The sequence below is a fragment of the Maribacter aurantiacus genome (assembly GCF_005780245.1).
Classification (GTDB): domain Bacteria; phylum Bacteroidota; class Bacteroidia; order Flavobacteriales; family Flavobacteriaceae; genus Maribacter; species Maribacter flavus.
Map to the genome: position 1 here is coordinate 173,015 of NZ_VBUK01000005.1, position 94,796 is coordinate 267,810.

Annotated in this window: 75 protein-coding genes and 1 pseudogene (1 of these 76 cut by a window edge); 33 read left to right on the top strand and 43 right to left on the bottom strand. The window is 42.9% G+C overall.

What is annotated here, in order from left to right:
* Both FEK29_RS10555 and FEK29_RS10560 read right to left on the bottom strand, forming a co-directional pair.
* On the bottom strand, positions 1-141 hold the beginning of the coding sequence (locus FEK29_RS10555; protein WP_138258401.1) for a CusA/CzcA family heavy metal efflux RND transporter. It extends 4,197 nt beyond the left edge of the window; 141 of the gene's 4,338 nt are visible here — the first part of the coding sequence; its start codon is at positions 139-141; its stop codon lies off the left edge, out of view.
* 71 nt (positions 142-212) lie between these two features.
* Positions 213-611 (bottom strand): hypothetical protein, encoded by a 399-nt coding sequence (locus FEK29_RS10560; protein ID WP_138258402.1) that lies wholly within the window; start codon positions 609-611, stop codon positions 213-215.
* Positions 612-783: 172 nt separating this feature from the next.
* Between FEK29_RS10560 and FEK29_RS10565 the strand changes: the two genes are divergently transcribed.
* Positions 784-1,134 (top strand): pyruvate kinase, encoded by a 351-nt coding sequence (locus tag FEK29_RS10565; protein ID WP_138258403.1) that lies wholly within the window; start codon positions 784-786, stop codon positions 1,132-1,134.
* Positions 1,135-1,160: 26 nt separating this feature from the next.
* Positions 1,161-2,357: a DegT/DnrJ/EryC1/StrS family aminotransferase gene (locus FEK29_RS10570; protein ID WP_138258404.1), complete on the top strand. Its 1,197-nt coding sequence runs from the start codon at positions 1,161-1,163 to the stop codon at positions 2,355-2,357.
* Positions 2,358-2,958: 601 nt separating this feature from the next.
* Here FEK29_RS10570 and ribB read toward each other — a convergent pair.
* The 8 genes from ribB to FEK29_RS10610 form a co-directional block, all read right to left on the bottom strand.
* Entirely contained in the window at positions 2,959-4,101 is a 1,143-nt protein-coding gene (ribB, locus tag FEK29_RS10575; RefSeq protein WP_138258405.1) for a 3,4-dihydroxy-2-butanone-4-phosphate synthase, read from the bottom strand.
* Positions 4,091-5,530 carry an LptF/LptG family permease gene (locus FEK29_RS10580; RefSeq protein WP_240042729.1) on the bottom strand — a complete coding sequence of 480 codons (1,440 nt, stop codon included), beginning with the start codon at positions 5,528-5,530 and terminating at the stop codon, positions 4,091-4,093. Before FEK29_RS10580 ends, ribB begins: the two co-directional genes overlap by 11 nt.
* Positions 5,531-5,604: 74 nt before the next feature.
* Positions 5,605-6,249, bottom strand: coding sequence for a LolA family protein (locus FEK29_RS10585; protein ID WP_138258407.1), 645 nt, complete (start codon positions 6,247-6,249; stop codon positions 5,605-5,607).
* Between the two features lie 27 nt (positions 6,250-6,276).
* On the bottom strand, positions 6,277-8,649 hold the full coding sequence (locus FEK29_RS10590; protein WP_138258408.1) for an FtsK/SpoIIIE family DNA translocase: 2,373 nt from the start codon (positions 8,647-8,649) through the stop codon (positions 6,277-6,279).
* A 61-nt stretch (positions 8,650-8,710) separates the two neighbouring features.
* Positions 8,711-9,076: a diacylglycerol kinase family protein gene (locus FEK29_RS10595; RefSeq protein ID WP_138258409.1), complete on the bottom strand. Its 366-nt coding sequence runs from the start codon at positions 9,074-9,076 to the stop codon at positions 8,711-8,713.
* Between the two features lie 10 nt (positions 9,077-9,086).
* Positions 9,087-9,593, bottom strand: coding sequence for a thiol peroxidase (gene tpx / locus FEK29_RS10600; protein WP_138258410.1), 507 nt, complete (start codon positions 9,591-9,593; stop codon positions 9,087-9,089).
* A gap of 96 nt (positions 9,594-9,689) precedes the next feature.
* Positions 9,690-11,180, bottom strand: coding sequence for a Na+/H+ antiporter NhaC (nhaC, locus tag FEK29_RS10605; RefSeq protein ID WP_138258411.1), 1,491 nt, complete (start codon positions 11,178-11,180; stop codon positions 9,690-9,692).
* Between the two features lie 69 nt (positions 11,181-11,249).
* The gene (locus tag FEK29_RS10610) at positions 11,250-12,473 is read right to left on the bottom strand and encodes an aminotransferase class I/II-fold pyridoxal phosphate-dependent enzyme (protein ID WP_138258476.1); all 1,224 of its coding nucleotides are present in this window, start codon (positions 12,471-12,473) and stop codon (positions 11,250-11,252) included.
* Between the two features lie 153 nt (positions 12,474-12,626).
* Between FEK29_RS10610 and FEK29_RS10615 the strand changes: the two genes are divergently transcribed.
* Positions 12,627-13,085: an Lrp/AsnC family transcriptional regulator gene (locus FEK29_RS10615; RefSeq protein ID WP_138258412.1), complete on the top strand. Its 459-nt coding sequence runs from the start codon at positions 12,627-12,629 to the stop codon at positions 13,083-13,085.
* A gap of 132 nt (positions 13,086-13,217) precedes the next feature.
* Positions 13,218-14,624, top strand: coding sequence for a dihydrolipoyl dehydrogenase (lpdA, locus tag FEK29_RS10620; RefSeq protein ID WP_138258413.1), 1,407 nt, complete (start codon positions 13,218-13,220; stop codon positions 14,622-14,624).
* A 234-nt stretch (positions 14,625-14,858) separates the two neighbouring features.
* Here lpdA and FEK29_RS10625 read toward each other — a convergent pair whose 3' ends face one another.
* The gene (locus FEK29_RS10625; protein ID WP_138258414.1) at positions 14,859-16,043 is read right to left on the bottom strand and encodes a heparan-alpha-glucosaminide N-acetyltransferase domain-containing protein; all 1,185 of its coding nucleotides are present in this window, start codon (positions 16,041-16,043) and stop codon (positions 14,859-14,861) included.
* 128 nt (positions 16,044-16,171) lie between these two features.
* On the opposite strand from FEK29_RS10625, the gene FEK29_RS10630 reads away from it, so the two are divergent.
* From FEK29_RS10630 to FEK29_RS10670, 9 genes are all read left to right on the top strand, one after another.
* Complete coding sequence (locus FEK29_RS10630; protein ID WP_138258415.1) at positions 16,172-16,708, top strand: NADPH-dependent FMN reductase; 537 nt, start codon at positions 16,172-16,174, stop codon at positions 16,706-16,708.
* Positions 16,709-16,712: 4 nt separating this feature from the next.
* The gene (locus FEK29_RS10635) at positions 16,713-18,011 is read left to right on the top strand and encodes an anthranilate synthase component I family protein (RefSeq protein ID WP_138258416.1); all 1,299 of its coding nucleotides are present in this window, start codon (positions 16,713-16,715) and stop codon (positions 18,009-18,011) included.
* A 36-nt stretch (positions 18,012-18,047) separates the two neighbouring features.
* On the top strand, positions 18,048-19,352 hold the full coding sequence (tilS, locus tag FEK29_RS10640) for a tRNA lysidine(34) synthetase TilS (RefSeq protein ID WP_138258417.1): 1,305 nt from the start codon (positions 18,048-18,050) through the stop codon (positions 19,350-19,352).
* A complete protein-coding gene (locus FEK29_RS10645) occupies positions 19,349-21,334 on the top strand; it encodes a protein-disulfide reductase DsbD family protein (RefSeq protein WP_138258418.1) in 1,986 nt (661 codons plus the stop codon). The genes tilS and FEK29_RS10645 overlap by 4 nt, the downstream gene beginning before the upstream one ends.
* Positions 21,335-21,403: 69 nt before the next feature.
* Positions 21,404-23,797 carry a penicillin acylase family protein gene (locus FEK29_RS10650; RefSeq protein ID WP_138258419.1) on the top strand — a complete coding sequence of 798 codons (2,394 nt, stop codon included), beginning with the start codon at positions 21,404-21,406 and terminating at the stop codon, positions 23,795-23,797.
* A 232-nt stretch (positions 23,798-24,029) separates the two neighbouring features.
* Positions 24,030-26,831 carry a TonB-dependent receptor gene (locus FEK29_RS10655; RefSeq protein ID WP_240042730.1) on the top strand — a complete coding sequence of 934 codons (2,802 nt, stop codon included), beginning with the start codon at positions 24,030-24,032 and terminating at the stop codon, positions 26,829-26,831.
* Between the two features lie 3 nt (positions 26,832-26,834).
* A complete protein-coding gene (locus FEK29_RS10660) occupies positions 26,835-28,151 on the top strand; it encodes a DUF4249 domain-containing protein (RefSeq protein ID WP_138258420.1) in 1,317 nt (438 codons plus the stop codon).
* Between the two features lie 11 nt (positions 28,152-28,162).
* Positions 28,163-29,950: a hypothetical protein gene (locus tag FEK29_RS10665; RefSeq protein WP_138258421.1), complete on the top strand. Its 1,788-nt coding sequence runs from the start codon at positions 28,163-28,165 to the stop codon at positions 29,948-29,950.
* Between the two features lie 48 nt (positions 29,951-29,998).
* Positions 29,999-31,534: a YifB family Mg chelatase-like AAA ATPase gene (locus FEK29_RS10670; RefSeq protein WP_138258422.1), complete on the top strand. Its 1,536-nt coding sequence runs from the start codon at positions 29,999-30,001 to the stop codon at positions 31,532-31,534.
* A gap of 296 nt (positions 31,535-31,830) precedes the next feature.
* On the opposite strand, the gene FEK29_RS10675 is transcribed toward FEK29_RS10670, so the two are convergent.
* From FEK29_RS10675 to FEK29_RS10705, 7 genes are all read right to left on the bottom strand, one after another.
* The gene (locus FEK29_RS10675; protein WP_138258423.1) at positions 31,831-32,763 is read right to left on the bottom strand and encodes a hypothetical protein; all 933 of its coding nucleotides are present in this window, start codon (positions 32,761-32,763) and stop codon (positions 31,831-31,833) included.
* Positions 32,764-33,002: 239 nt separating this feature from the next.
* Positions 33,003-33,482, bottom strand: coding sequence for a hypothetical protein (locus FEK29_RS10680; protein ID WP_138258424.1), 480 nt, complete (start codon positions 33,480-33,482; stop codon positions 33,003-33,005).
* A gap of 149 nt (positions 33,483-33,631) precedes the next feature.
* Positions 33,632-34,060 (bottom strand): DUF6526 family protein, encoded by a 429-nt coding sequence (locus FEK29_RS10685; RefSeq protein ID WP_138258425.1) that lies wholly within the window; start codon positions 34,058-34,060, stop codon positions 33,632-33,634.
* Between the two features lie 114 nt (positions 34,061-34,174).
* Positions 34,175-34,714 (bottom strand): nuclear transport factor 2 family protein, encoded by a 540-nt coding sequence (locus tag FEK29_RS10690; protein ID WP_138258426.1) that lies wholly within the window; start codon positions 34,712-34,714, stop codon positions 34,175-34,177.
* 117 nt (positions 34,715-34,831) lie between these two features.
* Positions 34,832-35,950: a pyridoxal phosphate-dependent aminotransferase gene (locus FEK29_RS10695; protein ID WP_138258427.1), complete on the bottom strand. Its 1,119-nt coding sequence runs from the start codon at positions 35,948-35,950 to the stop codon at positions 34,832-34,834.
* Positions 35,951-36,282: 332 nt separating this feature from the next.
* Positions 36,283-36,846: a hypothetical protein gene (locus tag FEK29_RS10700; RefSeq protein ID WP_138258428.1), complete on the bottom strand. Its 564-nt coding sequence runs from the start codon at positions 36,844-36,846 to the stop codon at positions 36,283-36,285.
* A gap of 11 nt (positions 36,847-36,857) precedes the next feature.
* Positions 36,858-37,304 (bottom strand): hypothetical protein, encoded by a 447-nt coding sequence (locus FEK29_RS10705; protein WP_138258429.1) that lies wholly within the window; start codon positions 37,302-37,304, stop codon positions 36,858-36,860.
* Positions 37,305-37,524: 220 nt separating this feature from the next.
* Between FEK29_RS10705 and FEK29_RS10710 the strand changes: the two genes are divergently transcribed.
* From FEK29_RS10710 to FEK29_RS10770, 13 genes are all read left to right on the top strand, one after another.
* Positions 37,525-38,718, top strand: coding sequence for an Nramp family divalent metal transporter (locus FEK29_RS10710; RefSeq protein ID WP_138258430.1), 1,194 nt, complete (start codon positions 37,525-37,527; stop codon positions 38,716-38,718).
* Complete coding sequence (gene pxpA / locus FEK29_RS10715) at positions 38,715-39,461, top strand: 5-oxoprolinase subunit PxpA (protein ID WP_138258431.1); 747 nt, start codon at positions 38,715-38,717, stop codon at positions 39,459-39,461. Before FEK29_RS10710 ends, pxpA begins: the two co-directional genes overlap by 4 nt.
* Complete coding sequence (pxpB, locus tag FEK29_RS10720; protein ID WP_138258432.1) at positions 39,458-40,195, top strand: 5-oxoprolinase subunit PxpB; 738 nt, start codon at positions 39,458-39,460, stop codon at positions 40,193-40,195. Before pxpA ends, pxpB begins: the two co-directional genes overlap by 4 nt.
* Positions 40,188-41,027, top strand: a complete 840-nt coding sequence (locus tag FEK29_RS10725; protein ID WP_138258433.1) for a 5-oxoprolinase subunit C family protein — start codon at positions 40,188-40,190, stop codon at positions 41,025-41,027. Before pxpB ends, FEK29_RS10725 begins: the two co-directional genes overlap by 8 nt.
* A 396-nt stretch (positions 41,028-41,423) precedes the next feature.
* Positions 41,424-43,106, top strand: coding sequence for a dihydroxy-acid dehydratase (ilvD, locus tag FEK29_RS10730; RefSeq protein WP_138258434.1), 1,683 nt, complete (start codon positions 41,424-41,426; stop codon positions 43,104-43,106).
* 25 nt (positions 43,107-43,131) lie between these two features.
* Positions 43,132-44,865 carry a biosynthetic-type acetolactate synthase large subunit gene (ilvB, locus tag FEK29_RS10735; protein ID WP_138258435.1) on the top strand — a complete coding sequence of 578 codons (1,734 nt, stop codon included), beginning with the start codon at positions 43,132-43,134 and terminating at the stop codon, positions 44,863-44,865.
* Between the two features lie 3 nt (positions 44,866-44,868).
* Entirely contained in the window at positions 44,869-45,450 is a 582-nt protein-coding gene (locus FEK29_RS10740) for an O-methyltransferase (RefSeq protein WP_138258436.1), read from the top strand.
* Between the two features lie 67 nt (positions 45,451-45,517).
* Positions 45,518-46,045 carry an acetolactate synthase small subunit gene (ilvN, locus tag FEK29_RS10745; protein ID WP_138258437.1) on the top strand — a complete coding sequence of 176 codons (528 nt, stop codon included), beginning with the start codon at positions 45,518-45,520 and terminating at the stop codon, positions 46,043-46,045.
* Positions 46,046-46,111: 66 nt separating this feature from the next.
* Entirely contained in the window at positions 46,112-47,587 is a 1,476-nt protein-coding gene (gene ilvC / locus FEK29_RS10750) for a ketol-acid reductoisomerase (RefSeq protein WP_138258438.1), read from the top strand.
* A gap of 33 nt (positions 47,588-47,620) precedes the next feature.
* Positions 47,621-48,871 (top strand): threonine ammonia-lyase IlvA, encoded by a 1,251-nt coding sequence (ilvA, locus tag FEK29_RS10755; protein ID WP_138258439.1) that lies wholly within the window; start codon positions 47,621-47,623, stop codon positions 48,869-48,871.
* A gap of 10 nt (positions 48,872-48,881) precedes the next feature.
* On the top strand, positions 48,882-50,474 hold the full coding sequence (locus FEK29_RS10760; protein WP_138258440.1) for an NADP-dependent glyceraldehyde-3-phosphate dehydrogenase: 1,593 nt from the start codon (positions 48,882-48,884) through the stop codon (positions 50,472-50,474).
* A 198-nt stretch (positions 50,475-50,672) separates the two neighbouring features.
* Positions 50,673-51,872, top strand: coding sequence for an MFS transporter (locus tag FEK29_RS10765; RefSeq protein ID WP_138258441.1), 1,200 nt, complete (start codon positions 50,673-50,675; stop codon positions 51,870-51,872).
* A 97-nt stretch (positions 51,873-51,969) separates the two neighbouring features.
* On the top strand, positions 51,970-53,232 hold the full coding sequence (locus FEK29_RS10770) for a serine hydrolase domain-containing protein (protein WP_138258442.1): 1,263 nt from the start codon (positions 51,970-51,972) through the stop codon (positions 53,230-53,232).
* A gap of 72 nt (positions 53,233-53,304) precedes the next feature.
* Here the strand turns inward: FEK29_RS10770 and leuB are convergent, their stop codons facing one another.
* The 5 genes from leuB to recG form a co-directional block, all read right to left on the bottom strand.
* Positions 53,305-54,360 (bottom strand): 3-isopropylmalate dehydrogenase, encoded by a 1,056-nt coding sequence (gene leuB, locus FEK29_RS10775; RefSeq protein ID WP_138258443.1) that lies wholly within the window; start codon positions 54,358-54,360, stop codon positions 53,305-53,307.
* A 90-nt stretch (positions 54,361-54,450) separates the two neighbouring features.
* Complete coding sequence (locus FEK29_RS10780) at positions 54,451-55,941, bottom strand: alpha-isopropylmalate synthase regulatory domain-containing protein (protein ID WP_138258478.1); 1,491 nt, start codon at positions 55,939-55,941, stop codon at positions 54,451-54,453.
* Positions 55,942-56,078: 137 nt separating this feature from the next.
* Positions 56,079-56,675: a 3-isopropylmalate dehydratase small subunit gene (gene leuD, locus FEK29_RS10785; protein ID WP_138258444.1), complete on the bottom strand. Its 597-nt coding sequence runs from the start codon at positions 56,673-56,675 to the stop codon at positions 56,079-56,081.
* 36 nt (positions 56,676-56,711) lie between these two features.
* Positions 56,712-58,130, bottom strand: a complete 1,419-nt coding sequence (leuC, locus tag FEK29_RS10790; protein WP_138258445.1) for a 3-isopropylmalate dehydratase large subunit — start codon at positions 58,128-58,130, stop codon at positions 56,712-56,714.
* A 107-nt stretch (positions 58,131-58,237) separates the two neighbouring features.
* Positions 58,238-60,367 (bottom strand): ATP-dependent DNA helicase RecG, encoded by a 2,130-nt coding sequence (recG, locus tag FEK29_RS10795; RefSeq protein ID WP_138258446.1) that lies wholly within the window; start codon positions 60,365-60,367, stop codon positions 58,238-58,240.
* Positions 60,368-60,448: 81 nt separating this feature from the next.
* On the opposite strand from recG, the gene FEK29_RS10800 reads away from it, so the two are divergent.
* Positions 60,449-62,578: a M1 family metallopeptidase gene (locus FEK29_RS10800; RefSeq protein WP_138258479.1), complete on the top strand. Its 2,130-nt coding sequence runs from the start codon at positions 60,449-60,451 to the stop codon at positions 62,576-62,578.
* Positions 62,575-63,489: a patatin-like phospholipase family protein gene (locus FEK29_RS10805; protein ID WP_138258447.1), complete on the top strand. Its 915-nt coding sequence runs from the start codon at positions 62,575-62,577 to the stop codon at positions 63,487-63,489. Before FEK29_RS10800 ends, FEK29_RS10805 begins: the two co-directional genes overlap by 4 nt.
* Positions 63,490-63,632: 143 nt before the next feature.
* Here the strand turns inward: FEK29_RS10805 and FEK29_RS10810 are convergent, their stop codons facing one another.
* The 5 genes from FEK29_RS10810 to FEK29_RS10830 all read right to left on the bottom strand — a co-directional run bounded on the left by FEK29_RS10810 (position 63,633) and on the right by FEK29_RS10830 (position 68,722).
* Positions 63,633-64,151, bottom strand: a complete 519-nt coding sequence (locus FEK29_RS10810; RefSeq protein ID WP_138258448.1) for a DUF7935 family protein — start codon at positions 64,149-64,151, stop codon at positions 63,633-63,635.
* 93 nt (positions 64,152-64,244) lie between these two features.
* Positions 64,245-65,018: a hypothetical protein gene (locus FEK29_RS10815; RefSeq protein WP_138258449.1), complete on the bottom strand. Its 774-nt coding sequence runs from the start codon at positions 65,016-65,018 to the stop codon at positions 64,245-64,247.
* 109 nt (positions 65,019-65,127) lie between these two features.
* Positions 65,128-66,681 carry an FMN-binding glutamate synthase family protein gene (locus FEK29_RS10820; RefSeq protein ID WP_138258450.1) on the bottom strand — a complete coding sequence of 518 codons (1,554 nt, stop codon included), beginning with the start codon at positions 66,679-66,681 and terminating at the stop codon, positions 65,128-65,130.
* A gap of 7 nt (positions 66,682-66,688) precedes the next feature.
* Complete coding sequence (locus FEK29_RS10825) at positions 66,689-67,996, bottom strand: amidohydrolase (protein ID WP_138258451.1); 1,308 nt, start codon at positions 67,994-67,996, stop codon at positions 66,689-66,691.
* Positions 67,997-68,167: 171 nt separating this feature from the next.
* Positions 68,168-68,722 carry a DsrE family protein gene (locus tag FEK29_RS10830; RefSeq protein ID WP_138258452.1) on the bottom strand — a complete coding sequence of 185 codons (555 nt, stop codon included), beginning with the start codon at positions 68,720-68,722 and terminating at the stop codon, positions 68,168-68,170.
* A 127-nt stretch (positions 68,723-68,849) separates the two neighbouring features.
* Between FEK29_RS10830 and FEK29_RS10835 the strand changes: the two genes are divergently transcribed.
* The 4 genes and pseudogenes from FEK29_RS10835 to FEK29_RS10850 all read left to right on the top strand — a co-directional run bounded on the left by FEK29_RS10835 (position 68,850) and on the right by FEK29_RS10850 (position 73,238).
* Positions 68,850-71,174 (top strand): ATP-dependent helicase, encoded by a 2,325-nt coding sequence (locus FEK29_RS10835; protein WP_138258453.1) that lies wholly within the window; start codon positions 68,850-68,852, stop codon positions 71,172-71,174.
* 91 nt (positions 71,175-71,265) lie between these two features.
* Positions 71,266-72,102 (top strand): annotated as a pseudogene (locus FEK29_RS10840) (glycoside hydrolase family 16 protein).
* A 105-nt stretch (positions 72,103-72,207) separates the two neighbouring features.
* Positions 72,208-72,828, top strand: a complete 621-nt coding sequence (locus FEK29_RS10845) for an L-threonylcarbamoyladenylate synthase (protein WP_138258454.1) — start codon at positions 72,208-72,210, stop codon at positions 72,826-72,828.
* A 218-nt stretch (positions 72,829-73,046) separates the two neighbouring features.
* Positions 73,047-73,238: a hypothetical protein gene (locus FEK29_RS10850; protein ID WP_138258455.1), complete on the top strand. Its 192-nt coding sequence runs from the start codon at positions 73,047-73,049 to the stop codon at positions 73,236-73,238.
* 52 nt (positions 73,239-73,290) lie between these two features.
* Here the strand turns inward: FEK29_RS10850 and FEK29_RS10855 are convergent, their stop codons facing one another.
* From FEK29_RS10855 to FEK29_RS10865, 3 genes are all read right to left on the bottom strand, one after another.
* The gene (locus FEK29_RS10855; RefSeq protein WP_125223395.1) at positions 73,291-74,148 is read right to left on the bottom strand and encodes an OmpA family protein; all 858 of its coding nucleotides are present in this window, start codon (positions 74,146-74,148) and stop codon (positions 73,291-73,293) included.
* Positions 74,149-74,241: 93 nt separating this feature from the next.
* On the bottom strand, positions 74,242-75,246 hold the full coding sequence (locus FEK29_RS10860; protein ID WP_138258456.1) for a glycosyltransferase family 2 protein: 1,005 nt from the start codon (positions 75,244-75,246) through the stop codon (positions 74,242-74,244).
* A 12-nt stretch (positions 75,247-75,258) separates the two neighbouring features.
* Positions 75,259-75,705: a type I restriction enzyme HsdR N-terminal domain-containing protein gene (locus FEK29_RS10865; RefSeq protein WP_138258457.1), complete on the bottom strand. Its 447-nt coding sequence runs from the start codon at positions 75,703-75,705 to the stop codon at positions 75,259-75,261.
* Positions 75,706-75,731: 26 nt separating this feature from the next.
* Here FEK29_RS10865 and holA point away from each other — a divergent pair, with 26 nt between their 5' ends.
* The gene (holA, locus tag FEK29_RS10870; protein WP_138258458.1) at positions 75,732-76,733 is read left to right on the top strand and encodes a DNA polymerase III subunit delta; all 1,002 of its coding nucleotides are present in this window, start codon (positions 75,732-75,734) and stop codon (positions 76,731-76,733) included.
* Positions 76,734-76,909: 176 nt separating this feature from the next.
* Here the strand turns inward: holA and FEK29_RS10875 are convergent, their stop codons facing one another.
* The 12 genes from FEK29_RS10875 to FEK29_RS10935 form a co-directional block, all read right to left on the bottom strand.
* Positions 76,910-77,272 (bottom strand): DoxX family protein, encoded by a 363-nt coding sequence (locus tag FEK29_RS10875; RefSeq protein WP_138258459.1) that lies wholly within the window; start codon positions 77,270-77,272, stop codon positions 76,910-76,912.
* A 47-nt stretch (positions 77,273-77,319) separates the two neighbouring features.
* Positions 77,320-79,584 carry an aminotransferase class III-fold pyridoxal phosphate-dependent enzyme gene (locus FEK29_RS10880; protein ID WP_138258460.1) on the bottom strand — a complete coding sequence of 755 codons (2,265 nt, stop codon included), beginning with the start codon at positions 79,582-79,584 and terminating at the stop codon, positions 77,320-77,322.
* Between the two features lie 148 nt (positions 79,585-79,732).
* A complete protein-coding gene (locus tag FEK29_RS10885; RefSeq protein WP_138258461.1) occupies positions 79,733-82,147 on the bottom strand; it encodes an alpha-ketoacid dehydrogenase subunit alpha/beta in 2,415 nt (804 codons plus the stop codon).
* A 156-nt stretch (positions 82,148-82,303) separates the two neighbouring features.
* Complete coding sequence (locus FEK29_RS10890; protein ID WP_240042731.1) at positions 82,304-85,153, bottom strand: M1 family aminopeptidase; 2,850 nt, start codon at positions 85,151-85,153, stop codon at positions 82,304-82,306.
* Between the two features lie 7 nt (positions 85,154-85,160).
* A complete protein-coding gene (locus FEK29_RS10895) occupies positions 85,161-85,847 on the bottom strand; it encodes an LOG family protein (protein WP_138258462.1) in 687 nt (228 codons plus the stop codon).
* A gap of 9 nt (positions 85,848-85,856) precedes the next feature.
* Positions 85,857-88,691 carry an excinuclease ABC subunit UvrA gene (gene uvrA / locus FEK29_RS10900; RefSeq protein WP_138258463.1) on the bottom strand — a complete coding sequence of 945 codons (2,835 nt, stop codon included), beginning with the start codon at positions 88,689-88,691 and terminating at the stop codon, positions 85,857-85,859.
* Positions 88,692-88,844: 153 nt separating this feature from the next.
* A complete protein-coding gene (locus FEK29_RS10905; protein WP_138258464.1) occupies positions 88,845-90,293 on the bottom strand; it encodes a BLUF domain-containing protein in 1,449 nt (482 codons plus the stop codon).
* 254 nt (positions 90,294-90,547) lie between these two features.
* Positions 90,548-90,841, bottom strand: coding sequence for a chaperone modulator CbpM (locus tag FEK29_RS10910; RefSeq protein WP_138258465.1), 294 nt, complete (start codon positions 90,839-90,841; stop codon positions 90,548-90,550).
* A 7-nt stretch (positions 90,842-90,848) separates the two neighbouring features.
* On the bottom strand, positions 90,849-91,745 hold the full coding sequence (locus FEK29_RS10915) for a DnaJ C-terminal domain-containing protein (protein ID WP_138258466.1): 897 nt from the start codon (positions 91,743-91,745) through the stop codon (positions 90,849-90,851).
* 456 nt (positions 91,746-92,201) lie between these two features.
* Complete coding sequence (locus FEK29_RS10925; RefSeq protein ID WP_138258467.1) at positions 92,202-93,212, bottom strand: CPBP family intramembrane glutamic endopeptidase; 1,011 nt, start codon at positions 93,210-93,212, stop codon at positions 92,202-92,204.
* Positions 93,213-93,459: 247 nt separating this feature from the next.
* Positions 93,460-94,176 (bottom strand): hypothetical protein, encoded by a 717-nt coding sequence (locus FEK29_RS10930; RefSeq protein WP_138258468.1) that lies wholly within the window; start codon positions 94,174-94,176, stop codon positions 93,460-93,462.
* A 16-nt stretch (positions 94,177-94,192) separates the two neighbouring features.
* Positions 94,193-94,597 carry a hypothetical protein gene (locus FEK29_RS10935; RefSeq protein ID WP_138258469.1) on the bottom strand — a complete coding sequence of 135 codons (405 nt, stop codon included), beginning with the start codon at positions 94,595-94,597 and terminating at the stop codon, positions 94,193-94,195.
* Positions 94,598-94,796 lie beyond the last annotated feature (199 nt).

The following is a 94,796-nucleotide window of genomic DNA, read 5'->3' on the forward strand; positions in this document are numbered from 1 at the left end:
TACTTGGTTATTGGTCACATCGGGGACCGCACCAATGGGTATTTTAGTAAGGGAGTACATCCCAAAACCTATAATAAAACAGGTAAATAGCAGAACAATGAACTTGTTCTTGATACTGAAATTAATAATATGTGAAAGCATGTGTCATAAAATAATCAACATTAAAATTGTCCGAATAGTTCCATTCGGAATTAAAGTGTAGCCTGATTAATTTATGAATGTCGTGGTGGCTGTAGCAAGCCTTTTGTATGGGAAGAGGAAGAAGGTGCCTGATAATAAAAATTGGAGTCCTTGTACTCCGTGATCATTGGGGTTTCCAATTCCGTATGTAAGGGATTTGGGGTATAGGCAACGATGGAACTTAAATGGGAATGATGCTGAAAAGGAAGCTGTTCATGATCCTCCTTTTCCTCTTGATGCTCTTGTTCGTGCGCAGCTTTCAATTCCCCGTAGTGTTTGGATATGAAGACGAATACGTTATCGCCGTACTGCTCGCTGTGGAATTTGGCATGTTCGATGAATTCATCGATTTGCACCAAATCGTCGGTGTGAAGGCCAATCGTATGCAATAGGATTACGACCGAAAGTACTATGGAGGCTAATTTGTTCACTGGGTATAAAGTTAGTGAATGCCTGTAAGAATATGAACGTCAACCCCTTAAATGGAATCAGTCTAAATTTAAAAACCCGAGTTCCTTAAATGGGGCTTTCTGTTGATAAGTTCCGTTCATAACCGTTCGGTGGAAAAGCGATCAACTTTTATTTTTGCAGACTTTTAAACGAATGGAAAAGTTAAAAGTAGGCGACAAGGTGTATAATACAAGGCAAAATGGTTTTACGGATTTTGTGAGGTACTCTTTCTCTGAGGTAGTTTCCCTGACCAAGACCTTGGCAGTATTAAAGAATGGCGTCCGATTGGTGAACGAGCCCAAGACGTCCTATATTACGGAGGATGTTGGCTATTCCGTTTCCAGAAAAAAGGGGACACATTGGCACCTGGTTTCTTTGGAGGCTATCCGAAAGGCGCAAATTGAGAACGAAAAAATTGCCGCCCATGATTGGTTTTCTGCAAAGGAGTTTACCCAAGAGGAAAAGCTGGAAATCTATCGCCATTTTACATCCAAACAAAAATAAGTATATTCTCATTTTAAAATAAGCATATGCCAGGTTTCGAATTATTTGGGGAAAAGGAAAAGCAAAGCGTCAACGAGGTCCTGGATACGGGCGTTTTGATGCGCTATGGATTTGATGGGGCACGGGAGGGGCATTGGAAGGCCAAGGAACTGGAAACGGCCTTATGTGCGAGAATGCAGGTTGCGCATGCGCAGGTAGTGAGCAGTGGCACGGCGGCCTTGACGGTGGCCTTGGCCAGTGCGGGCGTGGGAGCGGGGGACGAGGTGATCCTGCCCACCTTCACCTTTGTAGCCAGTTTTGAGTCGGTTTTAGCTATAGGCGCCGTCCCTATCTTGGTAGATGTGGACGATACGCTAACCCTGAAACCATTTTCAGTTGAAAAGGCCATCACGCCCAAAACGAAGGTGGTCATGCCAGTGCATATGTGTGGCTCCATGGCCGATTTGAAACCGTTAAAGGTCCTTTGCGAAACGCATGATCTAATTCTGTTAGAAGATGCCTGCCAGGCCATTGGTGGCAGTTATGAGGGCAAACCTTTGGGAAGCTATGGGGATTTGGGCTGTTTTTCCTTTGATTATGTAAAAACGATAACCTGCGGGGAAGGAGGGGCCTTGATCACCAATAATGCCGAATATCATAGCAATGCCGACCATTATTCCGATCACGGTCACGACCATGTGGGGAACAACCGGGGAGCGGAATCCCATCCTTTTTTAGGGTATAATTATAGAATTTCAGAACTGAACGCGGCCGTGGGGTGTGCCCAGATCCAACGTTTGGATGAATTCTTGGAAATTCAGGAGAAACATTATAGGGTTTTGTACGACGCATTAAAGGGGATTGAAGGAATTGGTTTTAGAAGGATTCCATCCGGTGGGGTTCAGAATTATTCCTTTTTAAATTTTTTCCTTCCGACGGAGGACCTGGCCAAAAAAGCACATACCGCACTGGGTGATGGGGGCGTGGATGCCTGTTTTTATTGGTATGACAATAACTGGCATTATTATCGAAAATGGGAACACCTAACGAACCTGACTTCCTTGGGAAAACTGCCGGATGAAGTCAAAAACAACCTTCCGGATTATTCCAAATCAGATTTCTCCGAATCCGACCATTGGATCGGCAGAACAATCTCCTGTCTCATAAAACTGAGTTGGACTGAGGCCGAAGTCAAAAAGCGCGCGAACGACATGGCCCAAATCTTAAAAAATATACTAAAGTGAACCCGTTGTTCATTTTGAATCTGTCACCTAATGGGTCAGATCGAGTGATTTTTCGCAATGAAATGAAGAAAAATTGTATCGAGAACGTTTTTATGGGCCAAAGGAACCTTCCCTTAGCGAAGGCGATGGGTTCTCGATACACTTGATTTTTGATAAAAAAATCAAAAATCAAGCACTCGAACTGACTTCTTGTGTAAAATTGTTAAAATGCACAACGTGTCAAAATGATTTAATACCAATTCAACATTCAATCCCATCCAATAAAATGTTTCTTTTCTCGCATTACTTCAAAATAAAAAAGTTGCGCAACTAAGGCTGCGCAACGTTTTTCTTTATTGTAATCCAAAAAAATATTCCATTTTCTTTGGCAGGTTTTAAAAATTGAATTGGTATAAACTGTGAAATATAGTTAAATCCAATGCTGATTAGAAAGGTGAAGTAAGTAAGAAAATGCTCCTGGCTATTTTAACAGCGATATATGATTTTTAATCCTTTCTCATACAACAACACGCAAATTATTATGGTATCGGAAAATACTTCTTACCTCTTTTGTCTAAAAGCGAAGCGGTCTTTGTTCTTAACAGGACAATACTCGTTTACATCAGTACGAAACATATTCCACAATTTCCAGACCGTAGCCCACAATACCCACTCTCTTGGTCTGTTGGCTGTTGGTGAGCAATCTCAATTTGGATATGTCCAGATCATGCAGAATCTGTGCGCCAATGCCAAAATCCTTGGCATCCATTTCTATTTTGGGAGCCTTGTGAATCCCTTGTTTTTGAAGTTCTTTTAACTCGGAAAGCCTCCCTAGAAGGTTTATGGATTCCAAATCTTGATTGATAAAAACAATAGCTCCCGTGCCTTCCTGATTGATGGCCTTGAACATGTTCTCCAATTGGGAATCCGCATTGTTGGTTAGCGTTCCCAAAATGTCATTGTTCACCAACGTGGAGTTGATACGTGTGAGCACCTTGTCCCCGAGGCCCCAGGAGCCTTTGGTCAAAGCTAGGTGAATGTGGTTATTGGTGGTTTGTTTGTAGGCCCGCAATCGATATTCCCCAAACCTTGTGGTAATGGGAAAATCAAGTTCTTTGTGGATCAGGCTATCGTGTTCCATTCGGTACGCCACCAAATCCTCTATGGATACGATTTTTAAATCGAACCTTTTGGCCACTTCTATCAATTGGGGGAGTCTGGCCATACTGCCGTCCTCGTTCATGATTTCAACGATGACCCCGGCGGGTTTCAACCCGGCGAGTCGGGCAAAATCTATCGCGGCCTCCGTGTGTCCCGTTCTCCTAAGTACGCCGCCTTCTTTTGCCACTAGGGGGAAAATGTGTCCGGGTCTAGCAAAATCATGCGGCTTAATAGTATCATCCGTTAGGGCGCAAACGGTCTTGGCCCTGTCGGACGCGGAGATACCAGTGGTCACCCCTTGTCCTCGTAGGTCAATGGAAACGGTAAATGCGGTTTCCAAGGGGTCAGTGTTGTTGTTGACCATTCGGTGCAGGCCCAGATATTCACATCTTCCTTCGGTTAAAGGGGCACAAATGAGTCCTCTTCCATGGGTGGCCATAAAATTGATGGTTTCTGGGGTTGCCAATTCCGCAGCCGCCAGAAAATCTCCTTCGTTCTCACGGTTTTCATCGTCCACAACAATGATTACCTTGCCATTGCGGATATCCTCTATGGCTTCCTCAATGGTATTCAATTGAATTTTATCCGCAAGATTAGACGTCATGACCTCCATTTTTTTGCTTCTTAAATAGGTTCTTGAAAAAATCTGTTATTACACCAAAGCTCATTAAACCTTTATCCTCGGTGGCCCTTTTGGTAAGGACAATGCTCAATGGCAACATGATGAGGGTGGAAAGCCAGGCGCCCAACATGGGGTGGATGTTTCCTTCCTTTGCATAATTACCTGCAAACACACCAATAAAATAATAGACCAAAAATAGCACAATTGCAATTACCATGGGCAGGCCCAGTCCGCCTTTCCGAATGATGGCACCCAAGGGAGCGCCCACAAAAAACAGGATAATACAAGAGAATGCCAATGCATATTTGTTATGCATGGAAAGTATATGCATGTTGTATATTTTATACCGTTTTTGCATTTCCTCCTTTTTTCCTTTGACAGAATTAAGGACATTGGTGGTGGCGTTTTTTGCCGAATTCACTACCTGCATTTGAAGGTAAAATGGAAAAATGTGGAAGATGTCCTCTTTTATGGAATCCTGTCGTGCCGGATTGTTTTTTAGCTTTTCCAGTTTTATCTGCCTAATGGAGTCCTGGGTTTTTTGTAGGGTCGACTTTATTTTTGCCGTATCGCTTGGGTCCAAGGGTTGGAACATCCCCATCCTGTTCCCGATGCTTTTGGAGAATGCCCTAACTATTCTGTAGTTATCATCCTTCAAGGAGTCAATATCTTTTCGCAACCTTGAAATATTTTTCATTTTGTCCGTACTGATATCACGTTCCTCTTCCAGATCCTCATTGTTCAATTCCGGGATTTCAATGTTCATGATGTAGGTGTCGAAATCGGCTTTGGCGTGTGGATATTTCAGCTTATTTTTTTTGGAATCGATATCATCGTAATAATGTCCGTCCGTAAGTATTAACTGCACGATATCAGAATCCTCGCTACTTACAAGTTCCCCTTGTTTGGATTTTATGACCACATTGTTTTGGCTTCTGTCATTTTTTTGATGGATGATGACGTTTCTAAGGTATCGGTCATTTTCGCCATATTTTTCATCTACCTTGATGTTCATCCCCTCAAAGTCACTAAAAACACCTTCCGCCACCACAGCTGCCGGTTTAACCTTGGCGATGTTCTTACGAAGATTGTAAATTTTGCGTTGTGATAATGGGATTACGGAATTGGCGAAAAAGAATGTGACGCCCCCCAGAATGGTTACAAAGACGATCAAGCTCAACATGGCCCTTTGTAGCGAGATACCCGATGCTTTCATAGCCGCGAACTCATAATTCTCTGCAAAGGCACCAAAGGTCAGAATGGAGGAGAGCAACACCGTGAGCGGTAGTACCTTTTCCGTGAGGTCCGGCATCAGGTAAAAAAGAAATTTTCCTATAATGATGATATCCAGACCCTTACCGGCCAAATCGTCTATAAAAAGCCAAATCGTTTGGAATATGAAGATGAACATCAATATTACAAACGAACTGACAAAATTAAAGGTAAACCTGGATAATATATACCGGTCTAGTATTCTCAATGGTGTTAATTTCTTAAGATGTAATAGCCTTCATCCTTGTATTTGGCTTCGTCAAAATTAAACAAGGTCGCCGATAATGGCTGATTTGTTTTAAAAGAATTAACAGTAATCGTGGTCTTTGTACCGTTCTTTCCAGTTTCTATAAGCCTGTAGATATGTTTTGTGCCCATATCGATTCCCAACAAGCGGGATTTTATTTCCGTGTTGGAGTCTATGGGGGTCAATTTTACGTACTGTATCTTTCTTCCCTGAACATTTTGCAGGATGTCCCACTCATAGTTATGGCCTTGCTTATAGAAAGTCAACATTTTTGATGGTGTCATGGCATCCTCTTCATTGGATTGGTCTTCAATGGTCACCTCCTCGTTTTCGGGAACAATGGTATAGACCTTTTTTCCATCGTAGAGCTGTTTTGAGCCCAGATAGTTGAATACATATTTGTCGCCTGCCAAGGTGACATCGCCCCGTGTTTCCTGGTTTATACCTGCCTCGGCATTTTTTAAGTCGAACTTAAAGTCCACAAAAATATTATTGTAGCTTTTTACCTTGTTGTAGACTTCGTCCAGCAGTGCCTTGGCCTTTTCAGGGGTTTGTGCGCTCAACATAGAAGCGGAAAGAACAAACGCGAATACCAATACTATTTTTTGCATGTTATGTAGTTTTAATTTTTGAGCCATTTATAGGCCTTCGTTATCCAATAATTGTTGTAGGGATGCCATATCGGGAATGAGTACTTGCCTTGCCTTGCTCCCTTCGAAAGGCCCGACAATTCCGGCTGCTTCCAGCTGATCGATGATTCGTCCCGCACGGTTATAGCCAAGCTTCAACTTTCGTTGTATGAGCGAGGCGGAACCTTGCTGGGCAATAACGATAACCTCTGCCGCTTCCCGGAACATCTTATCCCTGTCCTCAATATCATAATCAACACTCGTGCCAGAATCTTCGCCGATGTACTCAGGGAGTTCATGGGCCTCTGGGTAGGCACGTTGTGAACCGATATATTCCGTGATTTTGGCCACTTCGGGGGTGTCCACAAAGGCACACTGAATACGGGTAACATCGTTACCTTGTGTATACAGCATGTCACCACGGCCGATCAATTGGTCCGCGCCCTGGGCGTCCAAAATCGTTCTTGAATCTATTTTGGAAGTAACCCTAAAAGCGATTCTGGCGGGGAAGTTCGCTTTGATGATACCTGTTATTACGTTCACCGACGGTCTTTGCGTAGCAACGATAAGATGGATGCCTATTGCCCTGGCCAATTGCGCCAACCTTGCTATGGGCGTTTCCACCTCCTTACCGGCCGTCATGATCAGGTCCGCAAACTCATCGATGACCAAAACGATGTAGGGCAAATATTTATGACCGTCGTTCGGGTTCAACTTTCGTGCCTTGAACTTGGTATTGTATTCCTTAAGGTTCCGTACCATGGCCAATTTCAACAGTTCGTAACGGTTGTCCATTTCAATACACAGGGAGTTCAAGGTGTTGATAACTTTGGTATTGTCCGTGATGATGGCTTCTTCGGAGTCCGGCAGTTTCGCCAAGAAGTGCCGTTCGATTTTATTGTATAAGGTAAGCTCCACTTTCTTGGGGTCTACCAAAATGAACTTGACTTCGGCCGGATGTTTTTTGTACAAAAGCGAAGTCAAAACGGCGTTGAGTCCAACGGATTTACCTTGCCCCGTGGCACCTGCCATCAACAAGTGGGGCATTTTTGCCAGGTCCACCACAAAAGTTTCGTTGCTGATGGTTTTTCCGAAGGCGATCGGAAGTTCCATTTCCGCTTTTTGGAATTTGCTCGAAGCAATTACGGAGCGCATGGAAACGACCGTCGCGTTTTTATTGGGTACTTCTATCCCGATGGTTCCCTTGCCTGGAATTGGCGCGATGATCCTAATGCCCAATGCGGCCAAGGACAAGGCAATATCGTCCTCCAGGTTTTTGATCTTTGAAATACGGATACCGGCGTCCGGAACAATTTCATAAAGGGTTACCGTAGGTCCAATGGTCGCCTTGATTTGCGCGATACCGATTTTATAATTTTTGAGGGTTTCAACAATTTTGTCCTTGTTTTCCTCGAGCTCTTCCTGATTGATGGTAATTCCGCCGGAAACCCCATGGGCATCCAATAAATCGATGGTAGGGAATTTGTAATTGCCCAGTTCCAAGGTGGGGTCGAACTCACCAAAATCATCCACCAATTTACTGGCCAGTACGTCAATCTCCTCCGGTTCTTCCACAATTTGCTCCACTTCCATGGCCAGTTCTTCCTCATCCTCTTTGGGAACTGTAACCTTAAAGTCGTCTTCTTCCTTGTTCAGGTGCGGTATTTCTTCCTTATGGGTATAGGTGTCTACCAAAACTTGCTCCTCGTCATCAATGCCTAGAGGTATATCATCCTCAATATCATTATCCTCGGCAGGTCTGGCAGACCTAAAGTCGGCAGAGAGCTCCTTTCTTTTTGACTTAAAATACTCCGCAACACCTTCCGGTGTAACGTTGAAAAGTCGGACCAAAATGAATATCAGACCAAATATCAGCAATAGCAATACGCCAATTTTGCCCGTGTAATCCTGAAGGAAGTCGTTCATTTCATATCCTACGAGACCTCCCAACAACGGACTTTCAACGGCAAAGAAACCGAATGCTATGGAAAACCAAATGAGAAACAAAAGTCCCCAAATCCACTTTTTTGCCAAACCTTTTTTATCCAGTCCCAGGAACATATAAATCCCGGTTAGGCATAAAAGGACCGGGAGTATCAAAGAGGCTATGCCAAAACCCTTGTAGACAAAGAAATGACTGATGCTTGCCCCAAATTTGTTGAGCAGGTTCTTGGCTTCCTCGTTTCTGTTCTTGAATTCCGACAATAAACTTTGGTCATGCTCCCAAGAAAAGTAGAACGATACAAATGAAAAGAAAAGCGCTATACTAAAAAGAATCAGAAGGCTACCCAAAATAATCTTGTTCTGTTTGGATATCTTAAAAGGATTCCTCTTTTTGGTAGCTGTTGCCTTTGGCTTGGATTTGGATGCCTTTTTTGCCATGTAAAACGTATTCTGGGGGCAAAAGTACAAATTTACCCCCGAAGCCTTTTAGCTATTATTTTTAAAAAATTTTGGGAAAATAAATGATGCAGCCAACAATGCTTGCAGCTATGGACACCAACATGACCGCTCCTGCTGATATATCCTTAATAAGACCTATTTTGGTATCGAACTCCGGTTGTACGTAATCCGAAATCTTTTCAACGGCCGTGTTCATTCCCTCAATTCCCAGGACCAAGGCGATGGCAAAAATTTGCAAAATCCATTCCGTATTGGATATTTCAAAATAGAATCCGGCCGCGGTCATAACCAGCGTTATAAAAATCTGAATCTTTATACTGGCCTCCGTTCGTATCAACAAAAGGGCACCGCGAAGGGCGAAGCCAACGCTTTTTATTCTATTTACCAGAAAGGATTCTTTGGGCATTTTGCCGTATTTAGGAATCCATCAAAGCTTCAAGTGCAGCTTTATAGTTGGGTTCGTCCACAATTTCCGGAACTTGCTCCGTATACAAAACCGTTCCATTTTCGTCCAATACGACCACTGCCCTGGAATGAAGTGAGGTCAAGGGACCGTCAGTGAATTCCAGATTATAGGCTTTGCCAAAATTACCGTCCCTAAAATCGGAAAGCATTTCAACGTTCTCAATACCTTCCGCTCCGCAAAAACGTGCCTGAGCAAATGGTAAATCTTTGGAAATGCATAAAACTATGGTGTTATCAAGTTCCGCAGCCTCCTCGTTGAACTGTCTGACGGACTGGGCACAAGTTCCCGTATCCACACTTGGAAAAATGTTCAGAACCAATTTGGAACCTTGGTAATCCGAAAGCTTAACGGAAGAAAGGTCGTTCTTTGTGAGTTGAAAATCAGGGGCTTTGCTGCCAGTTGAAGGAAGGGTTCCCAAGGTATGGATTTCACCTCCTTTGAGTGTTACGGTTGCCATAGTGTTTCATTTTATTTGGAACGTGAAATTAAAAATATAAGCCCATACCTAAAAGCCAAATCCTTTAAAAAAAGGATAAATTTTCACTTTTAAATTTTAGGTGTTGCTTACTGTTTGGACCAACTTTTTGATTTTAATATTAAAGGCCGCAAAGATGAAGGTCATAATAGGGCTGAGCCAATTAAAAATGGCATATACAAAATACTCGGCCACGCCTACGCCCAAGACGCCGCTATGGTACGCTCCACATGTATTGTACGGAATTAACACGGAAGTTACCGTACCAGTATCCTCTAAGGTTCTACTTAGGTTTTCGGGGGCCAAACCTCTATCCTTGAAAGCTTGGGAGAACATTTTGCCCGGAACAACTATGGCCAGATATTGATCGGAGGCCGTACCATTTAAAACGATACAGCTGATTCCTGTGCTAAAAAACAGCCCAAAGGTTGACTTGGCCAAACCTAACAAAGCTTTTGTAATTCTTGAGAGTGCCCCAATTCCATCCATAATTCCCCCAAAAACCATGGCACAAACAATAAGCCAAATGGTTCCCAACATGCCTGCCATTCCCTTGGCAGAGAATAGGTCACTCAAAGACGCATTGTCCGTTGGAACATCGGTACTTACCGTAATTGCTTTTAAAATACCCTCGTATCCAGATTGAAAATTCAATTCCTTGGCACCTGTAATACCTGCCACAACTTCGGGCTGAAATATAAGGGCGAAAAGCGCCCCTAATAAAGTTCCTATGAGGAGAGCGGCCAAAGGCGGGGTTTTCTTCACGATCAATGCCACAACGACTATCGGTACTATAAAAAGCCATCCGTTTATATTGAATGAAGCATCTATGGAAGAAAGAATGGCATCAACATCCGCCTCACCACTGGTTTCAAGGTTGAAACCAATAATTATGAACACGATAAGCGTAACTGTTATGGTAGGCACGGTGGTCCATAACATATACTTTATGTGGGTGAACAACTCACCACCGGCCATAGCTGGCGCAAGATTCGTAGTGTCACTTAGTGGGGACAACTTATCGCCAAAATAAGCACCTGAAAGGATAGCTCCTGCCGTCATACCCAATGAAATTCCCAGGGTCTCGCCAATTCCAATCAATGCGATGCCCACAGTCGCGGCCGTGGTCCAACTACTACCCGTAGCTATCGAAATAACGGCACAAATGATGACACAGGCTGCTAAAAAAATAGTGGGATTTAAAATTTGGAGTCCGTAATAAATCATGGCCGGAATAATACCGCTAACGAGCCATGTTCCGGCCAATGCTCCCACCATCAATAATATTAGCAAGGCACCGGAAGTGGATTTGATGTTTTCGGCGACCTCGGCCAACATCTGTTTGTAGGGAACTTTCTTATAGATACCTACGATAGCTGCTACAGCCCCGCCTAAGAGAAGGATAAATTGATTTGAACCACTTAACGCGTCATCCCCAAACACATATACATTGTATGCCAGCATAATAACCAGCGCAACTACGGGTATTGTTGCTTCTAAAATGCTCAGTTCCTTATTATCAACAATATGCTCGTTCTCTCTATGTTTGTTGGTTTTCTGATCCGCCATCAACAATTTTCCGTTTGGTTATCCCGTAATATTACGATTTAAAGGAAAGATGTGCAACCCGATATTTTTTTACCCTAGTTTCATCGTATCGGCTTCAAGTATGTTTAGGTCAACCATGCATTGCTTCATCAAATCGTAGGTTCGGTGGATATCACTGTCCAAACCAATGGAAAAGCGGATAAGTCCATCACCCAAGCCCATGGCTTTTTGTTCATCCAAGGGAATTTCGGAGGAAGTGGAAGTGCCTGGGGCACTAAAAAGCGTTTTGTAAAAGCCCAGGCTGACCGCCAAGTAGCCTAATTTCCGTTCTTGCATCATCTCCATCAGGGAATTTGCATTTTCCAGGGAACCGACGTCAATCGTTAGGAGTCCGCCATATCCATACTGTGGATTCATTTGATCTTCCATGATCAAATGGCCGGGGTGTGAGGACAGTCCGGGATAGACGACCCGTAGACCATCTCGTTCAAATTTTTCGGCCAAGAACTGCGCATTTTCGCTGTGCTTTTTTATTCTGATATGCAAGGTTCGCATGTTTTTTAGTATGGAAGCGCCCCGTAGGCTATCCAACGTACTTCCCAAAAGCATTCCCGCACCATTGTTTACGTCCTTGAGGCTTAAACAAAATTCCTTCGTGCCGCAGACCGCTCCAGCCACACAATCGCTGGTGCCATTGATGAACTTGGTAAGGCTATGGATTACGATGTCGGCACCCAATTTGGCCGGAGTGATGGATAGGGGGGAGAACGTATTGTCCACTACCAACGGAATTCCGTTTTCCTTCGCAATTTTTGCCAATGCGGAAATATCCGCGACCTCCAACAAGGGGTTGCTCACACTCTCGCAATAAATTATTTTGGTCCTCGGCTTTATGGAGCTCGAAACCGCATCCAAATTGGTAATATCCAAGAATGTTATTTCAATATTGAACTTTTTTAAGAAGTTCTTCATAAAGGCATATGTACCTCCATAAATAGTTCTGCTGCTAATGATATGGTCTCCGGCATCGCATAATTGCAGGATGACGGCGGTAATCGCGCCCATTCCGCTCGCGGTAACGTTGGCCGTTTCCGTTCCCTCCAAAGCCGCCAAGGCTTCCCCTAAATAGAGGTTGGAAGGGGAGGAGTGCCTACTGTAGAGATAACATCCTTCCGTGTTCCCTTCAAAGGTATCGAACATTGTTTTGGCGGATAGAAACGTGTAGGTCGATGAATCTGAAATGGAAGGATTCACCCCACCAAACTCACCAAAATACTGTAGATCCTGTAAATCGTTTGCTTCTTTATGGCCCATAATTGTAACATTTGTCATCAAAAATATATTTATTTAGATGAATTGTCAATCAAAATGTATTTTTGTAGAAAAATAATCTATAATATTCCGATTCTTGGAAAATTAGTTTAAGAGGAAGCTTTGGAATGTTAATTTTTAGAATAAAATTCGGTTATGAAGTTTGATGAAATCGATGAAAAATTATTGGGCCTATTGCAGACCGATTGTAAAAAGACGACAAAGGAGTATGCGGATACCCTTGGGCTTTCTACCACTGCGGTGTACGAAAGAATCAAGAGGTTAGAACGCGCCAAGGTCATTACATCCTATGTGGCGCTGATCGATAGGTTTACCGTGGATAAAGGTTTTACGGCCTTTTGCCATGTGAAGTTGGTACAGCATACACGGGACAATATCCGTCATTTTGAACGTGAAATAGGCAAGCTCCATGAAGTAGTGGAATGTCATCACCTAAGCGGGGATTTTGATTATATCCTTAAAATCCATGTAAGGGACATGGAGGATTATAGGAATTTTATGGTTTCCAAGTTAACGGCCATACCGCATATTGGCAGCACCCAAAGTTCCTTTACCATAAAAGAAGTGAAGCATTCTACCGTTATACCGCTGTAAAATTCAAAAAAGCAGTAATTTTACCACACTAAATGCATAGTCGAATACTATGGGTTTTTTGAACTTTAACTGAATATCGAAATTAGTGTCGGAATGCACTAAATCTCGAATAGCGCGTAAAAATTAAAATTTATGAATCAATACGATGTAGCCATTATCGGCTCGGGTCCTGGAGGATATGTGAGTGCCATTAGATGTGCCCAATTAGGAATGAAAACCGCAATTATTGAAAAATATCCCACTTTGGGGGGAACCTGCTTGAATGTGGGATGCATTCCATCCAAAGCCCTTTTGGATTCATCGCACCATTATGCGGATGCCATCAACCATTTTGAGGAGCATGGTATCGAGATTCCCGGGGAGGTAAAGGTAAACCTGAAGCAGATGATCGCCAGAAAGCAAGGGGTCGTAGATCAAACCACTAAAGGCATCCAGTTTTTGATGGACAAAAATAAAATCGATGTCTACGAGGGGGTGGGAAGTTTCAAGGATGCTACCCATGTCAATATCAAGAAGAATGATGGAAAAACGGAGACCATCGAGGCCAAGAACATCATCATCGCCACAGGTTCCAAACCTGCTTCGTTACCATTCATAAACATCGATAAGGAACGCATCATTACCTCTACCGAAGCCTTAAAACTTACCGAAATTCCAAAACATATGATCGTTATTGGAGGCGGGGTGATAGGTCTGGAATTGGGCCAGGTGTATAGCCGTTTGGGTGCCGAGGTTACCGTGGTGGAATATATGGACCGAATCATACCCGGCATGGATGGGGCGCTTTCCAAGGAGCTCATGAAGGTCCTTAAAAAACAGAAAATTAAGTTTGCCCTTTCGCACAAGGTAAAATCGGTCGAACGTAAAGGTAAAAAGATAACGGTAAAAGCCGATGACAAAAAAGGCACCGAAGTCGTTTTTGAAGGCGACTATTGTTTGGTATCCGTAGGAAGGAAACCTTACACTGAAGGACTCAATCTTGAAGCGGCCGGTGTGAAAATGGATGACAGGGGCCGAGTAGAGGTCGATGGACATCTTAAAACCAACGTAGACAATATATATGCCATTGGTGACGTAGTCAAAGGAGCGATGCTTGCGCATAAAGCAGAAGAAGAAGGTACTTTGGTAGCCGAACAATTGGCAGGTCAGAAGCCGCATATCGATTATAACCTGATTCCGGGCGTAGTGTACACTTGGCCAGAAGTCGCCGCCGTTGGTAAAACGGAAGAGGAACTAAAGGAGGCTGGAGTGGACTATAAAGTGGGTCAATTTCCTATGAGGGCTTTAGGCCGTGCGCGAGCAAGTATGGACATTGACGGATTCGTAAAGATATTGGCCGATAAGAAAACCGATGAAGTGTTGGGTGTCCACATGATTGGGGCCCGTTGTGCCGATTTGATTACGGAGGCCGTTACCGCCATGGAATTTAGGGCATCCGCCGAGGACATTTCCAGAATGAGCCATGCACACCCAACCTATGCGGAAGCGGTAAAAGAGGCCGCGCTTGCCGCCACGGAGGACCGTGCGTTGCATATTTAATCCGAAGTATGGTTTAAAAAAATGCCGTTTCAAAATACTTGAAACGGCATTTTTCATTGATACCGACAAAAGGTTTGGTTTCAAATGGATTCGCCAAAAATTAATTAATTGTAACCAAAAAAACCTTATGTACTTTTCAATAGGATGTTTATTTTTCCTAACTCCTAACTCCTAACTCCTAACTCCTAACTCCTAACTCCTAACTCCTAGCTCCTAACTCCTAACTCCTAACTCCTAACTCCTCTGTAGCCCTAAAAACTGAACCAATCTAAACAGCAGGGTTCTAAGTAGGTTAAACCCTATAATTAGTAATCGCTCCGCCTGCACTTTAATAAGTAGGACAATCTGATGTAACTGCTCCTTGATCCAGACCTTTTTATTCTCATAGCCAAGTGCCAGATACGAACAGACGACCATAAAGGTGATGGCACCAATGATGGCCATCCAAGGATTCAAAGAATGATGGAAAAATCGGTAGAGACCAAGTCCCGTAAAACTTCCGTAAAGGATAATGAAGTGGATTATATAAATGGAAAGGGTACTCTGACCCAACCGCAGTCCGGTTTTGTTGGTCAGGAACTTTCTAAACAGCATAAAAATGGAGAATACAACGAATACGTCTCCCAGCCTAATGAACAGATAGTTATTGGATACGACATCGGCAAAAATTTGTAATCCGGTAATTTCATTTAATAGTGCAAAGAAGTCCGAAGAATACCACATCAGTGTAAACCCTATCAGTGCAAATGTTGGTATGGCAACCGTATATAAATTTTGGTGTTCCTTAAATCTTGTAAAGACAAGCGAAAGGAACGCACCCATGGTAGTGTAGCCAAACCAAGGTATTATGGTAAAAACGGAACCGTTGGTTTTGGTCAGGTAGTTCGCTATCCAAGTGGGTAAACCATTATATTCCAGTGTTTTGTATTTCGGTTCAAAAATGAACAACAGCAGTGTAGTGGACAAAAGAAGGAAGGAAAACAGCCAATATTTGGATTTGGCTGTCAACACGTAATACGTAATGATTCCTAAGATTGAAAACCCGATGCAGTGCAATACATCCACCAGATAGAAGGAGCTGTAAATTTCCCCTTTAAAGAGTCCCCAAAGATTTAGGCGTAAGAGATAACCAATAAATAGTAACTGTAAGCCTCTCTTGATACCTTTTTTTACCCTGGGGTTCTGCCAACCACGTTCCGGAACCCTGATCAATAGATAGGTAAATATAAAACCGGATACGGTAAAGAAAACAGGCGCCGTAATCCCTCTAAAATATTTCCAAACGTTGAAAACGGTATTTGAGGAATCCCTATAAAGCGGGTCGAGGAGTCCATCAATAAAATGCCCTTGTAGCATCATTAGGATGGCCCATGCCCGTATGGCATCGATAAAGAATAGTCTTGTGGTACGTTTGTCCATTCCAAATTTTAACTACCCTATATACTTAATTTACAGGGTGGTTGGATGTTTTCTAGCGCGAAATTAGATAAAATACTGTTAACTAAGTGGCTTTTGGCTAATTTAGTCCTTTTAAAAATTGACCGCTTATGTCCTTTATCCTCGCCTTTGCCGGAAGTAATTCTTCGGCTTCCATAAATTTTGAACTCGTAAAATATACGTGCTCCTTGATAGGAACTGAGGAAGTCCGACTCATGAACATGAGCAATTGTCCGTTTCCCATGTATAGTATGGACTATGAGAAGGAACACGGATATTCAAATGCCCTCAATGAATTCAAGCGGGATATCCAGTTTTCCAAGGGTGTGATTATTTCGGTAAATGAACATAATAGCTATCCTTCTGCTTATTTCAAAAATTTGTTGGATTGGTTATCCCGGTTGGATCGCGATTTTATTTGGGATAAGAAGGTGCTTCTAATGGCTACCTCGCCCGGAAAGCGTGGAGGTATCGGAGCTTTGGAAGTAAGTTCCGCCCTCTTAAAAAGGTTTGGGGCCCATATTGTGGGCACCTTTTCCCTGCCCCAGTTCAAGGAGAATTTTGATGCCTATAAGGGTATCGTGGATGCCGACTTGGCCCAGGCGCACCAAAATTTGTTGAAGGATTTTCTAAAGGTAATAGACTAGGCTGTTGCGGCAACGACTCCTGCATACCGTTGATGACATCGGTGCTTTCAAACGCTCGGTGCTTCGTTGGGCGCAGCGTTTCGATGAAATTGTATGGTTGGACTCCAACAGTCATCAAAACTCTTATACCTCCTTTGAAGCACTGCTTGCCGTGGATGGCCTCACGGCAATTTCTACGGATCACCACAACGCCTTTGAGGATTTAAAGGCCTATCAGTCGCAAGTGAACGACTGGATTTTTGGCTATCTCTCCTACGATTTAAAGAACGATGTGGAAGCCCTTGAATCCCAAAATTTTGACGGACTGGAATTTCCGGAGCTCTATTTCTTTCAGCCAAAGAAAATTATTCAAATCCAGGGTTCCCAGGTTGAATTTCTGTACTTGGATATGGTCGCCGATGAGATGCAGTCCGACTTTGAGTCGATTTCCCAAAATGATTTCGAGGAAGACATCGGCTTTCAACATGAGCAGCCGTCCATAAAAATGCGGATTTTCAAGGATGAATATTTCAACAAGGTTTCCCTAATATTGGACCACATCCATCAAGGCGATATATATGAGGTAAATTTTTGTCAGGAATTTTATTGTGAAGGCTTTGATATGAATCCTTTGCCCGTCTATGAACGCTTGAACGCCATTTCAAGACCGCCCTTCGCGACCTTCATGAAGCTCTTCGGCAACTATGTGCTATGTGCCAGTCCGGAACGATTTTTAAGGAAAGTCGGTACAAAAATAGTTTCACAGCCCATAAAAGGAACGGCGGCCCGTTCACTAGACCCAAAAAAGGATGCAGAACTGAAACGACATTTGGAAAAGGACCAAAAGGAGCGTTCAGAGAATGTGATGATCGTGGATTTGGTGCGTAACGACTTGTCCAAAACTGCCCTAAAGGGAAGCGTACAGGTGGAGGAACTCTGCAAAGTGTATTCCTTTGCCCAGGTACATCAAATGATTTCAACGGTATGCTGTGAGGTGAAAAAAGATGAAAACCCTGTGGATATTATAAAAAACTGTTTCCCTATGGGCAGTATGACCGGGGCCCCCAAAGTGTCTGCCATGCAGATTATAGAGGACTTGGAATCGTTCAAAAGGGGCGTATACAGTGGGGCGGTAGGATATTTTACGCCAAAGGGCGATTTTGACTTCAACGTGGTCATACGCAGCATCCTATACAACAGTTCCAAAAAGTATCTTTCCTATGCCGTTGGTAGCGCCATTACGGCAATGTCCAACCCGGAAAAGGAGTATTTGGAATGTCTGTTAAAGGCCAAGGCGATGCGACAGGTTTTGGAAGAGGTTTAAGATTATGTGAATTTCTTAATTGGTTAACTTTGTGCCATGCTCAAGGATTTTCAATCGCACATCTTGGATAACTTCCCGGAACTGACAAAAAATAAATTTTTATTGGCGTGCAGTGGGGGGTTGGATAGTGTTTTGCTGTCTTACCTCTGTAAGGAAAGCGAGATGGATTTCATTTTGGCACATTGTAATTTTAGGTTGCGCGGAGCGGCTAGCGATGGCGACGAGAAATTTGTAAAGGAATTGGGCAATCGATTGGGAAGACCGGTACTTGTGACCCATTTTGATACGATGGGTTATGTACATAGTCATAGGGTGTCGGTGCAAATGGCGGCCAGGGAGCTGCGATACCAATGGTTCAAGGGATTGATGGAAGAACATGGAATAGCCTATTTGGTTATGGCGCATCATGCCGATGACAATCTGGAAACCTTTCTCATAAATTTGTCCCGCGGAACCGGAATCGATGGTTTGACCGGCATTCCCGAAGCAACTGGCCAAATTAGGCGACCGCTTTTGAAATATACCCGGGATACGATTTTGGCCCATGCCAAAGAAATGGATCTACAATGGCGGGAGGACGAAAGCAATGCCGATACCAAGTATTTGCGCAATAAAATCCGACAGGAAATTGTCCCGAAATTAAAGGAACTGCATCCTGCCTTTATGGAAAATTTTGAACGCACCTTGGGCTTTCTCAAGGAAACCCAGGAAATTTCGGAAAATGAACTGGAGAGGGTTAGGGAACGGCTTTTCCAAAGGGAAAACCAGTATTTGAAGATTTCCGTATCGGAATTAAAAAAACTCCGGCCTCTCCATGGCTACCTATACGGACTGTTCAAGGAATTTGGTTTTACGGAATGGCAGAACGTAGCGGAACTATTGGACGCCATGAGCGGTAAATCTGTCTATTCTGCTGAATATGTATTGCTGAAGAATCGGGATTACTTGATTTTGGCCAAAAAAACGGCACAGGAAAAGGGAGTTTTTGAAATTGAAGAGGGCGACTTTAAAATCGATTACCCCATTGGCTTGGAAGGTAAAGAGGTATTGGAAAAAAAGGATACTACTGCCCGTATAATTTATTTGGATAAAAACACGTTAAAATATCCGTTAACCGTAAGGAAATGGGAGAAAGGCGACTATTTTTATCCCTTGGGGATGAAGGGCAAAAAGAAATTGTCCAAGTACTTTAAGGATGAAAAATTGGATCTTTTTTCCAAACAGGAACAATGGTTGCTTTGCTCTGGCGATGCAATCGTTTGGGTAATAGGTAGGCGGGCGGATGACCGATTTAAAGTAACGGAATCAACAAAAGAGATACTAAGCGTAGCATTATTATGAAGCAACTAATTTTCGGAATTTTCATTCTATTATTATCATTTGTGGGCCGTTCCCAGAGCGATGAAAATCCGGTCATTTGGAGCCATGAGGTCAATAAGATTTCGGATACGGAATTTGAGCTGATTATCAAAGGCGACATTCACGAGGGATGGCATGTGTATTCCCAGTTCACGGACGAAGGAGGTGCCTTGCCCAGTGAATTCAAATTCTTTGAAGTAGATAAGGACTACGCTTTGGTGGGCGATACAAAGGAGAGTGCCACCGTGAAGGAATTCAGTGATATTTTTGAGGTAGAGGAAACCTTTTTTAAGGAAGAGGCCATCTTTACCCAGCGGATAAAACTGTTGAATCCGGAGATCAAACAAGTAAAGGTCAACCTATTTTATCAGGTCTGTAAGGAAGTCTGTATCCCTGCCGATATTGATTTTGTGTTTTCCTTGGACGGTTCCAAGGCCGTGACGGAAACCCTTGCACTGGATGAAAAAAGCAAGATGTTGACGGCGAACCTAAAATTGGATTTAAAGAACAAGGCCTTGTTGAGTCAGGGTCAGGAGAATATTGGTTCAGGTTCCAATCTGTGGGTGATTTTTGCCCTCGGATTTTTGGGAGGGCTTATCGCCCTTTTGACCCCGTGCGTATTTCCCATGATTCCCTTAACGGTTTCCTTTTTCACCAAACATTCGGAGAAAAAATCAAAGGGGATAGCGAATGCCTTGCTCTATGGCTTTTTCATCGTATTGATCTATTTCCTGTTGAGTCTTCCGTTTCATTTATTTGATTCGGTCGATTCTCAAATACTGAATACCATAGCCACCAACGTTTGGCTGAACTTGGCGTTTTTCGCCATTTTCATCTTCTTTGCCTTTTCTTTTTTCGGCTATTACGAATTGACCCTACCCAGTTCCTGGGCGAATAAAATGGATGCGGCATCCTCAAAGATTGGAGGGGCTTTGGGCATCTTTTTTATGGCCGTGACCTTGGCCATTGTTTCGTTTTCCTGTACGGGACCCATTTTGGGCGGACTATTGGGAGGTACGACCTTGGCCGAAGGCGATGTGGCTACTAATCTATCTGCTGGGATGACCGGATTTGGCGTGGCGTTGGCCTTTCCGTTTGCACTCTTTGCGTTATTCCCGGCCTGGCTGAACTCCTTGCCAAAATCTGGCGGATGGATGACCACGGTAAAAGTGGTATTGGGATTTTTGGAGATTGCCTTGGCCTTGAAATTCCTTTCCAATGCCGATTTGGTAGGTCATTGGGGAATCCTAAAAAGAGAGGTTTTTATTGGAATTTGGATTCTCATAGGAATATTGATAACATTATACCTCTTTGGTGTTTTTAAATTCCCGCATGACAGTCCCAAAGGAAAACTTTCCATAGGCAGAAAGGCCGTTGGCGTGGTGAGTGCGGCATTTAGTTTGTACTTGATTTTAGGATTGACGGGGATTTCAAATCTGAAATTGTTAAGCGGTTTCCCACCACCGGAATTTTACAGTGTTTTTGAAAAGGAATCCGATTGTCCCCTGGGCATTGACTGCTTTAAGGACTTTGAAACGGGATTGGCCTACGCCAAGGAACAGGAAAAACCTATTTTGTTGGATTTTACCGGATGGGCCTGTGTCAATTGTCGGAAAATGGAAGAAAATGTATGGAGCGAACCGGATGTCTATCAGATTTTGAAAAATGATTACGTTCTTATTTCACTATATGTAGACGATAGAAAGGAACTTCCAGAGGCCGAGCAGTTTACGTTTCAATATGACTCGGGCCGAACCAAGCGCATCGGTAACATTGCCCAAAAGTGGGGTACTTTTCAGGATGTGAACTTCAATGCGGTATCGCAACCTTTCTATGTGCTGCTCTCGCCGGACTTGGAGGTGTTGAACACGGCCATCCAGAACACCGATGCAGATACCTACAGAACCTGGTTGCAGGAAGGGCTACGAAATTATGAAGGAAAGGGATTTTCCAGCAATCCGTAAGAAATAGGATACCGTCTTTTGGCTTCAAAAATTTAACCTTAAATTACGGGTGTAATTTTAGGAACATCCATGAAGATATTCAAAAAAGTAGGGTACGTGTTGTTGACCCTCATCCTCCTGATTGTTATTTCAGGTTACGTATTCGTACAATTGCACAAACCTGATTATTCTGGCGAAAAAAAACTTCCAAAACTACATAACGAGGTACAGGTTTATTTTGACGAATATGGTGTGCCGCATATCTATGGGGAGACCGAAGAAGATGCCTTTAGGGCTTTGGGCTATGTGCATGCGCAGGACCGACTATGGCAAATGGAGCTGCTTCGCAGGATTGGAAGCGGTGGGCTCTCCCAAGTTTTTGGCAAGGATTTGATCGGTACGGATAAGTTCTTTCTTTCTTTGGGAATCGATGAGGCATCGGAAAAGGCCGTTTCCAAATTGGATATGAACGGTGATGCAGCTACCATAATGCAAGCCTATTTGGACGGACTCAATCAGTTTGTGGAAGAAGGCCCAACACCCATAGAATTTTATCTGACAGGAATCGATAAGACCGAGTTTACGATTACCGATGTGTACAATATCATGGGGTATATGGCCTTCAGTTTTGCCATGGGGCATAAAACCGATCCACTGCTGAGCAATATAAAGGACAAACTAGGCCCCGAATATTTAAAAGATTTGGCAATACATTCCGATACCAGCACAGTATGGATCAAGAACTATAAAAACAACCCAGTGGATTCCGTTGGAAATTCCGTAACAGCTTTAGTAACCGAAGCACTTGGAAAAGTAAACCTTCCGCTGTTCGAGGGCAGTAACAGTTGGGTCTTGGCGCCTGCAAAGACCAAAAACGGGAAGGTTATTTTTGCGAATGATCCGCATATTGGCTTTGCACAACCATCGGTTTGGTACGAAGCCCATGTGGAAACACCTACCTATTCAAAATACGGCTACCATATTGCGGGCATTCCGTTTCCGGTCTTGGGGCACAATCGGGATATCGCCTATGGGATGACCATGTTCGAAAACGACGATGTGGATTTTTACTTTGAGGAAAACAATCCCGAAAATGCCGATCAGTATCGCCTAAACGGTACTTGGGCGGATTATGAATCGGTAACAAAAACGATTAAGGTGAAGGATTCGTCGGATATCAAATTCACTTTTAAGAAATCGGTACACGGACCCATCCTAAACGGGATTGCCGATCAAATCCAAGGCGAACGTCCCATATCCATGTATTGGGTATACACCCAAGACGAAAATACCGTGGTGGATGCGTTTTACGAAATTAGCCATGCCACGAATCTTGGCGAGTTTACATCGGCCTTGCCAAAAATACATGCGCCCGGACTCAATATCATGTATGGCGATGCAGAAGGCAATATTGGCTGGTTCGCCACCGCAAAACTTTGGCAGGTTCCGGATAGTGTAAATACAAAACTGGTTTTTGACGCGAGCAATAAACCTAGCGATACAAGGGAATTCTTGGATTTTGAAAAAAATCCGCAAGCGGTGAACCCGCCATGGAACTATGTGTACTCTGCAAACAACCAGCCAGATTCCATTTCAGGGATGTTATATCCCGGCTATTATTTGCCCGAAAATAGGGCCAAGCGTATCGTTCAATTGTTGGACCCTAAAAGCGATTGGGACAAGAACGATGTTTCCAGTATGATTTTGGATGTAAACTCGCCGGTACATTTGGAAATTGCCCAAGACCTGATGGGTGCCATAAAAATTAAGGAGGTATCTGACAAGGAAACCAAGGTTTTAGATGCGCTAAAAGCCTGGGATGGAATATACACCCTGGACAACGAAGGCGGAACGATATACACACGTTGGGTATATCAGGTTCTGGAAAATATTTTTGAGGATGAATTGGGCGCGGAACAATTTGAACAATTGTTAGCTACGCACGTTTTAAAGCGAACCATAGCGCCTATCATCGAGAGTGATACGTCCGTTTGGTGGGACGATGTTTCAACTCCTGAAATCTTGGAACAAAGAAGTGATATAATCAAAAAATCATTAGTGGAGGCCATTGGCTCTTTAGAATCCGACTTTGGGCCCGATATTGCCCAATGGACATGGAACAAGGTGCATACCTTGGAACATGGCCATCCCATTGGTCAGGTAGATGCATTACGGTCATTATTCAATGTGGGACCCTTTCCTATTGAAGGAACACGTGAGGTTATCAATAATTTGGCCTTTCCTTATGATAGCACAGGATTGTACAAAGTTAGTTCCGGCCCTTCCACAAGACGGATCGTCGATTTCTCCGATGTTGAAAATAGCATCAGTATCCTGCCAACAGGTCAGTCCGGCAATCCATTTAGTGAACACTATAAGGACCAAGCGGAGATGTATGTCAATGGGGAATTTAGAAAAATGATGATGAATGAGGAGGAGATCCGATCTACTAAAAAGTCGGTGCTAATTTTCTCTCCAAATTGATGTGTGAAGTTATTTGGCAAAAAATTTTTAGGACGCCTAACTAGCTTTAAGAGATGTATAGCGATTTACATTTTTAAAAATACGAAATTTTGGATTTGGGTGTTGTCCAACTCTTAAAAGTAAATTTTTGAGGGTATTAAATTATTATTATGTGATTTTCCGTTCGGAAATTCAGGTGTTGGCGGTATTACAAATAAATTTCCCTTATTTTTAAGAAAACCAATCCCATCAAATGACCTTACTTTCGTACTATAGATTGCCATCCTCGCTTTATTTTTCCTTTCTTTTAATGGGACTTTGTTTTTGTGCCTTTGGGCAAGAAACATCTTTGGTTTCTGGAAATTATACAAACACATCGCTCAAGGATGTCTTTTTGGATTTGGAATCCAAGACGGATTATAAGTTTTATTTTTTGGAAGAAGGAATGGATCAAGAAAAGGTAACCCTCAATGTTTCTTCAAGGGAATTGGATGAGGTTTTAAACGAGGTCTTGGCTTCTACTAGTTATAACTATTACATAAAAGAGGATGAAAAACGGATATTCATCATCAAAAATGCCATTATTTATGATGAATTGCCCGATGGATTTTTTAAGGATCCAACAAAAGAAGAAGCGGACAGTTCAATTGGGCAAAGGTCAAATGCCCCGCCTCCAACTTTTTACAATGAAGAGGTACGGCCAACCGCCAAAAGATATCCCCTTGTGCGGATTGGAAAGTCGGACCCCAACAACCTGCGGCCGGAGTACACCTTATCTGGAAAAGCTATAAACGTTGTAAGTGGTGAAGCTGTTCCTGATTTGACCATCCGTGTTAAGAATGGAGATGGTTTTGTCATAACGGATGGGGATGGCAATTTTTCGATCCAATTGTCCTCGGGATATAATGTTTTGGTCGTTAGGGCCATGGGTATAGCTTCTACGGAACGTGAAGTAATCATGTACAATGACGGTAATTTGGATTTGATGTTGGAGGAGGGACTGCAACAATTGGATGAAGTAGTAGTGCAGGCAGACGCGGCAAGGAACGTTGAAGATGCCGATACCGGAAGTGAGCAAATAGATTCCGAGGCTTCCAAAAATATACCCTTGGTATTGGGAGAACGCGATATTTTACAGGTTGCTAAGGCTCTTCCCGGTATTTCTTCCGCGGGTGAGGGAGCAACCGGGTTAAACGTGCGCGGCGGTAAAACGGACCAAAACCTGGTACTTTTAGATGATGCGGTCATCTACAATCCGCAACATTTTTTCGGAATTTTTCAAGCATTGAATCCATTCACTACAAAAGGCGTCAACATTTACAAAGGTGCAATGCCCGTAGAATATGGTGGTCGTTTATCCTCGGTTTTTGACATACGGACCAAAAACGGAAATGTGGAGAAATTGGCAGGAGAAGGATCCATAGGTCCGGTTACCGGTAATCTGGCTCTTGAGATTCCCATAGTTAAGGAAAAATCCTCCCTTGTGGTTGGGGGACGAGGTGCCTATGCCGATTGGATTTTACGCTCTTTGGACGAACCTTCCTTGAATAATAGCAATGCCAGTTTTTTTGACGGCATTCTAAAATATCACCACAATATCAATGACAATAACGAGGTAAAGGCAACGGCATATTATAGTCGGGACGCCTTTAGTATTACTTCGGACTCACTTTACAATTATGATAATAGGTTGTTTTCGTTGAGATGGGACAGAAAAATGGGCGAGAGGACGACAACGGCCATGGTGCTGGGCAATAGTAATTATGGTTTTGGAATCGATTTTGACGGACAGGCAAACACGGATTTTAACCTGGATTATAGTATTAATGAAACAGAGTTCAAATATAAGTTTAGGACCCTACTGAATGAAAGGAATACACTGGATTATGGTATTTCGGCAAAATATTATTCGGTCAACCCTGGAAGTATTCGCCCGGACGGGAATGAATCAAATATTAGCACAATAAGAATTGATAAGGAACAAGCTTTGGAAGGGGCGCTGTTTTTGGGGGATGAATTCAAATTAAGTGAAAAGTTTTTATTGGATGTAGGGGTGAGGTATGCCTTTTTTGCCGCTTTGGGTCCGGGAACCCAGCAGCGCTATCAAGAAGGACTCCCTAAAAATGAATCCACCGTACAGGAGACCCTAATCTATGATGGGGCGGAAATAATAAAAACCTACGGTGGACCTGAGGCCCGGGTTTCGGCAAGGTATCTTTTTACACCTGATTTTTCCATTAAGGCCAGCTTTAATAATTCGTATCAGTTCCTACATACGCTTTCTAACAATACCACTGTGTCCCCCATAGATACTTGGAAGCTTTCTGATTTGAATATTTCTCCCCAAACAGGGTATCAAGCCTCATTGGGCCTTTACAAGAACTTTAAGGAAAATGAATATGAATTGAGCTTGGAGGGATATTACAAGGGAATGGACAATGTGCTGGACTTTAAGACGGGGGCCGACCTGTTTCTGAACGAGAACGTGGAGACCGAAGTACTGCAAGGGGAAGGCAAAGCGTACGGAGTGGAATTTTTGGCAAAGAAGAATCGGGGTAATCTAAATGGGTGGCTTAGTTATACCTATTCCAGATCATTGTATCGTTTTGATAGTGAATTCAGTGAGGAACGAATCAATAACGGCGAATTTTTCCCGTCCAATTTTGATAGGCCTCATGATGTAAGTGTTATCACCAATTATCGTATCACCAGAAGGTATAGCATATCGGCCAACTTTGTATACCAAACAGGACGGCCGGTTACTTATCCCATTGGCACCTTTCGTTTTAACAATGCCGATTTTGTGGCCTTTAGTGACAGAAACGAATTCCGTATTCCTGACTTTTATAGGTTGGATTTAGGGTTGAATATCGAAGGGAACCACAAGAAAAACAAACTCGCCCATAGTTTTGTAACCATATCGGTATATAATGTCTTGGGAAGGAACAATCCCTATTCGGTATTCTTTGTGACGGAAAATGGTGAGGTAAAGGCGTTGCAAAGTTCCATATTTGCTATCCCCATACCATCTATTACCTATAATTTTAAGTTTTAACCAATGATTAAGAGCAAACGTTTTTACATTTTTTTGGTTTTCGTAGGTCTTTTGACGGTATGCTGTACTGAAGAAGTGGACCTGGGCCTTGAAAACAATGCAGGAGTACTGGACATTTTGGTGGTCGAAGCGACGATTACGAATGAGTTTAAGAATCATCGGGTTAACCTAAGTAGGATGGACACCATATTGGATACCCAGATAGATTCTACTTTTAATCCTTTTACACCAGTGAGGGACATTGATAGGGATTTAGTGAAATATGAGCGGAACGCCCGCGTATCGGTAGAGAACGCTATAGGCACCGCATACAATTTCGATGAAATAAGTCCGGGCATATATGAATCTGTAGAACCTTTTGCAGCAGTAGAGGGCCAGAGCTATACCTTGAATATTTTGACTGCCGATGGGAAAACGTATACTTCTGAACCTATGGTCATTGAAGGTTTCTTGGACGTCGACCAGTTATATGCGGAGCGGATGACCAACAATGATGGTGAAGAGGGAATCGGGATTTTTATTGACAACGGCCAGGGTTCGGGATCTGTCAACAATCTACGGTTCAGTTATGATGAGACCTATAAAATCGTTGCCCCTTTTTGGGACGAAAGCGATTTTAAACTTTCCAATTATGACCCCTGCGCACTTCCCGTACCCACCTATGAACTTGAAATAGTGCCTCGTGAGACAGAACAGCAGGTCTGCTATGGGAACCAGGTTTCCAATAGTATCATACTTGCTGAAAACAATACAGTGAATAGTACCGGTTTTAACAGGTACATGATCCGGTTCCTAGATCAGGACGATTTTATGATCTCGCACCGATACAGTATCGAGGTGACCCAGATGGTCACGGGTAGCGAGTCCTTCGGGTTTTATGAAAAACTGAGGAACTTCAGTCAGTCCGGAAATGTTTTTTCCCAGGTACAGCCCGGTTTTATCGAGGGGAACATCACTTCGGCAAATGGAGACCGGGATAGGGTCATCGGTTTTTTCGATGTGGTTTCGGTATCCAAGGAAAGAATCTTTTTTGATTATATGGACTTTTTCCCAGACAGGGATCTGCCTCCCTATGTTTTTAACTGTTTGGAGCAATCCACCAATGAATCGCATGTATCCTATTGCTATACAGGGCCGCAGGGCCCCAATCCGTGTCCCCAATCGATTATAGAACAAGTGAATTTAGGGCTTATCAGTTATGCAGGTCCTAATACGGAAGATATAGGTCCATGTCCCAGTGAATACATTTATGTTCCTAGGATCTGTGGTGATTGTACGGTTTTGGGAAGCAATGTAAAACCGGATTTTTGGATCGATTAAAATAAACAACCATGCGAAAAATACTTTTTTTGAATTTAATTCTGGCCTGCTGTTGCTTTGGCGTTTCGGCGCAGTATGTTATTAAGGACGGCAGCGAGCTTTTAAGTCTGCAACAGCTTCCTCAAGAAAAGGCTTATGTGGATCATACAGGCCCCTTGGTATTCTCAGGGGAGTATTTGTTTTATGCCTTTTATTGCTTCAATGCCCAAAACAACAATCCATCGAACATCAGTCGGGTAGGTTATGTAGTATTGGTTAATGAGGAAAAAGAACAAATATTCGAACACAAACTAAATTTGGATAAAGGACTTGCTCAAGGTGATTTTTTTGTAAGTACGGACATTCCATCCGGACGATACAAGTTGTTGGCCTATACCCAATGGATGCGAAATGGTGGTTTTGATCAGATATATACGGATGATATCATCATTATCAACCCTTACTTGACCGATCAATCAGCCATATTGACTGGTTCAAGCGAGGAAACTAGTACAGCCAATTTAAGAACTGAAAATTTTCCATCTGGACAAATGGATTCCGCTACAGTGTCGGTCCGGCTAGAAAAAGAAATCTACGGAACACGTGAAAAAGTTCGTTTATCGGTAAACAACTACAAAGGACCTTCCGGTTATGGCATTTATACCTTAAAAGTCAAAAAGAAGGAGGAGAAACCCGTTAAACCTTATTTAAACGCCACGCAATACGCCAAGGATTTCTTCAATGCAGATAAACAAATAAAACAGCGAGTAGGTGATTCCATTTTTTTGCCGGAGCAACGGGGAGAGCTATTCTTTGGTTCCGTTCAGGATAATGAAACAAAACTGCCGGTTAAGGATATTCCTGTAATCATTTCTATTCCCGGAAAAGAGTTTATTTTGAAATTTGCCCAAACCGATGCACAAGGCAACTTTTATACCTATTTGAACAAAAAATATACGAATCCAATGGCCTTGGCACAAATTGAGGAGGAAAATAAGCTGTATTCCATAATAAAGGGTGAGGTAGCCAATTTAGATCTTTCAAATATTACTTTTTCCAAGTTTACGTTGTCAGATTCCTATGCGCCGTATATCAAGGAAAGAAGCGTATTAAATCAATTGGAGAATCAGTTCTTTACCGCAAAACCCGATTCCATTATAGCGAGTGACCCCATCGACCCTTTTGATGGTGGACTCCCTGAGGAAGTTTTCTTGGACGAATTCACTAGATTTCCAACGTTTGGGGAAACCTTGGTAGAAGTCGTCCAGTTTGCCGGGTACAGGTCGGGGGGCAAAGATCCCGATTATATCAAAATATCACAGGATTTCGAGACCTATAACGAAGAGTTAAATAGTTTTCCTGCCATAGTACTTATAGATGGTGTCTTTATACCCAATCACGAAAAAATAAAGTCCTATGATGCACGTAAAATCCAAAAAATAAGCCTAGTTCGCGACCAGTTTGTCTTGGGAGGAAAGCAATACCAAGGAATGATGTCCATTGAAACCTTTGAAGGGGATTATCTTGAAGAACATACCTATGGAAATTCCGTGGCGATTCCTTTGAAACTTCCCGTTGCCAAGAAAAATTATTTCAAACAGGATTATGATAATGAGACCGCCGATTTCTCGCGAATTCCGGATTATAGAGGACTGCTTTTATGGGAACCACATGTAAAAGTCGAGGCTAGCAACTATAATTTTGAGTTTTTCGCGTCGGATGTCGAGGGCGTTTTTGAAGTAATATTGAATGGATTTACTACCTATGGCAAACCAATAACGGTAGTCAAAGAGGTAACTGTTATGAAAACCAGCCAATAAGGGATATATTCGGCAAAATCTTTTATTTTTAGCCCAAACGAAGATTAAATGCTAACCAAAGTTTATGGCAGTGCCGTTTTTGGCGTGGAGGCCACTACCATTACCGTTGAAGTAAATATTGACAAGGGAATTGGCTACCATCTTGTGGGCCTTCCCGATAATGCCATCAAGGAAAGCAACTACAGGATTGCTGCCGCACTTCAAAACAATGGCTATAAAATTCCCGGAAAAAAGATTACCATCAATATGGCCCCGGCCGATTTGCGCAAGGAAGGCTCTGCTTACGACCTTACCTTGGCCTTGGGGATTTTGGCCGCATCGGGTCAAATACAATCCGAAGCTATTGAGAAATATATCATTATGGGCGAGCTTTCTCTGGATGGCAGTTTGCAGCCCATAAAAGGGGCCTTACCCATTGCCATAAAGGCCCAGGAAGAGGGTTTTGAGGGTTTTATCCTCCCGGCCGAAAATGCCAAGGAGGCCGCCATTGTTGGGAATCTAAAAGTTTTTGGCGTTGAGAATATCAAACAGGTCATCGACTTTTTTGATAAAGGCACACCGCTTGAACAGACCATCATCGATACGCGGGAGGAGTTTTACAAGAGTCTGGATTTTCCGGAATTCGATTTTTCCGATGTCAAGGGTCAGGAAAGTATCAAACGCTGTATGGAAATTGCCGCTGCGGGCGGACACAATATTATTTTGATAGGGCCTCCGGGTGCGGGAAAGACGATGCTCGCCAAACGTTTGCCCTCCATTCTACCGCCCATGACTTTGCACGAAGCCTTGGAAACGACTAAAATCCATAGCGTAGTGGGCAAGATTAAGAATTTGGGACTCATGAGCCAACGACCGTTCAGGAGTCCGCACCACACGATTTCAGATGTGGCCTTGGTAGGAGGCGGAGCCTATCCACAGCCTGGGGAGATTTCGCTTTCGCACAACGGGGTACTGTTTTTGGACGAACTGCCGGAATTCAAACGCGGGGTGTTGGAGGTGATGCGTCAGCCGTTGGAGGACAGGGAAGTGACTATTTCCCGGGCGAAATTCACGGTAACCTATCCCAGTAGTTTTATGTTGGTAGCCAGTATGAACCCAAGCCCCGGTGGGTATTTCAACGACCCCGATGCACCCGTAACTTCTTCACCCGCAGAAATGCAACGCTATCTGAGCAAGATTTCCGGTCCTTTGTTGGACCGAATCGATATCCATATCGAAGTGACGCCGGTTCCCTTTGAAAAACTTTCCGAGGACCGCAAAGGCGAGAGTAGTGTGGAAATTCGCAAACGGGTGACCAAGGCCAGGGAACTCCAAACCGCCCGATTCCAAAAACTGGAAAACGTGCATTACAATGCGCAGATGAACACGAAACAGATACGGGAATTCTGCAAATTGGATGATGCTTCAAAATCCTTGTTGAAAAATGCCATGGAGCGACTCAATCTATCCGCCCGTGCCTATGACCGCATCTTAAAAGTAGCCCGAACTATTGCCGACTTGGATAATGCCACCGATATCAACGGAAACCATATCAGTGAAGCCATTCAATATAGGAGTTTGGACCGTGAAGGTTGGTTGGGGTGATTTTTTTCTAAGTTTTTAGTTTCAAGTTTCTGGTTTCAAGTTTCTGGTTTCAAGTTTAGAGTTCAGAATTTAGAGTTCAGAGTTTGAAGTGGAATGTTTCTTTTGTCATGCTGAGCGCAGCGAAGCATCTGTTGAAAGCCTAAGAGATTCCTCATTGCTTCACCTACCGCCAAGCCAAGTTGAGAATGAACAGCACGGAAAACATTTCCGCGCGATCGGGTATTCACGAGTTCTAAAACTCGAGCCAACTGGGATGGGAAAGAATGGTATAGAAAAATTTTTGAGCTATATGGAACTTAGTTATTTCCAACTAAATATTGCTCCAAACCGAGTTCTAATAAAGGGTATTTAATGATTCTTTCTTCTCTAGGGTCACAATTGAAAAAGTTTTCAACACCGTAGTGATAATTTCTTGGTGTGTAGAAAAGATTAAAATCAAAATCCTTTCTAAGGATGTCATCGGTATACTTAAACCTAATTACAAAGTACAAATCGTCGTATGATTTAATTTGTTCTTTCTCAACCTGAAATTTAGCTTCTATGGAATTATATACCTGATTGTTTTCGGGTATAGACATGGATTTTTTCCATGTATTTCCCCTTGGCGATAAAAAAACATTCCTCCTTAACATATTTTCATCTGATACCAATATTAGGCATTTATATCTAACATTGTTAGCTACACGTCCCCCATAGTTTGTGAATGTAAATGAAACATTATAACCATCACCTTTAACATCTTTAGTTAGCTTAAAACTATTCCCCAGGACCCCTAAATTTGGCGAATCTTTAACTAGTTTTTGTTTTTCCAAATCAACAAGTTCTTTTGATTTTTCAACTGCTCTATTTAGTAAACCAATTTGAATATTAATACTGTCATTTATACCACCAATTAAGCTGTCAATTTTCAGAATTTCACTTTTGGTGGAGCCAATTGATTCAACAGCAGTATTAAGGTTTTCAATTATTTTGGCAGCTCTTAAACTATCTACTGTAATTAGACTGTCCCTTTTTTTTTCTAATTCTGCTTGTTGTATTGAATCACTAGTGGTGTCCCAAATAGTTAGAAGTATCAGTGGAAGAAATAAAAGAATTATCCAGAATTTTCTGGATTTGCGAATTTTTTTCCAATTTTTAGCTTCTTTTTTCTTGAAATCCCATATTTCAAGTAGAGCTACGGAAATTGATATAAGAGTAATTATGATTTTTAGCCAAGGGATATCTTTCATTTATCCATGTTGTATTTGCCGCTAAATGAATCCAAAACTTTTCTCTCGCTACCGATAGTTTGCAATTAGTGGTTTAATTTATCTTTAATAATTTGAATAATGCAAGCTTAAATTGAAATCACCCCATCACCCGCTTTAGCCCTTTATCAAAAGTCTTCATATTCTCCATAGTATATTTAGTAATACACGGGCGCTATACCAAACATAGTATACTGTGCTATGGGGTTATCTAAAAATTTTTAATCGACTTTTTCCCATATAGCGAATATATACAGATTTGTCCCTTCTCTGGGATATCGAAGAATCATTTCAGTATCTGAAATGCTAATTATATATTGACTAGTTAAATAAGTATTTTGAGGTGCAAAATATTGATTAGTAATAGATTGAAAATTGATTTCTCTATTGTCAACTTCAACCTTTGCTACCAAGGATTTACTATCACTGTCAAATTCACATTCGCCCGGCATCCATCCTATGAAAAAACCTTGCTCACCATTTTCTGTGTAATCATAAATATGAGTAGAACCACTCGGGCAATACCTTAAAATTCCTAATTGTGTTATATTTTTCTTTCCTTTAGAATCTGAAGTTTGATAGGAGCTTGCCAAGTACCATTTGCCTATTATACTTTCGAAGTTATATAAACCTAACTGATTGGAATCCTTTGAGCAACCATTTATTAAAATTGCAAAAATAAAAATCAAATATTTTTTCATTTGTCTAAAATATGACTGTTCAATATAATTATCAAAACAATATTTTGTTGCCCCAACTAGCGCGAGCATCTTTCTGCTCGTGCCGTCAACAGTAAGTGGCATACGCTATTCAAATAACAGCTTGGTTTCTATAGGATGATATGCACCGTTTAAACCCTGTAATTATCTGCCCTCCAATTTTTTATGAGCCTTTTAATTTCTTTGTTGGTCAAGTTTTCCTTTAAAGCTTTTTCTACAAAGGGTACAAACTCGGCATCGCTCGCAAAACGCAACGCTATAATTTGGGATACTGTCAGTTCTTTAGGGAATAATTTGCCCGTTAGTACATAATACCTCAAATTTTCTTCAGCTTTTATGGCCCTATCCTGTGTTTTTAAGGGAAAACTGCGTACATACCATGCCATAACTAAAAATATAACAGCGATAAGTACTACTAATGATGCTACATAGAGGTTGTCCCTACTGGTGTGAATAAGATTGCTTATAGCCCCAAATAATAAGGCTAGTATCGAAAGAAACAAGAGTCCATGGAACCCTTTTACAAGTTTAGCATGATTTTTAAAATTCTGTTCTTTCATTTTTTAGTTTGATTTAAGGATGTTCATAGTTTTAGTAACCAAGCTCGTGCGTTTTTGTAACTAGTGTTGGTTCTTCCATCGAGCATTAAATAGTGTTAAGCGCCATCTGGGGCATTATTCCAATAATGCCCATTCTTCTTCGGTGGCCTTGGATTTTTGATACTCCATGACCATGAGCCAACCATTATCCTTTTTAACGAGTAGGGCTTCAAAGTGCACGAATTGTTTTGGAGCTGTTTTTGAACTACCATCATTGGATTGGAAACCAAAAATTCCTGTTTCATGCGCCGTGTTTTCGTCACCCACACGCTGTGAAAAACGGAATTCCACCGTATTCTGTGTTTTTCCAGCCTTGGTGTCAATGAAACCTTGCTTCCAATTTGAAAGCGCTTTGGTAATAGCTATGGATGATTTGTTTTCGCCAGTAGTAAATACAACAACTGCATCCTCATGATACGTGGCTTTATAACCTTCAAAGTCACCCTCCCCGACCGTTCTGGAAACCTCGGCCCAAAAGGTGTCCAATTCCGCAATTCTTAGTGAATCGTTGGAAATTCTCATCGTACCCACCAAAGTATGGTCAGTGCTATTTGCATGAGTGGTGGCGACACTTATCATAAGCACTAGGCTAAGAAATAGTTGATTTTTCTTCATATGTATGGTTTATTTATTTTATCTATTTCCAGTTCCCCCAGCTACCGCCAATTTGTATCTAGTGGCCACATTCAGTTCTAAAAAGAAGGAAACTTCAAATGCAAGAAACATTGAAATTTAACCCATCACCCTCTTAAGCCCTTTATCAAAAGCCTTCATATCCTCCATGGTGCCGGTACTGATACGTGCCCATTCATTGAAGGGAGGGAAGGGCCTACCAATCAAGACGTTTTCCTTTTCCATGGCGGCCATCATGTCTCGGATGGGCCTACCGGTTTTAAAGAAGACAAAATTGGTGTGGGATTTTATGTAGGGCAATTCCAAATCGTCCAAGGTTTTATAAATGGCCTGCTTGCCCTCCATGTTTTTCGCCACGCTAAATTTGTAAAATTCATCGTCGTCCAAGGCATGCTTGGCCGCCTCAATGGCCAACACATTGGTCATGGCCATCACACTATTTTGCAATCGTTTCGCAATATCCGGGCGCGCTACCAAGTAGCCGATTCGCATCCCCGCAAGTCCGTAAACCTTGGAAAAGGTCTTGGAAACGATGACGTTCTTGCCTTGCTTCACTAGTTCCACCATAGAAGGGTAATCTGGTTCCGTGATAAAATCGTAATAGGCCTCATCGCTAAAGACCATGGCGGTATCACTGGTACGCTCGCAAAAGGATTTTAGGTCGTTTTTGTCCAAAAGGGTCCCGGTAGGATTGTTGGGATTACAGATAAAAATGAGTCGGGTTTTGCCATTGACCCGGTTTTCCATCTCCTTTAAATCGTGCTGCATGTTCTCGTCCACAGGAACCCGGTGTACATAGGCACCAAAGTTTTCGGCATAGGTCATCATGGACTGGAAGGTTGGATCTGCAGCGATAAGTTCCCCTCCGTTGAGTCCGTAGGTAAGACCCACGGCCTTGAGTCCTTCCGTAGAACCCCCCGTTACAACTATATGGTCCGTGGAAACACCTTCGGTCTCCGCAATTTTTTCCAATAGTGGCCTAAAGACCATGGAGGGATACCTACAAGCGTTATCAAAAGCAGCGGTTATGGCCTTCCTTACTTTTGGGGAAGGGCCAAAGGGGTTTTCGTTGCTGTTCAGCTTGGCAACATCCAACGTTGCAATGCTAGGTCTGTTTGCAGGGTTTGTGAATGCCAGGGCGTTGGCACCGCCCAACATAGTTAGTCCTCCGCCAAGGGCAAAGGTCTTTAGCCAGTTTCTTCGGTCTATGTGGTTCATACCTTTTGGATTTTTCCTAAAAGGTACAAAAAGATGGGGTTACTCGTTAATCGAGGATATTTTACCCAGATTATTCATTAGAAAATCTATTGCAGCTTGAAATGCCGGCAAATAAGCGCTTTGCTACCGTTTTCGGAATCACAATAGCACTGCTACGCCGATTCTTCCAAACCACTTTATTTTATTGGCCTTTCAACCCTCACGACGAAGTTCCAATGCATAATCCGGGTTTAATGAAGGTTAACTTACAATTTCAATCGCCCAGCATTTCAAGTTCCAAAGCAACTTAAAAAAAGGTTTTTATGAAAGAGTATTTGTTTAGAGGTTTTCCGCTACAACTGAAATTCCTCGTTGTTGTTGTCCTTTTTCTCCTTCTTTTCAGAATTAAAGATATCCTTTAGAATATAGGAGGTAACGATGGTGAGTCCGGTCGTAAGGGTGGGGATGGCGAATTCCCAATTTAAAAGCTGCATTAAACCACCGGCAATGATGGTCAGTACGCCCACGACCATAGCAAAATTCCAAGCTATCTCTACGAAGGTATTGGTCGATTTCCTATCGTGGTCCATAAAATAGGCCGTTCCTTCCATCGCGAACCATAGGATAAAGGAAAGTGCCGTACCTATTTGGAAAATTCCGGTATATGGGAAATCCAAGATCCGAAGCAGCCCATTGGTCGTCCAAAAAAGTACGAGTACCATTTTGATAAAGTCGACGGGTTTTTTTGGATTCTTTCTCGAAAACCGAATCCCATAAAGTACCAAGATGGCCAAAAAGGAGACCAAAATGATACCGCCGGCATAGGGCCAATGCACGATTCGCGTGAGCATTCCAACGATCAAACAGGCCAGTGCCACTCTGAGCGGCGTTTTTAATGTTTTGTTGGATGTGCTCATAACGAAGGTTTTTAGTTGATAACTTTTATGTTTGCCTTTAGGCCTTCCATGATTCCTATAATGTTCTTTATGGTCTCGTTCAAATAATACCGAACCAGAATATGCGGTATGCGTATGGTGGTAAAACCGTTCTTGAAGGAATGCATGGCCTCTTCCAAATTGTTTATGGCCTGTTCTTCCGTCAATTTATCATAGCCGCAGTCTATTTCAATATTCAATTTTACACGGGAAATGGCAATATCCACGGATTTCTTTCCATCCCACCATTCCAACATTCCCTGTACACCGGCCTCTTTAAGTCCGTAGTACAATTGAATGGCCTCCAAGGGCGTGTTGTTCTTTTGGATCAAGACCTTTATCAGTTCTTGATGATGGGCGCAAAGTTCCACGCCCACACTCTCTATGGCACTTTTATGGTCAAGATATCCAAGCTCTTTGTTACATTCTAAGCAAGTCATTAAGTAGGTTAAGTTTATTTTGTTTGGGATAGTAATAACAACGAAATTTTGGCTTTATTATCAAGTATCGACGTATGACCTCCGGATTTTAGACGAATGACATTTTTTTAGATAAACGGCATTTTGAAATGTTAAAATTGTTGTGAACTTCTATTTTTTGAAAGGGAGATTTTTAGGATAATTGAAGGTATCTTTAGCAAAACCGAAAATTTTCTGCCAAATGTTCAAAAAAATGGGTCCGGGAGTCCTTGTTGCGGCCGCCTTCATTGGTCCGGGAACGGTAACGGCCTGTACCTTGGCAGGGGTTTCCTTTGGATATGCCCTCTTGTGGGCCATGCTACTTTCGATAGTGGCTACGATGGTATTACAGGAAATGTCGGCCCGGTTGGGCATCATCACCCAAAAGGGATTGGCGGAAGTAATCAAACAGGAATTGGTAAATCCGTATATCCGAACGGGGGTGTTGGGTATTATCGTTTCGGCCATCGTCGTGGGCAATGCCGCCTACGAGGCGGGAAACATTGGTGGGGGGGCCTTAGGCCTCGAAGCCATTTTTGGAACTTCGTTTACGGGATACTATCCGTTCGTTATCGGGTTTTTGGCCTTTTTCCTATTATTTATCGGAAATTATAAAGTACTGGAAAAGGTATTCATATCCTTGGTAATCCTCATGAGCCTTTCCTTCGTCATTACGGCCCTGCTCACCAAACCTGATGTATTATTGATTTTGCAAGGGCTTTTTATTCCGAAGGTGGAAAATGAAAATATCCTAACCGTAATTGCGCTTGTTGGGACTACCGTAGTCCCGTACAATTTGTTTTTACACGCTTCCTTGGTAAGTGAAAAATGGAAATCGAAAACCGATTTGGAATATGCGAAGCGTGATACCTATATATCGATTGTCTTGGGCGGCATCGTTTCCATGTGTATTATTGTGGCGGCAGCTTCGGTAGATTTGATGCAGGTCGAAAGTGTCATGGACATGGCCAAGGCTTTGGAACCTTTGTACGGTACCAGTGCCCGATACTTCATTGGAATCGGACTTTTTGCCGCCGGGGTTACATCGGCCATTACCGCACCCTTGGCGGCGTCCTATGTTGCGGCCAATTGTTTTGGATGGAAGCAAGGACTGAAGGATACTAGATTCCGAATGGTTTGGATGGTCATTTTGGGCTTGGGCGTCTTCTTCCTTTCCTTCAATATCAAACCGATAGAAGTCATCAAATTCGCCCAAATTGCGAACGGAATCCTGCTGCCCATAATCGCCATTTTTCTGCTTTGGGTGGTGAACAGGGTCACCTTGATGGCCGATAACAAGAATACAGTAATGCAGAACCTTTTGGGAATTTCCATTGTGCTGATAGCTGTCTTTTTGGGAATAAAAAGTATTTTAAAGGTGTTGGAAGTAGTATGATGACGGAATATACCATAGATATCAACTGCGATGTAGGAGAGGGCGTGGCCAATGAAGCGAAGCTGTTTCCATACATTTCCAGTTGCAATATTGCCTGTGGGGGACATACGGGTGATCGGGATTCGATGCGGGAGACCCTTCGTTTGGCAAAAAAGTTTGGAGTTGGGATAGGGGCGCATCCCTCGTATCCGGACCGTGAAAATTTTGGAAGAAAATCACTTTCCATGGATGCCACGGAATTATCCCAAAGTATCAAAGATCAAATCCATCAGTTGGCATCGATCTGCAAAGAGGAAAAAGTTTCGATACAACATATCAAGCCCCACGGAGCGCTTTATAACGATTTGGCAAAGGACGGAGAATTGTCCCGTATCTTTTTGGATGCGATTCAGGAGTATAAATCTGAATTGGTAGTGTTCGTACCTTTTGATTCCGTCTTGGAAAAATTAGCGCTTAAGGAAGGGTTCCAAATAAAGGTGGAGGCTTTCGCCGATAGAAATTACACGGAAGAATTGACCCTCGTTCCAAGAACCCATCCCAATGCATTGATCACGGAACCCCTAGAGGTGTTGAACCATGTGGTGCGGATGGTCAAGGAGCGGCAGGTCAGGACCATAGCTAATACCTTTGAACCGATGCTTGCCCAAACCTATTGCGTGCATGGCGACACCCCGGAAGCTTTGCAAATATTGACGTATATTACGAAGGAATTACCAAAATATCAGATAGCCTTAAAAAGATGACGCATCCCCCAATTTCCTTAAAACCGTATGGAAGACACGCCATATTGATCGAATGGCCCAACGAGGTAAGCGAACATATTTTGGAAAGCATTTTGGATTTTGAGGACTTTCTCCTGAAGGATTGCCTCAAGGAAAAGGATTGGGAAACGATAACCGCCTACAATTCGCTCCTGTTGGTTCATCCCAAACTGGAAATCGACTTTCCAAAATTTATCCACTCCCTACAGGAATGGTATGACCGATCTAAGGGGCGCGTGGCTAGGGATAGGGTACTTTGGAAATTGCCTGTATGTTACGACAGGTCCTTTGGTATCGATTTGGAAGACGTCGCAAAGCGTTTGGATAAAAGTGTGGACGCGATTATCAAACTTCACACGGAAAATACATACACTGTATATGGTATCGGGTTCGTTCCTGGTTTTATGTATTTGGGCGGTGTGCCAGCGGAACTGGAGATCCCCAGAAAGGTGACCCCCAGATTAAAAGTGCAAAAAGGCTCCGTAGGTATCGCGTCAAAGCAAACGGGAATCTATCCGCAGGAATCCCCAGGTGGCTGGAACATAATCGGCAACTGTCCGGTGCCCTTGTTCGATAGGAATAAAAAGGACCCTTGTTTTGTGAACGTTGGGGATAAAATTCAGTTTCAACCCATTTCCATGGGCGAGTACGAACTACATAAAATCGAGGCCGAGGTGGGTATTTATAAACCAGAAAAAATACTATTGGATGCTTAAGGTTTTAAAAGCCGGATTTTTCACGAGCGTACAGGATTTGGGTCGGTTCCATCATCGTAAAAAAGGGGTTCCGGTATCGGGATGTATGGACCAGCAATCGGTTTACAAGGCCAATACCTTGTTGGAAAACGACGATCGTAGTGCCGTTTTGGAAATTACCATGACGGGCCCCACCTTGTTATTTGAAAAGGACACCTACATCGTTTTGGGAGGAGCACAGATTTCCGTGACCTTGAACAATGAACCCATCCAAAATTATAAAGTCTATCCCGTGAAGGAAGGGGATATCCTGTCCTATGGGAAACTTAAAAAGGGATTTAGAAGCTATTTGGCCTTAAAGGGCGGATTCAAAACGAAGGAAATATTGGGCAGCCGTTCCTTTTATGTTCCCATTACGAATGTAAATAGAATTGAGGAGGGTGATGAGGTTCCCTATGGGGAACACCGCAATTTTGCACCCAAAATTTCTGAATTGAAAGTGGATAGCTTTTTGGACGAGACCGTTTTGGAAGTCTATAAGGCCCCGGAATTCGATTTACTGACGGATAAACAACTGGAAAACCTCTTTTCACGGAAATTCACCGTCTCCAAGGAAAACAATCGTATGGCCTACCAACTGTCCGAAACCTTGGAAGCGCATCAACATAGCATTCTAACTTCGGCCACGTTACCGGGCACCATCCAGTTGACTCCATCGGGAAAGTTGATCGTGCTTATGAAGGACGGACAGACTACCGGTGGCTATCCAAGGATATTACAGCTTTCGGATAGGTCCATTTCCGTATTGGCACAAAAACGGGAAGGCAATATGGTATCCTTTAAATTTATTTAGTCGGGGGAAACGCCCTATTTGCCTGTAGCCCGCCATCGTTTTTAAAATAGTATTTTGGACGTATTGATTTTTTGCGTACTATTGTCCCATGATTATGAATAACGAAATTGTCATTGAGGTCGTCATTATTTCCAATAGGAAATGATATAGATTTTTCGTTGACTTAAAAAACCTGTATCAGAGCCATCCGATACAGGTTTTTTTATGTTTCCATTTGAAATCACCATGTATTGAATATGATAATAAAACAAAGGTTAAGTATCTGAAGGACAGTTTTTTAATTAATTTTTATGGGTATTGAATTTGAACCTGATTTAAATGTTAAAAAATGAACGCTTACTAAACTTATATCTTTGATATACGCCAACGTAAAAATAAAAGGAAGAAGACGAAAAAATGGAATTGAACAAGTATAGTAAAACTGTAACCCAAGACCCCACATTGCCAGCGGCACAGGCCATGCTACATGCCATTGGCCTAACAGATGATGATTTGAAGAAACCCCTGATCGGTATTGCAAGTACAGGTTATGAGGGGAATCCATGTAATATGCACTTAAACGATTTGGCGGTACATGTGAAGAAGGGTGCGGACAATGCAGGGTTGGTTGGTCTTATTTTCAATACCATTGGTGTGAGTGACGGTATTGCCAACGGAACCCCAGGGATGCGTTATTCCTTGGTTTCAAGGGATGTTATTGCCGATTCTATGGAAACGGTCGTAGAGGCCATGAGCTATGACGGATTGGTTACGGTGGTAGGATGTGACAAGAATATGCCGGGTGCCCTTATGGCGATGCTGCGTTTGAACAGGCCTTCCGTTTTGGTATATGGTGGGACGATTGCATCGGGATGTCATAATGGAAAAAAACTGGATATTATTTCCGCTTTTGAGGCCTATGGACAAAAAGTAGCCGGAAATATAGATGAAGAAGAATACAAGGAAGTTATCCACAAAGCGTGTCCGGGTGCAGGTGCCTGCGGTGGTATGTACACCGCGAACACCATGGCCTCGGCCATTGAGGCGTTGGGAATGTCTTTGCCATTCAACTCCTCGAACCCTGCCATCAGCGACGGAAACCTGAAGGAACAGGAATCCGTAAAGGCCGGGGAGGCGATGCGATTGTTGCTGGAACGAGATATCAAACCTTTGGACATCGTTACCAAAAAATCCTTGGAGAACGCTTTTAGATTGGTAACGGTTCTAGGTGGATCCACCAATGCCGTGCTCCACTTCTTGGCGATTGCCAAGGCCGCCCAGATAGAATTCACTTTGGAGGACTTTAAGAAAATAAGCGACAACACACCCTTGTTGGCCAATTTAAAACCGAGCGGAAAGTATTCCATGGAAGACCTTCATGGGGTAGGTGGTATTCCCGGAGTTTTAAAGTATATGTTGGATAACGAAATGTTGCACGGCGATTGCTTGACGGTTACTGGAAAGACGCTTGCCGAAAACCTAAAGGACGTACCCAACCTGATCGAGGGCCAGGACATTGTCCATACCTTGGACAATCCGATCAAAGAAACAGGGCATATTAGAATTCTGTTCGGGAATTTGGCTACGGAAGGTGCGGTCGCCAAGATTACGGGCAAGGAAGGACTGGCCTTTAAAGGAACCGCCAATGTCTTTGACAGCGAAACGGCCGTGAACGAAGGCATCAAGAACGGGAAGGTCAAAAAGGGCGATGTGGTGATTATTCGCTACGAAGGTCCCAAAGGGGCACCCGGAATGCCGGAGATGTTGAAACCTACTTCTTCCATCATGGGAGCGGGACTGGGCAAGGATGTCGCTTTGATTACGGATGGCCGTTTTTCGGGTGGATCGCACGGATTTGTGGTCGGCCACGTGTCACCGGAAGCACAGGTTGGAGGGAACATCGCATTGGTTCAGAATGGGGATATTATTTCCATTGACGCCGTGAACAATACCATTGATATTGAAATTTCCGATGCCGAACTGGAAGCGAGAAGGGCCAAATGGGTGGCACCGGAACTAAAGGCCAAAAGAGGAATGTTATACAAGTACGCCAGAAGTGTATCGTCCGCAGCAAACGGATGTGTAACGGACGAATTTTAATCAGGCGTATTTTTAATTGTTTGATATGGAAACATTGAAAGAAAAAAAGACAGCGCAGGAGACTGCAACATCCATGAAAATTAGTGGTGCGGAAGCCATCATCCATTGTTTGTTGGCGGAAGGGGTCGATTTGATCTATGGCTACCCGGGCGGGGCCATTATGCCTGTCTATGACGAACTATATAAATTCCAGGATAAGCTTACGCATATCCTAACAAGACATGAGCAAGGAGCGACCCATGCCGCGCAAGGGTACGCGAGGGTATCAGGAAGAGTAGGGGTGGCCATGGCGACATCAGGTCCGGGGGCCACCAACTTGGTAACGGGTCTGGCGGATGCCCAGATAGATTCCACGCCCTTGGTTTGTATCACGGGTCAGGTACCCCGACATTTGTTGGGTTCCGATGCCTTCCAGGAAACGGATATCATTGGTATTTCTACCCCCGTCACCAAGTGGAACTATCAGGTGACCAAGGCTTCCGAAATTCCGGAAATCATGGCCAAGGCCTTTTATATTGCCAAATCCGGCCGTCCGGGCCCGGTATTGGTGGATATTACCAAAAATGCCCAGTTTGACGAACTGGATTTCAGTTATACAAAATGTACGGGTGTACGAAGTTATAAGCCCGCACCAAAACCAAATCCTGAGGCTTTAAAACAGGCGGCGGATATGATCAATAACGCCAAAAAACCATTGATCGTTTGGGGCCAGGGCGTCATTCTTGGTAAGGCGGAGCAAGAGCTGAAGGAACTGGTGGAGAAAGCCGGGATTCCTGCTGCTTGGACCATCATGGGAGCATCGGCCTTGGATACCGATCACCCATTGAACGTGGGGATGGTTGGGATGCACGGGAACTATGGACCCAATATATTGACCAATGAATGCGATGTGCTGATCGCCATCGGGATGCGTTTTGACGATCGGGTAACAGGTCGATTGGAAGATTACGCAAAACAGGCAAAAGTCATCCATTTTGAGATCGACCCTGCCGAGGTCAATAAAAATGTCCATGCCGATGTGGCCGTGTTGGGCAATTCAAAGGAAACCTTGGGCCTGATTCTTCCTTTGATAAACTCCAATTCACACGAAAAATGGCATAACCTCTTCAAGGAAAAATATCAGATTGAGTATGATACGGTCATTAAAAATGACATTTATCCTACCAAGGAAGGTTTGACCATGGGCGAGGTAATCGAGGAAATCAATTTGGCTTCGGACCAAAAGGCGGTGATCGTTACGGATGTGGGCCAGCACCAGATGATCGGTTGTAGATATGCGAAATTCAAGGAATCCAAAAGTAATATTACGTCCGGTGGACTTGGAACCATGGGCTTTGCACTTCCAGCGGCCATCGGTGCCAAAATGGGTGCCATGGACAGGGAGGTAGTGGCCATCATAGGCGATGGGGGATACCAAATGACGATTCAGGAGTTGGGGGTTATTTTCCAACACAACGTTCCGGTGAAAATTGTGGTGTTGAATAACGACCACTTGGGAATGGTGCGCCAATGGCAAGAGCTGTTCTTTGACCGTAGATATGCTTCCACGGTCATGACGAATCCGGATTTTGTAAAGATTGCCGAAGGGTATCATATCCAAGCAAAAAGAGTAACCGAAAGAAAGGATTTGAAAAGTACGGTTCAGGAAATGATGGCTTCAAAAAATCCATATTTCTTGGAGGTAAAAGTTGAAAAGGAGGACAACGTTTTCCCGATGATTCCTTCCGGTGCAGCGGTGTCCGAGATACGATTGAAATAGTCTATGAACGATTCCAACGTCCTAGATATCCCAAAGGTTTACAAGGCACTACAGGATACATCCCATGCAATTGGGTTTACCATGCCATCGGATGTATATGTGGGGACCTTTTTAAAAACCTTGGTCAGTTCAAAACCTGGGGGAAGATTTTTGGAACTGGGGACCGGAATAGGCTTGAGTTTGTCATGGATCATTGATGGGCTGGATACGGAATCGGAACTAATTTCGGTAGATAATGATTCCCAATTGATTGAAATTGCCCGTTCCTTCTTTGGCGATGACGACCGGGTAACATTGATTTGTCAGGATGGGGCTAGATGGATCGAAAACTATAAAGGTGAAAAGTTCGATTTGATTTTTGCCGATGCATGGCCCGGAAAATACGGTCAGTTGGAAGAAACCTTGGCATTGTTGAAAATCGGTGGTTTTTATGTCATCGACGATATGTTGGCGCAGCCCAATTGGCCAGAAGGACACGACAAAAATGTGGAGGCATTGGTGGAGCATTTGGAAAGTAGGGAGGACATAACCTTGACAAAAATGAATTGGTCAACGGGAATCGTGTTGGCCGTAAAAATAAAATAAGGAAGGACTGTAGGTCCATATAAAAATTAACCGCCACAAAAAGTGGCCAAGAATTTAGGGTTTCGAAATGAAAAATGAATGGTTTACCATATCGGTATATTCCGAAAACAATGTGGGATTGCTCAATAGGATATCGGGCATATTTTTAAAAAGGCACATCAATATAGAAAGTCTGAACGTTTCAAAATCGGAAATAGACCACGTATCCAAGTTCACCATCGTAGTCAATACTACGGAAAAATGGGTGCATAACATCGTTGGGCAAATTGAAAAACAGATAGAGGTCATCAAGGCCTTTTACCATACGGATGATGAAACCATTTATCAGGAATCGGCCCTGTTTAAAATAGCATCCAATCTTTTGTTCGATGAACGCCAGATCCAGAACATCATCAAGGAAAGTAATTCACAGATCGTTACGGTTTCCAGGGAATTTTTCGTTTTGGCAAAGAGTGGTAGAAGGTTCGAGATTGATGAGATGTACGAACAATTGAAGCCCTTTGGCATTATGCAGTTCGTGCGTTCCGGCCGAATCTCGGTGACCAAGGATGAAATGCAGATTACGTCTTTGTTGAAAGAGTTCCAGCACAATTAATACTTTTGAAAACTAATTAATCAAAATCCCTTTTGGGAAAAATCACACTTAAAAACTAGAAATAAAATGTCAAATTACTTTAATACGCTGTCGTTACGGGACCAATTGACGCAATTGGGAAAATGTAGATTTATGGAAGCCACGGAATTCTCCGATGGCGTAACTGCGTTAAAAGGAAAGAAAATTGTAATCGTAGGCTGCGGTGCCCAAGGCTTGAACCAAGGCTTGAACATGAGGGATTCCGGACTGGATATCGCTTATACACTGAGGGACGCCGCCATTAAGGAAAAGAGACAGTCATACCTCAATGCCTCTGAGAACGGTTTCAAAGTTGGAACCTATGAGGAATTGATTCCAAGTGCAGATTTGGTCATTAACCTTACTCCGGATAAGCAACACACCCAGGTCGTAGGCGCCGTGATGCCCTTGATGAAGAAAGGGGCTACCTTGTCCTATTCACACGGATTCAATATTGTTGAAGAGGGAACAAAAATCAGAAAAGATCTTACCGTAATCATGGTCGCCCCCAAGAGTCCGGGTTCTGAGGTACGGGAAGAATACAAGAGAGGTTTTGGGGTACCTACCTTGATTGCGGTACACCCAGAAAATGACCCGGAGGGAAAAGGCTTGGAACAGGCCAAGGCCTATGCTGCCGCTACGGGCGGACACAAGGCCGGGGTGTTGGAATCTTCCTTCGTTGCGGAGGTAAAGTCCGATTTAATGGGCGAGCAGACTATTCTTTGTGGTCTGTTGCAGACAGGTTCCATTTTATGTTTCGATAAAATGATCGAAAAGGGTATCGACCCGGGCTACGCTTCCAAGTTGATCCAATTCGGATGGGAAACCATTACGGAGGGTATGAAATATGGAGGTATCACCAACATGATGGACCGTTTGTCAAATCCGGCCAAAATAAAGGCCTTTGAACTTTCCGAAGAATTAAAGGATATCATGCGGCCTTTGTTCCAGAAGCACATGGACGATATCATGACGGGACATTTCTCCAAGACCATGATGGAAGATTGGGCCAATGACGATAAGAATCTATTGACCTGGAGAGCGGAAACCGGGGAAACGGCTTTCGAAAAAACACCTGCAGGCGATATGACCATTACAGAACAGGAATACTATGACAACGGTGTATTGATGGTGGCCATGGTACGGGCCGGGGTCGAACTCGCCTATGAGTCCATGACAGAATCGGGGATCATTGGTGAATCCGCATATTACGAATCCCTGCATGAGACCCCGTTGATTGCAAATACGATTGCTAGAAAGAAACTTTTTGAAATGAACCGGGTGATTTCAGATACGGCGGAATACGGTTGCTATTTGTTCGATCATGCCTGTAAACCTTTGTTGGCGGACTTCATGAAAAAAATAGATACCGATGTCATCGGGAAGCATTATGGCGAAGGCAGTGACAATGATGTGGACAATGCGAAACTGATCGAAGTGAACAAAAGACTACGGGAACATCCGGTGGAAATTGTGGGTGCAAGGCTACGTGAGAGCATGACCGCTATGAAACCTATCGTGTAATCTTAGATATAACGGACCTTTACCGTACATCTTATGGAATATTTCCCAAAGGTAGAGGATATACAGCAAGCGGCGTTGACCATTCGGCAAGTATCGGAGGTAACGCCGCTTACTCCTAGTATACGTTTGTCCAAACAGTTTGGGGCAAATGTATTTTTGAAGCGTGAAGACCTGCAGCGGGTCCGGTCCTACAAGATACGGGGAGCCTTTAACAAAATAAATTCCCTTTCTCAGGAAGAAAGAAGGCATGGCGTGGTTTGTGCGAGTGCCGGCAATCATGCGCAAGGCGTCGCCTTTGCCTGTAGACATTTAAAAATTGAGGCAACGATTTATATGCCTTCCGTAACCCCAAGACAAAAAGTGGAGCAAACGCAGATGTTTGGGGAGGAATGGGTGCGCATAGTACTTGAAGGCGATACCTTCGACGACTCCTACAATGCGGCCATGAAGTATTGTACTGCCGAAAACAAGACCTTTATCCATCCGTTCGATGACCCCAAGGTAATTGAGGGACAGGGTACCGTGGGACTGGAACTGTTGGAACAGGCCACGAACCCCATCGATTACATTTTCGTTGCCATAGGTGGGGGCGGACTGGCATCGGGGCTTTCGGCTGTTTTTAAAAACCGTTCGCCAAAGACGAAAATTATTGGTGTGGAACCCTTGGGAGCTCCGTCCATGAAAACATCCATGGAGAACAATCGGAATACGGAATTGGAACATATCGATAAGTTCATTGATGGTGCCGCGGTAAAAAAGGTAGGGGACCTCACTTTTGCCATTTGCAGGGAACATCTTTGCGATATCGTAACGGTACATGAGGGGAAGGTTTGTCAAACTATATTAGATTTGTACAACAGGGACGCCATTGTTGTGGAACCCGCTGGGGCTTTGAGCATCGCGGCGTTGGACGCCTTTGCAGACCAAATCAAGGGAAAGAACGTGGTCTGTATCGTAAGCGGTAGCAATAATGATATTACAAGAACTGCGGAAATAAAGGAGCGTGCCCTTTTATATGGGAAATTAAAACACTATTTTATTGTCCGATTTCCCCAGCGCCCGGGAGCCCTTAAGCAATTTGTTGCGGAGATTTTGGGTCCTACGGATGACATAACGCATTTTGAGTATTCCAAAAAATCCAGCAAGGAAAATGCGCCGGCCGTCGTGGGTATCGAGCTAAAAAATCCAGAGGATTTACAACCTTTAATGGAGCGCATGAAGGCCAATAATTTTTTTGGGGAATATATAAACGACAAACCGGATTTATTTCAATATTTAGTATAAAATTGAGAACATGAGCAAAAAGAATAGCAACATACCTAAAGAGTTCGCCATTGAGCAGCCCATTCACCAAACCAAGTATTTGATAGATGGCAAGTTAAAGGAGTGGTCAGGACCTGTGACTGAAGTTTATTCCACGATTTCATCCACCGAGGACTATAAACCCACCTTGTTGGGCAGTATTCCAGATTTGCAGGAACCGGAAGCCATGGATGCTTTGAACGCAGCACTTACTGCCTATGATAGGGGGCAGGGTGTATGGCCCACAATGCATGTACGGGATCGTATCATTTGCATGGAAAATTTTGTCAAGCAGATGAAGACCAAAAGGGACATTGTAGTAAAATATTTAATGTGGGAAATTGGAAAATCCCTTCCAGATTCCCAAAAGGAGTTTGACAGAACGGTGGAGTATGTGGAAGATACCATTGAAGACTACAAAAACTTGGATAGAAACGCAGCCAAGTTTCAGAAGCACGATGGTGTCTATGCCCATATCAAAAGGGGGCCCTTAGGCGTGGTACTCTGTTTGGGACCCTATAACTACCCTTTGAACGAGACCTTTGCATTGTTGATTCCTGCTATCATTATGGGAAACACGACGATTTTTAAACCAGCCAAACATGGGGTTTTGTTAATTACTCCTTTGTTAGAGGCTTTTCAATCCTGTTTTCCAAAAGGTGTCGTGAATGTTATTTTTGGAAGGGGAAGAACGGTCGCCGCACCTATAATGCAGACAGGAAAAGTGGATGTTTTGGCTTTGATAGGAAACAGTAAATCTGCAAACGCTTTGCAGGACCAACATCCAAAAAGCAACAGGTTGCGATTGGTTCTTGGCTTAGAAGCTAAAAACCCCGCAATTATTTTGCCGGATGCGGATATGGAACTGACTATCAATGAATGTTTGGCAGGCACCCTTTCCTTTAATGGTCAGCGATGTACGGCTTTGAAGGTTATCTATGTACATGAGAAGGTTCGTGAAAATTTCCTTAAGAAATTTGCCGATGAAGTGGATAAATTGAAGTTTGGAAATCCGTGGGATGATGGCGTAAAATTGACGCCATTGCCGGAACCTGATAAACCCGCTTATATTCAGGAACTCATAGATGATGCCGTTGCTAAAGGAGCCAAAATATTGAATAAAAAAGGAGGGAAGCATTTTGATAATTATATCTGGCCGGCCGTCCTATATCCGGTGACAAAGGAAATGCGCGTATATCAGGAGGAACAGTTTGGACCTATTATTCCTGTGTTGTCTTTTTCCGATATTGAAGAACCTTTGGACGATATGGCGAAAAGCAACTACGGACAGCAAGTCAGTCTTTTTGGTAAGGACGTGTATACACTTTCTCCGTTGATCGATACCTTGGTGAACTTGGTCTGTAGGGTAAACTTGAACAGTTCCTGTCAGAGAGGTCCGGATGTATATCCGTTCACGGGAAGGAAGGATTCAGCACAGTCTACATTGAGTGTGCACGATGCTTTGCGTTCATTTTCCATAAGGACCTTTGTTGCATTTAAGGACAATGATTTGAATACGGAAACTGTACAGCAGTTGTTGGAAGCCAAGGTTTCCAATTTTGTAAGCACGGATTACATTCTTTAATTATCAAACAACAGAATGAAAGCCGAAACGTTCGTTTCGGCTTTTTTATTAAGTTTTGCCTAGAAATATGGCATTTTAACAATAACTAACAATTTGTTAGGGTATTGAGTTAATATTGAACATAAATAGGATAATGTACAAATAACTTTTGGCAAATAAGTTCCCTAGTTTTGCATGGTAAAAACGAATGAGAGCACTATGAATTTAGAACGGACGAACAAAAAAGCACTTTTCTCCTTGGCCCTCGGAGGTTTTGGCATTGGGCTAACAGAGTTCGTCATTATGGGCATACTTACGGAAGTTTCCGACGCCTTGGAAATTACAATTTCTCAAGCCGGACATTTCATAGCGGCCTATGCTTTTGGCGTTGTGGTAGGTGCACCTTTGTTGACCAGTTTGGGGTCCAAACTGTCCCCAAAACGAATGCTGTTCATTTTGATGGTCTGGTTTACCCTGTTCAATACCCTTTCGGGGCTTTCTACGAATTACGTAACACTATTGTTACTACGGTTTTTATCTGGAATACCCCATGGCGCATTCTTTGGTATTGGCGCGGTAGTGGCCATGAAATTGGCAAGAAAGGGCAAATCGGCCCAAGCCATAGCCATGATGTTCTCAGGGTTGACGGTTGCCAATGTTATCGGTGTTCCAATCGGCACTTACATTGGTCAGGAATTTGGCTGGAGCATGTCATTTTTTTTGGTGGGTGTTGTCGGTATATTAACATTGACCACCTTGCAGTTCTGGATGCCACAAATGGAAGCGGCGACCAATACGCCCCAAGTAAAATTATCAGAGGCTTTACGAAACAAGCAATTGTGGGCCATGATTGCCTTGACCACTATTGGGACGGGAGGCTTTTTTGCATGGTATAGCTATATTGCCCCATTGATAACTGATGTGGCCGGCTTGGAAGACCATTATGTAGGCTATGCGATGATGCTCGCCGGATTGGGGATGGTTTTTGGAAATTTTGTTGGGGCCAAAATGGCGGAAGTATTTTCCCCTTTAAGGGCCGTTATTATAAGTTTGTCCGTTATGTCCATTGTCTTGGTAATCAATATGTTCATTGCTTCAAATCCGTATATATTGATGGTATTTACCTTTTTGATAGGCGCCATTGCCTTTACGGTTTCCACGCCCATTCAAATGGCCATCATCAATACGGCAAAAGGCTCTGAAATGCTGGGGTCCTCTATGAACCAAAGTGCTTTTAACATGGGAAATGCTTCGGGGGCCTATCTGGCAGGTTTGCCCATGGTATTTGGGTTGGAGGTGATCTATTCCAGTTTGGTTGGTGGAATCTTGGCTGCATCTGGAGTAATATTGGCCATAGCGATATACCTTTACCGAAAACAGCAAATAGGAAAATCGAATAAAGTTGCGGTACCTTCCTAATTGACATCGGAATTTAGTATTTTCACAACTTTATGATTTTGGCCGTAATGAATTTCTAATTTTTGCGTTAGAAGTTATACTTAAACCATTTTCCAAAGTGCATCGATTTAAACTTATTTTTGGCTCCTCATTTTTGGTGCTGATTCTTTTTGTTTTGTCCGCTGCGACCATAGATACGAAAGTTGAAGAGGTTTCTCCAGAGGAACTGCAACAGCGGTTGGCCATGCAAAAGGAAGCCAAAATATATGCTTCCCGAAAGAGGGCCTTGGAAGAGGCTGTGAAACAATACTTTAATCAGGCCATTGCATCTGGTGAAATTGTAGGTGCCGGTGTAAGCATTGTAAAAGGAGATTCCATTATACTGTCCCAAGGATATGGAAAGAGAAATAACCAAAAAGGCACTCGAATAGATGGCGAAACCGTATTCAGATTAGGTTCCTTATCCAAAGGTTTTACGGGTGTTTTGGCAGCCAAGTTGGTGGAGGAGCGTGCATTTGATTTTATGGACAAGGTTACGGATTATCTTCCGGAGTTTGTTTTTGGGGATAGTACGAATACCCAGAGTATTAAGATAGCCCATTTGCTTTCCCATACTTCAGGAACACCCTATCACAGTTATACCAATTTGGTGGAAGCAGGTTTGTCCATGGGCAAGATTGCAGGTCAATTTAAGGAGGTGCAACCCCAAAGTCCGCCAGGTATTCAATACAGCTACCAAAACGCTATGTTCGCGCTTTCCCAGGAAATTATGCTTCAGGCCACCGGTCAGGATATCAACACATTATTGATGCAACGTTTTTTTGAACCTTTGGGAATGTACAGTGCTTCCATGGACCATGCTTCTTTTTTGGAAAAGGGGAATATTGCAGAGCCCCATATAAAAAACGGACATAGCTGGCGAATTTTGCCACTGAAGGACAACTATTACAACGCTGTTGCTGCGGGCGGCATCGATGCCAGTGCCAATGATATGGGTAAATGGATGCGCTTTTTATTGGGACATAATACTTCCGTTATGGCAAAAAGTACTTTGGAAAAAGCTTTTAAGCCTTTTATCGAATTGAACGAGAACAATAAGTATTATCAACGTTGGGAAGGACACTTAAAATCAGCTTATGCTTTTGGGTGGAGAATCCACACAATGAAGAATGAAACAACCAATAAAGAGGAAACCATAGTACATCATGGAGGCAGTGTCAATAGTTACAGAAATGAAATTGCTCTTTTTCCAGATGCCGACCTTGGCATTTGTGTGCTAATGAACAATCATTCAAGTCTGGCAAAAAATGTGATACCGGAACTAAGGGCTTTAGTACAATATATTTATGAATTATCACCCGATGCTTTGGCGAGCTTATAGTTTTTAAGTGTAATTCAAGAAAAAACCCTCAACGAAAACATTGAGGGTTTTTAATTTTATAAGGTAAATGGTTTAGATGTTTTTTGCCAGCCAATCCCCAACTTCACTTGTTTTATAAGATTTTCCGCCTTCCGCCAAATCTTCTGTCACGATACCCTCGGCCAAGGATTTATTGACCACCCTTCTGATTTCTTCGGCCTCTTTGGTCAATTCTAGATCTTCAAAGAGCATCGCGGCCGATAAAACAGTCGCCAAAGGATTTGCAATGTCCTTACCGGCAGCTTGCGGATAGGAACCATGTATCGGTTCGTACAAGGATACCTTGCTACCTACGGAGGAAGATGGCATTAATCCCATAGATCCAGAAATTACGGAGGCTTCATCGGTAAGGATATCCCCAAAAAGATTCGCGGTAATAATCACATCATATCCTTTTGGCCATTGAATCAAACGCATGGCCGTGGCATCCACAAATTCATAGGAAACTTCAACTTCCGGATAATCTTTTTCCATCGCCTGTACGGTCTCCCTCCACAATCTAGAGGATTCCAGTACATTGGCCTTATCCACGCAGCACAGCTTTTTGGAACGTTTCATGGCCATTTCAAAACCTTTTTTAGCCAATCGCTCAATTTCGAACCGTTGATAGGTCATGGTGTCAAAGGCAGTATGGTTGTCGTCCTTTCTACCGCGTTCCCCAAAATAAATACCTCCGGTAAGTTCCCTTAGGATAATCAAATCCGTTCCTTCGATACGTTCCCTTTTCAAAGGTGATTTGTCTATCAAGGAAGGAAAGGTAAATGTGGGCCGAACATTGGCGAACAAACCTAATTTTTGTCGCATCTTTAAAAGTCCTTGCTCCGGACGCACCTTTGCCGATGGGTCATTGTCAAATCTTGGATGGCCTATGGCACCGAATAGTACGGCATCTGCGCTGGCACAGATTTCATGGGTCTCGTCTGGATACGGTTCACCTACGGCATCGATGGCGGCCGCCCCTGTCAAAGCAGGTTTCCATGTAATTTCGTGGTCGTATTTTGCCGCGATGGCATCGCATACTTTTACCGCTTGATCTACTACTTCAGGGCCTATTCCATCACCGGCCAATAGGGCTATGTTTAGTTTCATGTTTTTTTTGTTTCTAGTTCTTAGTTTAAAGTTTTAAGTTGATCAAATCCCAAATCATATATCTCAAATCTTATATCTATTAAGTAATATCTATATAAGATTCAACATTTTTTCCGTGGCCTTTATGGCCGATACCGTTTGATCAGAATCCAGACCACGGGAGGTAAATTCCTTTCCGTCCAGATCCCACGTAATGACGGTTTCACAAAGGGCATCCGAGGCACTACCGGGAGGAATTCGCACGGCATAGTCCGTCAGTCTCGGTAATACGAGATTTTGGGCCTTATATATTTTTCGCAAGGCGTTCATAAAAGCATCGTATTGTCCGTCGCCCGATGCATTTTCCTCAAAGGTTTTACCGTCGATTTCCAATGAAAGGGTAGTGGAGGGGCGCAATCCTTTGGAATGTGTCAATACATAGGACTTTACAAACACTTTTTGCTGATAATCCGTATCCAGAACATCGGATATGATATAGGGCAAGTCATCCTTCGTGACGCGTTCTTTTTTATCGCCCAGCTCAATTATGCGAGCCGTAACCTTTTTAAGTTCGTCATCGTTCAAGGTAAGTCCTAGTTCCTGTAGGTTTTTTTGGATGTTGGCCTTTCCGGACATTTTACCCAAGGCGTACTTTCGTTTTCTACCGAATCGTTCCGGCATCAAATCGCTAAAGTAAAGATTTTTCTTACTATCTCCATCTGCATGAATACCAGCGGTTTGCGTAAAAACGTTGTCCCCAACTATGGGTTTGTTCGCCGGTATACTGATACCTGTAAAAGCCGATACCAATTTACTTACTTTATAAAGTGCCTTCTCGTTCAAATTAATTTTTACATCCGGCAGAAAATCATTGATGACGGCAATGGCGCTGGCCATAGGGGCATTGCCTGCCCGTTCCCCCATACCGTTTATGGTGAGATGCAGTCCATGGCACCCTGCTTTTATGGCTTCCATGACGTTGGCCACGCCCAGATCATAGTCGTTATGACCGTGAAAATCAATATGCAACTGAGGATATTTTTGAACGATTTCCGAAATAAATTCGGATGTTTCGGTATGAGTGAGTATTCCCAAGGTATCCGGTAGCAAAACCCGTTTAATCGGTTGCGTAATGAGGAAATCCAAAAATTGAAAAACATATTCCTTGGAGTTCCTCATGCCATTACTCCAATCTTCCAGGTAAATGTTATTGATGATTCCCTTTTCAGAAGCCGCTTTGAAAATCTCGGCAATTTCAGCAAAATGTTGTTCAGGCGTTTTTTTAAGCTGGTGGGTCAAGTGGTTTAAGGAACCTTTGGTCAATAAATTTTGGGAAATGGCACCGGCCTTTTCCATCCAATCCAAGGAGACGCCGCTATCCACGAAAGTGAGTACCTCTATCTTGTCCAAATAATTATGGGCTTTGGCCCATTCCGTTATTTGCTGCACCGCTTGGAGCTCTCCTTCCGAAACTCGTGCCGAAGCTACTTCAATACGATCAACCTTGAGTTCCTCCAAGAGTAATTTGGCCAAGGTCAATTTTTCGGAGGCGGAAAAGGATACCCCAGAGGTCTGTTCCCCATCCCTAAGGGTGGTATCCATGATTTCCAACTTTCTTTTCACACGTTTAAAATTAGGTCAATTACTTGATTCTTAAACATTTCCTTTCGTAGAGGTATTTTATTTGCAATAACAAATCCCTCAATGAGGGTTTCATTCCAATATGGTTGGGATACTACTTAGAGCGGAGTGTTGGCAGCAAACGTTTGAATGTCCTTTTTGATGTTCAACAAAAAGTCGATATCGTCAAAACCGTTCATCATATTATTTTTCTTGTAACCATTGATTTCAAAAGATTCACTTTCCCCTGAGGATAACAATGTAATTGTTTGCTCCGGAAGGCTTACTTCCAGTTCGGTTTTTGGGTCGGCCTCAATGGCGTCGAATATTTTTTGTAGAAAATCCGCACTCACCTGCACGGGTAGCACCCCAATATTTAAGCAGTTGTTCCTAAAAATATCAGCAAAAAAACTGGAAACAACGCACCTGAATCCGTAATCATAGACCGCCCACGCAGCATGTTCACGGGAGGATCCCGAGCCAAAGTTTTTGCCTCCCACCAATATTTTTCCGCTGTATGTGGGGTCGTTCAAGACAAAATCCTTTTTTGGGCTATCGTCCTGATTGTATCGCCAATCCCTAAAAAGGTTGTCGCCAAACCCCTTTCTCTCGGTAGCCTTTAGGAAACGTGCGGGTATAATCTGGTCCGTATCCACATTTTCTATGGGTAACGGTACCGCTGTTGATGTAAGTATATTGAATTTATCGTATGCCATTTTAAAATAGTTGTTAGTGTGTTAGTGGTTAGTGAACTAGTGTATAGCAACCTCTTCCATCAATTCCCTGGGATCTGTTACCTTACCAGTTACGGCCGCGGCGGCAGCTACCAATGGGCTTGCCAGAATGGTTCTTGCACCGGGTCCCTGTCTTCCTTCAAAATTTCGGTTGGAAGTACTTACAGCCAGCTTACCGGCCGGAATTTTATCCTCGTTCATGGCCAGACATGCCGAGCAACCCGGTTCCCTTAATTCGAATCCGGCTTCGGTCAATATATCCAACAAACCTTCTTCCTTGATGGCGGCTTCTACCTTATGTGATCCCGGAACCAACCACGCCGTTACGTTATCCGCTTTTTTTCTACCTTTTACCAAAGAAGTGAAGGCCCTAAAGTCCTCGATCCTTCCGTTGGTACAACTTCCAAGGAACACATAATCTATAGTCTTGCCCATCATGCTCTCTCCCTCGTTGAACTTCATATATTCCAAGGATTTTTTATAGCTGCTAGCTCCACCTTGGGTAGCCGTAGCCATTGGGATTTCCTTGGAAATTCCCATTCCCATGCCTGGGTTGGTACCGTAGGTAATCATCGGTTCTATCTGTGAACCATCGAATGTGAGTTCCTTATCGAATATGGCATCGGCATCGGTATATAGGGTTTCCCAATAGGCCATCGCCTTGTCCCATGCTTCGCCAGTAGGCGTAAATTCCCGCCCTTTGATATATTCAAAAGTCTTTTCATCTGGTGCAATCATACCACCACGTGCACCCATTTCTATACTTAGGTTACACACGGTCATTCTTCCTTCCATACTCATATTTCGGAAGATATCCCCGGCATATTCCACAAAATATCCGGTAGCCCCTGAAGTTGTCAATTGACTAATTATGAACAATGCGACATCTTTTGGGGTTACCCCTTTACTGAGTTCACCGTTGATATTGATACGCATTCTTTTTGGTTTGGGCTGCATGATACACTGTGTGGCCAAAACCATTTCCACCTCAGATGTACCTATACCAAAGGCTATAGCTCCAAATGCACCGTGGGTCGAAGTATGGGAATCACCACAAACAATGGTTGCCCCAGGTTGGGTAATACCATATTCAGGACCCACAACGTGAACGATTCCATTTTTTTCATGGCCCAATCCCCAGTAAGAAATACCGTGTTCATTGGCATTTTCTTCCAACATTTTCAATTGGTTTGCGGAAAGGGGATCCTCAACGGGCAAGTGCTGATTTTTGGTAGGGGTGTTATGGTCTGCCGTAGCAAACGTTCTGTTATTATATAAAACCCCGATGCCCCTGTTCTTCAGACCAAGAAATGCAACCGGGCTTGTTACTTCGTGAATCATATGGCGGTCAATGAACAGGACGTCCGGACCGTTTTCAATTTTATGGACTACGTGGGAATCCCACACCTTATCAAATAACGTTTTATTAGCGCTCATAATCTTTATAATGTAAGGGTGTAAAAATAGTTAAAACAAGGATTTTTAGGAAATCGGCAGGTGTTTAAATTACGATGTCCAAAACTGGAATCTGTTAAATATGATGTTTAACTAATATAGTTCCAGATATTTTTAAACTTGGCTAATTGGGCATAAAAATGACGGATTACCAAATTTTCGGGTTTCTCCAACGTGGGGTCGTCTTTCAATAATTGCATGGCAAAATATCTCGCTGATTTTAAAATGGTATTGTCCTTGACGATATCGGCGATTTTAAGGTTGAGCATTCCACTTTGTTGGGTTCCCATAATATCTCCGGGTCCCCGCAGTTTTAGGTCTACTTCGGCAATCTCGAATCCATCATTGGTTTGTACCATGGTTTCCAATCGGGTTTTCGCCTCGGAGCTCAACTTATAACTTGTCATAAGGATGCAATAACTTTGGTCGGCACCCCTGCCCACACGTCCCCGTAATTGATGTAATTGAGAAAGTCCAAAGCGTTCCGCACTTTCAATGATCATAACCGAGGCATTGGGAACATTTACGCCCACCTCAATGACCGTAGTGGCCACCATAATTTGCGTTTCGCCTTTTACGAACCGTTCCATCTCGTAATCCTTGTCCTCTGGTTTCATCTGCCCGTGTACGATGGAAATTTGATATTGCGGTTGGGGAAAATCACGGACGATGCTTTCATAACCGTCCATCAAATCTTTATAATCTAAAGCTTCGGATTCCTGTATCAGGGGATATACGATGTAGACTTGCCTACCTTTTTGGATTTCCTCCTTTATAAAATGAAATACTTTAAGCCGATTGGAATCATACCGATGTACCGTTTTTATGGGTTTTCTGCCGGGAGGCAATTCGTCGATTACCGATATGTCCAAATCCCCATATAAGCTCATGGCAAGGGTTCTAGGAATGGGCGTGGCCGTCATCACCAAAATGTGGGGGGGAGTGCTCCCTCCAACCTCCCCATCGTTTGGGCTCTTATGCCACAACTTGGAACGCTGCGCTACCCCAAACCGGTGTTGCTCATCGATGATGGCCAAGCCCAGATTTTTAAAGACGACCTTATCTTCCAACACGGCGTGGGTGCCGATCAATATATGCAGCTCACCATTCTCCAGTTGTTCATGTATGGGTTTTCGGACGGATTTTTTAACGGACCCTGTCAGGAGTTCACACGTAACACCCGTTCCTTGCAAAAGCTCCTTAATTCCAATATAATGTTGATTGGCCAATATTTCCGTGGGGGCGACCAAACAGGCCTGAAATCCATTGTCTATGGCCAAGAGCATGGTCATAACGGCTACAATGGTTTTTCCTGATCCAACATCGCCCTGTAACAGTCGGTTCATTTGGGCATTGCTACCTAAATCGGCCCTAATTTCCTTGATGACCCTTTTTTGTGCATCGGTAAGTTCAAAAGGCAAATGATTGGCATAAAAATCGTTGAACAAAGGCCCCACTTGGTCAAAATTGAAGCCTTTGATTTTCTGCTTGTGCAACATGTTTTTGGCAATCAACTGTAACTGTAGGTAAAAAAGCTCCTCGAATTTCAATCGGAATTGGGCCTTCGCCAATAGTTCCTGATTTTTTGGGAAGTGGATGTTGTAAAGGGCCTCACTTTTTGAGATCAATTTTAACTCGTCAAGGATTTTATTGGATAAGGTCTCTGCAAAGCTGCCCTTGGTTTCAATGAACAATTGCTGGATTAATTTGCTAAGCACTCGGTTCGTAATACCCTTATTGCTTAATTTTTCGGTGGAAGGGTAGACCGGTTGCATATGGATTCGGAGATTCTTTTCATGTTCTGAAAGAAGTTCCATCTCTGGATGGGGCATGGAAAACATGCCGTTGAACCAGTTGCACTTGCCAAAAATGACGTACGGGACATTCAGTTTTAAATTTTCCCGAATCCATTTTTGGCCCCTGAACCAAACCAGTTCCATTTCTCCGGTATCGTCCACGAATTTGGCCACCAAACGATTGCCCCGTTTTTGCTCCACGGTCTTGATATGAACGATTTTGCCCACAATCTGTACCTCCGCATTGCTCTTTTGCAGTTGGCCGATTTTGTAATATTGGGTCTTGTCAATGTACCTATTGGGAAACAGGTTCAAGAGATCCTGATAGACATGAATGCCCAGTTCTGACTGGAGGGTCTCGGCCCTGTTTGGCCCCACACCTTTGAGATACGCAACGGGAGTTTGAAGGAATCCGGCATTCATCCGACTAAATTAGGGTTTACCATCTGTAACTGCAAAACAGGAAAAGCCTTAATTTGGTAGAAGAATTGAAGTGCCATGAATATGTATCGGTTTTTGTTTGTAATCATCTTTTGCAGTTTCGCCATCTATCCCCAGCATCAGGAAAAGGTGGATTTTTTGCATGCTGCCATAGAGATTCGTCCAATTCTTAATGAAAAACGAATTGACGGGCAGGTCCTTTACACGTTCAAGGTCTTGGAACGTGTGGATTCCGTTTGGTTGGATGCCAGGAATATGGAATTTGCCGAAGTACGATTGGATGGAAAGAGTATCGGCATAGGTTATGCGGACGGAAAACTGACTATTGGCCATTCCTTTGAAAAGGGTTCTACTCACGAACTTTTGATCCGATACTCCTGCAGCCCAAAACAGACGGTTTATTTCATTGACCTTGAAAATGAAAAATCGTACAACAGTTCGAATAATAATATGAATCTGGTGGCTGAGCGTAGCCGAAGCCAAGTCTGGACCCAAGGCCAGGGAAAGTACACCAGCCATTGGCTTCCCAGTTTTGATGCCATGGAGGAGAAGGTGGAGTTCGATATGGATATTACCGTGGATACCGGTTTTGAGGTTATAGCTAATGGGATTTTGCTACAGCGGGAAACTAAGGATGAAGTGACCAAATGGCAATTTGATATGGTAAAGCCCATGAGCAGTTATTTGTTGGCTTTTGTCATTGGGGAATACGACAAGCAGGAATTGATGTCCGAAAGTGGGGTTGCCCTCGAAAATTATTTCTATCCAGAGGACAGCCTTCGCGTGGAACCAACCTATCGCTATACCAAAGAGATTTTTGATTTTTTCGAAACAGAAATCGGTGTAGCCTATCCCTGGCAGAATTACAAACAGGTACCGGTGCACGATTTTCTGTATGCCGGAATGGAAAATACGGGCGCCACAATTTTTTCCGATGCCTATGTCATAGATTCCACGGCATTCATCGATAGGAATTATGTGAACATCAACGCCCATGAAATGGCCCACCAATGGTTTGGAAACCTGGTCACCGAGAAGGATGGCAACCACCACTGGCTTCATGAGGGCTTTGCTACCTATTATGCCTATCTGGCGGAAAAGCAGCTCTTTGGTGCCGACCATTTTTACTGGAAGTTGTTTGATACCGCCCATCAGTTGGAAGAATTGTCAGAGTCGGGCAAAGGGGAAAGTCTTCTAGATCCCAAAGCGAGCAGTCTCACTTTTTACGAAAAGGGTGCTTGGGCCTTGGTGATGCTTCGGGAGGAAGTAGGGGACGATGCCTTTAGAAAGGGTGTAGCTTCCTATCTGGAAAAGTATGCCTTTAAAAATGTGACTGTGCAGGATTTTCTGCGAGAAATGGAAATAGCTTCAAAGAAAAACTTGAATGATTTTAAATCCAAATGGTTGGATTCAACCGAATTTCATTGGGACGACGCAAAGACTTATTTGACAGGGAAAAATGAAAGTTTGAAAAACTACTTTTATTTACAAGATCAAATTGATTCGTCAGATGGTTTGGACAATGAAAAATTGATGGGATTATGGAATCAAGAAACCCCTGTACCCTTCAAAACCCAATTGCTATTTGAGGATTTTAATCAAATTCCGGAATCTACCATCCACAAGATATCCGCAAATGAAAACTCTCTGGAGGTGCGGCAAGCGTTGGCCATGTCCATTCCAAAAGTTACGCCCGAGTTTAAAACGTATTTTGAACCGTTTTTGCAGGACAAAAGTTACCTAACCCAAGAATATGCCCTTTTCAAATTATGGGAGGCTTTTCCTGAAAATCGTGTGGTGTATTTGAATAAACTTGAAGATGTAGTTGGTTTGCCCAATAAAAATGTCCGCTTGCTGTGGTTGGCCTTGGCCTTGGTGACTCCGGAGTATAATCCTGCGCAAAAACAAGAGTATTTGGCCGAACTGGTTCATTATTCGGATCCAAACTTCAATCCAGAAGTCCGCCAAGGGGCGTTCCAATACTTGTTTCAAATCAATGGCCTGACCGATACGGCGTTAAGGAATTTGATACTGGCGACCGACCATCATTCTTGGCAGTTTAGATCCTATGTTAGAAATTTGTTGGACGAATTATTGAAGGATGCCGAACTAAAAAATCGACTGGTAGCTGTGGCCCAAAAACTAAAAGACGCCGATTTACGTTATCTTAAAACAAAAATAGAGTTACCATGAAGGCTTTGGTCATTTCAGGTGGGGGAAGTAAAGGCGCCTTTGCAGGCGGTGTTGCCCAATTTTTGATTCAAGATGCGGGCAAAACCTATGATATCTTTGTGGGTACCTCTACCGGAAGTCTGTTGATATCCCATTTGGCCTTGGGCAAACTGGATAAAATAAAACGCATTTATTCCAACGTTACCCAGGAAAGTATTTTCAACAATTGTCCGTTTGTGGTCAAAAAAAAGCATGGTACGGATGAAATTGGCATCAACCATTGGAACGTCGTTCGGAATTTTGTGCGAGGTAAAAAGACCTTTGGGGAAAGTGAGAACCTTCGAAAACTCATAGGGGAAAGCCTTACCAAAACGGAGTTCAACAAGTTGAAAAAAGGAATGTCCGACGTGGTCATCACCGTAAGTAACCTTTCCTTGAACCAAGTCGAGTACAAATCCATAAAGGATTGTTCCTACGAGGATTTTTGCGATTGGATTTGGATTTCGGCCAACTATACCCCCTTTATGAGTTTGGTCCGTAAGGAAGGTTGCGAATATGCCGATGGCGGATTGGGAAGCATCGTGCCCATCGAAGAAGCCATTAAAAGGGGCGCCACCGAAGTGGATGTGGTAGTGCTGCATACCGAGGTGAATTACCTCAATAGAATGCCCTCCAGAAATCCGTTCGAACTATTGACTTCTATGATGAGCTTTGTTTTTGACCGCATCGAGACCCAAAATATTCGGATAGGGAAATTCGTTGCCAATCAGAACAACGCTATTATTAACCTATATTACACACCTACCATATTAACCACCAACTCGTTGATCTTCGACAAGAAAAAAATGACACTTTGGTGGAAACGGGGCTACCTCTATGCCAAGAACAAAAACGAGGAAACAAATCCCATCGAGCCGAATGAGAATGAGTAGTTTAGTTAGACGCTAGACGCTTGTTAGTTTTAGGTTTCAAGTATGGAGTGAAAAGTGAAAAGTGTAGATTTTTCTAAAAACTTTGGCTATATGATTAGTCGAAGGGAACAACCAAGAACCAATAACTAACAACCAAATACCAATTACCACAACTCCCCAATCTCCCTTTTTACAAAGGATAGAGCGGTAGCGGAGGGAGAGGCCTTTTCCATGGTGTCGTTCAATATATCCTCACGTAGTTTATCGGCCGTTTCAGATTGGCTCATGGCTGCCTTTCGTATCATTTGCACCGTAGCATTTTTGGCCGCCTTGATGATGTTCCAACATTCATCGGTCATGTAAATCTGTTGGGAAAGATTATGGTCAAATTCGGTTTCAATGCTCTTTATCAACAGGTTTTCGTAGGCATCCTTATCCTGACTTTTAGGAGCAACACGCACCACTAAACTTGGAATGGCGATTCTTTCCAAAAATAGGGCCATACGTTCATACGCCTGTAATCGCACGGGGAGCGTGTCCTTTTGGGAATCCTTATGCAATAAAAAACGTCTCCTACCTTCTTCATTGTTGGTGTGCATTCTAAAAAAGTAAAATGCTATGGCACCTGTTACTATGGAAGGCAATAAATAAGCAAAAAGTTGAAAAATCTGATCTGAAGTCATTCGTATAATTTTAAACTGGTTAGTTATCGTTTCTTGACTCTTAAACGGCCAGTTTTGTCAATTAGTATATGACTTGATCGATGAAATGCAATTTTAGTTTTTTACATCGTCCTTAGCGGTCGCATAGAAGGATTTGTAATCTGGATGTATTTCTATCTGCAAAGATTCCCGTAGTCCACCATCCATACCTTTTACGTTCATCCTGCCTCCATCAACACCGTAATCCTTAATGAGAATCTGTGCCACGGAAGCTGCCTGTTGCAGGGCAATGTCGAGTTCTCCGGTCATACTCAATCCGGAAACGGTCACGGCCGATTTTGGATTGGCGGCAATGATCTTCGCAATCTTTTCCAACCAGGGTTTGGCCGATTCCTGCACCTTGGCGCCTAAACCATCGGCGAAGTAAAAATCCAATTTCTCCGAGATAATTACGGAACCATTGTTCACCTGTACCTTGGCGTTTTCGCCCAAGGTCTGTTTGGCGTTCGTTAAAATCACGATGGCCGTGGAATCGTTGCTCGCCACACCGTCCACAATTCCCTTTAATTGGGCCTCCTTACGTTCCAAAGTGGCCAAGGTCTTGTTTATATTTTCCGAGTTTTGGCTGGAAAGGGCGGCAAAACTGTTCAGGTTTTGAAGCAAGGTAGCGTTGGCGTCCTGCAATTCCGTTACCTGGGCCTGTAGTTCCTCCGCTTTAATCTCGCTTATTTTTTGTTTTGACTGCGCCGTTGAAACCAAACGCGAAATGGAATCCAGACGGTATTTTAAATCCTGATTCTGTTCAATGAGTTCACTTTTCTTCTGCGCCTGCGCAGTTCCAAAAGTACTTAAGGCAACAACTATGACTAGGGGTAAAATTTTCTTCATGTTTAACAGCATTTTATTGGCACCGCCAATGGGTTTAATAGACCAAGGCTTGCCTGATAATAATAGTTTCGTTTCCTACCAATGCCTCGTGGGTTTTCCCAGAGGTGGTTTATTTGCCGCCAAGATACGAACAGTCTTTCAATTCCTGAATACCCTTGAAGGCTACTTTGGCCTTATTATAGCCATAGGCATAGGCAAGACTCTTGTTCAGTTCATTATCGTCCAGGTTTACCTGCACATCGTCCATGGTAAATTGGCAAGGATGTTCGTATCCAGAGGCGTGGGTAATCTCCAAAAATTCCTTCCGGAAGGTTTTGAAATATTGTGCCAATCGGTCCGACTTCAAGGGTACATTGATGCCATTTTGAAGCCATTTGTTTTGGGTGGCTATTCCGGTGGGACATCGATTCGTATGGCACACCTGGGCCTGGATGCAACCAATGCTCATCATGGCCTCACGCGCCACGTTGATGCAATCCGCTCCCATGGCAAAGGCCATGGCCGCTTTGGCGGGAAAACCCAGTTTTCCGCTTCCAATAAAGACAATGCGATCGGTCAATTGCCGTTCCAAAAACACCCTGTAAACACTTGAAAAGCCATATACCCAAGGCAGGGAAACATGATCGGCGAACGAGGGCGGTGCCGCTCCCGTGCCACCTTCACCACCGTCTACGGTTATAAAGTCAGGTCCCTTTCCTGTTTTTAGCATCAAATTGGCGAGTTCCTCCCACTGGTCCAGTTTTCCAATGGCACCTTTTATGCCCACGGGCAGTCCCGTTTCATCGGCGATCTGCTCAATGAGGGCCATGAGTTCCGGTACGGTAGAGAACGCCTTGTGGGTTGCTGGGGAAAGCACGTCCTTTCCAACTTCAACGCCCCTGATTTCGGCAAGTTCATGGGTTATCTTGGCCCCTGGCAACACACCGCCCTTGCCCGGTTTGGCCCCTTGGGAAAGTTTGATCTCTATTGCCTTGATGCATGGATTCTCATCGACCAATTTCCTCATTTTTTCCATGGAGAAGTTTCCATCCGGCGTGCGTACCCCAAAATAGCCCGTTCCAAAATGGAAAATCACATCGCCCCCCTGTTTGTGATAGGGTGAAAGTCCGCCTTCGCCCGTATTGTGGTAGGCACCACTTTTTTTGACTCCGATGTTCATTGCCTCGACCGCCGCTGCGGACAGGGAACCAAAACTCATGGCGGAAACGTTCACAATACTGGCCGGACGGTAGGGTTTTCTGCGATTGTTAAAAGCACCCATGACCTTGGCACAAGGTACGAACGACGGGTCCAGCTCATTCGGGTGGCCTTGGGGAATTTTATAGGCCATCATACTGTTCTTTATGAATACATGCTGATGCGCATAAATATCCCTATCGGTTCCAAAACCTTCATAATTATTTTCTTTTTTGGCCGATGCATAAATCCAGCCCCGTTCGATCCTGTTGAAGGGGAGTTCCTCGCGATTATTGGCCACAAAATATTGACGCATTTCAGGGCCGATGCTCTCCAACCAATACCTAAGATGCCCAACAATGGGATAATTATGTTTTATGGTATGTTTTTTCTGAATGAAAATATCCCAAATAGCGACGAGAACCAGTGCGATAAGCATCCACGCCCACCACGGTAAAATGGCAAGTAAAACAATCTGATACGCCATTACTAGTTTATCCTTTAGGTTGGTTTTCCAATCGAGGCGTCTTATCGCTGTTCAAATAGTCCAGACTCATGGCGGTTAAGGTTTTTACGCCCAATAACAGTCCGCTATCATCGATCCTGAAATCAGGGGTGTGATGCGGAAAGGACTCCGTAGTTCCCGGGGTCATACCACCCAAAAAGAAAAAGAAGCCGGGCACTTTTTCCTGATAGAAGGAAAAGTCCTCCGCACCTGTAACGGCTTTGGCAACCACCACGTTCTCCTTCCCGGCAACCGCTTCCATAGTGGGGATCATTTGGGAAACCAATTCTGGATTGTTATAGGTAATCGCCGTTCCCGAAGCAATTTCGGTAGTAGCCTCGCCTCTGTAAGCCTCCGCGATGGAAGTGACCATTTCCTTCATCCTTCGGTTCAACTGTTTTTGCATGTCATAATCCAAGGTTCTGATCGTTCCAACGATTTCGGCACTTTCGGGAATGATGTTGTTCCTGACTCCGGATGTGATTTTACCTACCGTAATCACGGCCGCTTCGTTCGTAAGGTTCATTTCCCGACTAATGATTGTTTGCAAACCATCGATAATCTTCGCACTGATCAAGATGGGATCCACTCCGGACCAGGGTTGCGAGCCGTGGCTTTGCTTTCCTTTTACATTGATGACAAATCGCTGTGCGGCTGCCATGGTGCCCCCGGATTTATATCGGATCATGCCTACGGGTGTTTGGGAATTGATATGTAAACCAAAAATGGCATCCACATCCGGATTCTGTAAAACACCTTCCTTGATCATTAAGGCGGCACCACCTTCCTCTCCCGGAGGCGCACCCTCTTCCGCTGGTTGAAAAATGAATTTTACGGCACCCTTGATTTTATCCTTGTTCTTGGACAGTACTTCGGCCACACCCATAAGAATGGCAATATGCGTATCGTGTCCGCAAGCATGCATCACGCCCACTTCGCTTCCCAGATATTCAGATGTTACATTGCTCTTAAAGGGAAGGTCGTTACGCTCTGTTACGGGCAGGGCATCCATATCCGCACGTAGGGCGACCACTTTGCCCGGTTTGTTACCCTTTAAAACACCCACTACACCGGTGTGCGCCACACCCGTCTGTACTTCGATTCCCAAACTTTTTAAATGATCGGCTATTTTTTCGGCGGTTTTGAATTCCCTGTTGGAAAGTTCCGGGTGTTCGTGGAAATACCTTCTCCATTCGATTACCTTGTCCTCAATGGCACTAAAATCCTTTTCCATCGATTTTTGCGCGAAAACCGTCATTCCGCAACATAACAGGGTAAATAATCCTAGTTTTTTCATCTGTTTATTTTTATTGTTTTCCATAGGTCAGTTGCAATTCGCCAATAGACATCTCAGTAGTTTTCAAGACTTTTTATGGCTCATTTCATTTTAACATATTTAGAGTTTGTATATCGGTTATGTTTCGATTTCGCTTTGCAAGGATGCGAATGCTCGAATCATGGTGTTTATCTAAAATTTTATCAGTCTATAATTATCGTCCTGCAATTGGATCAATGCGGTCATGGCGCTGAGGGACAACTGTATGCCGTCTATCAAATCCTCTTTTGGAAAACCTCGGGAAACGGAGGATTGCCCGCAAAAAATTATTTCCGCATTGGCTGCCATAAGAGCCTTCAGTAAGGCTTCATTGGGATTCTCGGTACCGTATTTCTTTTGATAGGCTTTGGAGGTGATGACATCCTTGGAAGCCTTGTTGTGAACGACCAAGGCCACCTTCAATTGCTCCAAGGGAATTCCGTTTTGCCCGTGCATGTTCAAGAATCGGGCGGCGGTCTCTAGGGAGGGGTTTACTTGGTTCAAATCATCGGGCGAGGTCATGATATCGAACACAGCCTTGAAGGTTTTAGTTGTATCTAAGCTATAGTCCTGATGCTCTATTTTCCATACCTGGCCATAGTCGGCTATGATGGGACCACTATTCTTGTCTTGGGCAATTCCAAGGAATAATGAGAGGAAGGTTGGAAAGCATAGAACCCTTATTTTTTGAAAATACTGCGTGGCCATACGTTTGTTTTGCTAAATATATTTAAAAAGGAACAAATGCCTTGACACATTGTTTATAAATCTAAAAAACAACATTTCCGGTATCGTTCAATAATGGCTAAATTCACACTTTAAAAATAGTACGACCTTGAGTTCTTTTATAGATGAATTGAATGATGCCCAAAAAGCCCCTGTTTTGCACAAGGATGGGCCTCTAATGGTGATTGCCGGTGCCGGTTCCGGAAAGACGCGAGTGCTTACCTACCGTATAGCCTACTTGATGGAACAGGGGGTGGATGCCTTTAATATCCTGGCGTTGACCTTTACCAATAAGGCGGCACGCGAAATGAAAAAGCGGATTTCCGACATCGTTGGGGTATCGGAGACCAAAAACCTTTGGATGGGTACCTTTCATTCCGTGTTTGCCAAATTATTGCGGTACGACGGGGACAAACTCGGGTTTCCCAGTAATTTCACGATTTACGATACCCAGGATTCTCAACGCCTCATCGCCTCCATCATCAAGGAAATGGGACTTGATAAGGACATCTATAAGTACAAACAGGTTCAAAACCGAATCTCCTCCTTCAAAAATAGCCTTATTACGGTTAAGGCCTATTTTAATAATCCCGAACTAATGGAAGCCGATGCCATGGCCAAACGGCCCAGGATCGGGGATATTTACCAGAATTATGTAGACCGATGTTTTAAGGCCGGGGCGATGGATTTTGACGACCTGCTTTTAAGGACCAACGAATTGCTGACCCGTTTTCCGGATGTACTCCTAAAATATCAAGACCGCTTCCGGTATATATTGGTAGATGAGTATCAGGATACGAACCATTCACAATATTTGATTGTGCGGGCATTGGCAGATCGCTTCCAGAATATCTGCGTGGTGGGAGACGATGCCCAAAGTATTTATTCCTTTAGGGGTGCCAACATCAGCAATATCCTAAATTTTCAGCGGGATTATGACAATGTGGGCATGTACCGGTTGGAGCAGAATTATCGGTCTACCAAAAATATCGTAAATGCCGCCAATTCCATCATCGCCAAGAATAAAAACCAGTTGGAAAAGAATGTCTGGACGGCCAATGATGACGGGGCGGCCATCAAAATCCATAGAAGCATTACCGATGCCGAAGAAGGCAGGTTTGTGGCCAATTCCATTTGGGACCACAAAATGCAGCACCAAATGGGGAACGGCGAGTTTGCGGTTCTGTACCGCACCAACTCCCAATCCAGGGCCATTGAGGACGCATTGCGCAAAAGGGATATTCCCTACAGGATTTACGGCGGACTCTCTTTTTATCAACGCAAGGAGATCAAGGATGTGCTTTCCTATCTCAGGTTGGTCATCAACCCTAAGGACGAGGAGGCCTTAAAGCGCGTCATCAATTTTCCGGCACGGGGAATAGGCCAGACCACAATTGACAAACTTGTGGTGGCCGCCAATCATTATGGGCGTTCCATCTTTGAGGTCATGGAGAATATTTCAAAAATCGACCTCAAAATAAACGCACCCACAAAACGTAAGCTGGAGGATTTTGTGACCATGGTCAAAAGCTTCCAGATCATGAACGAGGGTGCCGATGCCTTTACTTTGGCCGAGCATGTCGCCAAAAAAACCGGACTTTTGTTGGAATTCAAAAAGGACGGTACGCCTGAAGGTATTGCCCGGATGGAAAACATTGAAGAGTTGCTGAACGGTATCAAAGACTTTGTAGAGGGCCAAAAGGAACTTGCCGATGCTACAGGAGGTTTGAGCGAATTTTTGGAAGATGTGGCCCTAGCGACCGATTTGGATAATGATACGGGCGATGACGACCGTGTTGCCCTTATGACCATTCACCTGGCCAAAGGCTTGGAGTTCCCTTATGTATATATCGTTGGGATGGAGGAGGATTTGTTTCCTTCCGGGATGAGCATGAACACGAGGAGCGAATTGGAGGAGGAGCGAAGGCTTTTTTATGTAGCCTTGACCCGCGCAGAAAAACAGGCCTATTTGACCTATACCCAGAATAGATACCGATGGGGAAAACTCATCGATGCGGAACCGAGTCGGTTTTTAGAGGAAATTGATGAAAAATATGTCGAAAATTTAACGCCCTTGGATGGCGGGTACCGGTACAAATCCATGATCGATGCAAATATCTTTGGCGAAGTGGACAAAAGCAAGTTACGTCAAACGAAACCCGTAAACGGAACGCCGCCCAGTATCGACAGACCGAATATGACCCAACTTCAAAAGCTGCGAAAGATAAAACCGGAGCTTTCACAACCGGTGGGTAACATCAATACGATCGACCCCAATTTGGCCGAAGGTTCCTTGGTGAACCATTCCAGGTTTGGCAGGGGCAAGGTCCTTAAGATAGAAGGTGTGGGGAATGACCGCAAGGCGGAGATAAAGTTCGATCATGGCGATGTAAAAAAATTGTTGCTACGGTTCTCAAAATTGGAAGTATTGTAACGTTTTATGACTTAATCACTAAATTGGATTAATTTTTTTTCAAATGATTAAACATACTTTATCTGTAGCATTCATAGCATTTTCCTTTTTTATGGCTTCCTGCCAAGGTTCTTCAGATTCTGATGAACCAATTAATCGAAATTTAGAAGAAACTAATCTACCTCCTGAAGATATAGAAGATGTTTTTGCTTCAAATTATTGGGACGATGCCGAATTGGTCTGGAGCGATGAGTTTGACGGAACGGATCTTTCCCAGGAAAATTGGAAACTTGAGACTGGAAATCACGGTTGGGGTAATAATGAACTTCAGAATTATCTCGATGAAGGCAATGTGGAAGTTAGCGATGGTACGCTGAAGATCATCGCGAGAAAGGAATCCTTGGGCGGGAGCAATTTTACTTCGGCCAGGTTGAACAGCAAGAAGGAATTCAAGTATGGTAAATTGGAGATTCGGGCCAAAATCCCTGATTATAAGGGAAAGGGAATTTGGCCCGCACTGTGGATGTTGGGGAACGACATCAGTACCGCGGGATGGCCTGCTTGAGGCGAAATCGATATTATGGAATATGTGAGCTACAGTCCAAACGAGGTTCATTTTTCCCTGCACAGTACGGCCAACAACCACGTAAAGGGGACCCAAATAACTTCTGGGCCGGTACCACTGGAAACCATAGAGGAAGAATTTCATATCTATGGGGTGCTTTGGACCGATAGATACATCAAATTTTACATTGACACAGAAGATAATGTGCAACTCAATTTTTTGAGGCCCACAGTCCCGAGTGCCGAAAACTGGCCTTTTTCCAAACCTTTTTATTTATTGATGAATATTGCCGTTGGAGGAAATTGGGGCGGTCTTGAAGGTGTGGACGAAAGTCTTTTCCCAGCTGTCATGGAAGTGGATTATGTAAGGGTATATCAGAAGTAAAAAAACTACCTCGGGGCAAGCCCACGAGACATTCTATAGAAACGAACTTTTAATTTCGAGGCAAGCCTCGGGGTATTAAACCCTTTGGCGGTGCCAATAAAGCGTATGGCCGAACTTATCAGAATATATGAGGAAAACCCCAATCCCAAGGAGATTGCCAAGGTGGTGCAGGTCTTGAGAAAGGGAGGGCTTGTGATTTACCCAACGGATACGGTCTACGGGCTGGGATGTGATATTACCAATTCCAGGGCCTTGGAGAAGATAGCCCGCATCAAGGGAATAAAATTGGCAAAGGCCAACTGGTCCTTTATTTGTGCTGATTTAAGCAATCTTTCCGATTATGCCCGGCAAATAGATACGGCCACTTTTAAGATTTTGAAACGGGCCTTACCAGGACCCTACACCTTTATTTTGCCGGGGAACAACAACTTGCCCAAAGACTTTAAAAAGAAGAAGACTGTGGGAATACGTGTGCCGGACAATAACATTGCCAGGGCCTTGGTACAAGGTTTGGGAAATCCCATTGTTTCAACATCCATTCGGGATGATGATGATGTTTTGGAATACACTACGGATCCAGAACTGATCTATGAAAAGTGGGATAATTTGGTGGATGTTGTGATCGATGGGGGGTATGGGGGCAATGTAGCTTCAACCATTATCGATTTGTCCACAGGTTTTCCAGAGGTCATCAGGGAAGGAAAGGGGGATATTGATATTATTTAGGGTATAATTTGTACAAATTTAATCGGGAATTGGTAATCTCAATACGTTGTCAGTTCGAGTGATTTTGAGGTACGAAAAATCGTATCGAGAACAAGCCAAATAAAGATTCTACTTCTCCATTCCAATTATCTTATTTTGATCTACAAACTTTTTGAAGACATTCGTTGTTCTAAAATGAAAGATGGGTTTTTATTCAAAAGCTATATAAAATTAGACAAATGAGAAAAACAATACTGATTATTGGAATGGCCATTGCTATACTCACCGTAGTCTATAGTTTCTTTGGGATGGGGGATACGGGTCAGTTTTTTGGTTTTGAAGTACATATTTGGGTCTATCGCCTGATTTGGACCGGGTTGTTCGTTTTGGTTTTATTCGATTATCTGAAATCACCGAAAAAATCGGAATAAAAAAAGCGACTCAATTTAGAGCCGCTTTTCTACTATATTTTTTTCAAGGAAATTATCTTCCACCGTTGATGGCAGGGTCTTTCATTCCCTCTTCGATCATGCTATAGAACTGATCGATTTTTGGAAGCACCACAATTCTGGTTCTTCTGTTTTTGGATTTTTCGGTTTGCGATACCGGAACATATTCAGCTCTACCAGCAGCGGTCATACGTTTAGGATCTACACCAAAATCATTTTGAAGTATTCTAACAACTGCAGTCGCTCTTTTAACACTTAAATCCCAGTTATCCAATAGGACTCCACTTCTGTAGGGCACATCGTCTGTATGACCTTCTACCATGAACTCGAAATCTGGCTTATTGTTTACAACCTTCGCTACCTTTCCAAGAACTTCCTTAGCTCTGTTGGTTACGTTGTAGCTTCCGCTGCTGAACAACAATTTGTCGGAGATAGAAACGAATACTACACCTTTTTCAACGCTGATTTCAATATCCTCATCATCCAAGTTGCCCAAAACTCCTTTTAAGCTCTGTACCAAAGAAAGGTTCACGGAGTCTCTTCGTGTAATGGCATCGTTCAATTTGCGGATGGTCAAATCCTTTTCTTTCAAACTTTCCAAGGATTTCTCTAGGTTCTCAGCTCCTTTTGTAGTTAAGGTAGTAAGATTGCCCATGTTGTTGATTAATTCTTGATTGTTGGCTTTTAAGAAGGCATTTTGGTCTTCTAAGGTCTGTAGCCTTGAAGAAGCAGTTGCCTTTTCTTCCAAACAATCATTCAACTTAACGGTTGCCGAATTCAATAAATCTTGGGTCTCTTTTTGTTTTGCCTCAAGATCGGCATATTTCTTCTGTGAAACACAGGAAGATAATAATAGCGTTACTCCAAGACAGCCTAAAACGATTTTTTTCATAATTGCTTTACTATATTAATGTTTGTTATTTACTTGTTTACTAAAACGGAATCAAAATTATGGTTTTTGACAATCGTTTATAGTGGTTCTTCGTTAATCTTTTACTAAAATGTTAAAATTCTTTACTCCATTTACGAAGTAAGACCATACAATGGATTTTACAATATAATATTTTAGTATGAATTTAGCTTTCTCACGTTTTTTGTACATCCCCCTAAATTTACTATAAAAGCTCACGTGTGCCCGTAATATCGCGAAGCAATGCCTCAACCTGAATTGAAAAATAAATCGGAGGGCGGCGATACCGTCCAACAATAACCGAATTAAAATGATCAAAAACGCCTTTCTTCTTGGCAGGTTCTTGGTGATAGAAAAGAGTGAATTCCTAAAATTCAGATAGGTTTTTCTCGGGTTCATATTGCTCAAGGTAGATCCTCCTAAATGGTACACCTTGGTTGTGCCCAGATAAAATACCTTATGGCCTAGATTTTTGGCCCTCCAACAAAAATCCACTTCTTCCTGATGGGCAAAATACTCGGCATCAAAGCCTTCCAATTCCCAGAATACTGAGGAACGTACGAACATACAGGCACCCGTGGCCCAGAAAATTTCGCACGTATCGTCATACTGGCCCTGGTCTTTTTCAAGGCTTTGGAATATCCTTCCCCTACAAAACGGATAGCCCAACTGGTCGATAAATCCTCCTGCGGCCCCTGCGTATTCAAAATGGTCTTTTTTCAGGAGGTCCAGTATTTTTGGTTGCACAATGGCCACATCCAAACGCTGTGTGAAAAAATCGATAACCGGGGCAAGCCAGTTTTTTGAGACTTCAACATCAGAATTAAGCAAACAATAAATGTCGGCCTTCACATGTTTGAGGGCATCGTTGTATCCCTGTGCGAATCCGTCGTTGGAACTGTTTTGGATTATTTTGATATTGGGATAATGCTGTTTTAAGAATTCGATGGAACCATCGGTAGAAGCATTATCGGCCACATAGATATCGGCAAGGCCCTCGGAATATTTCACTACCGATGGCAAATAGCGTTCCAGGAGAACCTCTCCGTTCCAATTGAGTATGACGATGGCAAGCTTCAAAACGAGTGCAAATTAACGGCTAAATTCAGGAATCTCCTTTAAAAAAATATATTTTTCCTCTTTGAAATTCATCTGGCACATGTAATGTTCCAATCCGTTGGTAACCATCAAATAGCTGGCTTTCAGTTTAAAATTGTATTGGGCAATTTGGTCGAAGGTGGTTTGTGAAATGTTGATGTGTGGTGCCTTGCATTCCACCAGGAGTTGTATGGAACCGTTTGGGTTAAAAACGACGATATCATACCTTTTCCGTAACCCGTTGTATAGGATCTGTTTTTCAACATTGATATGGCTCAGCGGATACTTTTTTTCGATGCTAAGGAACATCAGGGCATGCTGCCGCACCCATTCCTCTGGGGTAAGTACTACGAACTTTTTGCGAACGATGTCAAAAATAAGGGCCGAATTTTGACTATTTTTGAATCGAAAGTCATACTTGGGAAAGTTAAGGGGCTGCATGGTACAAATTTGATGATTTTTTCCGAATGGATGAAGCACTACAAATCGTAAATGAAATAAGGGAAGGGAAGATAAAACCGATTTATTTTCTCCATGGGGAGGAAGCCTATTTCATTGATAAAATTTCATCCTTTATTGCCGATTCCGTACTTACCGAAGAGGAAAAGGGCTTCAACCAAATGGTTTTGTACGGTAAGGATGTTACTATTGACGATATAATTGGAAATGCCAAGAGATTCCCCATGATGGCCGATAGACAAGTGGTCATCGTAAAGGAGGCGCAACACCTGTCCAGGACCATTGAGAGCTTGAGCTCCTATGCGGAACATCCGCAAATGAGTACGGTCCTTGTCTTCTGCTATAAGTACAAGAAGTTGGACAAGCGAAAAACGCTTTACAAGCACATTAAAAAAAACGGGGTCGTTTTTGAGAGTAACAAGCTGTACGAGAACCAGGTTTCGGAATGGTTGCGAAGGACCTTGGTTTCCAGTGGCTACGCCATTTCCCACAAAGCGGCCATTATGTTGGTGGAGTACCTGGGTACGGATTTGGGAAGGATCAACAATGAACTGGAGAAGCTAAAATTGGCCATTCCCCAAAAAAAGGAAATTACCCCAGAGGATATAGAACAGCATATTGGCATCAGCAAGGATTACAACAATTTTGAGCTGAAGAAGGCCATTGGCGAACGGAATATTTTAAAGGCTACCAAAATAGTCAACTACTTTGCCCAAAACCCGAAGGACAATCCCTTTGTGCTCACCATTACCTTATTGCACAGTTTCTTTACGCAATTGTTGCAGTACCACGGACTCAAAGACCACTCACCTAAAAATGTGGCCAGTGTGCTTAAAATCAACCCTTATTTTGTAGGTGAATATCAGACGGCCGCCAGAAACTTTCCCATGAAACGGGTAAGTCAGATCATTGCCAATCTTAGGGAACTCGACCTTAAGGGGAAGGGGGTGAATGCCTCCAGTATGGACCAGTCGGATTTATTAAAGGAACTCTTGTATAGGATTCTTTAATTTTATGGAAAATACCTTTTAAGAAGACTTCTGTGCAATTTGCAGAACGCTATACCCCTAACTCTTAAATGCGGATGGCGCAATGCGCAAGGCGTTTGGCCAAATCCTATTCGATAAGGCTTTAGTTACATTTAGCCGTTTTCAAACCCATCTGTTTTTACCCGATCGTAGTTTCCTTATTTTTTGTCGATACTGAATTTTCCGGGACCCAATAAGGCGATGGTAATAAAGGCGACAAGGAACAACAGGGCTTTTTCCTTAGTGCCGAAGGGGTCGGCAGCATGGGCTATAAATCCTGCAACGGCCATGGTAATGGCAGCGGGAATCGCCGCAAAGCGGGTCTTAAAACCGATAATAATCAAAATAGGGCATATGAACTCCCCGATGACCGCTAGAAAAAGGGATGGCGCGGCCCCGATACCAATGGGGTCTCCGAACTCAAAGTCACCTGCAATCAGTTTTTGAAATTTGGGAAGGCCATGGGTAAGCATCATGGCAGAAACAGCAATTCTAAAAAATGCAAGACCTATATCTTTCATGGGGGAATAATTTTGTTAGTTAATTGGTTTGTATAAAAGTATATAATTTATTTCTTCTGCAAAAGCTTTTCAATTTGGCTTAGGAGCATATCGCAATTTTCCTTGTTGAAGTAAAGCGGGGGCTTTATTTTTAGTACATTGTCCGCCGGTCCGTCCGTTCCAATGAGGATGCTTTCCATGCGCAAGCCATTTTTTAAGTATTGTGCAAACATCGTATCAGGTTGAAATTTTTCGTCCATAATTTCCACACCAAGAAAAAGTCCCTCTCCGCGCACATCGGATATTTCTGGGTATTGTTTCCCCAATTCCTTCAAACGGCCTTTTAGATACGATCCTGTATTTTGGGCTTCGGTATCCAAATGTTCTTCATGGATAACATCCAAAACCGCTTCGCCAATTGCACAGGAAACGGGGTTGCCACCAAAGGAACTAAAAAATTCCAGCCCGTTTTCAAAACTTTGGGCAATTTCGGTTGTTGTAATCACGGCGCCCATGGGATGCCCGTTGCCCATAGGTTTACCAATGATGACAATATCCGGAACCACATCGTACATTTCGTATCCCCAGAAATACTTTCCCAACCTACCAAAGCCCACTTGTACCTCATCGCTGATGCATACCCCTCCCTGGGCACGGATTTTCGGATAGATGTTTTTTAAGTAATCTTTTGGCAAAGGTACTTGACCACCACACCCAATAATGGGTTCCGCAATGAAGGCACTGATTTCCAATTCGTGATTTTGAATTTCTTTATGTGTTTTCTCTACATAAAATTTAGTGGCTTCCGCTTCGCTGCCGAATCCAGCACCGAAAATCTTGGGTATGGATGCCTCAAGGATATAGTCCCTTTTTCCAGGTCCACCCTTTTGCCCGTACTTGTAATGACTGATATCGATGCCCAAACGGGTATTGCCATGGTATCCATGTTCCATGACCATGACCTTCCTTTTTTTGGTGTGGGTCTGTGCCAAGCGGATGGCCAGGTCGCTGGCGGCACTGCCAGAATTGACAAAAAACACCTTGTTCAGGGAGTCGGGAAATTTGGACAACAGTTTCTCACTATAGGACTGTAGCTCGTCATACACATAGCGGGTGTTGGTATTGAGTCGGGCAAAAGTCCGTTGTGCTGCCTGAACCACCTTGGGATGGCAATGCCCCACCAACATGATGTTGTTATAGGCATCCAAAATGGTATTGCCCTTTGCATCGTACATATATTGGAAGGCAGAGCGGACCATGTGAATAGGTGCTGTATAGCTCAACGATAGGGAGTTGCTTATAAACTGTTTCCTGAGTTCCAGTTGTTTTTCCAGGGCATTCGTTTGCAAAGGCGGATAACCTGCGGCCTTTCTAAAGGTGTTTTGTGCCGCTATTGGGTTGATAGTGAGCCAAACATGTACTAAGTTCCAGGCCGATTCCTCGCTGATGGTGATGTATTCGGAATCCGGATTTTGTTTTTTGGCGTATGCCGAATTACAGACACTCGTACACAAACGTACCGCAATCAAATAATAGAGCACGTCCAGTTCCAGGACCTCCAAAGGTCTTAAGGCGTGGTATCCCTCGATAAGCTCCACGGCATATTCCAAGGGGTTTTCCTGGTCCATCATGTAATACGTAATGGCCACGGCAAGATTGTTTATGGTCCAGGTATGGCACATATCCCCAAAATCTATAATGCCCGATATGGAATTGTTACGGGTAAGCATGTTCCATTCGTTCGCATCGTTATGAACGATGCCCATTCGCAGTTCCTCCTGATGCGGAAGCACCATTTCCTTGAACTGCAAATAGAAATACGTAACCAAACTCCGATGCTTCGGGTTTGGAATGTATTTTATGAGGGGTTCGTTTTTATAAAAATGGCGTAGGTCCCAAGGTGTTTGTTTTGCCATGGTGGGAGCATCGTACATTTCAATGGTCATGGTATCCATTTGGGCCAAAAATGCACCCAGTTCACGGGCCATGGATTTGTTTCGGGGAATGTTGCCGAGAAACGTTCCGGTTACGAAAGAAAGTAATCGGTATAATGTATCACTTTCCTCAATCCAGTTTGCGCCGCTATTGGATTTTATCGGGACTGGAAAATTATAGCCTTTTAAATTTTGAAGCTTCGTAAGGATGTGTGTTTCCCCATTAATTCTCGCTTTGTTAGCTACCGATGCATCATAAATTTTAAGCACGTAGCATTGGTCCGTACATTCAATTTTATAATTCTTGCTTTCATACCCCTCCATCCCCGATATTGTGGGATTTGAAATGTCAAAATGTTTTTGAAGTACCTGTACTATCGGTTTTTGATGCTCTTCCATCGTGAGAATTTTGGAATGTCCTTCGTTTTATATAGGTAGGAAAGATACTAAAGAATACTCCGATTTTCAGATGTTTCCAATATCAATCGAACATCTGTTTGACCATGCAATACCAACCAAAAAATCAAAGAGTTTTAGAATGCTACTATCAACGGAGCGGGGGATAATCCTGAGGGTTGGCTTCGTTCATGATGGCATACACTTTTTCAAAAACATCCTCAACGTTCGGCTTGCTAAAATAATCGCCATCGCTTCCGTATGCAGGTCTGTGGGCCTGGGCAGAAAGGGTCTGTGGCGCACTGTCCAAATATTTGTAAGCTCCCTGTTTTTCAAGGATTTCGGTCAATAGGTAAGCCGAGCAACCACCGGGAACATCCTCATCGATTACCAAGAGTCGGTTCGTTTTCTGGACACTTTTTACCGTATCCCTTTGGATATCAAAGGGCAACAAGGTTTGTGCATCGATTACTTCGGCATCGATTCCCACTTCTAAAAGTTCCTTGGCGGCCTGTTCCACAATGCGCAAGGTGGAACCGTAGGAGACCAAGGTGATGTCCGTACCTTCCTTTACTTTTTCCACGACGCCAATGGGCGTACAAAATTCCCCCAGATTCGTAGGTTTTCGTTCCTTTAAACGATACCCGTTTAGGCTTTCTATGACCAAAGCCGGTTCATCACTTTTCATAAGTGTATTGTAGAATCCGGCCGCTTGGGTCATATTTCTGGGTGCCAAAATATAAATACCACGTAGCACATGGATCAAACCGCCCATTTCAGACCCCGAATGCCATATACCTTCCAAACGATGCCCGCGGGTTCTAATGATAAGCGGTGCTTTTTGTTTCCCGTAGGTTCGATAAAGAAGACTTGCCAGGTCGTCCGTTAAGGTAGCAAGCGCATAGAAGATATAGTCCAAATATTGAATTTCCGCGATGGGGCGCAGGCCTCGCAACGCCATGCCAATTCCCTGACCAATGATGGTAGTTTCCCTGATTCCGGTATCCGCAATCCGAACTTCCCCATATTTGGCCTGTAAGCCTTCCAGTCCTTGGTTCACGTCGCCAATGGCCCCAGTATCCTCACCAAAGACCAAGGCATTTGGATATTTTTCAAAGAGTCTGTCAAAATTATCCCGCAGCAGGACACGGCCGTCCACTTTTTCCTCCTTGGAGGAATTGTAGGTGGGAGGGATGCCCTTTATTTTAGTGGCCCTATTTTCATTTTCACTGTAGAGATGTGAACTGAATTTGGGTTGGGATTCCGCAATGAAATTATTCAGCCAATGGGCCAATTTTTGTCTTTCCTTGGTATTTTCACCGAGTAGATATCTCAGGGATTTTCGGGCGGCCACGGCCAGATCTTTTTTGACCGGCTCGTCCACCGCAATCAAATCATTCTTGATCTTTGTCAAAAAATGCTTGTTGGAGCTTGTGCTGGCCGCGTCATTGATTAGTTGCACCAAGGTTTTTTTCAAGGCCAAATGTTCTTGCAAATACTCGGTCCACGCCTCCTTTTTCGCCTCCCTCACAGTTCTTTTTATCTGTTTTTCCAAATTGGAAAGTTCCTCTTCCTCGGCGATGCCTGATTCCAATATCCATTCCCTGAACCGTTTGTTACAATCGTTCTCCCGTTCCCAGGCCAGACGCTCGTCGTCCTTGTACCTTTCGTGGGACCCTGATGTGGAATGCCCTTGGGGCTGGGTAAGTTCAGTCACATGGATGATTACCGGTACATGTTCCTGCCGGGCAATATCGGCGGCATTTTCATAGGTATGCATCAAGGCCGTGTAGTCCCAACCTTTGACTTTTAAGATCTCAACGCCCTTGTGGACGTCGTCCCTTTGAAAACCGGCTAGCACCTTTGAAATGTCCTCTTTGGTGGTGTGGTATTTTTGCGGAACCGAAATCCCATATTCATCGTCCCAAATACTCAAGACCATGGGCACCTGCAAAACCCCTGCGGCGTTGATGGTCTCCCAAAACATGCCTTCACTGGTACTCGCATTGCCTATGGTTCCCCAGGCAACCTCGTTGCCATTGTCCGAGAATTTTGCACTGTCCAGGCCTTCCAGTTGCCTGTATACTTTGGACGCCTGTGCCAAGCCCAGCAGACGGGGCATTTGGCCGGCGGTGCAGGAAATATCGGAACTGCTGTTTTTCTGTTTTGTGAGGTCTTTCCAGCTACCGTCCTCGTTTAGGCTGTAGGTCACGAAGTGCCCACCCATTTGTCGGCCGGCGCTCATGGGCTCTTTTTCAATATCGGTAGTGGCGTAGAGTCCGTGGAAAAAATCCTTGGGTTTTAAGTGGCCTATGGCCATCATAAAGGTCTGGTCCCTGTAATATCCGCTTCTAAAATCACCGTTCTGAAAGGATTTGGCCATGGCCAATTGGGGAAGTTCCTTTCCATCCCCAAAGATTCCGAATTTCGCCTTGCCAGTAAGTACCTCTTTTCTTCCCAGCAGGCTGCAGGTCCTACTCAAAAAAGCAATCTTATAGTCATTAATAATCTGTTCCTTGAAATCTTCAAATGATATATCACTGCTCGTCTTGGAAGAAACCTTCATTTATTTTTTCGAATTTTCACAAAAATACCGAATTGAAATCGTTTTAGCAATCCGGTTTAAACTTTATCAGTTGCGAAAATGTTATTTCAAATTAAATATTTTGTGAAATTCTCATTGGAACTGGGTATAGAGACAAGTTCATTGAGGATTTTTGGATCAAAACCATTGGCGGGTAAACAGTCCTGTCAGTGTTTTTGGGCTTACGGTAATGATGAAACGTATCTTTTCACCGTAATTGGGTTGTGAAATTTCCCACCCATTGTTGGAATAGAAAGGAAAATAAAGTTCAAAATAGTCGGTTACCAAATTGAGTCGCACACCGGAATCGTATACGAATTTCTCCTTGAACCCATTGTTTTTTACCAATCCCGCGTCGCCATACAGTTCTATCCATCGCCAAAGGTTAAAACTGGTATTGACGGTTGCCATCCAATTATCTGAAAATCGGTAGCGCTCGTCCAGGAAAGATTTGAAACCACCTTCCGCAATGATGATTTGTTGGCTGTAGATGCCCGTATCTTCGGAACGCCCCAGATAACTATAATCGAACAAATAGTCCGTGGGACGATCTAGGGCAAAGCTGAAAAAATCGGAATCTGTATTGTTGCTCAAAAACTTCCCTGCAAAAAATCGAACATTAAATTGCCTGTTGTTTTCGAACAGTTTTCGGTATTCATATTCAAAGGAAAGTTTGCTGAATTTGCCGGCCAACTGAAAATCCAAGAACCACGATTTATAATCCAGAATATCGTTGTCCCTATTTAGGTATCGCATGTTGAAAACGCTGTAATCCGGATTTTCAGGGTCGTTCGCCAAATCGCTTAGGCTTTCGTCAAAATCCCGGAAGATATTTACAAAGCGGAACGACAATACCTGACGCTTGTTCGAAATTAGGTCATCCGGTCGCCAACCAAAACTCAATGCGGGAGTAATGGACGTGTATCTGGAATTGACGTTGAAATGCGAAGTGGATCCTCCCAAGGAATAGTTGGCAACATAGAGTCCGCTTTTGCTCAAGTATTTTCTATAGCTGAATTTTCCGTATCCCACGAAGGCATTCTCCCGAAAGGAATAGGAGGGGGCAAAGTCATATATAAAAGGACGCTCCAAGAGAGTTTTATTGTATAGCCGCATACCCGGCACCCACCCGTCATAGATGTTGAAATTTAGGACAGGGACATAAAAAACTTGATTGTAATAAGGGTTTTCAGAATCCTTGAAAAATGTAAACTTTAGTTTTTTGTTACTGGATAAAAATCCTTTAAGGGATTTCCAGTTATCTCGTTGGTTGAATTCCGGTATTGTTTGATCGTAATTGAGAACCAAACGATCTTCCTGATTGTTGGGAACGGTAAAGGTTTCCAAGGTCTTTATATCCTTGAACCAATATTTGGAGACCAAGGTGTCGTTTTTAAGCCCGAACATGCTAATGGGGACATTGGTTCCCTCCTTATTTTTTATGGTAACTCTTAGGGAATCCTCGGTTTTGTCGACCTTTTTTATCTTAAAATCTATCTTACGGTCCGTAGAGACATACTCGCTAAAGAACCAATTGATATCCTTCTCCGTGGAACGTTTAAGGATAGATTCAAAATCCAGTACCTTTACTTTATTGAGTTGATAATATTTGAAAAATGTTTTGATGCTCTCGTCAACTTTTTCCTTTCCAATATAATCCGCCAGATAGGCCAATCCCAGACCCGCCTTATACTTGTTTGCAATTTTTTGGTTGAATTTAATCAGGGAATCGTTGGGCGTGGTCAGCGCTTGGTCCAAGTTTTTCCGTGCCGTTAGATTGTATAGGAAGGGATATTGTTCGTTAAAATCCATTTTCGCCAAATTGAAACTACGAATGCCCCAGATTCGAGAAAGGTTGCCCAGTAATTTTTGATCGGGATAAAACTCGTCAACATATGCAATCATGAGGTAGTTTGCGATGGCGCTGTTGAGCCATTGTTCCTTTCTTGGGTCCAAGAACAAGGTTTCCCCCAAGATACTGTTCAAGGCCGTTTTAAGGAACTTCATTTCAAATTGGAACTGCTGCTCGTACGGTCTGATAAAGGATGGTAATTGGTTGATTCCGTACAACGGATCTTTGTTATAATCCGTTTCACTAACCAACAGTTTATCATGGGGGTATTTGCCCAAATTCCGTTCAATGAAATCCGTAATCCTATTGATGGAAATGCCCTGTTCAATAGGGTCATATCTGGGTGCCGAAATGCTGGTGACCACCTTCATTTCAGGGGTAATATGGGTCGAAAAAAGATTTTGTACGTTCAGAAAGATCTCGGCACTTTTTTGATTCTCGGCAACAAGCTCCACGCGCCGACTATTGGTCATTTCCGTACGTTTGTTTTCCTTGAAGTTGGAATTTAGGAAAAGAGCCTTGGGATACGTGAAATCAATGGTCGTTTTGGTGCTATTCGTATAAAGGTCTTCCAGATTTTTGTTCGAATACAAATGCCATTTCCCATCATATACGGCCGGGGTAAGGTACCAATCCTTTAGGTAATAATTGCCCCTATTATCGTACCCGTAGTCAGTGTATTTATTTGGCGGAAGTTTCACCTTGTAGGTGATTATCAGTTGTACGGATTCCTTTGGTAACAAAGGTTTGTTAAGCCTGAATTTTATGATGTCATCCTCCTGGGTCCGTTCCCATTCCAGCCCTTCATATTCACCGTCCACCGCACTGATGATGGTGGTATAGCCCCGTTCACTTTTTTTTGCGAGGTGCAGGCTTCTTTTGAATTCTTGCGCAAAACGCTTTGCAAGTCCGGTATTTTTATTGGAGTAGGCATGCGCCCAGTCATTGAAATAAATGATTCCCAGGTTATAGTTGGAATCATTGTAATAGGTGAACTCCTGTTTTATGTCCAGTTCCTTGGTGAAATCATTTAACTTTACCGTGAGGTTCGTTTCGTATTGGGCAAAGGCACCTCCGTTTACTATAGAATATAGTAAAATGCTCAGTGCTATTTTTATCTGGAGGAATCCTTTCAAGGGCAATCTAAAAATTGGGACTTAGGGTATGGCCTTTATAAAAGGCATCGATGATTTCCACCACCTCGTCTTCGGTATCGACAATTTTTATAAGATCTAGATCCTCCGGACTGATATTCCCAAAAGAAAGCATCGTGTTTTTTATCCAATCGAATAGACCGGTCCAAAATTCACTTCCCACAAGGATGATCGGGAATTTTCCAATTTTATGGGTCTGGATCAGGGTGATTGCTTCGAACAGTTCATCCAAGGTCCCGAAGCCTCCCGGCATAACCACAAAACCCTGGGAATATTTTACGAACATCACCTTTCTAACAAAGAAATAGTCGAAGTCCAGGCTTTTGTCCTCATCGATATACGGATTGTCATGTTGTTCAAAAGGAAGGTCGATGTTCAACCCTACCGAAGTACCACCGGCCAAATGGGCGCCCCTGTTTCCAGCCTCCATAATACCCGGACCGCCACCAGTGATTACGCCATAACCGGCCTCTGCTATTTTTTTGGAAACATTTACCGCTAGCTGGTAGTATTTGTCGCCCTCTTTGGTTCTTGCCGAACCAAATACCGAAACACAGGGTCCTATTTTGCTCATTTTTTCGAAACCGTTAACGAATTCGCCCATAATCTTAAATATGGCCCAAGAATCGTTTGTCTTGATTTCGTTCCACCCTTTGTGGTGCTTTTCGTTTCTCATTTGCTTGCCTTATTTTTTTAACTCTTTTCTCAAAAACTCTGCCGTATAACTGTCCTTGACTTTACAAATTTCTTCCGGTGTGCCATGCGCTATCAGTTGCCCCCCGGTGCGACCTCCCTCATATCCTATATCAATAACGTGGTCCACCATTTTTATTACATCCAAGTTATGTTCTATGACCAAAACGGTATTGCCCTTATCCACCAGTTTGTTCAATACTTCCATCAGAACGCGTATGTCCTCAAAGTGAAGTCCGGTAGTGGGCTCGTCCAGGATATAGAACGTATTTCCCGTATCCCGTTTGGAAAGTTCCGTGGCCAATTTAATTCGTTGTGCTTCCCCGCCGGATAGGGTAGTGGACTGCTGTCCAAGTGAAATATAACCCAAACCTACATTCTGTATTGTTTTTAACTTACGATGGATTTTTGGAATAAGTTCAAAAAAATCGACCGCTTCATTGATGGTCATTTCCAAAACATCCGAAATGGATTTGCCCTTATACCTAATTTCCAAGGTCTCTCTGTTAAAACGCTTGCCGTTGCAGGTTTCACATTCTACATATACATCCGGTAGGAAATTCATTTCAATGACACGTAGTCCCCCTCCCTGGCAGGTTTCACATCTACCGCCCTTCACATTAAAGCTGAATCGGCCCGGTTTGTAGCCTCGTATGGAGGCCTCTGGGGTTTTTGTGAACAAAGACCGAATTTCGCTGAAAACGCCGGTATACGTTGCAGGATTGGACCGTGGTGTTCTACCAATAGGGGATTGATTGATGTCGATGACCTTATCAATATGCTCCAGCCCCGTAATCTTTTTATACGGCATTGGTTTTTTTACACCGTTGAAATAATGGGCGTTCATAATGGGGTAGAGTGTCTCATTGATCAAGGTGGATTTACCACTTCCGGACACCCCCGTTACCCCGATCATTTTTCCAAGGGGGAATTCCACCGTAATATTTTTTAGGTTGTTACCCGTGCATCCGGAGAGTACGATTTTCTCACCATTGCCCTTTCTTCGTTTTTTGGGCACCTTTATTTCCTTTACCCCGGTGATATAATCCGCCGTAAGCGTATGGTGTTTTTTGAGGTCTTGGGGGTTTCCTTCGGAAATAATTTCCCCACCGTGCTTGCCTGCTTTTGGACCGATGTCGATGACATGGTCCGCACGTTCGATCATATCCCGATCGTGTTCTACAACGATCACCGAGTTTCCAATGTCCCGCAAGGACTCCAGTGATTTTATCAGTCGTGAATTGTCCCTTTGATGTAGCCCGATGCTGGGTTCGTCCAAGATATAGAGTACCCCCACCAATTGGGAGCCTATTTGGGTCGCCAACCTAATTCGTTGCGCCTCCCCGCCAGACAAGGACTTTGAACTGCGGTTGAGGGAAAGATAATCTAGCCCTACATCCAGAAGAAAGCGGATCCTGGTACGGATTTCCTTGATGATTTCCTCGGCAATTTTCAATTGGTTTCCTTCCAAGTTTTTTTCCAGCCCTTCAAAGAAATTGGACAATTCCGCAATGTCCATATAGGCCAATTCCGCAATATTCTTATCGTCTATCTTAAAGTAGAGCGATTCCTTTTTCAGCCTAGTGCCTTCACAGGTAGGACATTTTATTTTATCCATGTATTCCTTCGCCCATCGTTTGATGGAAGTCGATTCCGCCTGATCAAATTGATTCTTTATAAAATTTGAAATTCCTTCGTAGTCTATTTTATAGGTTCTTTTTACGCCCAAGGATTTGGAATCCACCTCAAAACTCTCGTTCCCCCCGTAGAGCAATACATCAATGGCCTCTTGGGGTATTTTGCTTATTGAGTCCGTTAACTCAAAACCAAAGCGTTGGGCTATGGTCTCTATCTGTTTAAACGCCCAGGATTTTTTATACTCGCCAAGCGGTGCTATACCACCGTTCTTTATGGAAAGTTTTTTGTTGGGAAATATTTTGTCCGCATTTACTTCGTACACATGTCCCAGGCCACTGCAGTTGGGACACATTCCTTTTGGGGAGTTGAAGGAAAAGGTATTGGGTTCTGGGGTAGGATAGGAGATTCCCGTGGCAGGGCACATCAAATCCCTACTGAAATATCTGGGAACATCAGAACCTTCCTCGATTACCATTAAAACGTTATCGCCACTGTACATGGCCGTATTGATGGTTTCTGCCAGGCGCTTGTGCAGCTCTTCGCTTTCCTGAACCTTCAACCTATCGATTACGATTTCAATATCGTGGGTCTTGTATCGGTCCACCTTCATGCCCTTTACAATATCGCGAATTTCTCCGTCCACGCGGACCTTCACAAAGCCCTGTTTGGCAATTTGCTCGAACAGTTCCCTGTAATGTCCTTTTCGGGATTTGATTACCGGGGCAAGGATATTGATTTTTTTATCGGTATACGCCTCAATGATCAGTTCCTTTATTTGCGCGTCACTGTAACTGACCATTTTTTCGCCCGTATTGTAACTATGGGCATCACCGGCACGGGCAAAAAGCAAACGTAGGAAATCGTATACTTCCGTAATGGTGCCAACGGTGGACCTTGGTGATTTTGAGGTAGTTTTCTGTTCAATGGCAATGACCGGGGAAAGTCCGTCGATCTTATCAACATCCGGCCGTTCCAGGCCACCTAAAAATTGGCGGGCATAGGCCGAGAAGGTTTCAATGTACCTCCGCTGGCCTTCGGCATAGATTGTATCAAAAGCCAAGGAGGATTTACCGCTTCCCGAAAGTCCGGTAATAACGACAAGCTTTTCCCTAGGAATGGTGACATCGATATTTTTGAGGTTATGAACGCGTGCCCCTTTTACCTCAATATTCTCCTCGTAGTTAATCATAGCAATTGACAAAGTTGCAAAATTACGATTTTGATAGCGAAACAAGAACCCGGTGCCATTTATATTTTACTAATAAAACTCTAAAATTCAGGGCCCTTTCACAAGGGGCGACAAATAGCTAATAAGATAGTATTGCTGTTTTAAGCGGTGGTATCAAGCTTGGGAAACCTTTATCAAATTGAGAACCCTTCTCCAGAAAACGGTACTACTAATGTGTACATTTTCGTTGCCCCGTATACCCGAAGTATCCAAGTTCAAGTTAATGGCCTTGTTCTTGAATGTTTGATCCAATATGTCCTTATCCGATAGTAAGGCCATACTCCAATTTGGAAAAAAACGATGTGAATTTATTTTGCGGGTGAGCACTTCCAAATCATAGTGTCTTGGGTCCTTTTTTATTTTATCGAAGACTTGGAGCACATTGGATTTGGGTCCTTCCAAAAATTGAAAGAAATCATTGTCTTGGCAAACAAGACATCCTGTGATGTTGTTTTCTTGATTGACAGAGTTAGCCACCTCGATTATATCCTCAATATCGGAAATTTGAACACCGTCTGACATGGTCGATTTATAGGTAAGTTCATAAATCAAATCATCTGAGGAAAGCGAACTTTTAAATTTGCTGGGCAAGAGTCCAAATCTCTCCGAAAAGGTTTTGGAGAAATAGCTTCTGCTAGAAAAGCCTATTTTGTAGCATACTTCAGAAATGGTCAAATCTGTATGTTGGATAAGCTCCTTTCCTTTTTCCAGGCGTAAGTGAGTGATAAAATTTCCAAGGCTTTCCCCAAAGAGATGCCTAAAACCTGCCTGAAGTTTTTTTGGGGATAATCCAAACGTTTTTGATAGATGGTCAATATTAAGGGATCGGTCTATGTTTTCGGCAATATGTTCGGCAACTTCAGATATCCTGAGTATTTCTGTGTTAGAAAGCGGAAAACTTATTTTAATCTCTTCCTTAGTAACGTCATGGTGCTCCACTTGGGACGCTAATGTATTTACAACGGCACCCTCTACCAATAGTTTGCCAACGGCATCGGTTCTTTTATTTTCGATAAGGATAGATGCGTACTTTGAGGTTAAGGGACTTATCTCACCATAATAACTAAAGGGTTTTTCCTTACTGATGAAGGAGGTTATATCCTCCAATGCTGTCTCCAAGAGCGTTTTTCGTTTGGAATTTGACTCTCCCATTTTTTCCCGTACAAAAATCGCGCTTAACCTTAAATGTACTTTACTGGGAAAGGTTACGATGTTTGGGGACTTTGCGGCACTGGAAAAAATAACATTCTGTCTTGGGTATATTTTATTGTTGTTTTCCTGGTTCTCGAACCTGTGAAAAAAATGACCCTTTACACAGTAAAGAAAATAGATTATGGATGGGTCCTGCTCCATCTTCGAAATCTTTAATTCCTCATTGAAAGTTATATCGTACACCCTTACATTGAGTCCCTCGAATACACTATAGGTGGTAACGGTTCCTTTGCCCACCAAATTGTCAAGCGTTAAAATCGCAGAATCCTGATATTCCTTAAAATCGGCACCAAGGCTAAGAGCCAATTTTCGTAGTTGGTCAAAAGGATGTTCAAAATTAATATGAAGCATGGCAATGGTAAAAGTCTAAGGGACTCAAAACTTAAAATTAACTATATTTTTTCTTATAAACCTCGTTAAATATTTCTCAAGCACGGATACTGTTAAGTTATAGCGTTATTAATACTAAACAGATTATTAAAGACCCTGCCAATCCTACCTTGGTGTTTTCTGTAGCTGGCCCGTGCCAATCCCAATAGAGTTAAAGATTTTTTTTAGTATTGTTTTAATATACTTAAAGAATTTGAATGAAGTCTATACCAGTTTTAGTTTTCGAACCTATGCAATTTCCTGCGCAATAATTTAATTTCATCTTGCAAGTTTGTAACTTGAATCAAGAGATGGTGAATAGCTTGGAGTCCTTCCGGGTTAATTTCCAGTTCTTGGTGTAACCTCACCATTTTTTCGAGTTTTGGAAGTTCACTGATCTTAATCATTTCCTTTTCCTCCTTCTTCTCAATTGTAAGGATTTCAAACTCCACGAGCCGATGCACTAATGAAACCTCAATATTGTGATGGTTGCAAAATTCCTCAATAAATATATAAGTAGCTTTTTCCATGATGCTTTTACAAACCTTTTTGTTCAAGTTCCTTAAAAATCCTTTCTTGCTCTGTAGTAAGCTTTACTGGAATCTTTGGGCTATATGTGATAAATAGGTCGCCAAACCCATCTTTTTTATATAAAGGAAATCCCTTGCCTCTAAGCTTCACGGTGGCCCCGTTCTGTGTTCCCGGCTTCACGCTCAATTTCACTTTTCCCGTTAAGGTTTCCAACACTATTTCCCCTCCAAGAACAGCCGTTGTTAATGGGATTTCAATGGTCTTATAAAGGTTGGCGCCCTCTCTTTTAAAAGGGGTGTCGTTCAAAATGGAAAAGGTAATGTAAAGGTCACCTTTAGGTCCCCCATTGATTCCCTCCCCGCCATATCCTTTTATTTTGATGGTCTGACCGTCTTCGATCCCAGCTGGTATTGTAATTCTTATGTTTTTTCCATTTACAGTGAGCGTGCGCTTATGCGTTTCTTTAACTTCGGAAAGATTTAATCGAAGCTCCGCATTGAAATCCTGCCCCCTGTACTTTGCCCTTCCTTGTTGCCTACTGAAGCCACTACCCCCAAACATGGATTCAAAGAAATCTGAAAAATCACTTTCTTGACCGCCTGAGTATGTGTATTCCCTGTAACTGCCACCAGAAGGTTGACTACGTCTTTGTGATTTGGCCTTTTCAAATTCTTCCGCGTGTTGCCAATCCTTCCCATATTGGTCATATTTCTTTCTTTTTTCAGGGTCGCTCAGTACTTCATGGGCCTCATTGATTTTTTTGAATTTCTCCTCTGCATCCGTGTTGTTGGGGTTTAAGTCTGGATGATGTTTTCTGGCCAGTTTTCGATAGGCGGATTTTATATCTTTTTCAGTCGCGGACTTATCCAACCCCAGAACCTGGTAATAGTCTATAAAATTCATGGTAGTATATCCAAATCTATTCTTCTTTCAAGTTACATAAATCAATGTGATTTCTATTGTCCGCCCAATGATTTTTGTGAACTTGATGCATTCAAACACCTATATTGCTGTTCGAATGCACAAAAAATAGTAGGAATTTGGCGATGGGCTGTTACATGCGGTTTAATGATTTCCATAGAACTAGAAAAGATGATATGATCATGGAAGGAATTTTAGCTACAGATTAAGTTCCTTTCATTTTTTCGGCCTAAAATCCTATAAAAATAGAGACAGAAATATATCAACACTTGATGAGACAAATTGGTCCGCAAGCCTACCTTGATTTCGATATTGAACAACTTGTTGCAACAGGCATTTGCGATTGTCAAATCCGGGCTGCCCTACGATGAGAATTATGTATCGAAATTGAACTAAAAAGACTTGTTTTTTAACTCAGTTCTTTGTTAGCTGCTGGCTTTAGTCAGTTTCCTTGTTTTCATAGATAAGGTGGTACGGCTTTTTCTTCCACATTTTATCATCAAATATGAAGAAAATAGCTACTACTATTCCTATAATAGTGTAAACCAATCCTGAACTACCAATAGCACTATTCACATTATTCAACATAGCGTGCAATAAAATTACAGCAAGTATAGAATATGAGGATTTATTGTATAACCAAGTAAAAACAATAGTTATTGGAATTAGCCATATAAATCTTGGAAGTAAATCCATAAAGCCGTTGGTTGAATATATTCCATTATAATGTAGAGGAAGAAACCACAGACTCCAAAAGAATGAAATTATTAAAGATCCAATTAACGGATTGTATTTCTTTTGCAGCTCTTTTTGCAAAAAACCTCTCCACCCAAATTCTTCAACACCACCAAAAAATAATAAATTGCTAAAAAAACCTATAAGCCAAAAAGGGTCAGTTTTGAATATGAAGTCAGTAGTTTTAATACCTAATAAACTACCAATAAAGTAACTGCTTATATTCAAAATAATAAATAATGAAAACCCAATGATGTACCACTTTGATTTTCGCTTTTCAAAAAACGAAGACTTAAGATAGTTTTCTTTTAATTTAGAATTGGTAGCATTACTTAAATTAATAGCTAAAATAAAAAAGAGTATCCCAAATAATATATAACTTAAAAAACTAACTTCATTAAGACTTGGCATTAGCCCATTGACATCACCAAGTCCATTATTAACAAAATACAAGCGCAAAAAGAGAACTAACGCAGCAATTAGAAAAACAGTAATAAAAATCGGTTTAGAGTTTATTTTGATTTTCTCTCCCGAAATTACATAAGTATTAAGAAAACCGGCAATTAATGGTCCACAACCACCGATTAATATAGCCGCAAATCCAATATCTTTTGGTAATAAAACTATAATTGGTAAAAACCAAAAAGAAAAAGTTATACCAAACGTCAGAAGAAGGAAACTTAATATTGGTTTAGATTTTAATAGTTCTTTCATATTTGGTTTTTTTATTTGGTTCGGTTGTCAAGCTTGCAGCTAACGTCTCGGCTATGGCAAGTAGGGCAGGCAAGGAAACGTTGAGTTTCCGTCTGAGCTCGTAGCCAAAGCTTTTCGTTTTGTTTTTATCTTTTTCATTTTAAAAGCCAAATCCAAAAGATTTGGCGGACTTGGCAAATAAACCCAAGCCATTGAATTTTGCACTTACCGCCCTATTTGCTATAGGTATTGTTGGCAACAGTATTTTTTATGTTGTTATAAAGTCTACAAATTTGTCGCCACTTTCAGTCGTTCTTTTATCTCCAACGATGTCCATTCCTCTATTTACAGTCATTGTTCGAATATTACTCGTGTCAATGTTAACAAGACCATATTGATACAAATCATTTATTGCCATTATGATTGTATTAAAGTCATAATCTGAAAATATTTGTTTAAGAGAATTTTCTAAGCTCCCAGTTATACTTTTAGGTTCGATTTCATTTTTTCGTAAATAGGCAAAAGTGTCCTGAGCAAAATTTAAAATTTTAAGATGTATAACGGTCAAACTGCCTACAAGGTTCAAATAGAATTCTTTTTGCTCTTCGTTATATTCATTTGGGAGTAGTGAATTTATCAAAATCGCCTTGTAGGCTTCAAGCTTTTCTTTTTGATAGTTTTCTGAAACGGATTTTATTGATTGTTCGAATAGAAAAGAAAATTCTTCTGTCTCAATATAATTGACATTTATATCGTCTTTTACTTCTTGAATTTTTACAGCGAGGTCATTCACGAAATTTTCTAACCTCAAAAACCTCCTTGAGGGAATATATGAATTTATCAAATTTGCAAATGGGCCTCCTACAACTGTAGCACTTAAAAGCGTAGTAAATATATTTTTTACATTATCCGCTAGTTGAGATTGCTCTAATCCTTTTTCGATTTTTTTGGATATCGAGGATTTTGTAGCGATTTCTTTTTTCATACCGTTTTAGGACAAGTTAGTTCACCTTTATCATTAGACCTGGTTGTTCAAATCGAAGGGTGTCGTTTTGCAAAAGTCCATTATAAAATAGAGTATCTCCTTTTATTTCCAGAACCTTTACTCGCATACCACCTGAATCATTTATTAATTTTTCCAACTCGTCCAATTCATTTAGTTCCGTGTCATATGTCAATACGTAGTTGCAGTCGTCCAAATACTTTATATTGATTTGCGTCGTATCCGAACTTTGGGTAGACCATTCTATTTGCTTGCCATTCTTTCGAATAATTGTTCCTTGGTACGGAAAATTAGAATTTCCAGGAGTCATAAATGTTCCGTTTTTAAAATCCGCACATTTTAAATCCTGCGCACATGAAGTCAGTCCATTTAATAATAAACAAAGAATAATTAGTTTTTTCATATTGTTGCCAACGGCTCGTATAACCGTCAGTTACGGGTTAATATGCGTTAATTTTAGGTTTGGCACGGACTTGAGCAATTCCGAGTGGATTCGGACGTAGTCGAATCCGCCGTAATTGCGGTTAGCATCTATGTAAAAGCAGCGTGTCCTTTATCTTTAAAGTTCTCTAAAACAAAAAGATATGAAAACGGAACACACT

What these genes read in the sequence shown, in the direction of transcription:
- FEK29_RS10565 (WP_138258403.1), top strand. Translation starts at nt 784, where the DNA reads ATGGAAAAGTTAAAAGTAGGCGACAAGGTGTATAATACAAGGCAAAAT.
- FEK29_RS10570 (WP_138258404.1), top strand. Translation starts at nt 1,161, where the DNA reads ATGCCAGGTTTCGAATTATTTGGGGAAAAGGAAAAGCAAAGCGTCAAC.
- ribB (WP_138258405.1), bottom strand. Translation starts at nt 4,101, where the DNA reads ATGACGTCTAATCTTGCGGATAAAATTCAATTGAATACCATTGAGGAA.
- FEK29_RS10580 (WP_240042729.1), bottom strand. Translation starts at nt 5,530, where the DNA reads ATGTTCATCTTCATATTCCAAACGATTTGGCTTTTTATAGACGATTTG.
- FEK29_RS10585 (WP_138258407.1), bottom strand. Translation starts at nt 6,249, where the DNA reads ATGCAAAAAATAGTATTGGTATTCGCGTTTGTTCTTTCCGCTTCTATG.
- FEK29_RS10590 (WP_138258408.1), bottom strand. Translation starts at nt 8,649, where the DNA reads ATGGCAAAAAAGGCATCCAAATCCAAGCCAAAGGCAACAGCTACCAAA.
- FEK29_RS10595 (WP_138258409.1), bottom strand. Translation starts at nt 9,076, where the DNA reads ATGCCCAAAGAATCCTTTCTGGTAAATAGAATAAAAAGCGTTGGCTTC.
- tpx (WP_138258410.1), bottom strand. Translation starts at nt 9,593, where the DNA reads ATGGCAACCGTAACACTCAAAGGAGGTGAAATCCATACCTTGGGAACC.
- nhaC (WP_138258411.1), bottom strand. Translation starts at nt 11,180, where the DNA reads ATGGCGGATCAGAAAACCAACAAACATAGAGAGAACGAGCATATTGTT.
- FEK29_RS10610 (WP_138258476.1), bottom strand. Translation starts at nt 12,473, where the DNA reads ATGGGCCATAAAGAAGCAAACGATTTACAGGATCTACAGTATTTTGGT.
- FEK29_RS10615 (WP_138258412.1), top strand. Translation starts at nt 12,627, where the DNA reads ATGAAGTTTGATGAAATCGATGAAAAATTATTGGGCCTATTGCAGACC.
- lpdA (WP_138258413.1), top strand. Translation starts at nt 13,218, where the DNA reads ATGAATCAATACGATGTAGCCATTATCGGCTCGGGTCCTGGAGGATAT.
- FEK29_RS10625 (WP_138258414.1), bottom strand. Translation starts at nt 16,043, where the DNA reads ATGGACAAACGTACCACAAGACTATTCTTTATCGATGCCATACGGGCA.
- FEK29_RS10630 (WP_138258415.1), top strand. Translation starts at nt 16,172, where the DNA reads ATGTCCTTTATCCTCGCCTTTGCCGGAAGTAATTCTTCGGCTTCCATA.
- tilS (WP_138258417.1), top strand. Translation starts at nt 18,048, where the DNA reads ATGCTCAAGGATTTTCAATCGCACATCTTGGATAACTTCCCGGAACTG.
- FEK29_RS10645 (WP_138258418.1), top strand. Translation starts at nt 19,349, where the DNA reads ATGAAGCAACTAATTTTCGGAATTTTCATTCTATTATTATCATTTGTG.
- FEK29_RS10650 (WP_138258419.1), top strand. Translation starts at nt 21,404, where the DNA reads ATGAAGATATTCAAAAAAGTAGGGTACGTGTTGTTGACCCTCATCCTC.
- FEK29_RS10655 (WP_240042730.1), top strand. Translation starts at nt 24,030, where the DNA reads ATGACCTTACTTTCGTACTATAGATTGCCATCCTCGCTTTATTTTTCC.
- FEK29_RS10660 (WP_138258420.1), top strand. Translation starts at nt 26,835, where the DNA reads ATGATTAAGAGCAAACGTTTTTACATTTTTTTGGTTTTCGTAGGTCTT.
- FEK29_RS10665 (WP_138258421.1), top strand. Translation starts at nt 28,163, where the DNA reads ATGCGAAAAATACTTTTTTTGAATTTAATTCTGGCCTGCTGTTGCTTT.
- FEK29_RS10670 (WP_138258422.1), top strand. Translation starts at nt 29,999, where the DNA reads ATGCTAACCAAAGTTTATGGCAGTGCCGTTTTTGGCGTGGAGGCCACT.
- FEK29_RS10675 (WP_138258423.1), bottom strand. Translation starts at nt 32,763, where the DNA reads ATGAAAGATATCCCTTGGCTAAAAATCATAATTACTCTTATATCAATT.
- FEK29_RS10680 (WP_138258424.1), bottom strand. Translation starts at nt 33,482, where the DNA reads ATGAAAAAATATTTGATTTTTATTTTTGCAATTTTAATAAATGGTTGC.
- FEK29_RS10685 (WP_138258425.1), bottom strand. Translation starts at nt 34,060, where the DNA reads ATGAAAGAACAGAATTTTAAAAATCATGCTAAACTTGTAAAAGGGTTC.
- FEK29_RS10690 (WP_138258426.1), bottom strand. Translation starts at nt 34,714, where the DNA reads ATGAAGAAAAATCAACTATTTCTTAGCCTAGTGCTTATGATAAGTGTC.
- FEK29_RS10695 (WP_138258427.1), bottom strand. Translation starts at nt 35,950, where the DNA reads ATGAACCACATAGACCGAAGAAACTGGCTAAAGACCTTTGCCCTTGGC.
- FEK29_RS10700 (WP_138258428.1), bottom strand. Translation starts at nt 36,846, where the DNA reads ATGAGCACATCCAACAAAACATTAAAAACGCCGCTCAGAGTGGCACTG.
- FEK29_RS10705 (WP_138258429.1), bottom strand. Translation starts at nt 37,304, where the DNA reads ATGACTTGCTTAGAATGTAACAAAGAGCTTGGATATCTTGACCATAAA.
- FEK29_RS10710 (WP_138258430.1), top strand. Translation starts at nt 37,525, where the DNA reads ATGTTCAAAAAAATGGGTCCGGGAGTCCTTGTTGCGGCCGCCTTCATT.
- pxpA (WP_138258431.1), top strand. Translation starts at nt 38,715, where the DNA reads ATGATGACGGAATATACCATAGATATCAACTGCGATGTAGGAGAGGGC.
- pxpB (WP_138258432.1), top strand. Translation starts at nt 39,458, where the DNA reads ATGACGCATCCCCCAATTTCCTTAAAACCGTATGGAAGACACGCCATA.
- FEK29_RS10725 (WP_138258433.1), top strand. Translation starts at nt 40,188, where the DNA reads ATGCTTAAGGTTTTAAAAGCCGGATTTTTCACGAGCGTACAGGATTTG.
- ilvD (WP_138258434.1), top strand. Translation starts at nt 41,424, where the DNA reads ATGGAATTGAACAAGTATAGTAAAACTGTAACCCAAGACCCCACATTG.
- ilvB (WP_138258435.1), top strand. Translation starts at nt 43,132, where the DNA reads ATGGAAACATTGAAAGAAAAAAAGACAGCGCAGGAGACTGCAACATCC.
- FEK29_RS10740 (WP_138258436.1), top strand. Translation starts at nt 44,869, where the DNA reads ATGAACGATTCCAACGTCCTAGATATCCCAAAGGTTTACAAGGCACTA.
- ilvN (WP_138258437.1), top strand. Translation starts at nt 45,518, where the DNA reads ATGAAAAATGAATGGTTTACCATATCGGTATATTCCGAAAACAATGTG.
- ilvC (WP_138258438.1), top strand. Translation starts at nt 46,112, where the DNA reads ATGTCAAATTACTTTAATACGCTGTCGTTACGGGACCAATTGACGCAA.
- ilvA (WP_138258439.1), top strand. Translation starts at nt 47,621, where the DNA reads ATGGAATATTTCCCAAAGGTAGAGGATATACAGCAAGCGGCGTTGACC.
- FEK29_RS10760 (WP_138258440.1), top strand. Translation starts at nt 48,882, where the DNA reads ATGAGCAAAAAGAATAGCAACATACCTAAAGAGTTCGCCATTGAGCAG.
- FEK29_RS10765 (WP_138258441.1), top strand. Translation starts at nt 50,673, where the DNA reads ATGAATTTAGAACGGACGAACAAAAAAGCACTTTTCTCCTTGGCCCTC.
- leuB (WP_138258443.1), bottom strand. Translation starts at nt 54,360, where the DNA reads ATGAAACTAAACATAGCCCTATTGGCCGGTGATGGAATAGGCCCTGAA.
- FEK29_RS10780 (WP_138258478.1), bottom strand. Translation starts at nt 55,941, where the DNA reads ATGGATACCACCCTTAGGGATGGGGAACAGACCTCTGGGGTATCCTTT.
- leuD (WP_138258444.1), bottom strand. Translation starts at nt 56,675, where the DNA reads ATGGCATACGATAAATTCAATATACTTACATCAACAGCGGTACCGTTA.
- leuC (WP_138258445.1), bottom strand. Translation starts at nt 58,130, where the DNA reads ATGAGCGCTAATAAAACGTTATTTGATAAGGTGTGGGATTCCCACGTA.
- recG (WP_138258446.1), bottom strand. Translation starts at nt 60,367, where the DNA reads ATGAATGCCGGATTCCTTCAAACTCCCGTTGCGTATCTCAAAGGTGTG.
- FEK29_RS10800 (WP_138258479.1), top strand. Translation starts at nt 60,449, where the DNA reads ATGTATCGGTTTTTGTTTGTAATCATCTTTTGCAGTTTCGCCATCTAT.
- FEK29_RS10805 (WP_138258447.1), top strand. Translation starts at nt 62,575, where the DNA reads ATGAAGGCTTTGGTCATTTCAGGTGGGGGAAGTAAAGGCGCCTTTGCA.
- FEK29_RS10810 (WP_138258448.1), bottom strand. Translation starts at nt 64,151, where the DNA reads ATGACTTCAGATCAGATTTTTCAACTTTTTGCTTATTTATTGCCTTCC.
- FEK29_RS10815 (WP_138258449.1), bottom strand. Translation starts at nt 65,018, where the DNA reads ATGAAGAAAATTTTACCCCTAGTCATAGTTGTTGCCTTAAGTACTTTT.
- FEK29_RS10820 (WP_138258450.1), bottom strand. Translation starts at nt 66,681, where the DNA reads ATGGCGTATCAGATTGTTTTACTTGCCATTTTACCGTGGTGGGCGTGG.
- FEK29_RS10825 (WP_138258451.1), bottom strand. Translation starts at nt 67,996, where the DNA reads ATGAAAAAACTAGGATTATTTACCCTGTTATGTTGCGGAATGACGGTT.
- FEK29_RS10830 (WP_138258452.1), bottom strand. Translation starts at nt 68,722, where the DNA reads ATGGCCACGCAGTATTTTCAAAAAATAAGGGTTCTATGCTTTCCAACC.
- FEK29_RS10845 (WP_138258454.1), top strand. Translation starts at nt 72,208, where the DNA reads ATGGCCGAACTTATCAGAATATATGAGGAAAACCCCAATCCCAAGGAG.
- FEK29_RS10850 (WP_138258455.1), top strand. Translation starts at nt 73,047, where the DNA reads ATGAGAAAAACAATACTGATTATTGGAATGGCCATTGCTATACTCACC.
- FEK29_RS10855 (WP_125223395.1), bottom strand. Translation starts at nt 74,148, where the DNA reads ATGAAAAAAATCGTTTTAGGCTGTCTTGGAGTAACGCTATTATTATCT.
- FEK29_RS10865 (WP_138258457.1), bottom strand. Translation starts at nt 75,705, where the DNA reads ATGCAGCCCCTTAACTTTCCCAAGTATGACTTTCGATTCAAAAATAGT.
- holA (WP_138258458.1), top strand. Translation starts at nt 75,732, where the DNA reads ATGGATGAAGCACTACAAATCGTAAATGAAATAAGGGAAGGGAAGATA.
- FEK29_RS10875 (WP_138258459.1), bottom strand. Translation starts at nt 77,272, where the DNA reads ATGAAAGATATAGGTCTTGCATTTTTTAGAATTGCTGTTTCTGCCATG.
- FEK29_RS10880 (WP_138258460.1), bottom strand. Translation starts at nt 79,584, where the DNA reads ATGGAAGAGCATCAAAAACCGATAGTACAGGTACTTCAAAAACATTTT.
- FEK29_RS10885 (WP_138258461.1), bottom strand. Translation starts at nt 82,147, where the DNA reads ATGAAGGTTTCTTCCAAGACGAGCAGTGATATATCATTTGAAGATTTC.
- FEK29_RS10895 (WP_138258462.1), bottom strand. Translation starts at nt 85,847, where the DNA reads ATGAGAAACGAAAAGCACCACAAAGGGTGGAACGAAATCAAGACAAAC.
- uvrA (WP_138258463.1), bottom strand. Translation starts at nt 88,691, where the DNA reads ATGATTAACTACGAGGAGAATATTGAGGTAAAAGGGGCACGCGTTCAT.
- FEK29_RS10905 (WP_138258464.1), bottom strand. Translation starts at nt 90,293, where the DNA reads ATGCTTCATATTAATTTTGAACATCCTTTTGACCAACTACGAAAATTG.
- FEK29_RS10910 (WP_138258465.1), bottom strand. Translation starts at nt 90,841, where the DNA reads ATGGAAAAAGCTACTTATATATTTATTGAGGAATTTTGCAACCATCAC.
- FEK29_RS10915 (WP_138258466.1), bottom strand. Translation starts at nt 91,745, where the DNA reads ATGAATTTTATAGACTATTACCAGGTTCTGGGGTTGGATAAGTCCGCG.
- FEK29_RS10925 (WP_138258467.1), bottom strand. Translation starts at nt 93,212, where the DNA reads ATGAAAGAACTATTAAAATCTAAACCAATATTAAGTTTCCTTCTTCTG.
- FEK29_RS10930 (WP_138258468.1), bottom strand. Translation starts at nt 94,176, where the DNA reads ATGAAAAAAGAAATCGCTACAAAATCCTCGATATCCAAAAAAATCGAA.
- FEK29_RS10935 (WP_138258469.1), bottom strand. Translation starts at nt 94,597, where the DNA reads ATGAAAAAACTAATTATTCTTTGTTTATTATTAAATGGACTGACTTCA.